Origin of the sequence: Streptococcus shenyangsis (assembly GCF_006385785.1) — a bacterium.
GTDB lineage: Bacteria > Bacillota > Bacilli > Lactobacillales > Streptococcaceae > Streptococcus > Streptococcus shenyangsis.
This window is the reverse complement of sequence record NZ_VFSH01000004.1, coordinates 48734-164076: the sequence shown is the minus strand read 5'-3', so window position 1 is coordinate 164076 and position 115343 is coordinate 48734. Positions and strand designations below refer to the sequence as shown.

Here is a 115343-nt window from a genome sequence, read left to right as displayed (position 1 = left end):
TATAATGACTTGATTCAGGTTGCGGCCTCTAAGACGTACAAGGGGAATGTTATTGCCGAATTTGATGAATTTATCAATCCAGGGCATCCATTATCAGCCTTTACTACTGAGTTGACTGGAATTACAGATGATCATGTCAAAAATGCCAAACCACTAGAACAAGTTTTGCAAGAATTCCAAGAATTTTGCAAAGATACGGTCCTAGTCGCTCACAATGCGACCTTTGATGTTGGCTTTATGAATGCCAATTATGAGCGTCATGGTCTGCCAAAGATTAGTCAACCAGTTATTGATACGCTGGAGTTTGCTAGAAATCTCTATCCTGAATATAAACGTCATGGTTTGGGACCTTTGACTAAGCGTTTTGGTGTGGCTTTGGAACATCACCACATGGCCAACTACGATGCGGAAGCGACTGGTCGTCTGCTTTTCATCTTTATCAAAGAAGTGGCAGAGAAACATGGTGTGACCGATCTAGCTAGACTTAACATTGATTTGATTAGTCCAGATTCTTATAAAAAAGCTAGGATCAAGCATGCGACCATTTATGTCAAGAATCAAGTAGGACTAAAAAATATCTTTAAGCTGGTTTCCTTGTCTAATACCAAGTATTTTGAAGGGGTGCCACGGATTCCGAGAACGGTTCTAGATGCCCATCGGGAAGGTTTGATTTTAGGTTCAGCTTGCTCTGAAGGTGAAGTTTTTGATGCAGTCGTTTCCCAAGGTGTGGATGCGGCGGTTGAGGTGGCCAAGTATTATGACTTTATCGAGGTCATGCCACCAGCTATCTATGCTCCCTTGATTGCCAAGGAACAGGTCAAGGATATGGAGGAACTCCAGACCATTATCAAAAGTTTGATAGAGGTTGGAGACCGTCTTGGCAAGCCCGTTTTGGCTACGGGAAATGTCCACTATATCGAACCTGAAGAAGAGATTTATCGTGAAATTATCGTCCGTAGTTTGGGACAGGGGGCTATGATTAACCGAACTATCGGTCATGGAGAACATGCCAAACCAGCTCCTTTGCCAAAGGCTCATTTTCGAACAACCAATGAAATGTTGGATGAATTTGCCTTCTTGGGAGAGGAACTGGCACGTAAATTGGTTATTGAAAACACCAATGCCTTGGCAGATATCTTTGAACCTGTTGAGGTTGTTAAGGGTGACTTGTATACGCCTTTCATCGACAAGGCTGAAGAAACAGTTGCCGAGCTGACCTATAAGAAAGCTTTTGAGATTTATGGAAATCCGCTGCCAGATATCGTTGATTTGCGGATTGAAAAAGAACTAACCTCTATTCTGGGGAATGGATTTGCTGTGATTTATCTGGCATCGCAGATGCTGGTTCAACGTTCCAATGAACGGGGTTACTTGGTTGGTTCTCGTGGGTCTGTAGGATCTAGTTTCGTTGCGACCATGATTGGGATTACAGAGGTCAATCCTCTCTCTCCTCACTATGTCTGTGGTCAGTGTCAGTACAGTGAGTTTATCACAGATGGTTCTTATGGTTCAGGTTTTGATATGCCCAATAAGGACTGTCCTAAATGTGGTCACAAACTCAGCAAAAACGGACAGGATATTCCTTTCGAGACTTTCCTTGGTTTTGATGGGGATAAGGTACCCGATATTGACTTGAACTTTTCGGGTGAAGATCAGCCTAGTGCCCACTTGGATGTGCGTGATATCTTTGGTGAGGAATATGCCTTCCGTGCAGGAACGGTAGGTGCGGTGAAAGCTAAGATAGCCTATGGCTTTGTCAAGGGTTACGAGAGAGATTATGGGAAATTTTATCGTGCTGCAGAGGTGGAGCGTTTAGCCCAGGGAGCTACTGGGGTTAAACGAACAACTGGACAACACCCAGGGGGAATCGTTGTTATTCCGAACTACATGGATGTCTACGATTTTACGCCTGTCCAGTATCCAGCGGATGATGTGACGGCTGAATGGCAGACCACTCACTTTAACTTCCACGATATCGATGAAAATGTCCTTAAACTAGATGTACTGGGACATGATGATCCGACCATGATTCGGAAACTTCAGGATTTGTCTGGGATTGATCCTAATGAAATCCCTATGGATGACGAAGGTGTGATGGCTCTCTTTTCTGGTACTGATGTACTTGGGGTAACACCTGAGCAAATCGGAACGCCTACGGGTATGTTGGGGATTCCAGAGTTTGGAACCAACTTTGTGCGTGGGATGGTCGATGAAACCCATCCGACGACCTTTGCTGAGTTGCTACAGTTGTCTGGATTGTCCCACGGTACCGACGTTTGGCTGGGCAATGCCCAAGATTTGATTAAACAGGGAATTGCGGACCTATCAACCGTTATCGGTTGTCGGGACGACATCATGGTTTACCTCATGCATGCTGGTCTCGAACCTAAGATGGCCTTTACCATCATGGAACGGGTACGTAAGGGATTGTGGCTCAAGATTTCCGAAGAGGAGCGAAATGGCTATATCGAAGCAATGAAGGCCAATAAGGTGCCAGAGTGGTATATCGAGTCCTGTGGGAAAATTAAGTACATGTTCCCTAAAGCCCACGCGGCAGCCTACGTTATGATGGCCTTGCGTGTGGCCTACTTCAAGGTTCACCATCCTATTTATTACTACTGTGCTTACTTCTCAATCCGTGCTAAGGCTTTTGATATCAAGACCATGGGTGCGGGCTTGGAGGCCATCAAACGCAGAATGGAAGAAATCGCTGAAAAACGGAAGAACAATGAGGCCTCTAATGTGGAAATTGACCTCTATACAACTCTTGAAATCGTCAATGAAATGTGGGAACGTGGTTTCAAGTTTGGCAAATTAGACCTCTACCGTAGTCAGGCGACAGAGTTCCTCATCGATGGGGATACCCTCATTCCGCCATTTGTTGCTATGGATGGTCTGGGAGAGAACGTTGCCAAGCAGTTGGTACGAGCACGTGAAGAAGGAGAATTTCTTTCTAAAACAGAATTGCGTAAGCGTGGAGGGCTTTCATCAACCTTGGTTGAAAAGATGGACGAAATGGGCATCCTCGGCAATATGCCAGAGGATAACCAGTTGAGTTTGTTTGATGAATTGTTTTAAAAAATTGCTTATTTTGATCAAGTGGACAAAATATGTCCACTTGATTTGTTATAATTCTCTTAAAAATAATAGAAAAGAGAGTATAATATGGTGAATCAAGAAATTTTAAATTCTAATGTGTCAATTGAAGAGGAAATTTATAATTTTGAAAAAGGCTTGAAAGATGATGGGAATGATTGGACCGGATTCCCACAAATAGACTTAAAAGAAGATTCTCAATGTATTTACATTTGCGGTATTTCAGAGACTGATAGATGGCATTTGTTTTATTATACGTTAACTAAAATAAAACCTGCTACTCCAATAGCATCACTTGCATATTATCGAGTGAGAGATAATTTGATTTCTTCTAAAGATAGTCAATGGATAAAACTGCAAATGGAGTATACAGAGTATGATTGGCTTTTTCTGAATGGAGTTCAATTTTTGGGAGAGGCTGATCAAAGGGTACAGGAATACTGGATGCAGCGATTCAAAGAGAGTAAGAAAAGAAACAAACTCTTCATTGTATATTCAGACTGCTTACCCGAAGACTTAAAAAATATGCCTGAATCCGTAGTTGAGTTCTTCGAATCTGGCATAGTGGTACAGTTGAAATCATCTAAGGGCTAGTTTATTTTGCTTTAATCGTTTTGAATATAAAGTGCTAGTTAGACTATAGAAGTGATAATAATGTACTGGAAATAGTATTGTTTGAATAATATGTAGAAGGACTGGAAATGAATGATCAAGAGAGACTGCTAACGATTTTTTTACGTTTACAGTTTGGGACTCCGTTAGGAAAAAAGCAACTGGCTCAGGAATTTGAGGTTAGTGAAAAGACGATACAGAGAGATTTTTCGCTACTCCGTGATATTTTATCTAGTCACACCAGTTATAGTGGAGATTTGCTTTATAACCGTAAAACGAATAAGTATTGTTTAGCAAGTAAGTCAGTTTTTAATAAAAAGGATATTCTCGTTATTTCAAAGATTTTATTGGAAAATCGAGCACTGAATAGACCAGAAATTGCTAGTTTACTACATAATTTACTGGTCTTAGTTCCCCGTGATGATCGGAAAGAAATCGAGCAGATTATTGGAAGTGAAAAGCTGAACTATGCTCCCTTAACGGATCAACAAAATAGAATAGAGAAAATTTGGAATTTATCAGAAGCTATTTTGCATGAACAGGTTCTAGATATTATCTATCAAAAACCTTATTCTGAATCTTCTAAGAGGCAGACTGTTTTGCCAGTCTCTCTTTATTATGATAGTCATTATTTCTATCTAGTTGTCTACCAGTTGAAACATGCTACTTATATTACTTTAAGAGTAGACCGTATCGAGTCATGGTCTCTTAGTGATATAGAGAAACCCTCTATTTCTTATCGAGATAAATTTAGAGATGGCGACATTCGTAACGAGAGAGTAGATGCTTTTATCGGGAAGAAAATCAGTATTGAAATCGAGTATTTGTACGATCCGACGATTGTGATGGATCAATTTCCAAATGCAAAAACAGTTGGGAAAAATGGCGACTGGACTCATTTTAAGTTTGAGAGTCAGCATACACCGGGGCTTAAACGCTGGTTGTTGGGGCAAGGGGAAGCAGTTACTGTTTTGTCTCCTCGGATTTTAGTGGAGGATATGAAGCAAACAGTTCAAGAAATGCTAGATAAATATAATAGATGAGGATAAAATGACTATTCAATTTACTTCTAAAAAGGTTGGAGAACTATTGAAAGAAGGGAATTTGCGGATTCCTTCTTATCAAAGACCTTATAAATGGAACAGAAAACATATCCGTAATCTTTTTTATGATTTACGAGATGCTATGGGGAAAAAGGAATATCAGATTGGTTCCGTTATCTTACATGAAAATGATGGATATGATATTGTCGATGGACAGCAACGGCTAATTTCAATTTCCTTGTTTCTTCATTTATTAGATAGATTAGAGAATTATAAGGGTGCTAAGCAACTGCTGAGTGCTGCTGTATTTGAAGAGCTATCTTGCTATCATGCGAGTGAAAATTATAATGAGTGGGAAAATTTGACTCAATTGGTTGGCGAAAATGAGGCAAAAGATATTTGCAATTTTTTATTGGAAAATTGTTCTGTCTCCGTGATTACTATGCCAAAGAAACGATTATCTGAAGCCTTTCAGTTATTTGATTCTCAGAATAATCGTGGAAAATCTTTAGAACCTCATGATTTGCTCAAAGCCTATCATCTTCGCAAGCAAGATTCCGAAGATGAAAGAATTGTGGAAAAGTGGGAGCAATTTGTAGAAGATAAAGATTTAAGTCTCAAAGAGTTATTTGATAAACATCTTTTTCGTATGAGACGTTGGTCGCGAGGAGAGACAGGATTGACAAACAAGCGTTATGGATCTTATCTCCGTTTTACAGAGGATTTTATTGACGATTTTAAAGGCGTTGATTTGAATCAGAACTTTCCATACTTAGAATGGTATCGTCATATTGAAAAGCTCCCTATGTCCATTACTATGCCAATCATTGATGGAAGTAAATTTTTTGAGTATATTGAATCTGCTCATGAAACTATTAGAGTTCATAAAAAATTTTTAAATAAAAAGTTAGGATTCTCTAATGAGTCAGAGAAGGAAGAACAAAATTTGGCTTACCCAGAAGGTATGTTAAACATTTACAATAGCTCAAAAGGACGCTACCTCAAGTGTCACAATATATTCCTAAATATTTGCTCGCTTTTCGCAGATAGATTTGGAAAAGAGGAGCTATCAAAGGAGATAGTAGAGACCTTGTTTATTTGGTCTTATTACCCTCGAGTTAAGTCTAAAGCTATATATGATGCAACGGTAGGGAAATACGCCGCTGGTGGAAGTTTTAGACAAAAAGAGGCTCAAAAGCTATTTCAACTTTTATCCCATGCTGTTACTCCGAATGATTTCATGATCAAGATAGATAGAGAATTATTTGAAAATTATACTGTGGACAAGATTATAGAAGAGGAAAAAGATAAATGGTAGAAACACATATAAGCTTATCAGTTAATCGTTTGTTAAATGAAGATACCTATGCTATTCCTCTTTATCAGAGAAATTTTGCTTGGACTTATGATGAAATTGAACAGTTATTGAACGACGTAGCAGATGCTTTTCAAGAAAATAGAGATAATTACAATTACTATATTGGAACATTAGTCGTTAATAAAGAGAATGACCTTTTCAAAATCATAGATGGGCAACAACGAACAACAGCCCTTAATTTGATTGCCTTAGCTTTGAAGCATGAGTTTGGTTTTGATAGATTGAAAGCTGTCAAGCTTACCTTTCCAGCTAGGAAGAAATCAAATAAGAATATTCAAGATCTATTTGCCAAGAAAAAAATTTTAGAGGGAGATGAAAATGAGCTGACTAGAGGCTACAGACATGCTAGAGACGCATTGAAAAAAGTGCTAGAGGAGCGCCAGCTTAATCCTCAGTCTTTCGTTGATTATCTTTTTGATAAGGTCATCATTTTTCGGAGTATACTTCCTGAAGATTTAGATTTGAATCTTTATTTCGAACGTTTCAACTCTCGAGGAGAACAACTAGAGGCTCATGAGATTCTTAAGGCACAAATGATGTCTAAATTTGGTGAAGATCAAGAAATGGCACAAAAATTTGCGAGAATTTGGGACGCCTGTGCAGAATTTGATAAGCCGGTAATAAAAACTTTTCAAATCCGAAGTAGACCAAACAATTCTGATGAAGAGGGGGAGAAAATTTTTGGTAAAGAATTTACTAACTTCAAATTGGAAAGTGTATTTGAGAAAATAAGAGTAAAAAAAATTGAGCAACGAAGTTTACTAGATGCAATTATTCAGACAAAATATGAAAGTAGTAGCTTAGTAAATAATGGAGTAGATATTTCAAATTATACGACTGTAATTGATTTTCCAACATTTTTGCTTCAAGTTTTTTTCATCATGGAAGGAAATGATGAAACTACATTTGATGATAAAAAATTATTGAAAATTTTTGAAATTGAACGACGAGATAGAGAATGGGTCCAACAATTTGGGCAACTACTTCTGACTATGAAGCATATATTTGATACGTTTATCGTAAAAAGTGTCCAATTAGAAAATGAAACCGAATGGCAAATCAAACGAGGTCAGTATGAGACATATCAACGAAATGAAAATAGAGGATGGAAATATGTTCGAATTAATTATCAAAACAATACTTTTGACAATTTAAACAAAAACATTATTCTCCTCCAATCCATGTTTGCTGTGACCTTTACTGCTAATCGTGACAGTCGTTGGTTATATGAAATCTTGCAATTCCTCTTTAACCATATTGAAGAGCTAAATCAAACAGAATTTGCTAGTCAGTTTAAGGATTTTCTTGAAAAAATGGCAGTGAGATATGCTGAGGAAAGATTGTTTACCGAAGATAAAAGTATCAAAAAATATGGGGCAATTCCTGTTTACGCTTTTAACTTTGTAGATTATGTTTTATGGAAAAATCGTGAAGAATTGAAGAAAGATTACGATATTGAGTTTAAAGATTTTAAATTTGCTTATCGTCGCTCCGTAGAACATTGGTATCCTCAGAATCCAAATGGACATGATGGAGAGAGCCAATTACCTGCTGAGTTTTTACATTCCTTTGGCAACCTTTGTATTATTACCGATAGTCAGAACTCCAGGTTTGGCAACTCCTATCCAGAAGCTAAATTAAAACAATGGGAAAAAGAAGATATATTCCATCGCCAGAGTTTAAAATTACAGATGATGGCAGAGATAACTTCTAAAAAAAATAGATGGGATATTGGTGAGATTCAATCTATGGAAAAAGAAGTGGAAAGATATGTACAAAATTTTTGTAATAGCTAATTAAAACAAGCTTCAGTAAGCTTGTTTTTTAAAATACCAATATATGTGATATACTAGTAAGGGAGGATATTTCATGAAACTAAGAATTTTTGCGGAAGATAAGCCGGCTGAGAAGGTATTTGAATATCAATTAGAACTTGCTGATCAGACAATTCTTCTATCAACAGCACTCTTGTCAGGTGCCATTGCTTTAGCAGGATTATTCTCTGCTTTGAAAGAAAAATAAAAATAGAAAAGAGAAAATTACATGGTTTTACCAAATTTTAAAGAAAATCTAGAAAAATACGCTAAGCTTTTGGTTGCAAACGGAATCAATGTGCAACCTGGTCATACCTTGGCTCTCTCTATCGATGTGGAGCAACGTGAGTTAGCTCACCTAATCGTCAAAGAAGCCTATGCCTTGGGTGCGCATGAGGTTATCGTTCAGTGGACAGATGATGTCATTAACCGTGAGAAATTCCTCCATGCGCCGATGGAGCGTCTGGACAATGTGCCAGAATACAAGATTGCTGAGATGAACTATCTCTTGGAGAACAAAGCTAGCCGTCTTGGAGTTCGTTCATCTGATCCAGGTGCCTTGAACGGAGTGGATGCTGACAAGCTATCAGCTTCTGCTAAAGCTATGGGACTTGCGATGAAGCCAATGCGAATCGCAACTCAATCCAACAAGGTTAGCTGGACTGTAGCAGCCGCTGCTGGACTTGAGTGGGCTAAGAAAGTCTTTCCAAATGCTGCGAGCGACGAAGAAGCAGTCGATCTCCTTTGGGACCAAATTTTCAAAACTTGCCGTGTCTACGAAGCAGATCCTGTTAAGGCTTGGGAAGAGCATGCAGCTATCCTTAAGAGTAAAGCTGATATGCTCAATAAAGAACAATTTTCAGCCCTTCACTACACAGCACCGGGGACCGATTTGACCCTTGGCTTGCCGAAGAACCACGTTTGGGAATCAGCTGGTGCTATCAATGCACAGGGCGAAGAATTCTTGCCAAATATGCCGACAGAGGAAGTCTTCACAGCGCCTGACTTCCGTCGCGCAGATGGTTATGTCACTTCTACAAAACCGCTTAGCTATAACGGAAATATCATTGAAGGTATTAAGGTAACCTTTAAGGATGGACAAATCGTAGATATCACTGCTGAGAAGGGTGATCAAGTCATGAAAGACCTTGTCTTTGAAAATGCGGGTGCGCGTGCCCTAGGTGAATGTGCCTTGGTACCAGATCCAAGCCCAATTTCTCAGTCAGGCATTACCTTCTTTAACACCCTTTTCGATGAAAATGCATCAAATCACTTAGCTATCGGTGCAGCCTATGCGACTAGCGTCGTTGGTGGAGCAGAGATGAGTGAAGAGGAGCTTGAGGCTGCGGGGCTTAACCGTTCAGATGTTCACGTGGACTTTATGATTGGATCTAGTCAAATGGATATCGATGGTATCCGTGAGGATGGGACACGTGTACCACTCTTCCGTAACGGAGATTGGGCAAATTAAGGAGATAATATGTTAGGAAGTATGTTCGTTGGTCTCCTAGTGGGATTCTTGGCAGGTACTCTGACCAATCGTGGAGAGCGAATGGGATGTTTTGGAAAAATGTTTCTCGGATGGATTGGTGCCTTTATAGGCCATTTGCTTTTTGGAACTTGGGGACCGATAATAGCAGGAACTGCTATTATTCCGGCAGTACTAGGTTCCATGATTGTCTTAGCGATTTTCTGGAGACGAGGAAGTTAATTTCTTAAACCTGATACTCAATGAAAATCAAAGAGCAAACTAGGAAACTAGCCGCAGGTTGCTCAAAACACTGTTTTGAGGTTGTAGATAGAACTGACGAAGTCAGCTCAAAACACTGTTTTGAGGTTGCAGATAGAACTGACGAAGTCAGTAACATATATACGGCAAGGCGACGTTGACGCGGTTTGAAGAGATTTTTGAAGAGTATGAAACGAAAAGGAGGTTGGTCATTGTACCAGCCTCCTTTTGATATGATATAATAGTTCTATGAGATTAGATAAATTTTTAGTTGCCTGCGCTGTGGGGAGCCGGACTGAGGTCAAAAACTTGCTCAAGGCTGGGCGCGTGACGGTAAATGGTAAAAAAGAGAAATCAGCTAAATTGCAGATTGATGAAAAAATAGATGAGATTCGCTTTGATGGGCAAGTGTTGGAGTATGAAGAGTTTGTCTATTACATGATGAACAAGCCCCAAGGTGTTATTTCAGCGACTGAGGATCTCAAGCACAGAACCGTTCTGGATTTGTTGGATGACTTGGCGCGTAGTAAGGAAGTTTTCCCAGTAGGGCGCTTGGATATCGATACGCATGGTCTTTTGCTCTTGACTAATGACGGCCAGCTTGCCCATGCTCTTCTTTCGCCCAAGCGTCATGTGGACAAGACTTATCTGGCTCAGGTCAAGGGAATGATGACCCAAGAAGATGTGGAGACATTTGCTGAGGGTATTCCTCTCAAAGACTTTACCTGTCAACCCGCTAGACTGGAGCTTGTGTCTGTAGATACAGAAAAGAATCAAAGCCAAATCCGTGTGACCATTGCAGAAGGGAAGTTTCATCAGGTCAAGCGTATGGTGGCCTACTGTGGCAAGGAAGTGGTGGACTTGCAACGTTTGACTATGGGAACTCTAGTGTTGGATGAGAATTTACAAAGAGGAGAATGGCGTCGCTTGACTAAGGAGGAATTAGAAGTTCTCCTTGCTAGCATTGCTTAATTTGGTTTATAATCGAAAAAGGTGAGGAATAATGTCCTTGCCTTTTATGTTTTTCAGTTGCTTCCTTTGTGAAAAGAGTTATAATAGACTGTAGAATAAAAGGAGGAATCTATGAACGCGATTCAAGAATCATTTACTGATAAACTATTTGCCAACTATGAAGCAAATGTCAAATACCAAGCGATTGAAAATGCTGCTAGCCACAACGGGATTTTTGCAGCTCTAGAACGCCGTCAAAGCCATGTAGACAATACACCTGTTTTCTCATTGGATTTGACCAAGGACAAGGTAACTAACCAGAAAGCATCTGGTCGTTGCTGGATGTTTGCAGCTCTTAACACCTTCCGTCACAAGCTCATCTCGCAATACAAATTGGAAAACTTTGAACTGTCACAAGCCCACACCTTCTTCTGGGACAAGTATGAGAAATCAAACTGGTTCTTGGAGCAAGTCATTGCGACTGCAGACCAAGAATTGACAAGCCGCAAGGTTAGCTTCCTACTCCAAACTCCACAACAAGATGGCGGTCAATGGGATATGGTCGTTTCTCTCTTTGAGAAATACGGTGTCGTGCCCAAGTCAGTTTACCCTGAGTCTGTTTCATCTAGTAGCAGCCGTGAGCTAAATGCAATCCTTAACAAATTGCTTCGCCAAGATGCTCAAATCTTGCGTGACTTGCTTGCTTCAGGCGCAGATCAAGCGACTGTTCAAGCTAAGAAAGAAGACCTCTTACAAGAAATCTTTAATTTTCTTGCTATGTCTTTAGGACTTCCACCACGTAAATTTGACTTTGCTTATCGCGATAAGGATAACAACTACCAAAGCGAAAAAGGCATTACACCACAAGAATTTTACAAGAAATATGTCAATCTTCCACTAGAAGATTACGTTTCTGTTATCAACGCTCCAACCGCTGACAAGCCTTACGGTAAATCTTACACAGTTGAGATGTTGGGGAATGTGGTTGGTAGCCGTGCAGTTCGCTACATCAACGTTCCAATGGAGCGCTTGAAAGAGTTGGCGATTGCCCAAATGCAAGCAGGAGAGACTGTTTGGTTTGGTTCTGATGTTGGTCAGCTCAGCAATCGTAAAGCTGGAATCCTTGCGACAGATGTTTATGACTTTGAATCAAGCATGGATATTCAATTCACTCAAGACAAGGCTGGACGTCTGGACTACAGCGAAAGCTTAATGACCCACGCTATGGTCTTGACAGGTGTGGACTTGGACGAAAATGGGAAGTCAACCAAGTGGAAGGTTGAAAACTCTTGGGGAGACAAGGTTGGTACCGATGGTTACTTTGTTGCCTCAGACGCTTGGATGGACGAATACACTTACCAAATCGTTATTCGCAAAGAATTGCTGACAGCCGAAGAACAAGCTGCCTATGAAGCAGAACCAATTGTACTTGCACCATGGGATCCAATGGGAGCCTTGGCTGAATAAATGAGATATAAAAAGAACGGTTCTATAATTTTTAGGGTTGATGGAAATTTTCCACCAACCCTATTTTAGTGTATACAAAAAGGCCAACATCCATTATATTAAAAGCGCTGAAACCTAAAACAAAAGGATGATGACCATATGAACAATATACTAGAAGCTACACTACAAATCAAAGATAAAAACATTATTTGGGATAATAAAGTTCAAGAGAAGATATTTAAAAAGAGAAAATCTTTATTTTATGCAGCTACTTATACGCATAAACCAGAATTTTGTACCGTTTGTGGGTGTGTTAGCCGAAATAATAATATCGTTAAAAACGGCACGAAAACATCTCGTATCACTCTCTGTTCTGTTTCAGGCCTAGCGGCCTACTTAAATCTACGCAAGCAGAGATTTCTCTGTAGAGAATGCGGCTCTTCATTTACCGCAGACACTAGTCGAATCGTAGAAAAACACTGTCATATCTCTAAACGCTTAAAAAACGAAATTAAATCAAAAATAAGTGAAACAGTATCTGAAACCTATATCGCAAAAGAAACAAATGTTTCAGTTCATACGGTAAGACGTATCATAGATGATACAACACGTTTACTAAAGATTAAACCATTACACGATTTACCTGAGCATTTGTGTTTTGATGAATTTAAATCCGTCAAATCTTCCGATAGTAATATGAGATTCATTATTTGTGATAGCACTACACACAAGCTGGTCGATGTTGTACGAGATAGAAAATCTTACAGCTTGAAAAAGTATTTTCATCGTTTTGAGCCTAAGACTAGATTAAAGGTAAAAACTATCTCCATCGACATGTACTTACCGTACATTCAATTAATAAAAGAAATGTTTCCTAACGCTAAAATTATCATTGATCCTTTTCATATCGTACAAGCCTTAAATAGAGAATTAAATCGAACTCGGGTACGTGTCATGAATAAGCATCGCTATAAAGACTCTAAATTATATCGAAAGTTAAAACATTATTGGAAGTTAATTTTAAAGAACTCTAATGAACTTCAGAACTATAAATATAATCGTTATAAGCTTTTTGAAAGCTTCATAACAAGTAAAGGAATCGTAGATTATATCTTAGAAAAAAATCCATCTCTTAAAAATGATTATGAGGTTGTACATTCACTTCGTGAATGTATACAGGATAGAGATTATATAGAATTCAAGGAAACGATTGAAGCAGCTACGCAATTAGACCTATCTCCTGGTTTAAAAAGAGTATTAAAGACTCTTATGACTTACTTGCCATATATTCAAAATACTTGTGAGTATCCAACTAGAACAAATGGCCCTATTGAAGGAATAAACAATAAAATAAAAGTGCTTAAAAGAAATGCCTACGGCTTTAGAAACTATTACCATTTTAGAAATAGGATTATTTTAATAACAAAAATGTTTGGCCCAAAACAAAAAGGAATTAAGCAACAATTAGTTGCTTAATTCCTTCCTAAATTTCTTCATCAACACTATTTGACAAAGAGCCCTTTTTTAGTGCTCAAAATAGCACTCAATTTTAAATGGATTTGGTGTTCAAAAAATATAATCAAATGCAACAAACTAATTTCATTTTTAATAGGCACAATTAATTTTAGAAGATAGTACGAAAAAATATTGACTATTTTCTTTAGAATGTGTAAAATTTAGATAGATTATTTAAAGTGAGGTTTTTTTATCTTGTCTATATTAAAGAAGAAAGTTAATATGTTTAGTGTACTATTGAATGTGGTATTAATAGCTATTATAGCTATTGGAGTGCTATTTTTCTTACCTAAGGAACATAAATCAGAAGTCAAATCGTCAATTAATATCGAAAGTATTGAAAAAGTGAATGAAGTTGTATTTTTGAATGCGGGAATTAATGAAATTATTTCTGAAACAAAAACAACTCAAGTTTTTGGGTTTGATGTGCCGTTCTCTAAAAAAGCAGCATTAGTAATTTTAAATTATAAAGCTAAATTTGGAATTAAAAGTAGTGTAAAGGTTGAACAAATAAGCGAAAAAGAATATAAGGTTATTGTTCCAAAATTGGAAGTAATTGGTGTTGAACTTTCAAAAGATAATCCTTATGATTTATATGATAGTCATGGAGAGTTATTAAGTGGAACTACAGAAGATATTGATACTGGGAAATTGGTCGCTAACCAACTTTCTAGTGATAAACAAGCAGAGTATTTAGATAAATTTAAGAGTGAAATTAAAGAATCTGCAATCAATTATTATAAAACAATATTTTCTTCAATGGATTCTGAAGTAAAAGTAACTATAGAATTTACAGAATAATTTTTGAAATACAAAACCCTGGCCATCTCTGGTCAGGGTTTTGTGTGGTTCTATAATTTTTAGGGTTGATGGAAATTTTCCACCAACCCTATTTTAGTGTATACAAAAAGGCCAACATCCATTATATTAAAAGCGCTGAAACCTAAAACAAAAGAATGATGACCATATGAACAATATACTAGAAGCTACACTACAAATCAAAGATGCACACAATGAAGGTGTTACATTCCATTTCTTAGAGAATATTAAAGAAGTATTGCGTGATGAGAGTGGGAAAGTAACTGGTGTAAAGGTTATTACAATGGAACTTGGTGAATCAGATGAAAGTGGAAGAAGATCAACGCATGAAGTGGCAGGTAGTGAACATATTATTCCATGTGACCTTGTCGTTGCAGCAATTGAACAAAAGTAGACTTTAGTGTTCTAGATGAAAGGTAAAAATTTGACTTTCGGTCAACATCAGAATACAATAGAAATGAACTAATAACAGGGGATGCATATTTAGGTCCTCAATCTATCGCAACCGCAATTAAAGGCGGGTGAGAAGTTGCGACAGAAGTACATGAATCGTTTAAAGAAAACACATAAATAACTTGTGGTGCCTTTCGTTTTTTTACTGGGAAAATTAAGGAACTATAGTTATAAATACTTAAATATATTAATATATTAACATGCGTATATTTATGGGGAGAAGGTTATGTCATCTATAGTTGTACTTCTGACGATAAGGTTGTTCGTGTACCAAAGGAAATTAAAGGTAAACCTGTTATCGCAATTGGAGAACGTGGTCTTGCGAACTTGAAACATTGTGAGGCAATCGTTTTACCAGATACAGTACGATATATTGGAAAAGGTGCGTTTACGATTGACAATAAGTTAAAGTATGTCCACTTTGGTAAGTCAATAGAAACAGTAGAAGATGATGTTTTCAACTCTGATAGTTCATTAGAATCAGTTGTATTCCCAGAAGGAACAAAGAGTATTGGAACATTAGTATTTTGGGGGACATCATCAATTAAATCTATTACAATTCCAGCAAGTGTAACAGAAATTACAGAATACTTCTATTTTGTGGATAACTGTAACCCAGATGTAGAAATCCATACACCTAAGGGATCAAAGGCAGAAGAAGTAGCTAAAGCAATGCAACTTAAAGTAGTAAATGACTAAAGGGGAATAGTATGAACAAAAAATTACTATCAGGCTTAGGGACTGACCCCAAAAAGTGAGAATTTAATAAAAACACCCTAGGGCTACCGTCTTCGGTATTCAACCGGAGACAGGTAGTCCAATTTTTGTTGGATTCTTTTTTCATTAGGTTCTTCATCAACACTATTTGACAAAGAGCCAAAAGAATCAGGTGATAAACCTGATTCTTTTTTTGTTTGTACATTCTCACCAAGATTACATGATACCGAAGAAACGAGCTGCGATACCTACTGCAAAGAGAGCAAGGATGATTGTAATTGGAGATACTTTTTTCTTAAGCAACCACATGCAAAGGAAAGTAAGGAGAAGTCCCATCAATCCTGGAATCAATGAGTTCAACTGACCTTGGAGAGTTTGTGGTTGAATCTTGTCTAAGCTCAATCCACCAAGTGCTTGACCAAGGATACCTTTCAATTCAGCACCTGATACAGGTCCTTCTGGAAAGTTGATGTAGGCACCTTCAGCCAATTGTTTACCAGGAAGGTTAACAGTGAAGTTGATCGATACCCAACGTTGTACAAGAACAGCAAGGATGAACATACCAAGGATAGAAGCTCCTTTAGTGATGTCTTTCAAGATACCACCAGACATGTCTTTAGTGATTTCAGATCCAGCTTTGTAACCAAATTCTTGTGTGTACCATAGGAAGGCCATACGGATCGCATTCCATCCGAAGAAGAAGAGAAGTGGGCCAACCAAGTTACCAGATGCAGCAAGTGATGCACCAAGAGCTCCAAGGATAGGACGAACTGTAAACCAGAATACTGGGTCACCGATACCAGCAAGAGGTCCCATCATACCGATTTTAACCCCTTGGATAGCAGCGTCGTCGATTTCAACACCGTTAGCACGTTCTTCTTCAAGTGCAAGAGTAACCCCCATGATTGGAGCAGCTACGTATGGGTGAGTGTTGAAGAACTCAAGGTGACGCTCAAGAGCAGCAGCTTGGTCTTCTTTAGTAGTGTACAATTTTTTGATAGCTGGGATCAATGAATAAGCCCAACCCAAGTTTTGCATACGCTCGTAGTTCCAAGAACCTTGAAGGAATTGTGAACGCCACCAAACTTTTTTACGATCTGATTTTGATAATTGAAGTTTTTCAGTCATGATTGTTCCCCTTTCTAGTAGTCTTCTAGGATATCACCGATTGGGTCGTTAGAAGTTGCAGCTCCTCCGCCACCGTTACCACCTTGTTTTGAAAGGTTAAGGTAGATGAAGGCAAGGGCAACACCGACTACACCAAGGGCAATCAAAGTCAGTTGAGAAATGGCAGCAAAAGCAAAACCGATTGCGAAGAATGGCCATACTTCACGAGTTGCCATCATGTTGATAACCATAGCGTAACCAACGGCAACGACCATAGCACCACCGACAGCCATACCACCGTTCAACCAGTCTGGCATCAATTTAAGAGCATCTTGAACGGCAGAAGCAGGGATAGCGATAAGGAAGGCAGCAGGGATAGCAATACGAAGACCTTGAAGAAGAAGTGCGATAAAGTGAGCACGCTCAACAGCCGCAATATTTCCTTCTTTAGCAGCAGCATCTGCAGTGTGAACCAAACCAACTGAGATTGTACGAACAATCATAGTCAAGAAAAGTCCAGCTACGGCAAGAGGGATAGCTGTTGCTGTTGCAACGGCGATACCTTCAGTAGTAAAGTTGCCACCTTTAATCAAGATGATTGCTGCAGCAACAGATGCAAGAGCAGCATCAGGAGCTACGGCAGCTCCGATGTTTGCCCAACCAAGGGCGATCATTTGAAGTGATCCACCAAGCATAACCCCTGCTTCGAGGTTACCTGTTACAAGACCGATAAGGGTACATGCGACGATTGGTTGATGGAATTGGAATTGGTCGAGGATACCTTCAAGACCTGCAAGGAAGGCAACAACTACAACCAAGACAGCAGAAATAATTGAAATATCTGACATGGTTTTATTCCTTTTCTATTAAATTATATTAAAGTGTAAAATCTTTCTTCGAATGTTTCGATAGAGTTTGATTTAAATTATTGAACGTTAGCTTTACTGATTAAGTCAAACAAATCTTTTTTAGTGTCGTTTGGTACTTTACGTACGTCAAATTCAACACCGAGGTCACGCATTTTTTCAAATGTTGCAACGTCGTCTTTATCCATAGACAAAACGTTGTTAATCATTGTTTTACCTGTTGAGTGAGCCATAGAACCTACGTTAAGAGTCTTGATTGGCACGCCCCCTTCAATTGCACGAAGGGCATCTTGAGGTGTTTCAAACAAGATAAGGGCATGTGTTTCTCCAAAACGTGGATCTTTTGAAACCTCAATCAATTTTTGGATTGGTACAACATTGGCTCTTACTCCGTTAGGAGCTGCTTGTTTAATTAATTCTTTACGAAGGTCGTCGTTGGCAACGTTATCTGAAGCAACGATGATACGGTCTGCTTTTGAATCTGGAGTCCAAGCAGTTGCAACCTGACCGTGAAGCAGACGAGTGTCTAGACGGGCAAGATTGATTTTCAGTTTACCGTCACCGATAACAGTTCCTTCTGGGATAGCAGCTTGGGCAACTGGAGCAGCTGCAGCACTTGCAACTTCTTCAACTGGATTTAACTCTTCTGGAAGAGCTTTGATGCCATCTTTGGCTTCTTTAATAATATTCGCAGCGACTTTTTCTACACCTGCAGTTGCGTCCATGAGGCGCTCTGTATAGGCTTGAATTAACATCGGTAAGTTTAGTCCTGTGATGATGGCAAACTTACGATCAGGATTTTCTCCCATCACGCGGCTAGCTTGGTTGAATGGAGATCCACTCCAAAGGTCAGCCAAAACTAGAACCTCATCTTCTGCGTCAAATGCAGCAACAGCGTTATTAAGCTTAGCGTATAGATCATCAGGACCTTCATTTGGCATAAAGGTTACAACTTGAACCTTTTCTTGTTCACCAAAGATCATAGATCCTGACTGATGAATACCCGCAGCAAATTCGCCGTGGCTCGCAATAATGATTCCGATACTCATTATTGTCATTCCTCCTTTTTGTTTTTTCAGTTTTCATTTAAGAAAACTTTAAGACTAGATAAGTATAAACCGTTTTCATATAAAAATCAACTATTTAGCATAAAAAAATAAAAAGGCTTTCTTTAAAAGTGTTGATATATTAAGTTTTGGAGGAGTTTTTTGAATCCTTATTTAAAAATTTAATATAAAAAAGTTGGAAGCGCATTCCAACTTTTAAAAAAGATTTTTATTAAATTAGTGGGTGAAGTCGAGTACCATACGTCCTTGGATTTGACCTTTTTCCATTTCGTCGAAAATTGCTACAGCGTCTTCTACTGGACGTTTTTGGACAACTGGGGCTACCAAACCTTCTGCACCGAATTGGAAGGCTTCCTCCAAGTCTTTACGAGTTCCAACAAGAGAACCGATAACTTGGATTCCATCTAGAACAGTTTTAACAATGCTGAGTTCCATCATTTCAGAAGGAAGACCGACAGCGACGACACGACCACCAGCACGAACTGAGTCAACAGCCTGATTGAAGGCAACTTTAGATACAGCAGTTACAACAGCTGAGTGGGCTCCTCCATCTGTTTTTTCTTTGATTAGGCCTGGTACATCTTCAACTTCGAGGCCGTTAATAACAATGTCCGCACCCACTTCTTTTGCAAGGGTAAGTTTATCATTGTTGATATCAACTGCGACAACATGAGCGTTGAAAACTTTTTTAGCATATTGAACAGCGAGATTACCAAGTCCACCAGCACCATATAGAACAACCCATTGGCCTGGTTCAACTTTTGCTTCTTTAATAGCTTTATAGGTTGTTACACCAGCACATGTGATAGAAGAAGCTTGGGCTGGATCAAGTCCGTCAGGAACTTTGACAGCATAGTCTGCAGTTACAATACACTGTTCAGCCATACCACCGTCTACTGAGTAACCAGCATTTTTTACTGTACGGCAAAGGGTTTCGCGACCAGTTGTACAGTATTCACAAGTACCACATCCTTCAAAGAACCAAGCAACGCTGACGCGGTCACCAACTTTAAGACTTTTAACATCTGGCGCAATTTCTTTAACGATACCAACACCTTCATGTCCTAGGACACGCCCCGGCACCTGACCGAAGTCACCATGGGCAACATGGAGGTCAGTGTGGCAAACACCACAGTATTCAATTTCTACAAGTGCTTCCCCAGTTTCAAGTGGACGGAGTACTTTTTCTTCAATAGCAACACCAGTGCTTTCTGGATTTACAACAACAGCTTTCATAGCTATCCTCCTTGATATTGGCCGAGAACAGGGACAACGGGACTGGATTGATTTTTTCAACAGAGTCGAGTGTGACGAGCTCTCTTGTATTTATATGTGAATTATATCACAAAAGAAAGCCTTTTCCAAGGTTTTGGAGGTGAAAATAGAACAATCGATTAACTGGTTGATGAGACTGTGAAAAGAGCACAAAGACCAGTTCGCAAGCTGGTCAGAATGGACTATAAGAATAAATCTTGCAGGGTTTTGGCGACTCCATCTTGGTCATTGGTCAGGGCGATTTGCTCATCCGCATAAGGGAGTAGGTCTGGATTGGCATTTTTCATGGCATAGCCCTTCCCAGCAAAAGCTAGCATTTCGGTATCATTGTGTTCATCTCCAAAGGCAATCAAATCCTTTTTATCACGGTTCATTACCTTGAGCAAGTAGTCCAAAGCAAAAGCCTTATTGACACCTTTTGGGGTACATTCAAGGATATTGAGAGGTCCACCCCAGGTATTAATAGAAAGTTGATACTGGTAGAAGGCGTTCATTTCTTTTGCCAAGGCATATTTGTCACTGGCTCTGGTCTGCAACAGAATACAATTAGGGTCCTTGGTCACCAATTCAGGCTGGAATTGATTTTCAGGCTGGAAAGCTTCTACACCAAATAGTTTGGGATTGGCAATTTCTTCATTGGGATTTGTAATGTAGAATTTTTTACGATATTCTCCAGCGATAAAATCGGCTTGAATGTCTTCTGAACGTTGAACCATATCTAAAAGATATTTTTTGTCTACAGTCAAACACTTTTCAAAGTTCCAAACTTGGTCTGGTAAATGAGTGAGGGAGCCGTTGAAATTAATCATAGGAGTGTCTAAGCCTAGTTCACGGTAGAAATCTTTTGACATGCGGTAAGGGCGACCTGTCGTAATAATAACCTGATGCCCTTTTTCAGCAACTTTTTTAATTGTTTCTTTGGTAAAGTCAGAAATCTGACTGTCTGAGTTGAGCAGGGTTCCATCCAGGTCAACTGCAATAATTTTCTTCGTCATATAAACCTTTCTAGTGTCTTTCCAGATAAGATGTCTTCTATTATAACAAAAAGCAGGCAGAAAAGCAGATTCCAAACGAAAAATGGAATTGCATCAAATTCTTAAATAAATCAAACAAAGATATTGAAAAAGTGAATGATAAATGATATAATTCTATTATTGTTCGTAAAAATTAAAAGGAGATTGATGATGGACAAATTATTTAAACTAAAAGAGAACGGTACAGACGTTCGTACAGAGGTTCTCGCTGGTTTAACAACTTTCTTTGCAATGAGCTATATTCTCTTTGTAAACCCACAAATGCTTTCGCAAACAGGGATGCCTGCTCAGGGTGTCTTCCTAGCGACGATTATCGGTGCCGTTGCTGGTACCTTGATGATGGCTTTCTACGCTAACTTGCCATATGCCCAAGCTCCAGGTATGGGGCTGAATGCTTTCTTTACTTTTACAGTCGTATTTGGACTTGGTTATTCTTGGCAAGAAGCCTTGGCTATGGTCTTCATCTGTGGGATTATTTCATTGATTATTACCTTGACAAATGTTCGTAAAATGATCATTGAATCGATTCCCAATGCCCTTCGTTCAGCTATTTCAGCGGGTATCGGTGTCTTTCTTGCCTATGTAGGGATTAAGAATGCTGGACTTTTGAAATTTACGATTGATCCAGGCAACTATACTGTTGTAGGAGAAGGGGCTGACAAAGCCCAAGCAACGATTGCAGCGAACTCTTCAGCAGTTCCAGGATTGGTTGACTTTAATAATCCAGCTGTTTTGGTGGCACTTGCAGGACTTGCCATTACCATCTTCTTTGTTATCAAAGGGATTAAAGGGGGAATTATTCTCTCTATCTTGACAACAACTGTTCTTGCTATTGCGGTTGGTTTGGTTGATTTGTCTAGTATTGATTTTGCTAATAACCATGTTGGTGCAGCTTTTGAAGATTTGAAGACAGTCTTTGGTGCAGCTCTTGGTTCAGAAGGGATGGGAGCTTTGATTTCAGATACAGCTCGCTTGCCTGAAACCCTTATGGCTATTCTTGCCTTCTCATTGACAGATATTTTTGACACAATTGGTACCTTGATTGGTACAGGTGAAAAAGTTGGTATCGTAGCGACAAACGGTGAAAATCACCAATCAGATAAGTTAGACAAGGCTCTTTATTCAGACTTGATTGGTACTTCAATTGGTGCCATCGCAGGTACTTCAAACGTAACGACTTATGTTGAATCTGCAGCTGGTATCGGTGCAGGTGGACGTACTGGTTTGACAGCCTTGGTTGTAGCTATCTGTTTCGCGATTTCAAGTTTCTTTAGCCCACTTCTCGCTATCGTACCTTCATCTGCCACAGCTCCAATCTTGATTATTGTTGGGATTATGATGCTTGGTAGCTTGAAAAATATTCATTGGGATGATATGTCTGAAGCGGTTCCTGCTTTCTTCACATCTATCTTTATGGGATTCAGCTACTCTATCACTCAAGGGATTGCAGTTGGTTTCTTGACTTACACTTTGACTAAAATTGTTAAAGGTCAAGCTAAAGATGTTCATGTAATGATTTGGATTTTGGATGCCTTGTTTATCCTTAACTATATCAGCATGGCCCTATAATAGAATTACCCAGGGGGATTTCCCCCTTTTTTTAATACAAAGTCTAGGAGATGAATGATGGAAGAGAAAAGTATGTGGAAAGAATTGTTGAATCGTGCAGGATGGCTTTTGGTCTTCTTGCTAGCGACAATTTTATATCAGATTCCTTTAGGGGTTACTGCTATTTTAACTTTAAATGCAGTACCACTGTTACAGTCAGGACTGATAGTTGCTGGTATTTCGATTGTAGTGTTGGCACTATTTATTTTTGGAGCTCGTAAAACGCAGTTAGCAAGTTTTAATTTTTCTTTTTTTAGAGCTAAGGATCTAGCACGATTGGGATTAAGTTATTTAGTCATTATCTGTTCAAATATACTTGGTTCTATCTTGTTGCAACTGTCAAATGAGACGACAACAGCTAACCAGTCTCAGATTAACGATATGGTTCAGAATAGTTCTCTGATTTCTAGCTTCTTCTTGCTGGCCTTGCTTGCCCCGATTTGTGAGGAAATCTTGTGCCGTGGGATTGTTCCTAAAAAGATTTTCCGAGGCAAGGAGAACTTGGGATTTGTGGTTGGTACGATTGTGTTTGCTTTATTGCATCAACCAAGTAATTTACCTTCTTTATTGATTTATGGAGGTATGTCAATCGTTCTATCTTGGACGGCTTACAAGACCCAACGTTTGGAAATGTCTATCTTGCTTCACATGATTGTTAATGGGGTTGCTTTCTGTTTGTTGGCTCTTGTGGTGATCATGAGTCGGACATTAGGGATTTCTATTTAAGATTTTTGACAATTGCTTGTTTCTATTGGGAAAAAGATGAATGCAATCGTGTCCATCTTTTTCTTTTTATGGTAAAATAGAGAAATAATATGATGAAAAGCCTTGAGGGAGTGACCAATATGTCAAGTAAAGCCAATCATTCAAAGACATCTATTTGCGGAATTATTAATGTAACCCCAGACTCCTTTTCGGACGGTGGTCAATTTTTTGCTCTTGAGCAGGCACTCCAGCAGGCTCGTAAATTGATAGCAGAAGGGGCTAGTATGCTCGATATCGGCGGAGAATCGACTCGGCCGGGAAGTAGCTATGTTGAGATAGAAGAGGAAATCCAGCGTGTTGTTCCAGTGATCAAAGCTATTCGCAAGGAAAGTGATGTCCTCATCTCTATTGATACTTGGAAGAGTCAGGTAGCAGAAGCTGCTTTGGCTGCTGGTGCCAATCTAGTCAATGATATCACTGGTCTCATGGGTGATGAAAAAATGGCCCATGTTGTAGCTAAGGCTGGAGCGAAAGTGGTCATCATGTTTAATCCAGTTATGGCTCGACCTCAGCATCCTAGCTCGCTCATATTTCCTCATTTTGGATTTAATCAAGCTTTTACAGAGGAAGAGTTAGCTGACTTTGAAAAAATGACAATCGAAGAGTTGCTGGAGAATTTCTTTGAACGAGCACTAGCGAGAGCCAATCAAGCTAGGATTGCACAAGAAAATATCCTGTTGGATCCGGGAATCGGCTTTGGTCTGACCAAGAAAGAAAATTTGCTTCTTTTACGGGACCTGGATAAACTACATCAGAAGGGCTATCCAATCTTTCTTGGAGTGTCGCGCAAGCGATTTGTCATCAATATCCTTGAAGAAAGTGGTTTTGAGGTCAATCCCGAGACAGAGCTCGGTTTCCGCAATCGAGATACGGCTTCGGCTCATGTAACTAGTATCGCTGCAAGACAGGGTGTAGAAGTGGTGCGCGTGCATGACGTAGCTAGTCACAGGATGGCAGTTGAAATTGCCTCCGCCATTCGTCTTGCTGATGAAGCGGAAAATCTAGATTTAAAACAATATAAATAAGATGAAAGAAATTGAAAACAATCAGTGGATTGCCAACTACCGGACGAACCAACCGCATTTTGGCTTGGAACGCATGGTGGAACTATTAGCTTTGCGTGGCAATCCCCATCTCAAACTCAAGGTTATCCATATCGGAGGGACCAATGGCAAGGGTTCGACCATTGCTTTTTTGAAAAATATGCTAGAAAAGCTAGGGCTGAGAGTTGGGGTGTTCAGCTCGCCCTATCTCATTCATTACACAGACCAGATTAGCATCAATGGGGAATCTATCCCAGAAGCGAGACTAGAAGCTCTCATGGTAGACTATCAGTCTTTGCTGGAGGGGGAAGCGACTGCCAATTTGCAGGGAACAACCGAGTTTGAGATTATCACAGCCATAGCCTATGACTACTTTGCCTCCGAGCAAGTAGATGTGGCCATCATGGAAGTGGGTATGGGTGGACTTTTGGATAGTACTAATGTTTGCCAGCCCATTTTAACAGGTATCACGACCATTGGACTGGACCATGTAGCCCTACTTGGGGATACATTGGAAGCTATAGCAGAGCAGAAAGCTGGTATTATAAAACGAAGAGTTCCCTTGGTGACAGGTCGTATCGCTCCAGAAGCCTTGGCTGTGATTGACCGCATTGCGGAAGGGAAAGCTGCGCCGAGACTTGCCTACGGGGTAGATTATCAGGTTGGTCATCAAGAAAGTGTGGTGACAGGGGAAGTCTTTAATTATACTAGTTCTCTCAGACAAGGTTGTCTCCAAACAGGTTTGCTTGGTTTGCACCAGATAGAGAATGCTGGGATGGCCATAGCTCTACTTGATACATTTTGTCAAGAGGATGGTCGAGAACTAGCAAGTAATGACTTGCTTGCTCAGGCCTTGGAAGAAACAAGTTGGCCGGGGCGTTTGGAAATCGTGTCTAGAGACCCCTTGATGATTTTGGATGGGGCCCATAATCCCCATGCTATCAAGACTTTATTGGCAACCTTGCAAGAACGCTTTGCGGATTATCGTAAGGAAATCCTCTTTACTTGTATCAAAACCAAGGCCTTGGAGGATATGTTGGACTTGCTGGAGGAAATCCCAGATACCGAGCTTACTCTAACACATTTTGAAGATAGTCGGGCGACTGATGAAAGCGTGCTGAAAGAGGCAAGCAAATCTAGAAATCTCAACTACCAAAGTTGGCAGGATTTTCTAGAGCAGAAATTGACAGATAAAAAAGAAGAGAAAAAAACAGTTAGGATTGTCACGGGTTCCTTGTATTTTTTGAGCCAAGTGAGAGCCTATCTGATGGAGAGGAAGAATAAAAATGGATACACAAAAGATTGAAGCAGCTGTAAAAATGATTATCGAGGCTGTAGGAGAGGACGCTAACCGCGAGGGCTTGCAGGAAACACCTGCTCGTGTAGCTCGTATGTACCAAGAGATTTTTTCAGGTCTTGGTCAAACAGCGGAGGAACATTTGTCAAAATCCTTTGAGATTATCGACGATAACATGGTGGTAGAAAAGGATATTTTTTTCCATACCATGTGTGAGCACCACTTCTTGCCATTTTATGGGAGAGCGCATATTGCCTACATTCCAGATGGCCGTGTGGCAGGTTTGTCTAAGCTAGCCCGTACGGTTGAAGTTTATTCTAAAAAGCCGCAAATTCAAGAACGGTTGAATATCGAAGTGGCCGATGCCTTGATGGACTATCTAGGTGCTAAAGGAGCCTTTGTTGTCATTGAGGCGGAGCATATGTGTATGAGTATGCGTGGTGTCAGAAAACCAGGTACAGCAACGTTGACGACAGTAGCTCGTGGTCTATTTGAAACAGATAAGGACCTCCGAGATCAGGCTTATCGTCTAATGGGACTATAAAAAGAGTCCGCTTCAAGCGGATTTTTCTAGAAAGGAATCATTATGGATCAACTGCAGATTAAAGATTTGGAAATTTTTGCCTATCATGGTCTTTTTCCTAGTGAAAAGGAATTGGGGCAGAAGTTTGTCGTTTCAGCAATCCTATCCTATGATATGACCAAGGCGGCTACAGACTTGGATTTAACGGCCTCTGTCCATTATGGGGAACTGTGTCAGCAGTGGACGACTTGGTTTCAGGAAACCACTGAGGATTTGATTGAAACGGTAGCCTATAAACTGCTAGAACGTACTTTTGAGGCTTATCCTCTTGTCCAAGAAATGAAGCTGGAACTGAAAAAACCTTGGGCGCCAGTTCATTTGCCACTAGATACTTGCTCCGTAACAATTCATCGCCGCAAGAAACGAGCCTTTATTGCCCTAGGAAGCAATATGGGAGATAAACAAGCAAACTTGAAGCAAGCCATTGAGAACATGCGAGCTCGTCGTATCCATATTCTTAAAGAGTCTAGTGTCTTAACGACGGAGCCTTGGGGTGGTGTGGATCAAGATAGCTTTGTTAATCAAGTGGTTGAGGTTGAAACCTGGTTGCCGGCCCCAGTTCTATTAGAGACCTTGTTAGCCATTGAGTCAGAGATGGGACGGGTGAGAGAAGTACATTGGGGGCCTCGTTTAATTGATTTGGATTTGCTTTTTGTGGAGGATCAGGTCCTTTATACAGATGACCTTATTTTGCCTCATCCTTATATAGCGGAACGCCTTTTTGTCCTTGAATCTCTTCAAGAAATTGCACCTCATTTTATTCATCCTACATTAAAGCAACCTATCCGTAACTTGTATAATGCTTTGAAAAAATAGAAAAAACTCTAGTTTTCAGTCGCTTGCAACTGAAGGCTAGAGTTTTTATACTCTTCGAAAATCTCTTCAAACCACGTCAGCGTCGCCTTGCTGTAGGTATGGTTACTGACTTCGTCAGTTCTATCTGCAACCTCAAAACAGTGTTTTGAGCAACCTGCGGCTAGCTTCCTAGTTTGCTCTTTGATTTTCATTAAGTATTAAAATAGGTCATTTTCTTCTGGGAGGAGGATAGTTTCTCTACCGTCCATATCTAAAACCAGTACTCTGGGCGGATAAAGAGGGTCGAAAGGATGGTTAAAGTCAAAATCAATGGCTGTAGGGAGGTGTTGACTTGAAAAGTGGAAGGTGATTTTTCCTTGGTTATTGAGCAATTGAAACTCGAGTTCTTCTTCCAATTCAAAGACATTTTTTAAGAAGTGGTCAATAATATACCAAAAAGAGTCAATGACATCATCAGGCAAGCTGGTAACAATGCCAAAACTAGCCGACCGCATGTGGGTATTGGTAAAAGCCATATCTTTGCCTCCTTTCTTTTTCCTTATCATACAGCAAATAGGATTAAAAATCAAGAAAAGGTGATTTTTTCTTCATAAACATAGTTTTCTATGAAATTTTTTTCAAACAATCTTCAAAAAATGCTTGAAAGTGTTTACAAATAGTGATAAAATGGAATAAGTAGAATCATGAAAACGAAATTTTCATACCGTCTCTTTTTTGGAGTCTCGTGAGGTATGATATAGAAAGGAAATGGAATGAATACAGACGATACAGTAACGATTTATGATGTCGCCCGTGAAGCAGGAGTTTCAATGGCGACAGTTAGCCGTGTAGTCAATGGCAATAAGAATGTAAAAGAGAATACTAGAAAAAAAGTGCTTGAGGTGATTGACCGTTTGGATTATCGTCCAAATGCAGTGGCGCGTGGTCTTGCAAGTAAAAAGACAACCACTGTTGGTGTCGTGATTCCGAATATTACCAATGGCTATTTCTCAACGCTTGCTAAAGGGATTGATGATATCGCTGAAATGTACAAGTACAACATTGTCCTTGCCAATAGTGATGAGGATGATGACAAGGAAGTTTCGGTTGTCAATACACTGTTTTCTAAGCAAGTGGATGGTATCATCTTTATGGGGTATCACTTGACTGAAAAAATTCGTTCAGAGTTTTCTCGTTCTCGAACACCAGTTGTTCTTGCAGGGACAGTGGATGTAGAACATCAACTTCCAAGTGTTAATATTGATTACAAACAAGCTACGATTGATGCAGTGACCTATCTTGCTAAAGAAAATGAGCGCATTGCTTTCGTTAGCGGTCCACTAGTGGATGACATCAATGGTAAGGTTCGTTTGGTTGGCTACAAGGAAGCCTTGAAAAAAGCAGGTATTTCTTATAGCGAAGGATTGGTATTTGAATCTAAATACACTTATGAAGACGGTTATGCCTTGGCAGAACGCTTGATTTCATCAAATGCAACTGCAGCAGTTGTAACAGGTGATGAGTTGGCAGCAGGTGTTTTGAACGGCCTTGCTGATAAGGGTGTGTCAGTACCAGAAGAGTTTGAAATCATTACTAGTGACGATTCACAAGTCTCTCGCTTTACCCGTCCAAACTTGACAACTATCGCCCAACCTCTTTATGACCTTGGTGCTATTAGCATGCGTATGTTGACTAAGATTATGCACAAGGAAGAGTTGGAAGAACGTGAAGTTCTCTTACCTCATGGTTTGACAGAACGTCGTTCAACACGAAAACGTAAATAGAAAAATCAGGGAATCGTGAAGATTTCCTGATTTTGCTTTCTGGAGAAGAGACTTATCCTTCCATATAGTCTTTCAAATTCTGTCCTGTTAGTCCAGCATTGAGGGCGATGAGGAGTTTCAAGCGAGCTTTTTGGGCGTTAAGTTCTTTAACAAAAAAGACACCTGCTTTTTGCAACTGCACGCCTCCACCTTGGTAGGCATAAACAGGTTCCGCTATACCGTTAAAGCATCGTGAAACTAGGGCGACTGGGATTCCTCTCTGCAGAAGGCTTTCTAATTTTTGAGCCGTTTCTTTGGGAATATTACCAGCTCCGAAGGCTTGGATAATCAAACCGTTCAATTGTTTCAAATCCAGCATATCAATCAGCTCATCTGTCATACCAGCATAAGCCGAGATGATAGGGACCAAGCCTTGTATGTGATCAAGGTCAAAGCGAACACGAGGTTCAGCTGTTTTGAAGTAGAGGATTTCCTGTTTCATAATCAGACCGAGGGGGCCATGTGTTGGGGTCTGGAAGGTACTGACATTGGTCGTATGTGTTTTGGTAACATACTTGGCAGCATGGATTTCATCGTTCATAACGACCAAAACCCCTTTGTCAGCGGCTCTGTCATCGCTAGCTACTCGTAAAGCGCTCAGATAATTATAAACACCGTCGCTGCCGAGTTCGTTGGAGCTGCGCATGGCACCTGTTAGAACGATAGGCATATGGGGAACTTCCATGGTATCAAGGAAATAGGCTGTTTCCTCTAGAGTATCGGTTCCGTGTGTGATCACCACTCCATCGTAGTTAGCAGCTTCCTCTTTAATTTTCTGGTAGAGAGCCAGCATATGCTTGGGTTTGATATGGGGGCTTGGCAGGTTAAAAAAGTCTAAGGCGTGGACTTGGATTCCTTCAAGTGGGTTGGACACATGGTTCATGGGATTATCCGAACTCGTCACAACAGCGCCAGAAGCATCGGCCTGCATGGAAATAGTTCCACCCGTATGTAAAACAAGGATTTTCTTAGGCATGATTTACTCACTCTTTCTGAAATGTGGTATAATCATTGTATCACAAAAGGGGAGATTGGGATAGGATGGAAGTCAAAGCTGTTTTTTTTGATATCGATGGAACCTTGGTCAACGATCGTAAGAGTGTTTTGAAATCCACTAAGGACGCGATTAAAATTGTCAAAGAACAAGGGGTGCTTGTCGGAGTAGCGACAGGTCGAGGACCTTTTTTTGTTAAGGAATTGATGGACGATTTGGATTTGGACTTTGCGGTAACCTACAATGGCCAGTATATCTTTAATAAAGAAAGAGTCTTGTTCACGAGCCCAATTTCCAAGTTACATTTGCGTCATCTAATTACTTATGCTAAAAAAGAGGGCAAGGAGATTGCCCTAGGGACCAAGGATGCCATGTTGGGTTCTAAAATCATGTCCTTTGGTCTGGGTTCTTTTTCTCAACGAATCAGTCGCTTCGTTCCCTCTGTCTTAACTCGGACGGTGAGTCATTCCTTTAATCGTATGGTCAGCAAGGTTGTTCCCCAAAAGGAAGAAGACCTGCTTCATCTGATGAATCAGCCTATCTACCAAGTTTTGATGCTGATGACGCCAGAAGAATCTGAGAAGGCGGCAGCTGATTTTGAAGACTTGAAATTGACACGTAGCAATCCTTTTGCTGCGGATGTCATCAATCAAGGAAACTCTAAATTGGAAGGCATTCGACGAGTTGGGAAAGAATATGGTTTTGATCTCAACCAAGTCATGGCCTTTGGTGACTCGGATAACGACCTGGAAATGCTGGCTGGTGTCGGTATGTCGGTCGCTATGGGAAATGGTAGTAGCAGTGTCAAGGAAGTTGCCAAGCACATCACAACCAGTAATCAGCAAGACGGAATCCACAAGGCCTTGGAACATTTTGGTGTTCTGGCATCAGAAAAAGTCTTTGTCAGCCGTGACTATCATTTCAATAAGGTCAAGACCTTTCACCACATGATGGATGAACGAACTCAAGAAGAACCTCGAGCTTGGGATTTAGAAGGTGCTACCCACAGGGCTGGCTTTAAAATAGAAGAATTGGTGGAGTTTGTTCGAGCTGCTAGTCCTTCTGAAGAGGATTTTGGTCAAGCTCTATCACAACTTCATCAAGCTCTTGATAAGGCAGCAGATAAAGTAGCTAAGAAGACGCCTGCCCAGCAAGATTTGATAGGTCAGGTGGATGCCTTGATTGACACGCTTTATTTCACCTACGGTAGTTTTGTTTTGATGGGGGTTGACCCAGAACGTATTTTTGATATCGTCCATCAGGCCAATATGGGGAAAATTTTTCCAGATGGCAAGGCTCATTTTGATCCAGTAACCCATAAAATCTTAAAGCCAGATGATTGGGAAGAAAAATATGCTCCAGAACTTGCTATTAAAAAGGAACTGCAGCGCCAGCTCAAGGCTTACGAACGCCATAAAGAGAGAAATAATACTCAATGAAAATCAAATAGCAAACTAGGAAACTAGCCGCAGGCTGCTCAAAGCACTGCTTTGAGGTTGTAGATAGAACTGACGAAGTCAGCTCAAAACACTGTTTTGAGGTTGCAGATGAAACTGACGAAGTCAGTAACATATATACGGCAAGGCGATGTTGACGTGGTTTGAATTTGATTTTCGAAGAGTATAAATAGTAAACAAAAAGGAGCTTTTGGCTCCTTTTCTTCGTGATTATAATGTTTTTTCTTGTTCTCTCACAACCAGCAAATCGACCTTAGCATGGCGGAGAATGTATTCAGATGAAGAGCCGACCAAGAGGCGTTCAAAGGCGTTGAGACCAGTTGCGCCAACGAGGATGAGATCCACTTCCTCAGCATCCGGAATAGTACGTGCCAAGAGGGTTTTTGGATTTCCCATTTCAATGACGATATGAACATCTGCCACACCAGCATCTCTTGCACGTTTTTCGTACTCTTTCATCAGACTTTCAGCGTCGACTTGGAGTTCTTCGTAAACTTCAGCATCAAAGGTGGATACGCTTTGGAGTGCGCGTGTGTCAATGACATGTGCGATGGTCAGTTTAGCGTCGTTTCGTAGAGCAGAATGAACTCCCTTGACAAAAGCCAAGTCCGCTTCTTTAGAACCATCGATTGCGACCATGATATTTTGGTAACGTTGTGCCATAATGAAACCTCCTGAAATTTTCTTACTATAATTGTAAACCTTTTCACTATAGAAGTAAAGCAAAAAAAGTATTTTTCAAAAGAATATTAGCGCTTAAAATCTATATAAATATATGATAAAATAAAAGAAAGGATAGCAGGAAACAAGTGAAGGGAGGGATAATGATGAAAAGCTCTTTTCAAACATCAAATTTCCTTTATTATGGAATTATCCTAGTTTCAGTCTTGGTAGAAGTTATCATGGTCTGGCAATTAGAGAGACTGGTACCGCTTCTTTATCCAGGTTTTATCGGCTTTTTAGTCTTTCATGTACTCTACCATCTAATCTTATTCCTAGTCGCTAAAAGAAGTGGGCGTTGGGATTACTTGATGATATGGGGACTTTTCCTCATGTTCAATCTTCTTTATGACTCCTTTTTAGGCTTGCTTTTTCTAGGTTTATCTTTTGGTATGTGATGTGTCTTTCGCAAATACCTGCTATCTCCCCTGTCTTGGCCTCACTTTTAGTGAGGTTTTTCTTCTGTAGGATTTTAGTAACACATTTCAGTAAACTTGTCGCATTCTCTTTCTAGTGGTATAATGTTACTATCTCGATGAATTGAGGAAACAAGATGAAAGAATATAACAAGTCTAGTAAGTTAGAGCATGTTGCTTATGATATCCGTGGTCCTGTTTTGGAAGAAGCCATGCGAATGCGAGCAAATGGAGAAAAGATTTTACGTCTGAATACAGGAAATCCAGCAGAATTTGGTTTTACAGCGCCAGACGAGGTCATTCATGACTTGATTATGAATGCGCGTGATAGTGAAGGATATTCTGACTCCAAAGGGATTTTCTCAGCCCGTAAGGCCATCATGCAGTATTGCCAATTGAAGAAATTCCCAAACGTAGATATTGATGATATTTACCTTGGAAATGGTGTCAGTGAACTGATTGTCATGTCCATGCAGGGACTGTTGGACAATGGAGACGAGGTCTTAGTCCCAATGCCAGACTATCCTCTCTGGACAGCGGCTGTAAGTCTAGCTGGAGGAAATGCCGTTCACTATATCTGTGATGAAGCTGCCGAATGGTACCCAGATATTGACGATATCAAGTCAAAAATCACTTCCAATACCAAGGCAATCGTCCTTATCAATCCAAATAATCCAACTGGAGCCCTTTATCCTAAGGAACTCTTGTTGGAGATTATTGAGATTGCCCGTCAAAATGATTTGATTATCTTTGCGGATGAAATCTATGACCGCATGGTCATGGATGGGCATGTGCATACGCCTGTGGCGAGCTTGGCACCAGATGTCTTCTGTGTCAGCATGAATGGTCTGTCAAAATCGCACCGTATCGCTGGTTTTCGTGTGGGTTGGATGGTCTTGTCTGGTCCTAAGACACACGTTAAAGGCTATATCGAAGGGCTCAATATGTTGTCCAATATGCGCCTTTGCTCTAACGTTTTGGCCCAACAAGTCGTACAAACTTCCTTGGGTGGCCACCAATCAGTCGATGAATTGCTTCTTCCAGGTGGACGAATATATGAGCAAAGAAACTTCATCTACAATGCCATTCAAGAAATCCCAGGTTTGTCTGCTGTTAAACCCAAGGCCGGACTCTATATCTTCCCTAAAATCGACCGAAATATGTACCGTATTGATGATGATGAGCAGTTTGTCCTTGATTTCTTGAAGCAGGAAAAGGTTCTCTTGGTTCATGGTCGAGGCTTTAACTGGAAGGAACCAGACCACTTCCGCATCGTTTACCTTCCTCGTGTTGATGAGTTAGCCCAAATCCAAGAAAAGATGACTCGTTTCTTGAAACAGTATCGTAGATAGGGCTTACATCAGAAAAAGCGTTAAAAAGCTGGAAACATTTGCCTAGAGCTATTGACAAAAGTAAAAGAATCAGATAGAATAGTAAAGTATGTTTAGTAACTGATCACTTTATAGCCGGCTAAACGAATACAAAATCTATGAGGAGGTATTCATCGTGAAACGTACTTATCAACCAAGTAAACTTCGTCGTGCGCGCAAACACGGATTCCGTAACCGTATGTCAACTAAAAACGGTCGTCGCGTATTGGCAGCTCGTCGTCGTAAAGGACGCAAAGTTTTGGCTGCATAATCCAAACGAACCATATCAAAAATCAGTAGGAACTCGAGTCTACTGATTTTTATTTTTGTAAAAAAAGCTCAAAATACTTTATATTTTTGCTCAAATGGTGTATAATATTTCACATACTGTAAAAAATGGAGAATAATCATGAAGAAATCAAAAGTTATGCTTTTTGGAGCTATGGCTTTGACAGCAGGTCTAGCTCTAGCGGCATGTGGGTCTTCCCAATCAAGTAATACAGACAAGACTTACTCTTATATCTTTGTTAATAACCCAGATACCTTGGATTATATTACCTCTACACGAGATTCTACATCTAGTATCACAACCAACTTGATTGATGGTTTGTTGGAAAATGACCAGTACGGCAATCTCATCCCGTCTATGGCTGAGTCATGGACTGTATCAAAAGATGGTTTGACCTACACTTATAAGATCCGTCAGGGGGCCAAATGGTACACTTCTGAAGGAGAAGAGTATGCGGATGTAACAGCTCATGATTTTGTGACTGGTCTTAAGTATGCGGCGGATAAAAAGGCTGAAAACTTGTACTTGGTACAAGACTCTATTAAAGGGTTAGCAGACTATGTTGAAGGGCAATCATCTGATTTTGGAACTGTTGGTGTTAAGGCGGTGGATGATTACACGCTACAATACACTCTCAACCAGCCTGAGACTTATTGGAACTCTAAAACAACAGCAAGTATTCTTAGTCCGGTAAACGAAGCTTTCTTGAAGTCTAAGGGAGATGACTTTGGAAGTGTGACACCATCAAGTATCTTGTCAAATGGTCCTTACTTATTTAAATCATTCACATCAAAATCTTTGATTGAACTTGATAAAAACCCTAATTACTGGGATAAGGACAATGTTAAAATCGAGAAAGTGAAACTTTCTTTCTTTGACGGTTCTGACCAAGACAGCATTGCAAGAGGTTTCTTGGATGGTAACTATACTGATGGCCGTATCTTCCCAACAAGTTCAGTCTTTTCTGAGCTTAAGAAGGGAAATGAGGACAAGATTACCTATACACCGCAAAATTCAGTTACTTTCTATTATCTTTTCAATGTGAATCGTCAAAGCTACAAGCAGACTATGAAACAGTCTGATAAGGAAAAGACAGATTCACGCGCAGCTATGCAAAATAAGGATTTCCGTCAGGCTATCAACTTTGCCTTTGACCGTCATGCTTATGCAGCACAGACAAATGGTGAAGATGGAGCAGACCGTATCTTACGTAACACGATTACACCAAGTAACTTTGTCCAAGTTGGCGATAAGAACTTCGGTGATATTGTCAATGAAAAAATTGTCAACTACGGTAAAGATTGGGCAAATATCAACCTAAACGATGGTAAGCAAGCCTTCTTGAACCCTGACAAGGCCAAAGAGAAATTTGCTAAGGCTAAAGAAAGTCTTCAAGCTCAGGGAGTAACCTTCCCAATTCATTTGGATATGCCAGTTGACCAGACTGCTAAGCTAGATGTGCAACAGGCTGGCTCTCTCAAGCAAACAGTAGAAGCCACTCTTGGTAAGGATAATGTTGTCATCGATGTTATCCAACTTTCTCCAGATGAAAAAGATCAGGCAACCTACTTTGCAGATACAGCAGAACAAAAAGATTACGATATCGACATCTCAGGATGGGGTGGAGACTACTCAGATCCGAAGACTTACCTAGCCATCCTTGATCCAGAGACAGGTTCTCAGTTGAAAAACATGGGCTTGACTGAAGGAAAAGACAAGGAAATTAAGGACAAGATTGGTCTTTCTGACTACAAGAAACTCTTGGATCAGGCTGATGCTGAAATCACAGATACTCAAGCTCGTTATGAAAAATACGCTGAAGCCCAAGCTTGGTTGACAGATAGTGCCCTCTTCCTACCAGTTCAAAGTGGCGGAGCCAACCCAATTTTCCGTAAGACTGTACCGTTTACAGGTCCATTCTCATTCGTTGGTCATAAGGGAAATGCAGACAACTATAAATATGTTGAATTGCAAAAAGAGCCAGTAACTGCTAAACAGTACCAAGAACTCTATGAAAAATGGCTAAAAGAAAAAGCTGAGTCAAATAAAAAAGCTCAGGAAGATTTAGCAAATCACATTCAATGATATTCCTAGTCATGCTTTTCAGTTAATACTCTTCGAAAATCTCTTCAAACCACGTCAGCGTTGCCTTACCGTATATATGGTTACTGACTTCGTCAGTTTCATCTACAACCTCAAAGCAGTGCTTTGAGCAGCCTGTGGCTAGCTTCTAGTTTGCTCTTTGATTTTCATTGAGTATAAGCATAGTGACTTGTTTCAGAAAAAGGCCTTACCAGATGCTTATTGGTTCTGGTAGGGCCTTTTCTTTATTCTTTTAAGTGATAGGAGTAGCTAGCGACAACGACGTCTTGGTGCCAACGACGAACGTATTTGAGTTTGAGACTCATCTGATTGTGCAGGATATTCTGCCAAGGTTTATTAGAGATAAACTGGGATATTAGGACTACTTGCTAAGGCCCATAGGCGATGGAGGACAGAGCGCCGCTTGACAAGATGCCCAGTATCGGAGTTTTCCCAGCAGTCTCCCCTAGCCTTCGGTTAAGGACTTAGGAGGACGATCTATGAGGGGCTATTTTAATTTTGTAAACATGGTCATTTACTTTGTTGAAAAATTCAATAAGTGCTATTATATTGCTTTGAAAAAAGAGCATCAAGAGATGATGATGGGTTTTAGAATATTTTTTTCAGATGAGGAGAGAGGTCAGTTTTTTTGCTATAATAGAAGATAGAAAACGAGGTTAGAAGAGATGATTTTTGATACACATACACACTTGAATGTAGAAGAATTTGCAGGTCGTGAGGCAGAAGAAATTGCCTTGGCTGCTGAGATGGGGGTTACGCAGATGAATATTGTGGGTTTTGATAAACCGACGATTGAGCGTGCCTTGGAGTTGGTAGACGAGTATGAGCAACTTTACGCGACTATTGGTTGGCATCCTACAGAAGCTGGTACTTACACAGAGGAGATTGAAGCCTACTTGCTTGACAAGCTCAAGCATCCCAAGGTTGTGGCTCTAGGTGAAATTGGCTTAGATTATCATTGGATGACATCGCCTAAGGAAGTGCAGGAGCAGGTTTTTCGTCGTCAGATTCAGTTATCTAAGGACTTGAATTTACCTTTTGTTGTCCATACCCGTGATGCGCTGGAAGATACCTATGATATTATCAAGAGCGAGGGAGTTGGCCCTCGAGGTGGTATCATGCATTCTTTCTCAGGAACTCTTGAATGGGCAGAGAAGTTTGTCGAGCTTGGCATGAAAATTTCCTTTTCAGGAGTAGTGACTTTCAAGAAGGCAACCGATATCCAAGAGGCTGCTAGAGAACTTCCTTTGGACAAGATTTTGGTGGAAACGGATGCGCCTTACTTAGCACCTGTACCCAAGCGTGGTCGCGAAAACAAAACAGCCTATACTCGCTATGTAGTGGACTTTATCGCTGACTTGCGTGGCATGACGGCAGAAGAGCTAGCAGTAGCAACGACTGCAAATGCAGAGCGCATTTTTGGATTGGACAGTAAGTAATGAAAGAGAAAATTTCACAAGTCATCGTGGTCGAAGGTCGCGATGATACGGCCAATCTCAAACGTTATTTCGATGTAGAGACCTATGAGACTAGAGGTTCTGCCATTAATGAGCAGGATCTAGAGCGAATTCAGCGCCTGCACCAGCGTCATGGGGTCATTGTCTTTACAGACCCAGATTTTAATGGGGAGCGGATTCGTCGCATGATTATGACGGCCATTCCAACAGTTCAGCATGCCTTCCTCAAACGAGATGAAGCTGTTCCCAAGTCCAAGACCAAGGGCCGTTCCCTGGGAATTGAGCATGCCAGCTATGAAGACCTGAAAACGGCTCTAGCTCAGGTTACAGAACAATTTGAACATGAGAGTCAGTTTGACATCAGTCGTAGCGACTTGATTCACCTTGGCTTTCTAGCGGGAGCAGACAGCCGTAAGCGAAGAGAATATCTAGGAGAGGCTCTCCGAATCGGCTATTCTAACGGCAAGCAACTCCTCAAACGCTTAGAGTTGTTTGGGGTTACTTTAGCAGAAGTGGAAGAAGCTATGAAAAGTTATGAGTAGGAAAGATGTGAACGTTACAATTTTTTAAGTTTCACAGTATTTTTCGAAGCAGGTAGAAGAGGAGACGTCTGATGTTAATTGGTCAAAAAATTAAAGAGATTCGGATAGAAAAAGGAATTAGTCGTCCAGATTTTTGTGGAGATGAGCAAGAACTGACAGTTCGTCAACTGTCGCGAATTGAAAGTGGAGCTTCGCAACCGAGTTTGCCGAAGTTAGACTATATTGCTCGTCGGTTAGGAGTTCCAGCTTATAGCCTTATGCCGGATTTTTCAGCTCTTCCTTCTGCTTATTTAGAATTGAAATACCAGATTTTACGTGAACCAATCTATGGTAAAGAAGAGGAATACGATAAGAAAGAAGCGTGTTTGGAAGAGATAGAGAACTTGTTTTATGAGCAACTTCCTAGTGAGGAAAAAGTATGGTTCGAAGCTACTAGAGCAACGATAGATGTTATTCGAAGCGGACGATCAGAATACGGGGAAACCGTACTGGACGATTATTTTAAAACAATTTATGATAAGGAATTGTTTTTGATAAATGAATTAGAAGTTATCAACTTATATTTTGCTATAGTGCTTACAAAGATAAAACAAGGTCAAAGTCAGATTTCAGAAATTGAAAGAATTCATTCGTTTTTAGTTCGTTTGGCAAATCATGTGGAATTAATTTCACCAGAATATCTGTTTGCTTTAAGTAATACTTTGTTTTCGGGTCTTGCCTGTTTGGATAATTTATCGACTTATGATTCACTAGAAACCTATATCTTTAGCCTTAATCACATAATGGAAAAAACACAAGATTTTCAGAAGAAACCAATTATATTAATGTTGGAGTGGAAATTATCCCTAATAATAAAAAATGATTATGTCTCTGCCGAACAGTTCTATCAGAAATCGAAGCTATTTGCTGATATAATAGAAAATTCTTATTTAGTTACTATGTTGGAGAAACAATGGCAAGAAGATTTAAAAAAATATTTATAAACATAGTGAAGCAGTGACAAAAATGTCCTTGTTCTGATCTTGAAACAGTTCTAAAGTTCGTCTTTAGGGCTGTTTTTTTATATATAAGCTAAAAATGACATGAAATGCTTATATTTTAAGGACATTGATGTCCTTTGAGTTTATTTAAGAATAATTTATAATTAATTAAAACGTGAAAGGAGATTACAGTATGAACTTTTTTAGTTTATTTTATTTAGTTACTTGGTGGTTTAAATAAAATTTAGTTATGTCTACTTAGTCTCAAAAATTTATTCATAATATATAATAAATATAATTTGATAGACTAAATTAGAAAAATAAGGAGAGGATGCCATGAGGTGTTGCTTTGAAAAGGTCTATGATCCATGACTTAGTTTTACTTGAATAGAAAATGGACAATATATAATAAATATTTATGATAAAATAAAAAATAAAGGAGTATCAATATGAAACAAACAGTTAAAAAATTAGCCCTTGTAGCGAGCATTGCAGCAACATTAGGTGGAAGTGTAGCAGTAGTATCGGCCGCGGTTAAGTATCCAGATGGTGGTGTCTGGACGTATGGTTCAGGTGACGGAGGTGCTTACTCAAACTACTATCACTCTTCAGAATATCATAGCTCAACAGTTGTTAGTAGAAAAACTGGTTCATCTGATAAGGGATATGCTGGTGCTGGAGGGACTTCTCGTGCATGGATTCGTACTTCTTGGGGAGAGAAAGTTGCATTCTACTATAATGTTTAGAATGGTATAGCCCTATTGTTTAGCTTTACTTGATCACCTTCTCACTAAGTAACCAAGTAACTTTTTGGAGGAAATGATGAAACGTTTATTTATTTTGATTTCAATGGTATTGGTATCGCTTTATATGCTGATAACTTCCGTTGACCATCGAGAAGAGATTTTATTTGGTAACTATCTCTCTGTTGATGTGACAGGAATGGTAATAAATCAACCAGTAGCTAGTCGCGAAGAGGTGACAGAGGCTTTGAGTCACTTGGCAGTAGAGCATAATAGTCTCATCGCCCGTCGGATTGTTGAGCCAAATGAAGCTGGAGAAACACGCTTTACCTATGCCACTTACGGTCAGGGAGAGCTTCCAGAAGGTCTGACCATTTCCTCCAAGGAGAGTGCAGAAACGAGTGATTTATTAGGGTCTTACTTGATTGTGTCAGGAAGTTTGGATGGAGTGAGCTTACAGACCACCTTGAAAGAACTTGGCTATCAAGGCTTTGTTTCGAGTGGAGAAGATCCATTTTCGATAGTCTTACTATTGGCGGCCACCCCTATGGTGCTACTGAGTTTAGCTATTTTTCTGCTGACCTTTATGAGTTTGATTCTGATTTATCGGATAAAATCCCTTCGTCAAGCAGGGATTCGCTTAATAGCTGGTGAGAGCTTGTTTGGGGTGGCTCTCAGACCAGTGTTAGAAGATATGAGACAGCTTATCTTCTCGATGCTGGTATCCAGTCTTTTGGGATTGGGGATTCTCTGGTATCAAGGTGCCTTGTTTATGGCAACAGTGCAACTGGTCATCATTGGTCTTTTGCTTTATGGATTGGCCTTGGTAGGGATATCTACCTTATTAAGTGTCGTGTATCTACTTGGTTTACAGGAAAATAGCCTGGTGGATCTATTGAAAGGGAAACTCCCTCTCAAACGTATGATGACATTGATGATGGTGGGGCAACTTTTAGCTGTATTGGTTGTCGGCTCGAGTGCGACTGCTCTCCTACCCCACTACCGTGAAATGCAGGAAATGGAGAGAGCTAGTGATAAATGGAGCCAGTCCTCAGATCGTTACCGTCTATCCTTTGGTTGGTCTAGTGCATTTGCCGATGAAGAAGGAATGCGTAAGGACAATCGTGAGTGGCAGACATTTACTGAAGAACGGTTAGCCAATACAGACTCTTTTTATATCATGAGCAATGTTGACAATTTCTCAGATGGCGCAGAAGTGGATCTAAATGGCAATCGACTCAGTGACTATACACCGTCAGGGAATGTTATCTATGTCTCACCGCGCTATCTGATAGAAGAAAAGATTACCGTTTCTTCAGAGTTTATGGACAAGATGCAAAACTTGTCTGAGGGAGAGTTTGGGCTGATCTTGCCTGAAAGCTTGCGAGAGCAATCTGCCTACTATCAAGGATTATTTACAGATTACCTGCAAAACTTTTCATCTGAAAGTGTAGAAGTGACGAGTCAGAAACACTACCTCCCACAGGTAACGCTAGCTTTTACAGAAACAGGACAGGAACGCTTCCTCTATAACGATGGGTACAAGACGACACGCCAGTACCTAAAAGACCCGATTATTGTAGTTCTCACGCCACAAGCGACTGGAACAAGACCTGTTGCAGGGATGTTGTGGGGAACTACGGCTAATAGTGCCTTGAAACTAGATCGATATGGAGATAGCATCACAGCTCTAAAAGATCAAGGACTATATCACAAGGTCTCTTACTTGGTAAAAAGCCAGCTATTTTTTGCCAAGGTACTAAATGACAAACGGATGGAGTTTTACTCTCTCCTTATTGGGACTGTTTTGACTCTGTCTACGGCTATTTTGTTATTTGATTCCATGAATCTTCTCTATTTTGAGCAGTTCAGACGGGAGATCATGATTAGACGTCTTTCTGGTATGACAATCTATGAGCTTCATGGCAAGTACTTACTGGCGCAAGGAGGAGTTCTCTTGCTTGGGCTAATCCTATCTAGTGTTTTGACAGGAGATAGCTTGATTAGCGCTCTAGTTGTAGCTTTATTTACTCTTAACGCCCTCTTGATTTTAGTAAGGCAGGATAAAAAGGAAGAAGCTGGTAGCATGGCAGTATTGAAAGGAAAATAAGATGATTGATATTCAAGGATTGGAAAAGAAGTTTAATGACCGTGCGATTTTCTCTGGTTTAAATCTCAAGCTGGAGAAGGGCAAGGTTTATGCCTTAATCGGAAAGAGTGGAAGCGGAAAGACGACTTTGCTGAACATCTTAGGAAAGCTAGAAAAGATAGATGGTGGAAGGGTTCTCTATCAGGGGAAAGATTTAAAAAACATTCCCACTCGTGAGTATTTTCGAGACCAGATGGGCTATCTCTTTCAAAATTTTGGCCTTTTAGAAAACCAGTCAATCAAAGAGAATTTGGATTTGGGCTTTGTTGGTCAGAAAATCTCAAAAGTAGAACGTTTGGAAAGGCAAGTGGAGGCTTTAGAAAAGGTTAATCTAGGGTATTTGGATCTAGAACAAAAAATTTATACTTTATCTGGGGGAGAGGCCCAACGAGTTGCCCTTGCGAAGACTATTTTGAAAAATCCACCCTTGATTTTAGCGGATGAACCAACAGCAGCTCTAGATCCTGAAAATTCAGAGGAGGTTATGAATCTATTGGTGGGCTTGAAAGATGAAAATCGAATGATCATCATTGCGACCCATAATCCCCTAGTCTGGAATAAGGCCGATGAAATCATTGATATGAGGGAGCTTGCTCATGTGTGAAAAAATTCGTATTCGCAGGGTATCTGATTATCCTAGTGCCAGAGGTGGTTTAGAAGATATTCTCATCATGGAAAATATGACCAATCATCTCCTTTTGGTTCAAATCCGAGTAAATGGCTATTTGCTTGATTTTGCTAGCATTGAAGGGCAAAGGCAAAAGCATTATCGTTTGAAAAATTTACCTCAAACGGTTGAACTGACAGTGGACGATGTGGAGGAGGATGTAGATTTGACCCTACCTGAAAATCGAAGTTATCAAGAAGCTGATTTTTTTGAACGTATGTTTCGAGAGAACCGATAAGTCCATTTCCAAGACTATCTTTCTTCATGAGGAAAGATAGTTTTTTGGTATGATTTTCACCCCCAAAATACAAGGGGAATGTGTTACAATAGTAGTAACAGATAATAGAAAAGAGAATAGATGAGAATTGCAGATTATAGCGTGACCAAGGCAGTGCTGGAGCGTCACGGTTTTACCTTTAAAAAGTCTTTCGGACAAAATTTTCTGACTGATACTAATATCCTTCAAAAAATTGTCGATACGGCTGAGATTGATGACCAGGTCAATGTTATTGAAATTGGGCCAGGTATTGGTGCCTTAACGGAGTTTCTGGCTGAGCGTGCAGCAGAGGTCATGGCTTTTGAGATCGACCACCGTTTGGTGCCAATTTTGGCAGATACCTTGCGTGATTTTGATAATGTGACCGTAGTTAACGAAGATATTCTCAAGGTTGATTTGGCGCAACATATCCAGAATTTCAAAAATCCTGACCTGCCCATCAAGGTAGTGGCTAATTTGCCTTATTACATCACGACGCCTATTCTCATGCACTTGATCGAGAGCGGCATTCCTTTTAGTGAGTTTGTCGTCATGATGCAAAAAGAAGTGGCGGACCGCATTTCAGCTCAGCCGAATACCAAGGCTTACGGTAGCTTGTCGATTGCGGTGCAGTATTACATGACTGCCAAGGTTGCCTTTATCGTGCCTCGTACGGTCTTTGTGCCAGCACCAAATGTGGACTCAGCCATCTTGAAAATGGTGCGCCGTCCAGAACCAGCCGTAGCAGTAGAAGACGAGAACTTATTCTTTAAGGTTTCCAAGGCAAGTTTCACTCATCGTCGCAAGACCTTATGGAATAACCTGACAGGTTACTTTGGTAAGACCGAAGAAGTCAAGGACAAGCTGACCAAGGCCTTGGACCAAGCAGGTTTGTCACCAAGTGTGCGTGGGGAAGCTCTCAGCTTGGCAGAATTTGCCAGCCTAGCAGATGCACTTAAAGGGCAAGGACTCTAAGATGCAGGGACAAATCATTAAAGCCTTGGCTGGGTTCTACTATGTAGAGAGTGAGGGCAAAGTCTATCAAACACGAGCGCGTGGAAATTTCCGTAAAAAAGGTCATACCCCTTACGTTGGGGACTGGGTCGACTTTTCTGCCGAAGAAAATTCAGAAGGCTATATTCTCAAGATTCACGAACGGAAAAACAGTCTGGTCCGTCCGCCTATTGTCAATATTGACCAAGCTGTGGTGATCATGTCTGTCAAGGAACCTGATTTTAACAGCAATTTGTTGGATCGGTTTTTGGTTCTTTTAGAGCACAAGGGTATTCATCCTATCATTTATATTTCTAAAATGGACCTACTGGAAGATAGAGGGGAACTGGATTTTTACCAACAGACCTATGGTGATATCGGCTATGACTTTGTGACCAGTAAAGAGGAACTACTGCTCTTGTTAACAGGCAAGGTTACAGTCTTTATGGGGCAGACAGGTGTTGGGAAGTCAACTCTTCTCAATAAAATCGCACCAGACCTCAATCTTGAAACAGGAGAAATTTCTGATAGTTTAGGTCGCGGGCGCCATACCACTCGAGCTGTTAGTTTTTATAATCTCAATGGGGGTAAAATCGCAGATACACCAGGCTTTTCATCGCTGGATTATGAAGTGACAACGGCTGAAGACCTTAATCAGGCCTTTCCAGAGATTGCTAGTGTCAGCCGAAACTGCAAATTCCGTACTTGTACCCATACCCATGAGCCGTCCTGTTCAGTGAAGCCAGCAGTGGAAGAAGGGACTATTGCCAGCTTCCGTTTTGACAACTACCTGCAATTCCTCAGTGAAATTGAAAATCGCAGAGAAACTTATAAAAAAGTCAGCAAAAAAATTCCAAAATAAGGAGAAACCTATGTCTCAATACAAGATTGCTCCGTCAATTCTGGCAGCAGATTATGCCAACTTTGAACGTGAAATTAAACGCCTAGAAGCAACTGGGGCAGAATATGCCCATATCGATATCATGGATGGTCACTTTGTGCCACAAATCAGCTTTGGCGCAGGTGTGGTCGAAAGTCTTCGTTCTCATAGTAAGATGGTCTTTGACTGCCATTTGATGGTATCAAATCCCGAACATCATTTAGAGGATTTCGCGCGTGCAGGAGCTGACATCATCAGTATCCATGTGGAAGCAACGCCTCATATCCACGGTGCCCTTCAAAAGATTCGTTCTCTAGGTGTCAAACCATCGGTTGTTATCAATCCTGGAACGCCTGTTGAGGCTATCAAGCACGTGCTTCACCTAGTTGACCAAGTTTTGGTCATGACGGTGAATCCTGGCTTCGGTGGGCAAGCTTTTCTACCTGAAGCCATGGATAAGGTTCGTGAGTTGGTTGCCCTTCGTTATGAAAAAGGTTTGAACTTTGAAATCGAAGTGGATGGTGGGATTGATGATAAAACGATTGCTCAAGCTAAAGAAGCTGGTGCGACCGTTTTTGTAGCAGGTTCCTATGTCTTTAAGGGAGAAGTCAATGAGCGAGTACAAACTCTCAGAAAACAATTGGACTAGGGTTGCCGTTTTTGCTGGCGGAGACCGCGGTCATTATCGGACAGATTTTGATGCTTTTGTTGGTGTGGATCGGGGTTCGCTCTGGGTCTTGGAGGAAAACCTACCTCTTGCTCTAGCGGTTGGAGATTTTGATTCTGTGACCGAAGAAGAGCGACAGGTGATTCAAAAACGTGCCCTGCGCTTTGTTCAAGCCCAGCCAGAAAAGGATGATACCGATTTGGAATTGGCTCTCTTAACCATTTTTGAGCAAAATCCTCAGGCTGAGGTTACTATTTTCGGTGCTTTGGGTGGCCGTATTGATCACATGCTGGCCAATGTTTTTCTTCCTAGCAATCCCAAGTTGGCGCCTTATATGCGCCAGATAGAAATTGAGGATGGGCAAAATTTGATTGCCTATTGTCCAGAAGGGACCAGTCAGCTACATCCCCGTTCAGACTACGATTATCTAGCCTTTATGCCGGTTCGGGATAGCCAGCTGACTATTCTCGGTGCCAAGTATGAGTTGACAGAGGACAATTTTTTCTTTAAAAAAGTGTACGCTTCTAACGAATATATAGATAGGGAAGTTTCGGTGACTTGCCCAGATGGCTATGTGGTCGTGCTACATAGTAAGGACAGGAGGTAGGATGGAAAGTTTACTTGTTCTATTATTGATTGCCAACCTAGCTGGACTCTTTCTGATTTGGCAGAGGCAGGATAAGCAGGAAAAACATCTGACCAAGAGCTTGGAGGAACAGGCAGATCACTTGTCAGACCAGTTGGATTACCGTTTTGAACAAGCCAGACAAGCCAGCCAGTTGGACCAAAAAGATTTGGAAGTGGCTGTCAGCGACCGTTTGCAAGAAGTGCGAATCGAATTGCACCAAGGCTTAACTCAAGTTCGTCAAGAAATGACTGAGAATCTCCTCCAAACCAGAGATAAGACCGACCAACGTCTCCAATCCTTGCAGGAATCAAATGAGCAACGTCTGGAACAAATGCGCCAGACAGTCGAGGAAAAGTTAGAAAAGACCTTGCAGACACGATTGCAGGCTTCCTTTGAGACAGTTTCCAAACAACTGGAGTCTGTCAATCGTGGCCTTGGAGAAATGCAGACAGTTGCCCGTGATGTTGGCGCCCTCAACAAGGTTCTCTCTGGAACTAAAACGCGAGGGATTCTGGGAGAATTGCAACTGGGGCAAATCATCGAGGATATCATGACCCCTGCCCAGTATGAACGAGAATTCGCAACAGTTGAAAACTCTAGCGAGCGAGTGGAGTATGCCATCAAGCTGCCTGGGCAAGGCGACCAGGAATACGTCTATCTGCCAATTGACTCTAAGTTTCCACTGGCAGATTATTACCGCCTAGAAGAAGCCTATGAAGTAGGTGACAAGGATGAAATCGAACGCTGTCGTAAGTCGCTCCTAGCAAGTGTCAAGCGTTTTGCTAAGGATATTAGGAACAAGTACATAGCACCACCTCGGACGACCAATTTTGGAGTTTTGTTTGTTCCGACAGAAGGTCTCTACTCAGAAATCGTCCGCAATCCTGTCTTCTTTGATGATTTGAGAAGGGAGGAGCAGATTATTGTCGCAGGTCCAAGTACCCTATCAGCTCTTCTTAACTCCCTATCAGTTGGCTTCAAAACCCTTAATATCCAAAAAAGTGCCGACCATATCAGCAAGACTCTTGCTAGCGTCAAGACTGAGTTTAGCAAGTTTGGTGGCATTCTGGTCAAGGCACAAAAACATCTCCAACATGCCTCTGGCAATATTGATGAACTATTAAACCGTCGCACCACAGCTATCGAGCGGACGCTCCGTCACATTGAGTTATCAGAAGGTGAGCCTGCGCTTGATCTACTCCATTTCCAAGAAAATGAGGAAGAATATGAAGATTAGTCACATGAAAAAAGATGAGCTGTTTGAAGGATTTTACCTAATCAAATCAGCTGACCTGAGGCAAACTCGAGCTGGGAAAAACTACCTAGCCTTTACCTTCCAAGATGATAGTGGCGAGATTGATGGGAAGCTCTGGGATGCCCAACCTCATAACATTGAGGCCTTTACCGCAGGTAAGGTTGTCCACATGAAAGGGCGCCGAGAAGTTTATAACAACACCCCTCAAGTCAATCAAATTACTCTCCGCCTGCCTCAACCTGGCGAGCCCAATGACCCAGCTGATTTCAAGGTCAAGTCGCCAGTTGATGTCAAGGAAATCCGTGACTATATGTCGCAAATGATTTTCAAAATCGACAATCCTGTTTGGCAACGGATTGTCCGAAATCTCTACACCAAGTACGACAAGGAATTTTACTCTTATCCAGCAGCCAAGACCAATCACCATGCCTTTGAAACGGGATTGGCCTATCATACGGCGACCATGGTGCGTTTGGCAGATGTCGTTAGCGAGGTCTATCCTCAGCTTAATAAGAGTCTGCTTTATGCGGGGATTATGCTGCATGACTTGGCTAAGGTCATCGAGTTGACGGGACCAGATCAGACCGAGTACACAGTTAGAGGCAATCTTCTTGGGCATATTGCTCTAATTGATAGCGAAATTACCAAGACAGTTATGGAACTTGGCATTGATGATACCAAGGAAGAAGTCGTTCTGCTCCGCCATGTTATCCTTAGTCACCATGGCTTGCTTGAGTATGGGAGTCCAGTCCGTCCACGCATTATGGAAGCAGAGATTATCCATATGATTGATAATCTGGATGCAAGCATGATGATGATGTCAACAGCTCTGGCTTTGGTGGATAAGGGAGAGATGACCAATAAAATCTTCGCTATGGACAATCGTTCCTTCTATAAACCAGATCTAGATTAATAATTTAAGAAAAATGAGCATTTTTTAGGATAAGAATGTTCGTTTTTTTATGTGAATATGGTATAATAGACAAAATATCAAAATTAAATGAAATGGGAAATAGAAATGAAATTAAGAAGAAGTGATCGGATGGTTGTCATTTCCAACTATTTGATTAATAATCCTTATAAACTAACTAGTCTCAATACTTTTGCTGAAAAGTATGAATCTGCTAAATCATCCATCTCAGAAGATATCGTGATTATCAAACGAGCTTTTGAGGAAATCGAAATCGGTCATATCCAGACAGTAACTGGAGCCGGAGGTGGTGTCATCTTTACACCTTCTATTTCGAGCCAGGATGCCAAGGAAATGGTGGAGGACTTGCGTGCCAAGTTGTCAGAAAGCGATCGTATCTTGCCAGGTGGTTATATCTATCTGTCTGATTTGCTTAGTACACCATCTATCTTGAAAAATATTGGTCGCATTATTGCCAAGAGCTTTATGGACCAAAAAATTGATGCGGTTATGACCGTAGCGACTAAGGGTGTTCCACTTGCAAATGCAGTTGCCAATGTCCTCAATGTTCCCTTTGTTATTGTGCGCCGTGACCTGAAAATTACCGAAGGTTCAACTGTCAGCGTCAACTATGTATCCGGTTCAAGTGGTGACCGTATCGAGAAAATGTTCCTTTCAAAACGTAGTCTCAAGGCAGGAAGCCGTGTCTTGATTGTGGATGACTTCTTGAAAGGTGGCGGAACTGTCAACGGGATGATCAGCCTCTTGCGCGAGTTCGACTCAGAACTAGCAGGTGTAGCGGTCTTTGCGGACAATGCCCAAGAAGAACGTGAAAAGCAGTTTGACTACAAGTCACTCTTGAAGGTAACCAATATTGATGTCAAGAACCAAGCCATAGATGTTGAGGTTGGCAATATCTTTGACGAAGATAAATAAGAGATAGAACTAAAGGTTGGAACGATTGTCCCAGCCTTTCTTTGCAAATAGAATAGAAGGAAGCTTATGAAAACACCATTTATCAATAAAGAAGACTTAGAAGAGATTGTTGCCGAGTTCCCGACACCCTTTCACTTGTATGATGAGAAGGGGATTCGTGAGAAGGCAAGAGCCGTCAACCAAGCCTTTTCGTGGAACAAGGGCTTTAAGGAATATTTTGCAGTTAAGGCTACTCCAACACCAGCTATTTTGAAAATTCTCCAAGAGGAAGGCTGTGGTGTGGATTGCTCTAGTTATGTGGAGCTTTTGATGAGTCATAAACTGGATTTCCCTGGTTCTGAGATTATGTTCTCTTCAAACAACACGCCAGACAAGGAATACGCCTATGCGCGTGAATTGGGTGCGACCATTAACTTGGATGCCTTTGAAGATATTGAACATCTGGAGCGAGCAGCAGGAATTCCAGAAATCATCTCATGTCGTTACAATCCTGGAGGTGTTTTTGAGCTGGGGACAAACATAATGGATAATCCTGGAGAAGCCAAGTTTGGCATGACCAAGGACCAGCTCTTTGAAGCCTTTGCCATCTTGAAGGAAAAAGGAGCTAAGACTTTTGGGATTCACTCCTTCCTAGCGTCCAATACCGTGACCCATCTCTATTATCCAGAGTTGGCCCGTCAGCTTTTTGAATTGGCTGTTGAAATCAAGGAAAAGTTGGACATTTCGCTAGATTTTATCAATCTTTCTGGCGGTATTGGTGTCAACTATCGTCCAGACCAGGAGCCGAACGATATCGCCTTGATTGGTGAGGGGGTTCGTAAGGTATATGAAGAGGTACTTACGCCAGCAGGTCTTGGTCAGGTTAAGATTTACACCGAATTGGGTCGTTTTATGCTAGCCCCTCACGGTGCTTTGGTCACAAGAGTCACTCATAAGAAGAAAACTTACCGTACCTATCTAGGTGTGGATGCATCAGCAGTCAATCTCATGCGTCCAGCCATGTACGGAGCCTACCACCATATCACCAATCTGACTCACCCAGATGGACCATCTGAATTGGTAGATGTGGTCGGTTCACTCTGTGAAAACAATGATAAATTTGCAGTGAATCGGGAACTGCCTCATACAGAAATCGGTGATTTGCTGGTAATTCATGATACAGGTGCCCACGGTTTTTCAATGGGCTACCAGTACAACGCCAAACTTCGTTCTGCGGAAATCCTTTATACTGAAGAAGGTAAAGTCCGTCAAATCCGCCGTGCAGAGCGCCCTGAGGACTACTTTGCAACCTTGTATGGCTTTGATTTTGAAGAATAGAATGATAATTAATTGAAAATGAAATTGAAAAACAGATTGCTTTCTAAAAAATAGGCAAAAATCTTGTTTTTCCTTCGAGTCGTGATATAATAAAACTATAAAACGTTTTCAAGGAAGGTAACGATATGTCTGAAGAAACAATTGATTATGGACAAGTGACAGGAATGGTGCATTCGACAGAAAGCTTTGGGTCAGTAGATGGGCCTGGTATTCGCTTTATTGTCTTTTTGCAGGGCTGTCACATGCGTTGCCAGTATTGCCACAACCCGGACACTTGGGCTATGGAATCCAATAAATCACGTGAACGGACAGTAGATGATGTCTTGGCAGAGGCTTTGCGCTATCGCGGTTTCTGGGGAAATAAGGGTGGTATTACAGTCAGTGGGGGAGAAGCACTCTTGCAGATTGATTTCTTGATTGCCCTCTTTACCAAGGCTAAGGAACAAGGAATCCACTGTACCTTGGATACCTGTGCACTTCCTTTCCGTAATAAACCACGTTACCTTGAAAAGTTTGACAAATTAATGGCTGTTACTGACTTGGTTCTCTTGGATATCAAGGAAATCAACGAAGAACAGCACAAGATTGTTACTAGCCAAACCAATAAAAATATCTTGGCTTGTGCCCAGTATCTATCAGATATTGGAAAACCTGTCTGGATTCGCCACGTGCTAGTTCCAGGATTGACAGATAGAGATGATGACTTGATTGAACTTGGTAAGTTCGTCAAGACCCTCAAAAATGTTGATAAGTTTGAAATTCTACCTTATCACACCATGGGTGAGTTCAAATGGCGTGAATTGGGAATTCCTTATTCTCTCGAAGGGGTTAAACCACCAACAGCAGATCGCGTCAAGAACGCTAAAAAACTCATGGATACCGAAAGTTATCAAGACTATATGAAACGTGTACATGGATAAAAAGAAGCTGGATGGAAAAGAGCCCACTGAAAAAGTCATCAATTGATGGCTTTTTTGTTATACTAGAGATGAGGTGAAATGATGCTTGATAATCAGTTAACTATGGATGTCAGTCCTTATTCTAGTTTGTATAATATCGTGGTTCCTAAAACCCACTTTTTTCGTCAGCTAACTGAACTCTGTGATTTTAGCTTTATTCATGATGAACTAGAAAAGAATTATCGTCCCGATTTTGGGTGTAAAGCTTATTCACCGATTATGATGTTCAAATATCTCTTGTTAAAAGATATTTATAAGTTATCAGATATCGATGTGGTGGGACGTTCCTTGTCAGATATGGCCTTTAAATTTTTTCTTGGTCTAGCTCCTGAGGATTCTGTTATCGAGTCATCCTCTCTGACAAAATTTAGAAAGCTAAGAATTAAAGATGACAAACTGCTTGGTGTATTGATTCAGAAGTCTGTTCAAATTGCACTCGAACACAACTTGATTAAGAGTAAAATCCTCATTGTGGATGCCACTCACACCAAATCTCATTATAATCATAAGAAACTCCAAGAAATTCTTAGGAAGCGTTAAAAAGCTTTACGTAAAACGATTTATCAACATTCAGAAGATATCAAAATAGAATTTCCAAAGAAACCCCAAGAAGATAAACTCGAAGCAGAATTGACATATACAGAGGAGTCAATGGCTATGGTTAAAAAACACGAGGAACTCTTAGCCCTACCGGCTGTCTCTCAAAAGTTCAATTACCTAAAAGAGGCTGTTGAGGACGACTTAGAATACTTGGAAGCTTCTGTTAAGGAGGAGACTAGGCTCGGACATAAGACAGCCGACAGCTCTTTCTATGGATATAAAAGTCATATCGCTATGACGGATGAACGGATTATTACTGCTTGTGTGGTCACTTCTGGCGAACAAAGTGATAGGAAATATTTACCTGAGTTATATGCTAAAACAAAGGAAAATAGTCTGGACATCGAGACTATTATTAGTGATGCGGCTTATTCAGTAAAGGACAATATTCAACTAGCTCGCAAAGAAAAGATTCATTTGGTGTCAAAACTGAACCCTTCTGTTTCAAAAGGTTACCGTAAAGAAGAGGATGGGTTTGAATTTAATAAAGACGCAGGGCTATTTGTCTGTCCTGAAGGACACATGGCTATTCGCAAAACAAGGACAGGGAAAAAATATCAAAATAAGAATCAAGTTGTCACTCATTACTTTGACATTGAGAAGTGCAAGAGTTGCCTTTCCAAGGAAGGTTGTTATAAGGAGGGGACAAAGTCTAAAACTTATTCATTAGCTATTAAGAGGAACGACCATCTTTTCCAGAAGAAATTTCAGGAAACATCTTATTTTAAAGAAATTACCAGACATCGCTATAAAATCGAAGCGAAGAATGCCGAACTAAAACATAGACATGGCTTTGATGTCGCAAGGGCATCAGGTCTTTTCAACATGGAATTACAGGCAGCAACAAGCATATTCGTGGTCAATATGAAACGAATTATGACCTTAATAAATACAAAATAACCGAGGAATTCGCTCAAATTGATGAGAGATTCCTCGGTTTTCAGTTTATTAAAAGTAAGAGGCTTATTTTTTCAGTGGGCTAAGTTTTTAATGTTTGTCTTTTATATATCTAATCTTCAAATTGTTTAATAATAAAACATTAAAAGGCGTATCTAAAAAATGTAAATGCTTGCTAAAAACGGATTTTCATAAAAATCTTCTTTTTAAAAAATAGAATTATGTTAAAATACTAAAGAGGTGTAAATTATCAGATTATTTCAGCCGTACAGTGTAATTTGTAGATATTTCATAATTTTACGGCCTTTCAAAAATAGGATTGATTTTATTTGTAAGTAATGAAAAGTTTGAGAACAATTTAGTCACGTTCTACTTCAACGTATAAGTATTAGTTTAGGTGACGACAAAAATTAATTGTCCTACCATATTTGAATAGAGTTTTTTGAGAAATGGTTTAACCTTTACTTTGTATAGCACAGACTTTTCTGGAAAGGAGTATTAAGACAGATTTTACGAAGAATAAATAATTTGATAATCAAAAAGACAGTCAAAGAGTAACTTGAAAGATATTATTGCAATAGGAGATATTTAAATGAAGGAAGTTTTAAAACTAAGAAAACGCAGAACAGGCCAATGGGTAACTGTTGCTGGTATGGTATTAATTGGTGCATGTATGACAATCGGGAATACAGTGGTTTTTGCAGATGATACTCAAACATACCCGATTGAGGCATCAAATAGTAATAAATTTAATTTAACGGACTCCCCCTCTCCTTTAAGTAGTGAAAATTTAGGAACAAATAATCGAGGGCATGAGGTAGCTACTTTACCATCTACAGGACACGTTGATTCAAGTGCCAAAACCACACCAGAATATTTGATGAGTGAATCGTCAACTGTTTCTTTAGTCACAAGTGATGTGGCGACTACAGAGACCTCAACCTCAGTATTGGCTAGTCTTTCTGAAGTCGCACCAACTAAGTCAACCGACAGCTCTGAAACGCTAGTGCCCTCAACTTTATCGGAAGATCCAAAGCATTCATCAACTTCAGAGGGGGCAGTAGCTGAAGTTAAAAGCCACTCTGAAACACTAGTAGAACATTCTACTAATAGTAATAATGAAGAGGAAAGTGGTGATAATTTAATTTACGATATACACAATCAAGAAGTGACAATTACTGATATCAAGCGAAAAGAAACAATTAAAAAACTGATTATTCCTCAAAGAATTTCTAATTATAGAGTCACCGAAATAGGTTCTTCAGCTTTTTCAGGTTCTAGTTTGAAGGAAGTAGTATTACCAAAAACGTTAACGAAGATAGGCGATTCTGCCTTTAGAGGTACCCAGTTGACAAAACTTACCCTTCCAGAAGGCATCACCGAAATAGGTTCTTCAGCTTTTTCAGGTTCTAGTTTGAAAGAGGTAGTATTACCAAGTACGCTAACGAAGATAGGCGATTCTGCTTTTAGTGGGACACAGTTGAGAGACATCACTCTTCCAACCAGTGTCACAACTATAGGAAGTAGAGCCTTTGGATCTATTGATAGTTTAAGCAGCGTTGTTATTCCAAAGAATTTGAGTAATGCTTATGGAGCTTTTGAGGGTTCACAACATCTCAAGACAATTCATTTTGAAGAAGGCCTAACTAAGATAGCTGACGGTCTTTTTAAAGGTTCAGGGATTTCGAGCATAACAATTCCTAAGACAGTCACTGAAATAGGATACGAAGCTTTCCGTAATACAAGAATTACAGAACTTTATATTCCAGACAGTGTTACTAAGTTAGGTGATAATTCCTTTAGTTTTTCTGATAACTATTCTAATGATTTACCTTCTCTTACTAAAGTTAGCTTGCCATCAGAGTTGCAATCAACTAGTTCACCATTCTATGGACAGAAGAATCTCAAGGAAGTAGTGCTTCGTGGAAATTGGAAGACAATTCCAAGTGGATTGTTTTCTGGAACAGGAATTGAAAAACTAGTGATTCCAGAGGGTGTTACTGAAATAGGGGCAGGTGCCTTTTCAGGTTCTAGTTTGAAGGAAGTAGTATTACCAAAAACGTTAACGAAGATAGGCGACTCTGCTTTTAGTGGGACACAATTGACGAGACTTACCTTGCCAGAGGGCATCACCGAAATAGGTTCTTCAGCTTTTTCAGGTTCTAGTTTGAAGGAAGTAGTATTACCAAGTACGCTAACACAGATAGGCGATTATGCTTTTAGTAGGACACAGTTGAAAAACATCACTCTTCCAACAAGTGTCACAGCTATAGGAAGTGGAGCCTTTGGATCTATTGATAGTTTAAGCAGCGTTGTTATTCCAAAGAATTTGAGTGATGCTTACAGAGCTTTTGAGGGTTCACAACATCTCAAGACCATTCATTTTGAAGAAGGCATAACTAAGATAGCTAGCGGTCTTTTTAAAGGTTCAGGAATTTCGAGTATCACAATTCCTAAGACAGTCACTGAAATAGGATACGAAGCTTTCCATAATACAAGAATTACAGAACTTTATATTCCAGACAGTGTTACTAAGTTAGGTTCTAATTCCTTTAGTTTTTCTGATAACTATTCTAATGATTTACCTCCTCTTACTAAAGTTAGCTTGCCATCAGAGTTGCAATCAACTAGTTCACCATTCTATGGACAGAATAATCTCAAGGAAGTAGAGCTTCGTGGAAATTGGAAGACCATTCCAGGAGGATTGTTTTCTGGAACAGGAATTGAAAAGTTAGTGATTCCAGAGGGAGTTACTGAGATAGGTGAAGGTGCTTTTTCAGGCTCTAGTTTGAAGGAAGTAGTATTACCAAGTACGTTAAGGAAGATAGGAAATTCTGCTTTTAGTGGGACACAGTTGACAAATATGTCGGTTCCTTCTAGTGTTAGGGAAATTGGCTCTTATGCCTTTAATAGTACGCCACTTGAGGTAATTAATTTACCTTATGGTTTGCAAGTAATCGGTAGTGGAGCTTTTCGAAACACCAAGCTTGAAACAATTGAGATCCCAGAAGGTGTGACTTATCTTGATGATTACACTTTAGCCAATATTCCAACACTGAAGTCTGTGTATCTTCCAAAAAGTTTGACAGCTTTCGTTCAGTCTTGGAATACACCTTCTGAAAGCGTAGAATACCATGTTTATCTGGATTCTTTTGCTTTAGAATATATGATTGAAAAACAACTTAACTTTAAACTTCGTGATGAAAATGTAGCAAATGATGACAGTAAAGTATTAGACAGTAGCAATTCCTACTATCTGACAACTACAACAGGTACTCGTCGACAAGGATATTTAGGTCTAGACTTAAAGTACGCTATAAAAAAAGATAAATCAAGTGATGATGGTAAGTATGTCCTTCACCTCAATATACCATCTACAACGAAAGTTTTTGAAAGTAAAATACGAGTAAATGGCCAAGATGTAACGGCAACAGTTTCTAATGGTTATCTTGATATTCCTGTTTCAGAAGAGATAGGTAAGATTAAGTTAATGCTGATGACAGAAAATAGAGAACTCACTAATGTTCGTTTATTTGCACAGCTTTCCTATCAAAAAGATAGAAAAAAAGTATCCGAAAATATTGGAGCTATCAATGTTAATATACCTGTCTTAACACTAACAGCTAATCAGGTAACATCAAGGAGTTACTCTCGTATTAGTGGAGTAGCTGACCCTAATGACAAGGTAATTGCTTATCTTGATGATATGGTTGTTGGTCAAGTCAAGACCAAAAAAGATGGAAGTTATACCTTTGATATACCTCTGGTAACTCCTGTAGACAACAAAGAATATACAATCAAAGTGAAGGCTTTATCATCAGATGGTCGAGAAATCAGTGAGACAACAACAGTTCGCTATGAGAAAAATTATCCTGAGTTAGTGAACTTTATCATGCGTCATAATGGCTATACTTATAATTTGAAAGAGAACCAAGACAAAGTTCCAGTCATCAGTTTTAGACCTGGTGGACAATTTGATTTTGAGGTTGAATATACGAATACCAGTGGCAACGATAGTCTCTATCTTGTCAGTAGTCGCGAAGGTATTAATAAAGTTATTGAGCTAAAATGGGATGTTAAAAAAGAAAAATACGTTTATACTGGCTACTTTGACCAAGAAAATACTAATTATGTTCCTGGTAAAATGACTCTTTATCTTGAAAAAGGTGTTGCACCATCAGAAACTATATATAATAGTGAAGTTCAGGATAATTTATCACTACGTACTGCTGGCAAAAGTTTAGTATTAGATAGTGATGGGGATGGATATCCTGATATAGTAGATAAACACAGAAACGCCTGGGACGTAGGAGACCGGGATTTGGCAATTTTCTCATTATTAAGTTATAAATCAGAAAAAGAAATTAAAAAAATCTTCCTTGATAAGAGTTTTAATGACAAGGGCTTAAACATAGGAGGATTAGACCAGTCTTTATTTGAAAATTGGCGATTATTGGGTTCACCTGTCTTTTTACCAGGAGTTGCATACATTAATGTTTATAGATTTGTAAATGATAAGACAAAAGAAATTGTTTTAGCTATACGTGGTACAGATGAGGAGGTAAGAGAAGGTGGCGATAGAGGAATAGAAAAGCCTTTTTTAAGCCCAGAATGGATAGATAATTATCTTAAAATATGGGCTGGCGTATCTTTAGATAAAGACGTAATAAAGACCTCTCTTAATTTGTTGTTGCCTAGCGGTAGTGATTATGATGTATCAATTGTTGGGCATTCTAGAGGCTCCTATCTTGCATATATTTTAGCAGCAAAAATGTTAACAAATAGATTAATAGCTCAAGATTATGAAAAAATTGATAGTGTTATTGATACTAAAAAATTAATTAGAGGAAATCTAAAAAATGTTGTTACTTTTAATGGTGTCGGACTTGCTGCAGAGAAAGAACAAATGCTTGCATTGGTGAAGGGACTGATTGAAAAACTGATACAAAATGCAGCAGGAGGTAATTTAGTATTAACGTTGCAAAAAATAAAAGACGAGCTATCAGGCACGGATTTTCAGTCAGAAAAGGAACTAATTGAGTTATTACAATCCTCAGGTTTAACAAGGGCTTATAGTATAATAGGAGATAAGGTTAGCGATCCATTCCGTAATGGAATTGGAATTGGTGTACATCCTAATATAGTTTTGCCAAGATATGAAAAAAAGCAGCTTATTAATCCAGAGAATGGAGAATTAAGTGAGCATGATATTCATAATTTTTTATATTATTTATCACAAGGAGTTAGAAACTCGAAAAATCAGTTTAGGGGAATTGGTGATTTAAAGTCAAACGAAGTCAATGAAAGAATTAGCAGTAGTGCACTCTCAGATTTTAAATTTGTGATAGACCCATCCGGTATTGTAATCAATGATGTTTCTAAGAATCCTATTACTGGTGCAATAACCACAATTTATTATCGAGGTGAAAATGGTGAAGAAGTGCTATGGGATGCAGGTGAGTATTCACAGTTTAATCCTTTGTTTACGACAGTTAATGGCGAGTATGCTTGGGATGTGCCAGAGGGATTCTGGAAAGTCAAGGTAAGTAAAGAGGGATATGAGTCTGCTGAGTCTGACTGGCTTCCAGTACCACCACCTCAGACAGAAGTACATTTCAACTTAAAACCATTGTCTTATAAGATAACTTATAAAGTTGGAGATGGCATATTAAAGGAAGATGTTCCAAGGAGCTACCAAACTGATGTAGATACGGAGTTGCCTTATCCTGTTCGTAAAGGATACGTTTTTAAAGGATGGTATTTAGATGATAATTTCTCAGGTGAACCTTTCTTTAATACATTGTTCGATAAAGCAGGTGACAAGGTGCTTTATGCTAAGTGGGAAAAGGACACAAAAATTCTAAGTGATGATGATAACGTTGTTACGGTGACAGTTTCTGGAAATGATGTAAATGTGATTGGCAAGGTTGTTAGAAAGGAAGTTACTAATGCTGATATCTTGGAAAAGGTTGGGGAACATAATAACCTTCTTATGGAAATTCAAGCTTTAGATGATGATGGTAATATAGTATCCTTATCTGAAGACGCTAAAATTGAACTAGCAGTGATTTCAGGTCAAAAACCTTATAAGGTGTTACATTATGTAAAAGATAAGTCGACTTTTGAGGAGGTACCATTTAATTGGAATGAAAAGGACAAAAACATTTCCTTAACCACGTCAACTTTAGGGGTTTATTTGATTCAAAATAAATTGACAGAAAAACAAATGACTTCTAAGGTTCGTCAAGAAAGTCGAGTTCTTAAGACAGATAAGATTGAATATGTTGATGATTCAAGTCTCGATGCAGGCAAAGTTCGAGAAGTTGCAGCAATAAACGGAAAAGTTTTAGTAGAAATCACAGACGTATATGTAAATGGTGAGTTGCAATCAAGTACAGAAAAAGAATTATCACGTATTGAACCGCAAGCTAAGAAGGTTTATCGAGGAACAAAACAGGTATCTCACGTCCCAGATGTTGCACCAATGGAGAATAATAAACCAGAGGCTATTATTGAAACTAAGGTTCGTCAAGAAAGTCGAGTTCTTAAGACAGATAAGATTGAATATGTTGATGATTCAAGTCTCGATGCAGGCAAAGTTCGAGAAGTTGCAGCAATAAACGGAAAAGTTTTAGTAGAAATCACAGACGTATATGTAAATGGTGAGTTGCAATCAAGTACAGAAAAAGAATTATCACGTATTGAACCGCAAGCTAAGAAGGTTTATCGAGGAACAAAACAGGTATCTCACGTTCCAGATGTTGCACTAATAGAGCAAAATAAACCAGAGGCTATTATTGAAACCAAGGTTCGTCAAGAAAGTCGAGCTCTTAAGACTGATAAGGTTGAATACGTTGATGATTCAAGTCTAGATGTAGGCAAAGTTAGAGAAGTTGCAGCAATAAACGGAAAAGTTTTAGTAGAAATCACAGACATTTATGTAAATAGTGAGTTGCAATTAAGTACAGAAAGAGAATTATCACGTATTGAACCGCAAGCTAAGAAGGTTTATCGAGGAACAAAACAGGTATCTCACGTCCCAGATGTTGCACCAATTGAGGTTAATAGAATCGAACGTAATAATATTACGAAAGAGCATCCAGGGGTTTCTATTGCGATAAATACTAAGTTAGAGCCAGTAGTGATGAATCAATCGTCTTCTGAACCTCTTTCGTCAAAAGAAACAACCATAAGAACTAAGGGTTATTTACCAAATACAAGTAGTGAATATAGTTATGGTTTTGAGTTGGCAGGTATTATTGCTTTAGCAACGGCTCATTTTGGAATAATCTCAAATAAGAGAAAGAAAAATATAAAAAACTAGTTATTAGTGATGGATTAACTCAACTTCAAGAATTATTCCACATTAAGACTAATGAGAAAGTTCTCAGAAGTGATATTCGGCTCTATAATATTTGTAGTGGGTAAATCCCCTATGAATATTATAGAGCCTATTTTGTTGTAGAAAAAAAGTCCCATAAGATCTATAATGAAAAGCGACAAAATAACTCATTATAAAGATTTATATGGAACAATTACATTTTATCACAAAACTTCTCGATATCAAAGACCCTAATATCCAAATTATAGATATCGTTAATAGAGATACCCACAAAGAAATCATCGCTAAACTGGATTATGAGGCTCCAACTTGTCCTGATTGCGGAAGCCAAATGAAGAAATATGATTTTCAAAAACTATCTAAGATTCCTTACCTCGAAACGACTGGTATGTCTACCAGAATCCTTCTGAAAAAACGCCGTTTTAAGTGCTATCAATGCTCTAAAATGATGGTCGCTGAAACTTCTATCGTCAAGAAGAATCACCAAATCCCTCGTATCATCAACCAAAAGATTGCTCAAAAGTTGATTGAAAAGACTTCTATGACCGATATTGCCTCATCAGCTGGTCATATCAACTTCAACTGTTATTCGCAAGCTCAATGATTTTCACTTTGAGCATGATTTTTCTCGCCTTCCTGAGATTATGTCTTGGGATGAGTACGCCTTCACCGAGGGAAAGATGAGCTTCATTGCACAAGATTTTGACAAGCTCAATATCATCACTGTTCTTGAGGGCAGAACACAAGCTATCATTCGAAATCACTTTGACTTAGCTAAATAGCTTTTTCCGTGTGCTAAAATCGTTCTTGATCGTTTCCATATTGTCCAACACTTGAGTCGTGCTATGAGTCGTGTTCGTGTCCAAATCATGAATCAGTTTGAACGAAAATCCCATGAATACAAGGCTATCAAGCGCTACTGGAAACTCATTCAACAAGATAGTCGGAAGCTCAGCGATAAACGTTTTTATCGCCCTACTTTTCGCATACACTTGACCAATAAAGAGATTCTAGATAAACTTTTGAGCTATTCAGAAGACTTGAAATACCACTATAATCTCTATCAACTCTTGATGTTTCACTTTCAGAATAAAAAGCCTGACAAATTTTTCGGACTCATTGAGGACAATCTAAAGCAGGTTCATCCTCTTTTTCAGACTATCTTTAAAACCTTTCTAAAGGACAAAGAGAAAATCATCAATGCCCTTCAGTTACCCTATTCCAATGCTAAATTGGAAGCCACCAATAATCTAATCAAACTTATTAAGCGAAATGCATTTGGATTTCGAAACTTTGAAAACTTCAAAAAACGGATTTTTATTACTCTGAATATCAAAAAAGAAAGGACGAAATTTGTCCTTTCTAGATCTCAGCTTTTCTTCAACCCACTACAGTTGACAAAGAGCCAATCTACGTAGCTTTATCTCGAACGTTGTTTTCCAGCGTTGCGATTTTTGGGTTTTTTCTTGCTTGTGATAGCAGTTGGTTGTTCAGGGGTAACGTCTTTTCGTCCACTTGGTGTAGAGAAAGTACGTGCTTTTGGTGGGTTCTTGGCTAGTTCTTCACGGACTTTTTTGCGAAGTTTTGGACGAACGATATAGTTGACGATAAACTGTTGGAGAATCATCATGAAACCACCGACAACCCAGTAAAGTGTGACACTAGCTGGTGAGAAGAGGGAGAAGACGACGATCATGAGTGGGCTCATGTAAATCATTTTCTTGATTTGTTCTCTCTGCATTTCATCTTCTACTCCGTGAAGTGAAAGAAGCGATTGAAGATAGTAAAGAACACCAGCACAGGCAACTAAAATTAAACTAGGTGAACCTAAAGGAATACCTAGGTAGCTTGCTTGAGCAACACCTTCAGTATGTTGGGCAGCAAAGTAGATAGCTGAGAAGAATGGCATTTGAATGAGGATAGGGAAACATCCTACACCACCAAACATGCTGATGCCGTGCTCTTTTTGAGCAGCAAAGAGGGCTTGTTGGGCTTCGAGTTTTTCTTCTTGAGTCGTTGCTTCTTTGAGACGCGTTTGATGTGGCTCAAGGACGTGCTTGAGGGCATTCATCTTTTCAGAGTGAAGCGTTGCCTTCCATGATTGGTAGATACCAAGTGGCAAGATAATCAAGCGTACGATAATGGTCACGATAATGATAGCGATACCAAAACCTAGACCTTTATCAGTAGCGAAGTACTTAATAGCTTCTCCCATCGGAGCACCCAAGAAATCCCAAACGGGACCAATTGGCTTACCTGTTGCTTTATCAATCTGAACGCAACCTGTCAAGACGAGCAACATAGCCACTCCCATAGCTGAGAGTGCAAAACGTTTAATAGATTTCACTGTTTTTATTCCTTCTTTAAAAATTATACCTTTCTATTCTACTGTTTTTTTACAAAATATACAATAGTTCTAGAGACCTAATTTGCGATTTTAAAGTCAGGGTAGGGAGGAAAGTTGCTCAGTTTGACATCTAAGTAGCTGACTTTTGAAAAAGGTGTGGGTCCTTTGCGGATTTCTTGAATAAATTTTGCCATGGTAGCAGATGAGTCTGCTTGGGCTAAGATTTCGACTGTACCATCGTCGTTATTCCATACCCGACCTGTGATACCACCAATTTCAAGTGCCAGGCTGTAAACACCCCAACGAAATCCAACTCCCTGCACTCTACCTTGGGCAATCATTCTAACCTTTTGCATACCAAACCCCTTTGATTGTGTTATAATATTTCTATGACTATTATAACCTCAAAAGCCAATTCTGTGGTAAAAAATGCCAAGAAATTACACCAAAAAAAATACCGCAAGTCTGCTTATTTGATTGAAGGCTGGCACTTGTTTGAAGAAGCTGTTCAAGCTGGAGTGACGATTGAGAAGATCTTTGCCCTAGAAAATTACCGAGATCAGTTAGCTGCTTTTCCGCAAACTGTCTGGGTGTCAGAGGATATTTTGCTAGATTTGGCGGATTCTCAGACTCCACAGGGAATTGTTGCCGTGGTTCAAAAAGAAGAAGTAGGACAAGCTGACTTTAGTCAGGGCAAGTTCTTATTTTTGGAAGATGTGCAAGATCCTGGTAATGTGGGAACGATTATTCGGACTGCGGATGCAGCAGGTTTTACTGGAGTGATTGTCTCAGATAAATCGGCAGATATCTACAGTCTCAAGACCTTACGTTCCATGCAAGGCAGTCATTTCCATCTGCCTATTTACCGAATGTCTAGTCAAGCGCTTCTCGAGGAAGCTAAGAAGGCAGTTATCCCTGTGCTAGCAACAACTCTATCTAAAGGCTCTGTTGATTATAGAGAACTGCCTCCTATAGACAATTTTGTACTAGTCATGGGGAATGAGGGTCAAGGAATTAGTCCCCTCATGGCTGAAAGTGCAGACCAGTTGGTCCACATTAGTATGAAGGGGCAGGCGGAGAGTTTGAATGTTGCCGTTGCAGCTGGTATTTTGATTTTCCATTTAAGCTAATTTTAACTTTCTTTGTTATAATCAAGGAAAGATGTTCATAGAAAAGGAGAAAAGATGAATCACACTATTATTCACGACCGCGCAGGTCTCAATCAATTTTACGCTAAGGTTTATGCCTTTGTTGGTCTGGGAATCGGACTATCTGCTTTGGTATCAGGCCTTATGTTGACGGTCTTTCAGTCTCAGCTAGTTTACTTTTTGATGCAGGGGCGTCTCTGGTTGACCATTGCTACTTTTGCGGAGTTAGCCCTAGTCTTTGTTGCCAGTAGTATGGCTTCAAAGAATAGCCCAGCGGCTCTTCCAGTATTTTTACTTTACTCAGTATTAAACGGCTTTACCCTCAGTTTTGTGGTGGCCTTCTATACTTCAGGTACAGTTTTATCTGCCTTTGTGTCGAGCGCCCTTCTCTTTTTTGTCATGGCGGCAGTTGGTATGTTCACTAAGAAAGATTTGAGTGGGATTGGTCGTGCTATGATGGCTGCCCTTATCGGTTTGATTATTGCTATGATAGTCAATATTTTCTTGGCTAGTGGGTTCTTTGATTATATGATTAGTGTAGCCATGATCTTGGTTTTCTCTGGGCTGATTGCTTGGGACAACCAAAGGATTCGCCTTGCCTATGAACAATCACAAGGTCGTGTAGCGACAGGTTGGGTTGTGTCAATGGCTCTTAGTATCTATCTTGATTTTATCAATCTCTTCCTAAGTATTCTACGTATCTTTGGTCGCAATGACTAAAAGGTCTATGAAATCAGTGTTTTGAGTGACACTGATTTTTTTATATTTGCTCTTTTCTTTTCTTGAAAATAGGTGTATAATGCTTTTAACTAATTTTTGAGGAGTAGTTTATGAAGAAAAGTTTTATTCATCAACAAGAAGAAATTTCCTTTGTCAAAAACACTTTTACCCAGTATTTGAAAGATAAGTTAGAAGTTGTCGAAGTTCAAGGTCCTATCTTGAGTAAGGTCGGCGATGGGATGCAGGATAACTTATCAGGTGTGGAGAATGCCGTATCGGTCAAGGTTCTCCAAATCCCTGATGCTACTTATGAAGTGGTGCATTCACTTGCTAAATGGAAACGCCATACCTTGGCTCGTTTTGGTTTCGGTGAGGGTGAAGGTCTTTTCGTCCACATGAAGGCCCTTCGTCCAGATGAAGATTCGCTGGATGCGACCCACTCTGTTTATGTTGACCAGTGGGACTGGGAAAAAGTCATTCCAAATGGACAACGCAACATTGCCTATCTAAAAGAAACAGTTGAAAAGATTTACAAGGCTATTCGTCTTACTGAGTTAGCTGTTGAAGCCCGCTATGACATCGAGTCAATCTTGCCAAAACAAATCACTTTTATCCATACAGAAGAGTTGGTCGAGCGCTACCCAGACTTGACGCCGAAAGAACGTGAAAATGCTATCTGTAAAGAATTTGGAGCTGTTTTCTTGATTGGTATCGGTGGTGAATTACCAGACGGTAAACCGCACGATGGACGTGCACCAGACTATGATGACTGGACAAGTGAGTCTGAAAATGGCTACAAGGGTCTAAATGGTGATATTCTTGTCTGGAATGAATCTCTAGGTGGAGCCTTTGAGCTATCTTCTATGGGAATCCGTGTAGATGAAGAAACGCTTCGCCGTCAGGTTGCTATTACAGGTGATGAAGACCGCTTGGAGTTGGAATGGCACAAGGCTTTGTTGAATGGCCTATTCCCATTGACAATCGGTGGAGGAATTGGACAATCTCGTATGGCCATGTTCTTACTTCGCAAGAAACACATCGGAGAAGTGCAAACAAGTGTTTGGCCTCAAGAAGTCCGCGATACTTACGAAAATATTTTGTAGAGAATCGAACCGCAAGGTTCGGTTTTCTTTCTCTTTTTGCCCATAATTTGGTATAATAAACGGTATGAAAATCGTATCAGGAATCTATGGGGGACGTCCCCTCAAGACACTAGAAGGCAAGACGACAAGACCCACTTCGGATAAGGTTAGGGGAGCCATTTTTAACATGATTGGTCCTTACTTTGAAGGTGGACGAGTCTTGGACCTTTATGCAGGTAGTGGTGGTTTATCTATCGAGGCAGTATCGCGTGGCATGTCCAGCGCTGTTTTGGTGGAGCGAGACCGTAAGGCTCAGGCTATCGTGGCTGAAAATATTCAGATGACCAAGGAAGTTGGAAAATTTCAACTCCTCAAGATGGATGCAGAAAGGGCATTGGAACAGGTATCTGGGGAATTTGATCTCATCTTCTTAGACCCTCCTTATGCTAAGGAACAAATCGTAGCAGATATTGAAAAAATGGCTGAAAAAGAGCTTTTTTCTGAAGATGTCATGGTCGTGTGTGAGACGGATAAGGCCGTTGAACTTCCAGAAGAAATTGCCTGCCTGGGTATCTGGAAGGAAAAAATTTATGGAATTAGTAAGGTGACAGTCTATGTCAGATAAGATTGGCTTATTCACAGGCTCATTTGATCCGATGACAAATGGGCATCTGGATATGATTGAACGGGCGAGCAGACTCTTTGATAAGCTCTATGTCGGTATTTTTTTTAATCCCCACAAACAAGGATTTCTCCCTATCGAAAATCGTAAACGGGGGCTAGAAACGGCTTTGAAACATTTGGGAAATGTTGAAGTCGTGTTTTCACATGATGAATTGGTGGTTGATGTTGCAAAAAGACTAGGGGCTACTTTCCTAGTGCGAGGTTTGAGAAATGCGTCGGATTTGCAATATGAGGCCAGTTTTGATTACTACAACCATCAGCTGTCTCCTAATATAGAGACCATTTATTTACATAGTCGACCTGAACATCTCTATCTCAGTTCATCAGGCGTTAGAGAGCTTTTGAAGTTTGGTCAGGATACTACCAGCTATGTTCCCGAGAGTATTTTGGAGGAAATAAGAAATGAAAAAAAAGATTAGATGGCCCTTATATGTCATTGCGGCCTTGATTGTGACCTTTTTGGCATTTGTAGTGCCTTTGCCCTATTATATAGAGGTTCCAGGTGGTTCGGAAGATATTCGCCAAGTCCTTAAAGTCAATGACACAGAAGATAAGGAAGCTGGGGCTTATCAATTCGTTACGGTTGGTGTCCAGCACGCTACTTTAGCCCATATGATTTATGCTTGGTTGACGCCTTTTACAGATATTCGTAGTGCCAAAGAGACTACAGGTGGCTCTTCCGATGTTGAATTTATGCGGATCAATCAATTCTACATGCAAACATCGCAAAACATGGCCAAGTATCAAGGACTAAAAACAGCTGGTAAGGATATTGAACTCAAATACCTTGGGGTTTATGTTTTGACTGTGACAGATAATTCAACCTTTAAAGGGATTCTCAACATCTCTGATACGGTCACAGCAGTCAATGATCAGACCTTTGATAGTTCCAAAGATTTGATTGATTATGTCAATTCTCAAAAATTAGGGGACTCAGTCAAGGTAACTTATGAAGAAGATGGGCAAACCAAGTCTGCAGAAGGAAAGATTATCACCTTGGAAAATGGTAAAAATGGTATTGGAATCGGTTTGATTGACCGTACGGAAGTGACCAGTGATGTCCCAATTCGCTTTTCAACAGCTGGTATCGGCGGTCCAAGTGCAGGTCTCATGTTTAGTCTGGCAATCTATACCCAAATAGCTGACCCTGGTCTTCGTAATGGTCGTATCGTTGCCGGTACCGGAACTATTGACCGTGATGGTAATGTGGGGGATATTGGAGGTATTGATAAGAAAGTTGTAGCTTCGGCTAGAGAAGGTGCCGCGATTTTCTTTGCCCCTGATAACCCTGTTAGCGAAGAAGAACAAAAAGCGCATCCGGATGCGAAAAACAACTACCAAACAGCCCTGGAAGCAGCTAGAACAATCAAGACAGATATGAAAATCGTGCCAGTTAAAACCCTACAAGATGCAATTGATTACTTGAAAAACAATCCCTAATTTTTGAGTGAAGTTTCCAAACTAGCGCACAAACATAGAAGATGGTATAATAGTCAAATGGTTCAATTATTATTCACTCTAAGCAGTCACATGCTCTTTATTTATGTGAGTTTTTACCTTTTAAAGAATCTTGTTAGATGGGAAAAGGTTTTAAAAGTGACAGCTGAGAATACAGGAAAAGTTCGTTTACTAGTAGCTTTTTTCAGCATTGTAATGGGCTATATCTTGAGTTCTTTCTTTATCAGCCTATATCAGTTGTGGCAAGAAGCGCTTAGAGGATTATTATAAAATCAAGAGTAAAGGAAATAAGTATGGAAAAAATTGTGGTTCAAGGTGGCGATAATCGTCTGGTAGGAAGTGTTACGATTGAAGGAGCAAAGAATGCAGTCTTGCCTTTGTTGGCAGCGACTATTCTAGCAAGTGAAGGAAAGACTGTCTTGCAGAATGTTCCTATCTTGTCAGATGTTTTCACTATGAATCAGGTGGTTCGTGGTTTAAATGCCAAGGTGAATTTTGATGAGGAGGCTCATCTTGTGGAGGTGGACGCGACTGGCGATATCACTGAGGAAGCTCCTTACAAGTATGTCAGCAAGATGCGCGCATCTATCGTTGTCTTGGGTCCAATTCTTTCCCGTGTAGGTCATGCCAAAGTATCCATGCCAGGTGGTTGTACGATTGGTAGCCGCCCTATTGATCTGCATTTGAAAGGTCTAGAAGCTATGGGGGCTAAGATTAGTCAGACAGCTGGTTATATCGAAGCCAAGGCTGATCGCTTACATGGAGCTCATATCTATATGGACTTCCCAAGTGTTGGTGCTACGCAGAACTTAATGATGGCAGCGACTCTGGCTGATGGGGTGACAGTGATTGAAAATGCTGCGCGTGAGCCTGAGATTGTGGACCTAGCTATTCTCCTAAATGAAATGGGAGCCAAGGTCAAAGGGGCTGGTACAGAGACCATTACCATTACTGGTGTGGAGAAACTTCACGGTACGACTCACAATGTGGTACAAGACCGTATCGAAGCTGGAACCTTTATGGTGGCTGCTGCCATGACTGGTGGTGATGTCTTGATTAAAGACGCTGTTTGGGAGCACAACCGTCCCTTGATTGCTAAGTTGCTTGAAATGGGAGTGGAAGTGACAGAGGAGACTGAAGGTATTCGAGTTCGCTCTCAACTAGAAAATCTAAAAGCTGTCCATGTAAAAACCTTGCCCCACCCAGGTTTTCCAACGGATATGCAGGCCCAATTTACAGCCTTGATGACCGTTGCAAAAGGGGAATCAACTATGGTGGAGACAGTTTTTGAAAATCGTTTCCAACATCTAGAAGAAATGCGCCGCATGGGCTTGCATTCTGAGATTATCCGTGATACAGCTCGTATTGTTGGTGGACAAGCTTTGCAGGGGGCAGAAGTTCTTTCAACTGACCTTCGTGCCAGCGCAGCCTTGATTTTGACAGGTTTGGTAGCACAAGGAGAAACCGTGGTTGGTAAATTAGTCCACTTGGATAGAGGCTACTACCGTTTCCATGAGAAGTTGGCGCAGCTAGGTGCTAAGATTCAGCGGATTGAGGCAAGTGATGAAGATGAATAAGAAATCAAGCTACGTAATCAAGCGTTTACTTTTAGTCATACTAGTACTGATTTTAGGTGCTCTAGCCCTAGGTATCGGCTTAATGGTCGGTTATGGAATCTTGGGCAAGGGTCAAGACCCATGGGCTATCCTGTCCCCAGCAAAATGGCAGGAATTGATTCATAAATTTACAGGAAATTAGGCTGGGAGACCAGCCTTTTTATAAAGAATAAGGAGAAATATGAACAAAAAAACAAGACAGACACTGATTGGGCTGTTAGTGTTATTGCTTTTGTCTGCAGGTAGCTATTATATCAAGCAGATGCAGTCGACAGCTAATAGTCCCAAAACCAAGCTTAGTCAGAAAAAACAAGCGTCTGAAGCTCCTAGTCAAGCATTGGCAGAAAGTGTCTTAACAGATGCAGTCAAAAGCCAAATAAAAGGGAGTCTTGAGTGGAATCGCTCAGGTGCTTTTATCGTCAATGGTAATAAAACAAATCTAGATGCCAAGGTTTCAAGTAAGCCCTACGCTGATAATAAAACAAAGACAGTGGGCAAGGAAACGGTACCAACCGTAGCTAATGCCCTCTTGTCTAAGGCTACTCGCCAGTACAAGAATCGGGAAGAAACTGGGAATGGTTCGACTTCTTGGACTCCTCCAGGTTGGCATCAAGTTAAAAATCTAAAGGGGACTTATACTCATGCAGTCGATAGAGGTCACTTGTTGGGTTATGCCTTAATCGGTGGCTTGGATGGTTTTGATGCCTCGACAAGCAATCCTAAAAATATTGCTGTTCAGACAGCCTGGGCAAATCAGGCACAGGTCGAGGATTCGACTGGTCAAAACTACTATGAAAGTATGGTACGTAAAGCCTTGGACCAAAACAAGCGTGTCCGTTACCGTGTAACCCTTTATTACGCTTCAAACGAGGACTTAGTTCCTTCAGCTTCACAGATTGAAGCCAAGTCTTCAGACGGAGAATTGGAATTTAATGTTCTAGTTCCCAATGTTCAAAAGGGGCTTCAACTGGATTACCGAACTGGAGAAGTGACTGTAACTCAGTAAAAGATAACATAAACTCCTATGTCACTTGTGGATGTAGGAGTTCTTCTTTTACTAGTTTCAGCAGGGCTACAATAGATACTGATACTCAATGGAAATCAAAGTACAAATTAGGAGGCTAGTCGCAGGTTGCTCAAAGTACTGCTTTGAGGTTGTAGATAAGACTGACGAAGTCAGCTCAAAACACTGTTTTGAGGTTGCAGATAGAACTGACGAAGTCAGTAACCATACATAAGGCAAGGTTAAGTTGACGTGGTTTGAAGAGATTTTCGAAGAGTATGAGAAAAAATAATATGTATTGGATCATATTTTGTGATATAATAAAGGATAAGATACTATTTTAGGAGAAGAACTATGGAAGACCCAAGTAGTCAGAACTTGTTGCTACAATTTGTTTTATTGTTTATCTTGACGGTGTTAAATGCCTTTTTCTCAGCCACAGAAATGGCCATGGTGTCACTAAACCGTGCGCGGGTTGAACAAAAGGCAGAAGAAGGAGATAGACGCTATATCCGTCTGTTGAAGGTACTAGAAAATCCTAATCACTTTTTATCAACCATTCAAGTAGGGATTACCCTGATTACGATTTTGTCAGGGGCGAGTTTGGCAGAAACTCTAGGACGAGAAATTGTCTCTTGGCTTGGAAATAGCGAAACAGCTTATGCTATTGCAAGTTTTCTATCTTTAGCATTTTTGACTTATATTTCCATCGTTTTTGGGGAATTGTATCCTAAGAGAATCGCTCTTAATCTAAAGGATGCCTTGGCGATTCGTACAGCGCCAGTTATCATTGGGCTGGGGAAACTAGTTAGTCCCTTTGTTTGGCTCTTGTCTGCCTCTACCAATCTCTTGAGTCGCTTGACTCCTGTGGCCTTTGACGATGCTGATGAAAAAATGACCCGTGATGAAATTGCCTACATGCTGACAAATAGTGAAGAAACACTAGATGCTGATGAAATTGAGATGTTACAGGGGATTTTTTCACTAGATGAACTGATGGCCAGAGAAGTCATGGTTCCTCGAACGGATGCCTTCATGGTTGATATTAAGGATGATAGTCAAACCATTATCCAAAGTATTTTAAAACAAAATTATTCTCGTATCCCTGTATATGATGGAGACAAGGATAACGTGATTGGGATTATTCATACCAAGAGTCTTCTTAAGGCAGGTTTTGTAGACGGTTTTGACAATATTGTTTGGAAGAAAATTTTACAAGATCCACTCTTTGTTCCTGAAACCATTTTTGTAGATGACTTGCTAAAAGAATTGCGCAATACCCAAAGACAAATGGCAATATTGCTAGATGAATACGGTGGTATGGCTGGTTTAGTGACTCTGGAAGACCTCTTAGAGGAAATCGTTGGGGAAATCGATGATGAAACGGACAAAGCAGCAATAGATGTTCATCAGATTGGCGATGATACTTACATTGTTCAAGGTACCATGAATCTCAATGATTTTAATGACTACTTTGATGTTGAACTGGAAAGTGATGACGTTGATACTATCGCTGGTTATTATTTGACAGGAGTTGGAACCATTCCAACGACTGAGAAGCTCAGCTATGAATTGATCAGCCAAAACAAACAGCTTATCCTAATCAATGATAAAGTAAAAAATGGACGTGTTACCAAGGTAAAAGTCCAAATTACAGAAGTCGAAATAGAAGAAGAAACAGAGTAAACTAGAGGCTTTTGTCACCAGGTGTGACGAAGCTTTTTTCAGTTGATTTCAAAAGATTGTCTTCTAAAAAGAAGTCTGCCCCAAATTCGTGTTCCAAAAGTTTTTGTAAGTTATATGTATTTATCCGATGAAAAAGAAAAAAGCCCTTTAAACTGGGCTTTCTGTTTAAATGAAACCTGATAAATCAAGTTACAGAAGGCGGTAGACGGATTTGAACCGACGATCAAGCTTTTGCAGAGCCGTGCCTTACCACTTGGCTATACCGCCTTAACGTTTATTATTATACCTTGAAAATGATTTTCAGTCAATAGCTTTTTCAGATTTTTTGTATCAATAAGCCTAAATATTCTGAAAATTCGTTTACTTTTCTTGAAATATCTTAAAATATATGGTATAATCAATAATAATCTATACTTTATAAGAGGAGTAAATAAATGAAAAAAAGTCAAGTGCTTGCTGTAGCGGGGGCTACCTTATTAGCATCAGGAGTTCTAGCTGCGTGTTCAAACACTAGTTCAAATAATGCGAAATTAGCAAAAGATTACCAATATGTTTATCAAACAGATCCAGAAACCTTGGATTATATCGTTAGCAATATCGATTCAACATCATTCATCACCACAAATGCCGTAGATGGTTTGTTGGCTAACGATAAATATGGTAATCTGGTTCCTTCTATCGCTGAATCATGGACAGTTTCAAAAGATGGTTTGACTTATACCTATAAAATCCGTAAGGATGCTAAATGGGTAACTGCAGAGGGAGAAGAATACGCTCCTGTAACTGCTAAAGACTTCGTTACTGGTTTGAAACATGCGGTAGATGGGAAATCAAAAGGACTTTCAATCGTTAGCTCTTCTATTAAGGGATTAGAAGCCTATATCAAGGGTGAAACAAGTGATTTTTCAACCGTTGGAGTAAAAGCACTTGATGACCAAACACTAGAGTATACCTTGAACCAGCCAGAAACTTTCTGGAATGACAAGACAACTAGTGGTGTCATGATGCCGGTTAATGCAGAATTCTTAGCTTCAAAAGGGGAAGGTTTTGGTGCCCCAACAGATGCTAACTCTATTCTTTATAACGGTCCATTTGTCTTGAAAGCTGTAACTCCTAAATCATCTATCGAGATGGCTAAAAATGACGCTTACTGGGACAAAGAAAATGTAAAAATTGAGAACGTTAAGTTCACTTTCTGGGATGGTAAGGACCAAGATGTGATTGCTAAAGGTTTTGCCGATGGTCAATATAGCAAGGCGCGTATCTTCCCTACAAGTTCTACATATGAAAAATATGCAGCTGACTTCAAAGATAACATTTACTTTAATGAACCAGGTGCAGGTGTTGCAACTGTCAGCTTGAACTATGGTCGTACAACGTATAACCACACAGCCAAAACAAGTGATGCCCAAAAGACATCTGCTAAGAAAGCATTGCTAAACAAGGAATTCCGTCAAGCCTTGAACTTTGCGGTCGATCGCAATTCTTATTCAGCTCAAACAAATGGTACTGATGGAGCTGCAGTAGCCATCCGTAATACGTTTGCACCTTATAATCTTCAAGTTGGTAAGAAAGCATTTGGTGAGTTGGTACAAGAAAGCTTGGCTAAGACAAATTCTTCAACTTGGTCAAACGTGTCTCTAGCTGATTCTCAAAATGGCCTTTACAATGAAGAAAAAGCGAAAGAAGTCTTTGCTAAAGCAAAATCAAGCCTACAAGCTGAAGGTGTTGAATTCCCAATCCACTTGGATGCCTTGGTTATCCAAGAATCAACAGCGGTTGTAAATCGTGTTCAATCATTGAAACAATCAATTGAAAAAGTATTGGGTTCAGATAATGTTGTTGTAGACTTGCAACAAATGACTCAAGCAGAAGCTTTACCAATTTCATTTAGCGCTCCGACAGCTAAAGAGCAAGACTGGGATATCCATACCTTGTCAGGATGGAACCCTGATTATCAAGATCCGTCTACTTTCTTGGATCAGTTCGTCATTAAGGGAGGAAACACTCGTCTTTACCTTGGTATCGACCAAAACACTGATGCATCAGTAGTGAGCAAACTTGGTTTAGCTGACTATGGCAAATTACTTGATGACGCAAACAGCGAAAACCAGGATGTTCAAAAACGTTATGAAAAATACGCAGTAGCACAAGCTTGGTTGACTGATAATGCTTTGACAATTCCAGTAATGGCTTCTCCTAAAGAAACAGCCGTTTCATTTGTTTCAAAGGTTCTACCATTTAGTTCTTCATATTCTGTAGCTGGTCTTAAAGGTGAAAATGCAGGATACTTGAAGTATACTGAAGTTGGTGAAAAAGCAATCACCAAAGAAGAGTATGAAAAAGCTCGTGAAAAATGGTTGAAAGAAAAGACTGAGTCAAACGAGAAAGCTCAAAAAGAATTGGCAAGTCATGTGAAGTAAATAATGTTCAATAGAACTTTCTCTCCATGAGGAGAAGGTTCTTTTGGGATTTTTAAAGGAAATGATATGAAAAAATATATTTTTATGCGTGTTTTGCGGTCATTGGTCTCTATCTTCTTAGTAACAACCTTGACTTACACGATTATCTATACAATGGTTCCTCGAAAATTGATTTTTAAACAGGATACCAACTATAACAAGATTGCGACAACTGCTGATAAACGTGATAACTATGAGAATACCGTTTATGAGCGTATGGGCTATATCGAGTACTACGATACCAAAGAGTTGCAAGAAAAAGCTAGCCAGATGGATGCTTCTGTAACAGTTGAAGCCAATGACACCAACAAGGCTATCTACGAAAAATACATCAAACAAATCGGTCATGGTTGGACCTTGGGAGAATTTACTGAAAGTGGCCAATTCTACGCTACTCGTGAAATTCCAATTTTTGAACGTGTTTTCAAATTCTATGCTAACTTGATTGATATTGATCATACAAATAAAATTCAAGACCCTGAAAATCCAGACTTGAAACGTTACCTTCGTTTTGAAAACGATCCAGCGATCGGATGGTCTTTGGTTGGTTCAGGAACTAAACACAAATATCTCTTGTACTTCAACAGTCAGTTCCCATTTGTGCATCAAAATTTTGTGAACATTAATTTAGGGGATTCTTATCCAACCTATGCTAATAGCCCTGTTTTACAGGTTATTACTCAGGGACAAGGACAAACAAAAACTGCTCAAGTTCAGTTCCCAACAGGTAAGAAAACTTCTTCTGTAAATATTTACTCAAGAACCTACAAATCACCTAGTCAGGCTGACTCTCGTGAAGTAGCCAACTACGGAAAAGATGATCCTTATACAGCTACGGAAAGTAACTACCAATATCCTTCTATGATTGCTAGTTCTGCTGTCGTTGGATTGATTGGTTTGCTGATTTCTTATGCGATTGCCGTGCCACTTGGTTCAGCTATGGCTCGCTTCAAGAACACTTGGATTGATAGCTTCTCAACAGGTGCTTTGACCTTCTTGATGGCTCTTCCAACAATTGCCTTGGTTTATATCGTTCGTTTGGCTGGTTCTTCAATCGGTTTGCCAGATTCATTCCCTATCTTGGGTGCTGGAGATTGGCGTTCGTATGTTTTACCAGCAGTGATCCTTGGTTTGTTGGGTGCTCCTGGTACAGCGATTTGGATTCGTCGTTACATGATTGACTTACAATCACAAGACTTTGTACGTTTTGCTCGTGCAAAAGGTTTGTCTGAAAAAGAAATTTCAAACAAACACATCTTTAAAAATGCCATGGTTCCGCTGGTTTCAGGAATTCCTGGTGCCGTTATCGGGGTTATCGGTGGTGCAACCCTTACTGAAACAGTCTTTGCCTTCCCAGGTATGGGTAAAATGTTGATTGACTCTGTAAAAGCATCTAATAACTCTATGGTCGTTGGTCTTGTCTTCATCTTTACATGTATTTCTATCTTCTCCCTTCTTTTAGGAGATATTTGGATGACTATTATTGACCCACGTATTAAATTGACTGAGAAAGGAGGCAAATAATGTCTACAATCGATAAAGAAAAATTTCAGTTTGTAAAACGTGACGATTTTGCCTCTTAAGCCATTGATGCGCCAGCTTATTCATACTGGGGATCAGTGTTTAGACAATTTATGAAGAAAAAATCAACTGTAGTTATGTTGGGAATCTTGGTAGCTATCATTTTGATGAGTTTCATTTACCCAATGTTTTCTAAGTTTGATTTCAATGATGTCAGCAAGGTAAACGACTTTAGTGCTCGTTATATCAAGCCAAATGCTGAGCATTGGTTCGGTACAGACAGTAATGGTAAATCTCTCTTTGACGGTGTCTGGTTCGGAGCTCGTAACTCTATCCTCATTTCTGTGATTGCGACAGTGATTAACTTAGTTATCGGTGTCTTTGTCGGTGGTATTTGGGGAATTTCAAAATCAGTAGACCGTGTGATGATGGAAGTTTACAACGTCATCTCAAATATCCCATCTCTTTTGATTGTCATTGTCTTGACTTACTCAATCGGAGCTGGATTCTGGAATCTGATTTTTGCCATGAGTGTAACAACATGGATTGGGATTGCCTTCATGATCCGTGTGCAAATCTTGCGTTATCGTGACTTGGAATACAACTTGGCGTCACGTACTTTGGGAACGCCAACCTTGAAGATTGTTGCCAAAAATATCATGCCTCAATTGGTATCTGTTATTGTGACAACGATGACTCAAATGCTTCCAAGCTTTATCTCATACGAAGCTTTCTTGTCTTTCTTCGGTCTTGGATTACCGATTACAGTGCCAAGTTTGGGTCGTTTGATTTCAGATTATTCACAAAACGTAACAACCAATGCTTACTTGTTCTGGATTCCATTGACAACTCTTGTCTTGGTATCCTTGTCCCTTTTCGTAGTTGGTCAAAACTTAGCGGATGCTAGTGATCCACGTACACATAGATAGGAGTAGAAATGACAAAAGAAAAAAATGTAATTTTGACTGCTCGCGATATTGTCGTGGAATTTGACGTTCGTGACAAAGTATTGACAGCCATTCGCGGCGTTTCCCTTGAACTAGTTGAAGGAGAAGTATTAGCCTTGGTAGGTGAGTCAGGATCAGGGAAATCTGTTTTGACAAAGACTTTCACAGGTATGCTTGAAGAAAATGGTCGTATTGCTCAAGGAAGTATTGACTACCGTGGTCAGGATTTGACAGCTCTATCTTCTCACAAGGATTGGGAACAAATTCGTGGTGCTAAGATTGCGACTATCTTCCAAGATCCAATGACTAGTTTGGACCCGATTAAAACAATTGGTAGTCAGATTACAGAAGTTATTGTGAAACACCAAGGAAAAACAGCTAAAGAAGCGAAAGAATTGGCCATTGACTACATGAATAAGGTTGGGATTCCAGACGCAGATAGACGTTTTGATGAATACCCCTTCCAATATTCTGGAGGAATGCGTCAACGTATCGTTATTGCTATTGCCCTTGCCTGCCGACCTGATGTCTTGATCTGTGATGAGCCAACGACTGCCTTGGATGTAACCATCCAAGCACAGATTATTGATTTGCTGAAATCTTTACAAAACGAGTACCATTTCACAACAATCTTTATCACCCACGACCTTGGTGTGGTAGCAAGTATTGCGGATAAGGTAGCGGTGATGTATGCAGGAGAAATCGTTGAGTATGGAACTGTTGAGGAAGTCTTCTATGACCCTCGCCATCCATATACATGGAGTCTCTTGTCAAGTTTGCCTCAGCTTGCTGATGATAAAGGGGATCTTTACTCAATCCCAGGAACACCTCCGTCACTTTATACTGACCTGAAAGGGGATGCTTTTGCCTTGCGTTCTGACTATGCAATGCAGATTGACTTCGAACAAAAAGCTCCTCAATTCTCAGTATCAGAGACGCATTGGGCTAAAACTTGGCTTCTTCATGAGGATGCTCCAAAAGTAGAAAAACCAGCTGTGATTGCAAATCTCCATGATAAGATTCGTGAAAAAATGGGATTTGCCCATCTGGCAGACTAGGAGGAAGGAAATGTCTGAAAAATTAGTAGAAATCAAAGATTTAGAAATTTCCTTCGGTGAAGGAAGTAAGAAGTTTGTTGCGGTTAAAAATGCTAACTTCTTTATCAACAAGGGAGAAACTTTCTCGCTTGTAGGTGAATCAGGAAGTGGGAAAACAACTATTGGTCGTGCCATCATCGGTCTAAATGATACAAGTAATGGAGATATCATTTTTGATGGTCAAAAGATTAATGGTAAGAAATCGCGTGAACAAGCTGCGGAATTGATTCGTCGGATCCAGATGATTTTCCAAGACCCTGCCGCAAGTTTGAATGAACGTGCGACTGTTGATTATATTATTTCTGAAGGTCTTTACAATCATCATCTGTTCAAGGATGAAGAAGAACGTAAAGAGAAAGTTCAAAATATTATTCGTGAAGTAGGTCTTCTTGCTGAGCACTTGACTCGTTACCCTCATGAGTTTTCAGGTGGTCAACGCCAACGTATTGGTATTGCTCGTGCCTTGGTGATGCAACCAGATTTTGTTATTGCAGATGAGCCCATTTCAGCCTTGGACGTTTCTGTGCGTGCCCAAGTCTTGAACTTGCTCAAAAAATTCCAAAAAGAACTTGGTTTGACTTATCTCTTTATCGCCCATGATTTGTCGGTCGTTCGCTTTATTTCAGACCGTATCGCAGTTATTTATAAGGGTGTTATTGTAGAGGTTGCTGAAACAGAAGAATTGTTTAACAATCCAATTCATCCATATACTCAAGCCTTGCTGTCAGCGGTACCAATTCCAGATCCAATCTTGGAACGTAAGAAGGTCTTGAAGGTTTATGACCCAAGTCAACACGACTATGAGACTGATAAGCCGTCTATGGTTGAAATCTGTCCAGGTCACTATATTTGGGCTAACCAAGCTGAATTGGCACGTTATCAAAAAGGACTAAACTAAGAATGGTTTTATAATTTCCATGTCAATTTTTATGGAAATTATAAACCTTTTTTGTTGAATTGATTTGAAAAAACTTTGAAATTATCATGAAAGAATTTTTGGAAAATTTTAAAAAATTCTGAAATATTCTTGACAGCTGATGAAAAAGGTGTTAAGATAGGAAACATCAAAAAAGAAAGCAGAAAAAGAAATGAATAAGAGACAAGCTGTAACGATGAATCAAAACTTTTACTTTAGCTACTTTAGATAGTGTTTGTAGACATGTCACCATGGATGCAAACAGTTCAAGCAATTTGTTTGTATCTATGTGGCTAAGATTTTTGATTGTGGTCCATATAGATGAATATCTAAATGGACTAGCAAAGTTATAACTTGTTAGATTATTTCAAGCATCCGTTTAGATAGTATCTAGGCGGTTTTTTGTTTTATCTTTTCTGAGAAGGAGTTTCATTATGAAAGTTGTTCGAAAATTACTAGCACCCCTCTTGGTAGTGGGGATCCTCTTGACCTCTCTGATCAGTTTGCATCAGTTGAAGGCAGATAAGAAAAAAGATGTTTTTCGTATCGGTATTTCGCAGTTTATTACCCACCAGTCCTTAGATGCTACTAGAGAAGGATTTGTGGATGAACTGGCCAAGCAAGGCTATATTGAGGGGGAAAATATTGAGATTGATTTGCAAAATGCCCAGGGAGAACAACGAAATCTTAAAACGATTTCCCAGCAACTAGCAGAATCTAGTGATGTCGTTCTAGCTATCGCAACGCCTTCTGCTCAGAGCTTGGCCAATACAACGCAAACGACACCGGTTATCTTTTCAGCGGTAACAGATCCTGTCAGTGCCAAGTTGGTTGAGTCAAGAGAGCATCCTGGGGGCAATGTAACTGGGACAAGCGACCAGTCATCAGATGCCATTTCAACCCAAATCAATTTGATAAAGAAAGTGTTGCCAAAAGCTAAAACGATTGGAATTCTCTATACTCAGAGCGAGCCAAACTCAGTTGTTCAAAAGGATGAAGCTAAGCGTCTTTTGGAAGAAAAAGGCTTTACCGTTGTTGAAAAAACAATCTTGGACAGTAACAACGTCAAGGCTGCTGCAGAAAGCTTGATGGCAGAGGTGGATATGGTTTTTGTACCAACGGATAATATCATTTCATCAACCATGGAAACAGTCAAGCAGGTTTCTATTAAGCACAAGGTTCCAGTATTTGGTGGTTCAACAGAAATGGTTGCGGTTGGTGGCTTGTATAACTACGGTACCAATTATGAAGAATTGGGACGCCAGACAGCTCGCATGCTGGTTCGTGTTTTAAAAGGTGAGAAGCCAGAAAATATAGCAGTTGAGTTGCCTGAAAAACTGGAATTGCATACCAATCAAGAAATGGCAGATGCATTGGGAATTGATATTAGCAAGTTAGAAAGCAAGGAATAAGGAGATTTAAGATGAATTTTGTGTTATCTAGTTTATCAGAAGGTTTGCTATGGTCGATTATGGCGATTGGGGTCTACTTGACTTTCCGTATTTTGGATATTGCGGATATGACTGCTGAAGGAGCCTTTCCTATGGGGGCGGCTGTCGTTGTATCACAGATACAGGCAGGGACAAATCCTTGGATTGCGACCTTACTTGCTTTTCTGGCAGGTATGGTAGCAGGTCTAGTATCAGGAATGCTCCACACCAAGATGAAAATTCCAGCTCTCTTGACAGGGATTGTGACCTTGACAGGGCTTTATTCCATCAATATTAAAATCATGGGAAGCGTGCCTAATCTTTCCTTGGGAGATTCTGCAACCGTCTTTAAACAATTGGCAAGCTTAGGGCTGTCAAATGAAGAAGCTGTTTTCTTATTTAGTTCGGCCTGTCTCTTACTTGTTTGTTTGGTCTTGACTCTTTTGATGAAAACAGAGATTGGATTGGTCTTGCGTTCGACTGGGGACAATATTCCGATGAGTGAGGCAAATGGGGTCAATGTAGACACCATGAAGATTGTTGGTTACATGATTTCAAACGGCTTGATTGCCCTATGTGGTTCCTTGTTTGCCCAAAATGATGGATTTTCAGATGTGACTTCTGGGACAGGAACCATCGTTGTTGGTTTGAGTGCAGTGATTATTGCGGAAGTCTTGATACACGACTTGACCATTGGAGGCCGCTTGTTATCCATCGGAATCGGTGCTATTGTTTACCGTTTGATTATTTTAAATATCTATGAAATTCCAAATCTAGATCAAAACCTGGTTCGTCTCTTTAATGCAATCTTGCTAGCCTTGGTTTTATTTGCGCCAGAATTGCAAAAGAGATTAAAGATTCGTGGTCTGAAATTGAGAAATGAATAGGAGGAGAAAGTTATGGCAAGTTTGTTAACACTTGAAAATATTCACAAAACATTTGAATCAGGGACGGTCAATGAGAACTATGTCCTCAAAGGATTAGATTTAGAGGTTGAAGAGGGAGATTTTATCTCTGTAATTGGTGGAAATGGAGCAGGGAAATCCACTTTGATGAATATCTTGGCTGGCAATCTATCTGTGGATGAAGGGGACCTTTTATTGGCAGGTAAATCCATTAAAAATCTGAGTGTCAGAAAGAGAGCCAAGGATATCGCTCGTGTTTTTCAAGATCCTAAGATGGGAACAGCTTCTCGTTTGACGATTGAGGAGAATATGGCTATTGCCTTGAGACGTGGGCAAAAGAGAGGGCTTGGCTGGGGTGTGAAGGAGAAGGATAGAATCCAGTTCCAAGAAGCCTTGAAAGAGTTGAATATTGGCCTTGAAAATCGCTTGAAAGTGGATACTCAATACCTCTCGGGAGGACAAAGACAGGCCTTGACCCTAGTCATGGCAGCTCTGGTGAAACCTAAACTTTTGCTTTTGGATGAACACACTGCGGCACTTGACCCGAAAACGAGTCAAATGGTGATGGACTTGACGCAAAAGATTGTGGAAGACCATCAGTTGACGACTTTGATGATTACCCATGATATGAACCATGCAATTGAATACGGAAATCGTCTCATTATGCTCTATCAAGGAAAGATAGTGGTGGATGTCAAGGGAGAGGAGAAAAAGCATCTGACGGTTGAAAATCTCATGCATCTCTTCCAGAAAAATAGTGGCCAAAGCCTAGTCAGTGATGAGTTGGTTTTGGGATAAAGAAAAAGGCTGAGATCCAGTGTCTCAGTCTTTTATAATATGGCTTACACAGCATTGTTAACTAGATACTTGTCAATTGCTGTATGACATTAGTATTGATTTAAATTGATACAAGGTAAAAGAAATCTGGAAGAATCTGTTTCTGTCTAGGAGTTCTCACGATTGTTAAAACCAGTCCTCAAGACAAAAGGACTGGTTTATAGTTTAGAATATTATCTTAAAAGATATCAGTTAAATGGTAGATGAAATGGTGTATAACATACTTGAGTTGAAATTGAATAGAATGGGCCCTCTAAGTAATTCTTAAAAATTTATAGATCTAATCTATCTTATTTTTTAGTAGGAAGATGGATGTTAAGACTAAACTAAGTCCTGATAAGAAGAGGAGTGGATTTGAGGATTCACCAGTTTCTGGAAGTTGTTCTTTGCGATGAGTATTTTCCAGCTGGGAAGGACTATCGGTAGTTGAAGTCTGCTCAAAGTTTAGTGAGGTTGTTGCAACTGTTTTGTTTATTGAGGTTTCCGGAGTATTGACATTTTGATAGACTACCGCATATGTACTAAAGAGACTAGTAGTAAATTCTGCCATACCATCACGAATAGTGAAAGAAAGTGATTTCAATTCTTTTGTCGGAGTTAGGTAATAAATATTTTCTACATCAGCTGTAATTGGTAATCTAACTAAAACAGCTCCCTGTGGTTGTATATTATGGTTGTTTGAATTTTTAAATTGAATATCATAAGCATCGTATATCTTACCAAAGAGTTCTTGAGCCAACACGTGTTTACTAGAGAGATGAGAAATTCCTTCTAAGTCGGTTGCTCTACCAATAATCTCAACACCAGTCTTTTCATCCTTCAAGACACGAAGTTTATACTCAGAAATACTGCTAGTAGATGTTTTTTCTTGCCTAGCTCCTTTACCAGGTTCACTATAATTGGGCCTATCTATGGTAGGAGCTTTCTGTTCTCTTCCTGTCTCTATAGGTTTGGTATATTCAGGTCTTTCCACAGTAGGCGCTTCCTGTTCCCCAGTTGTTCCGGTAGGTTTGGTATATTCAGGTCTTTCCGCAGTAGGTGCCTCCTGATCCCCAACTGTCCCGATAGGACCAGTGTATTCAGGAATTACTACGGAAGGAGCTTCTTGATCTCCTACTGTTCCAGCAGGACCAGTGTATTCAGGAATTACAACAGAAGGCGCTTCTTGTTCTCCCGCAGTTCCGACAGGACCAGTGTATTCAGGGATTTCCACAGTAGGAGCCTCCTGATTTCCCGCAGTTCCGATAGGCTTAGTGTACTCAGGAATAGTTACAACTGGAGCAGGCTCATCTCCTTTGCTTGTAAGGATTTTTTCTTCAACTGGAGCAGTTTCGTCCTTAGGAAAGACAGCTACAACAGGACTAGTTGTTGTTGTACCTTGGATGGCATAAGCTTCTACCGAATTGCCAGCTCTACGATCTGTAGCCTCAGGAATGTCTAGTTGGACCTTGTTATCCTTAATGGTTAGAACAGTTTGTTCACCTGATGTGACAAGATGGTCCTCATCGACTTTTCTGAGTAGAAGAGGATCTTTGATACCAGGGAAGGTCACAGCGACTCCATCCCAATTGCCAGTTGGTAGGGTTAAGGTAACAGTCTTATCTTTTGAATTAATAGGGTCAAGGCTTGGACTATCGAGTGATACGGACGGAGCTTTTAAGATATCAAAGGAATCAAGAGAAACTTTCTTTCGTCCTTGTGGAGAATTCGGATCTACTTTCAAAGTAAGAACGTGATCGCCATCTGCTAGATTGGTAAATTCGCCAATTAATGCACCTTTTTCAGTAGCTCCTGGAGTGTAGAAGTCAAGAGCTGGCATCTCTTTTCCATCCAGTGTGACAAGTGCCTTGCCTAGTGATGCTGTTTTTAATCCATAGATTCGGATACCTGTTCCAGAGAATGGAATGGTTGCAGTGGCTTCAGAAGCGAGGCTATCATTAGCGTTGATGTCAGCGTATTTTTCTGTAGAAGCATAGAGTTCTGCATCGCTCCAATCCTTAAACATGGAACCATACTGGATACGAGGGTCACGGTCGTCAATCTTCTCAACAGCTTCTCCTTGGCCTGGGAAGACTTTGAAGTAATCGAGAGAAATTTTTGCACGCTCGTTTGTACGTCCTTTGTGCTCGCGCTTAACAGTGATGGTCATGAGGTGAGAACCTGAAGATAGATTTGTGTAACGTCCTATTAATACACCCTTTTCAGTTGTTCCTGCTGTATAGAAGTCAAGTTCTCCAACAGATTTGCCATCTATTTTAACGTCAGCAAGTCCCAATTGAGATGACTTGAGTCCGTAGATTTCAATACCAGGTCCATTGAAAGGAATAGTTGCAGTCGCATCTTTATCAGAATAATTTCCATTTGAGATATCGGCGTATTTCTCTGTGCCGCTAAATAGTTCTGAGTCAGCCCAGTTTCCATAAGCTGAGCCGTACTGGATGCGCTTGTCACGGTCATCCATCAACTCACTGAAGGCATCGATAGAAGCAGCATCTGAAACTGGTGTTGTACGGTCCCTTAGCATAGCCTTAACGGTATAAGTATAGGCATGGCTAGAATCAATCGAGCGATCGATAAAGTGAGTTTGGTTGGTGATAAACTCACGAACGCTAGGAGTTTGACTGTTTTCATCCTTGCTTTCTCGTCGGATGACATAATGACTTGCTCCTTCAACTGTGTTAAAGTCAAGTTCAGCTGTGACGGAATCTTTTCGAAGGGCTGATAAGCGAGTCACTCGTCCAGGGAAGTTTTCAAAGGTAATGACATCACCTTTTTGAGTCGCAAGTTGGATACGGTTATCTTTGAGGCGACTAGCTTGAACTTCCTTGCCATTAATCTTGATAATACTAGCTTCGATATTTGGATAGTCTACGACTAAGTCTCCACCCACATTAGAAAGGAAAGATAGCGTTTCAAGATTTTTCTCTTTCCATTTCATGCTGACTTCAAAGTTACCACGAGTGACTAAGCCTGAGACTTGCCCGTCTTTCCAGGCATCTGGAAGGGCTGGTAATGGGGCAATGTAGCCTGTGTGAGATTGAAGGAGCATTTCTGCCATACCGCTGGTTGCACCAAAGTTTCCATCAATTTGGAAAGGCGCGTGCGTATCCCAGAGATTTTCTAGGGTTGAAGATCTGAGCTGTTCTGCCAACAAACGGTGGGCACGATTTCCATCTAGGAGACGGGCCCAGAGGTTGATTTTATTGGCCTTAGACCAACCAGTACCACCATCTCCACGGTGGTTGAGGGTTGCGCGTGCAGCTTCTAGATATTCAGGCTGATCCTTGCCAAATAGAGTACCTGGGAAGAGACCAACTAGATGGGAAACATGGCGGTGGTGGTTTTCAATGCCTTCGTTGGTGAATTGCGGGCTGTCTTCCTCGTACCATTCCTTGATACGACCGTCTTGGTTGATGTGAAGAGGTTTTAACTTGTCAAATTTAGCCTTCACTTCTGTCACCAAGTCTTGGTCTATCTTCAGATGATTGGCTGCTTCCATATAGTCGTGGAATAGCTGCCAAACTAGAGATTGGTCAAAGGTATTCCCAATCGTGATGTTTCCATGTTCTGGTGAGTAGGATGGAGAAGAAACCCAGCGGTCACTAGCCTTGTCGTAGTGCAAGAAGGAATTCCAGAACTTGGCTGTTTCCTTGAGCATTGGATAAATCTTTTCTTTAAGATAAGTTTCATCCTTGGTGAATTTGTAGTAGTCATAGACGTTCTGCATCATCCAAGCATTGGCAGCAGGAGACCAACCCCAATAGTAGTTCCAACCAGGAGTAGTCCAGCCAAATGGTGTCGCCTGAGTATGAACCAGCCAACCATTTTCTTGACCTTCTTTGGACTCGATACCAGCGTATTCCTTAGCAGCGATACGGCCATAGTAGCGCATGTCATCGATATAATTGATCATTGGCTTAGCCGTTTCTGCGAGATTGCTCATGTAGGCAGGCCAATAGTTCATCTGTAGGTTGACATTGAGGTGGTAGTCTGAGTTCCAAGGTGGATTATCTACAGCATTCCAGACTCCTTGCAAGTTGGCAGGGAGGGCATCTGTCCGATTACGAGAAGAACTGATCAGTAGATAACGTCCGTATTGGAAGAAGAGTTCTTCTAGCTTTTGACCTTTTGTTGGATTATAGGTTTGGAGAGCTTCTTTTGTAGTTTGGTTAGACTTGCTACCGCCGAGGTTTAATTGAACACGGTTGAAAAGGCTTTGGTAATCCTTGATGTGATCATTTTTCAGAGTCTCATAGTCTTTGGCTTTAGCGGCTTCAACGATAGATTTGACAGTTTTTTCTACATCAATATCCTTGCGGTAATTGGTTTCCGGATTTTGAGCAAAATTAGTCTTTGCGCTGAGTAGCAGTGTTGCATAGCTTGCTCCTTTAACTGTCAAATAACCATCTTGAGCAGTGACTTGTCCATCTGTCTTGATACCAAGATAAGAAGCAAATTTCAGACCATTGTCTTTGACAGTTCCCTTGAGTAAAATACCATTAGAATCTACACTGATAGTACCTTTTTTGTAATTAGAATTATCCCGAGAATACTGTCCATTAGCAATTAGGTCTTCTGTTAAGGTATTCCAAAGGGTAAAATCAAGCGTCTTATCTCCCTTTTTAGTCAAGTGGGTCACGGTGACATCATCAGGATAGCTGGAGAAGGTTTCACGTTTGAAGGTTGTTCCATCTTGGGTGTAAGAAGTTGTTGTAGTGGCTTCTGAGATATCCAAACCACGGTGATAATCTGTTACTGTATCCAGCCCCTTTTTCTGGTTATTGAAAACCATGGATACATCACCAAAGGCTAAATAACGTCCATATTGGGAATTGTTTGGACCAACCAAATTTCTCTCTGCTAGTTGTTTGGCTTTTTGACGGTCACCGTCTTCTAAGGCCTTACGGATTTCAGCTAAGACTTTGTAGCGGTCCTTGTAGTTTCCCCCGTTGTAGTCTTGACTATCTGGCTGTGGGCCTCCAGACCAAAGTGTTTTTTCGTTGTACTGGATTCTTTCTTCACCGATGAGTCCGAAAACCTTGGCACCCATTTCTCCATTTCCGACTGGAAGGGCTTGTTTTTCCCATCCGTCATAGGAAGGAGCAGTTGGTTGGTTGTAATGTAGTTCGTAATGTTCTTGTTTGTTCACAGGAAGTTCTGGTTTCTCGCTCTCCTTATTTTCAGCAGGGGCGGTAGTAGCACTTGTCTCTGACTGACTAGCAGTTTGAGGTGGTTCGGGCTCTAAGTTTGTTTGCTTTTCAGCTGATTCAGCTATAGGCTGAGTCTCAGTGTTAGAAGCAAGAACTTCCTCTACTTTCGTGTCCGGTTTAGCAGAGGTTTCAGTAATTGTTGCCTCACTTTTCGGAATCTCGATACCATCAGCAGCCACACCCTGTGCTGCTAAAAAAACAGCTCCTAGTAAAACAGAGGCAGCTCCGATGCTCAATTTTCGGATGCTATACTTGCAGGATTTTTCCCAATATTTCTTATCCACAAAATTCTCCTTTCTTCAATCTGTAAGCGCATACATTATCTTTTAAAAAAATAAGTCTTGCAGAAATATGTGTGATGTTTTCAGGTAATTTTAATATAACAAATAAATAGAACTATTGCAAGGGCTTTCAAGGAAAATGGGCTTATTTTACTAAGTTTTACTAAGTATGAAGTATTTGCTAATTAATTAGGAAATCACAGTAGATGTAAGCGTAAAACAAACTAGTCAGTTCGCCTTCTTTGTGTTATAATGAAAGAGACTCAAAAAGAAACAGGAGAAATATGATGGATTTACTATTAGCAATTGTATTGATTGTGCTAGCTTTTCTAGGAGGAGCTCTTGGAGGAATGTACTTGGTTCGTAAGCAAATCGAAAAAGAATTCGCTGACAACCCACGTTTGAATGCTGAAGCAGTTCGTACTCTTTTGAGTGCAAATGGTCAAAAACCAAGCGAAGCTAAGGTACAACAAGTTTACCACCAAATCATCCGCCAACAAAAAGCAGCCCTTGCTAACAATAAAAAGAAAAAATAAATAAGGAAAAGTCTGGGATGAAAGTTCCAGACTTCTCACTATGTTGACTATGGTTTAGGAATGAGACTTTTTCCTTGCATTCTATTGATATTTGATTATGATTAAGAGAGATAGTTGTTGATTAGGCCGTCATATAGTTCATAAGAAACAGTAATCATAATGAACTATCAATCAGAAAAAAGACTAGAAAGAAGACTGTATGGATAATCGACCAATTGGTTTTTTGGATTCGGGTGTCGGGGGCTTGACCGTTGTGCGTGAGCTCATGCGCCAGCTTCCTCATGAAGAAATCGTCTATATTGGAGATTCGGCGCGGGCTCCCTATGGTCCCCGTCCTGCTGAGCAAATTCGTGAATATACTTGGCAGTTGGTTAACTTTCTCTTGACCAAGAATGTCAAAATGATTGTCATTGCTTGTAACACTGCGACTGCGGTCGTATGGGAAGAAATCAAGGCTCAACTAGATATTCCTGTCTTGGGTGTGATTTTGCCAGGAGCTTCAGCAGCCATCAAGTCCAGTCAAGGTGGGAAAATCGGAGTGATTGGAACACCCATGACGGTACAATCAGACATCTACCGTCAGAAAATCCATGATCTGGATCCAGATTTACAAGTGGAAAGTTTGGCCTGTCCCAAGTTTGCTCCCTTGGTGGAGTCGGGTGCCCTGTCAACCAGTGTCACCAAGAAAGTGGTCTATGAAACCCTGCGTCCCTTGGTTGGAAAGGTGGATAGTCTTATTTTGGGCTGTACCCATTATCCGCTCCTTCGCCCCATCATACAAAATGTAATGGGGCCCAAGGTTCAGCTCATCGATAGTGGAGCAGAGTGCGTACGGGACATTTCAGTCTTACTCAATTATTTTGAAATCAATCGTGGTCGCGATGCTGGACCACTTAATCACCGTTTTTACACAACAGCCAGTAGCCAAAGTTTTGCACAAATTGGTGAAGAATGGCTGGAAAAAGAGATTCATGTGGAGCATGTAGAATTATGACAAATAAAATTTATGAATATAAGGATGAACAGGACTGGTATGTCGGGTCCTATGGTATTTTTGGTGGTGTCCGGACGTTGACGGATGATGACTTGGATTTTCCTCTATTGGAGTTTGCCCAAAGATTTCGAGATGAGGATCGAGGTTTTCCTGTTTCTGTTACTGTTTTACGCTATGGTTCTCTCTACCGTTTATTGTCTTTTGTGGTAGATATCCTCAACCAAGAAATGGGACGAAATGTGGAAGTCATCCAACGTCAGGGGGCTTTACTCTTAGTTGAAAATGGGCAACTCCTGCATGTGGAATTGCCTAAAGAAGGGGTCAATGTTCATGATTTCTTTGAGACAAGCAAAGTTAGAGAAACCTTATTGATTGCGACTCGTAACGAGGGCAAGACCAAGGAATTCCGAGCTATCTTTGATAAGTTAGGCTACGATGTGGAAAATCTTAATGACTATCCTGACTTGCCTGAAGTAGCTGAAACAGGCATGACCTTTGAAGAAAATGCCCGTCTCAAGGCAGAAACTATTTCTCAATTAACGGGCAAGATGGTTTTGGCAGATGACTCAGGTCTCAAGGTCGATGTCCTTGGTGGCTTGCCAGGTGTCTGGTCAGCTCGTTTCGCAGGTGTGGGAGCAACTGACCGGGAAAACAATGCCAAACTCTTGCACGAATTGGCCATGGTCTTTGAACTCAAGGATCGTTCGGCTCAGTTCCATACAACCCTAGTGGTAGCCAGTCCAAACAAGGAAAGCTTGGTTGTTGAAGCAGACTGGCCAGGCTACATTAACTTTGAACCTAAGGGTGAAAATGGATTTGGTTACGATCCTCTCTTCCTTGTAGGAGAGACAGGCAAGTCATCAGCTGAATTAACCCTTGAAGAAAAAAATAGTCAATCTCACCGTGCCTTAGCCGTTAAGAAACTTTTGGAGGTATTTCCATCATGGCAAAGCAAACCATCATTGTAATGAGCGATTCCCATGGCGATAGCTTGATTGTGGAAGAAATCCGTGATCGCTATGTAGGCAAAGTTGATGCCGTTTTTCATAACGGCGATTCTGAACTACGTCCTGATTCTCCTCTTTGGGAAGGCATCCGTGTTGTTAAAGGGAACATGGACTTCTACGCCGGCTACCCAGAACGTTTGGTGACTGAGCTTGGTTCGACCAAGATTATCCAAACCCATGGTCACTTGTTTGACATCAATTTCAACTTTCAAAAGTTGGACTACTGGGCTCAGGAAGAAGAGGCCGATATCTGCCTTTATGGTCACTTGCATGTGCCAAGCGCTTGGATGGAAGGAAAGACCCTCTTTTTAAATCCTGGTTCTATCAGTCAGCCGCGTGGGACCATCAGAGAATGTCTCTATGCCCGTGTGGAGATTGATGACAGTTATTTCAAAGTGGACTTTTTGACACGAGACCATGAGGTGTATCCGGGCTTGTCCAAGGAGTTTAGCCGATGATTGCCAAGGAGTTTGAGACTTTCTTGTTGGGACAGGAGGAAACTTTTTTGACTCCTGCTGAAAATCTAGCCGTGTTGATTGATACTCACAATGCGGATCATGCGACCCTTTTGCTCAGTCAGATGACCTATACCCGTGTTCCTGTTGTAACAGATGAAAAACAGTTTGTTGGGACGATTGGGCTCAGAGATATTATGGCTTATCAGATGGAGCATGACTTGAGTCAAGAAATCATGGCAGATACGGATATCGTTCATATGACGAGAACGGACGTAGCGGTCGTCTCGCCAGATTTTACCATTACAGAGGTCTTGCACAAGCTGGTAGATGAGTCCTTCTTGCCGGTTGTGGATGCGTCAGGGATTTTCCAAGGGATTATCACGCGCAAGTCTATCCTCAAGGCAGTCAATGCCCTCTTGCATGACTTTAGTAAGGAATATGAGATTCGATGCAAATGAGAGACAGGATTTCAGCCTTTTTAGAGGAAAAACAGGGCTTGTCTGCTAATTCCAAGCAGTCCTATAGGTATGATCTGGAACAATTTTTAGATTTGGTAGGCGAGCGGATTTCTGAGACCAGTCTCAAGATTTACCAAGCCCAGCTAGCCAATCTAAAAATCAGCGCCCAGAAGCGGAAGATTTCGGCCTGTAACCAATTTCTCTACTTTCTCTATCAAAAAGGAGAAGTGGACAGCTTTTACCGCTTGGAATTAGCTAAACAAGCTGAAAAGAAGACCGAAAAGCCAGAACTGTTAGACCTAAACTCTTTTTGGCAAGAAAGTGACTATCCAGCGGGTCGCTTGCTAGCGCTCTTAATCCTAGAAATGGGGCTCTTGCCGAGTGAGATTTTAGCTCTCAAGGTTGAGGATATCAATCTGGATTTTCAGGTGTTGCGAATCAAGAAGGCTTCCCAACAGAGGATTGTCACCATTCCCACAACCTTGCTTTCAGAATTGGAACCCTTAATGGGCCAGACCTATCTTTTTGAAAGAGGAGGGAAAGCCTATTCTCGCCAGTGGGCCTTCCGTCAGCTAGAGTCTTTTGTCAAGGAGAAAGGTTTTCCAGCCTTATCAGCCCAAGCCTTACGGGAACAGTTCATTCTAAGACAAATAGAAAACAAGGTCGATTTGTACGAAATTGCAAAAAAATTAGGATTAAAAACAGTCCTGACCTTAGAAAAATATAGATAATGGATATTAAATTAAAAGATTTTGAAGGGCCCCTGGACTTGCTCTTGCATCTGGTTTCTAAGTATCAGATGGATATCTATGATGTGCCCATTACGGAAGTCATCGAACAGTATCTAGCCTATGTCTCAACCCTGCAGGCTATGCGTCTGGAAGTGACGGGTGAGTACATGGTCATGGCCAGTCAGCTCATGCTGATCAAGAGCCGCAAGCTCCTTCCAAAGGTAGCAGAAGTGACAGACTTGGAGGATGATCTGGAGCAGGATCTTCTTTCCCAAATCGAAGAATACCGCAAGTTCAAGCTCTTGGGAGAGCACTTGGAAGCCAAGCACCAAGAACGGGCCCAGTATTATTCCAAAGCGCCGACAGAGTTGATTTACGAAGATGCGGAGCTTGTGCATGACAAGACGACCATTGACCTCTTTTTGGCTTTTTCAAATATCCTAGCAAAGAAAAAAGAGGAGTTTGCACAGAATCACACGACTATCTTGCGGGATGAGTATAAGATTGAGGACATGATGCTTATCGTGAAAGAGTCTTTGACTGGACGAGATCAATTGCGCTTGCAGGATTTGTTTAAGGAAGCCCAGAATGTCCAAGAGGTCATTACCCTCTTTTTGGCAACCCTAGAGTTAACCAAAACCCAGGAGCTGCTCCTTGTGCAAGAGGAAAGTTTCGGAGATATCTATCTCATGGAAAAGAAGGAAGAAAGTCAAGTGGCCCAAAGCTAGACTTGATAGAGAGGAAAGATGAGTACTTTAGCAAAAATAGAAGCGCTCTTGTTTGTAGCGGGTGAAGATGGGATTAGAGTCCGCCAGTTAGCTGAACTCCTCTCTTTGCCACCGACAGGCATCCAGCAGAGTTTAGAAAAATTAGTCCAGAAGTATGAAAAGGATCCAGATTCCAGTTTGGCTCTGATTGAGACAGGGGGCGCTTATAGATTGGTGACCAAGCCTCAATTTGCAGAGATTTTGAAGGAATACTCTAAGGCACCTATCAACCAGAGCTTGTCTCGGGCTGCCCTTGAGACCTTGTCCATCATTGCCTATAAGCAGCCTATTACGCGTATCGAAATTGATGCCATCCGTGGGGTCAACTCGAGTGGGGCCTTGGCAAAGTTGCAGGCTTTTGACCTTATAAAGGAAGACGGGAAAAAAGAAGTGTTGGGGCGCCCCAACCTCTATGTGACAACAGATTATTTCCTAGATTACATGGGAATTAACCATTTGGAAGAATTACCAGTGATTGATGAGCTTGAGATTCAAGCCCAAGAAAGCCAATTATTTGGTGAAAGGATAGAAGAAGATGAGAATCAATAAGTATATTGCCCACGCAGGTGTGGCCAGTAGGAGAAAAGCAGAAGAGTTGATCAAGCAAGGCTTGGTGACGGTCAATGGCCAAGTAGTGCGTGAACTAGCAACCACCATCAAGTCAGGCGACAAGGTCGAAGTGGAAGGTCAACCTATCTACAACGAAGAAAAGGTTTATTATCTGCTTAACAAACCACGAGGTGTCATTTCCAGTGTGACAGATGACAAGGGCCGCAAGACGGTTGTCGACCTCTTGCCCAACGTGAAAGAGCGCATTTACCCTGTAGGTCGTTTGGACTGGGATACATCAGGTGTTTTGATTTTGACCAATGACGGAGATTTTACGGATGAGATGATTCACCCTCGTAATGAGATTGACAAGGTCTATGTCGCGCGTGTTAAAGGTGTGGCCAATAAGGATAATCTCCGCCCCTTGACCCGTGGACTTGAGATTGATGGCAAGAAAACCAAGCCAGCTGTTTATGAAATTCTCAAAGTGGATCCAGTCAAAAACCGCTCTGTGGTGCAGTTGACCATCCATGAAGGGCGTAACCACCAGGTTAAAAAGATGTTTGAAGCTGTCGGTCTTCAAGTGGACAAGTTGTCACGGACCCGTTTTGGACATCTAGACTTGACAGGACTCCGTCCAGGAGAATCCCGTCGTCTTAATAAAAAAGAAATCAGCCAACTACATACCATGGCTGTAACCAAGAAATAATGAAACGAATTTTAATAGCGCCTGTGCGCTTTTATCAACGTTTTATCTCACCAGCCTTTCCACCCTCTTGTCGCTTTGAGCCGACTTGTTCAAACTACATGATTCAGGCTATTGAAAAACATGGCTTCAAGGGTGTCTTGATGGGCTTGGCTCGGATTTTACGTTGCCATCCCTGGTCGAAAACAGGCAAGGACCCTGTGCCAGACCATTTTACTTTGAAAAGAAATTCAAAGTAAGATTGTATTCTAATGTATAAAACACAGATAGATGATACTTGGTATTTACTAAGTGCCATCTGTCTGTGTTTTTATTTATTATTGATGTTTCTGTTATTTATTCCAAAATGTTTTTGCCTTCTTTAATCCGCCAACGATAATCTGATAAAATGATATCTTCGAGGGAGTAGCTAGCCTTCCAATCAAGATATTTTTTAGCTTTTGATGCGTCTGCTAGGACGCTAGCTGGGTCACCAGCACGGCGAGCAACAATTTCGTGTGGTATTTTTTGATTCAGTAATTCTTCAGCAGTTTTAAAGATTTCTTTGACGGTATAGCCTTTTTCAGTTCCTAAGTTAAAGATTTGAGAAGAACTGTCTTCTTGAAAGAGGTAATTCATCCCTTTAACGTGAGCCTGTGCAAGGTCCAAGACATGAATGTAATCCCGAATACATGAACCATCACGTGTATCGTAGTCATCTCCAAATATTTTCAGGCTATCATTTTGTCCCAATGCGGTCTTGTTGATATTGGGAATGATGTGAGTTGGATTTTTCACACGTAGACCGTTTGAAGCATCCATTTCAGCCCCAGCAACATTAAAGTAACGGAAAATGACATATTTCCAATCATAGCGATTGGCCATCCAGTAAATCATTCGTTCGCCCATCAATTTTGTTTCTGCATAAGGATTGACAGGGTCGAGTAGGGTATCTTCAGTAGCTGGCTTGTCAATACAGTTATTACCATAGAGGGAAGCAGTCGAAGAGAACATGATTTTTTGAATGCCAACTTCAGATAGGACTTTGAGAACTTGGTTCATACCAGCAACATTGGCAGTGAAGTATTTACTTGGATTTTCAATACTTTCGCTCACAACAATCTCACCCGCACAATGGAGAACAGCGTCAATCTTGTTTTCTTCCAAATAAGTTTTTAAGGCGCTAGCATCATAAACATCCAGTTGTTTAAAGCTAGCACGACAATCTACAGCTGAACGATTTCCTGTAGAGAGATTATCTAGGACATGCACCTGGTAGCCAGCATTTAAAAGAGCTTTAACGGTATGGGAGCCAATGTAGCCAGCCCCACCTGTAACAAGAATTGTTTTGGTCATGATTTTTTCCTTTTTCTAGTTTTGTACTATTTTAAAGAAATAAGAAGGTAAAGTCAACTATTTTCTGCAAATTTCATGAAAAAACCGAACAAATATAGCATTGAATTGTTTTGTGTTTGGGAATTAATAGTTTGGGTGATCTTGGGATAGTTCTTAGATTTCACATCACATGCAAGAAAATACAAGCTTTTTCTAAGATATAGTAAGACTAAGATACTAATTTAGAAATCTACCTTCCCACTATCCTTCTCCTATAAAAAGTGGTAAAATGGATAAAAGAAAGAAGGAACTGAAATGACAACATTATTTTCAAAAATCAAAGAAGTAACAGAACTTGCTGCAATCTCAGGTCATGAAGCACCTGTCCGTGCTTATCTTCGTGAAAAGTTGACACCGCATGTGGATGAAGTGGTGACAGATGGCTTGGGTGGTATTTTCGGGATTAAACATTCAGAAGCTGCGGATGCACCGCGCGTCTTGGTCGCTTCTCATATGGATGAAGTTGGTTTTATGGTCAGCGAGATTAAGCCAGATGGTACCTTCCGTGTCGTTGAGATTGGTGGTTGGAATCCTATGGTGGTTAGTAGCCAGCGCTTTAAACTCTTTACTCGTGATGGTCGTGAAATTCCTGTGATTTCGGGTTCTGTCCCTCCACATTTGACTCGCGGAAAGGGTGGACCAACTATGCCTGCTATTGCAGATATCGTCTTTGATGGTGGTTTTGCGGACAAGGCTGAGGCAGAAAGCTTTGGCATCCGTCCTGGCGACACCATCGTACCAGATAGTTCTGCAATCTTGACAGCCAATGAAAAAAATATCATCTCAAAAGCTTGGGACAATCGCTACGGGGTTCTCATGGTTAGCGAGTTGGCGGAAGCTCTGTCAGATCAAAAACTCGGAAATGAACTCTATCTTGGCTCTAACGTACAAGAAGAAGTTGGTCTTCGTGGTGCTCATACTTCCACAACCAAGTTTGACCCAGAAGTTTTCCTAGCAGTTGACTGCTCACCTGCTGGTGATGTTTATGGCGGTCAAGGCAAGATTGGGGATGGAACCTTGATTCGTTTCTATGACCCAGGTCACTTGCTTCTCCCAGGGATGAAGGATTTCCTTTTGACAACGGCTGAAGAAGCTGGTATCAAGTACCAATACTACTGTGGTAAAGGCGGAACAGACGCTGGCGCAGCCCATCTGAAAAATGGTGGTGTCCCATCTACAACAATCGGTGTTTGCGCTCGTTATATCCATTCTCACCAAACCCTCTACGCTATGGATGACTTCCTAGAAGCTCAAGCTTTCTTGCAAGCTTTGGTGAAGAAATTGGATCGTTCAACGGTTGATTTGATTAAACATTATTAAACCATAAGGGAGGTGGTAGGGATGGTAGAACCAAACCTAGAAAGCCTTGTAAAAGAACTTTACAATCATGCTCGACATGATTTGAGTGAAGATTTAGTTGTTGCTCTCCTAGAGACTGCTAAAAAATTTCCTACTACAAATGAGCAATTGCTGGCAGTTCGTCTCTCAGGCCTGGTCAATCGTGAATTGCTCCTAAATCCCAAACATCCAGCACCTGAATTGATAAACTTGGCTCGCTTTATTAAAAGAGAAGAAGCCAAGTACAGAGGAACTGCAGCTTCTGCGCTTATGTTTGGGGAACTTTTTAAAATGCTTTGATTCCATTGTGGATCAAAGCATTTTTTATATGGTAGAAAAGCAATTCTTGATGAGGAGAAGAAAAAGCAATCCCATTTATACTCTTCGAAAATCAAATTCAAACCACGTCAACGTCGCCTTGCCGTACTCGAGTACAGCCTGTGGCTAGTTTCCTAGTTTGCTCTTTGATTTTCATTGAGTATTAGGATAGCTTCTTGGTTCTTAGATTTGTTCAGCGATGACCTTTTCAGCTAGATTCATAGCGTGGTCAGATACACGAGTGTAGTGGGAGACAATGTCGATAAAGTTGACCCCGGCTTGAGTTGAACACTCGCCCTTGTTAAGGCGTTTGATATGGGTCTTTCTGAGAACACGTTCCATATTGTTGATTTCTTTATGGCGTTCAATCAGACTTTGAGCTTTTTCAATATCATTGTTTTCCACGCTGTCAAGGGCATCCTTGATAAAGTCAGTGGTCTTTTGATAGATATCAGCTAATTCCTGCAAAGCAGCTTCAGAGAATTCAACGTTTTTACGTTGAAGGTAGTCAGTCAGATTGATTAGGGCTTCTGCGTGGTCCCCAATACGTTCCAAATCGCGGGATGAATCAAGGATGTTGGTGAGCACTTCACTTTCTTTCTGGCTAAGAGCTTCGCTTGAAAGAGTAATAAGATAGCGAGTTAATTTTTCATCAATGGTGTTGATGGCTTCTTCTGTCTTGTGGCCTTTTTCGGCAACTTTTTCATTGAGGTCAATGATGTAGTTGTATGAAAGGTCAAAGGCTTTAGAAGCATAATTTCCTAAGTGAAGGAGTTCTTTCTTCGCATTTCCGAGAGCGATTGATGGAGCTTGCTTAATCAAGTGTTCATCAAGATAAAGTGGCTCGTACTTGACAACTTCATCTTCACCAGGGATGAGCTTGGTTACAAAGTAGGCCAAGGCTCCGATGAATGGAAATTGTACAATGGTGTTACTTACGTTAAAGGCACCGTGCGAGAAGGCGATGGTCATCTCAGGTGAGAGGTGAAGGAGTGCTTGGAAGTACTCAATCATAGACGTAAATGGACCTAATAAGATTAAGCAAAGAATAGTCCCTAAAACGTTAAAGGTAACGTGGGTTGCAGCAACGCGTTTCGCAGAGACATTGGCTCCAGCTGCCGCGATGATAACGGTTAGGGTTGTCCCGATATTATCCCCGAAGAGAACTGGTAGAGAACCTTTAAGGTCAAGGAAGCCACCTGCATAGAGCCCTTGCAAAATTCCGATTGTCGCAGAAGAAGCTTGGATGAGAACGGTAATCACTGCACCGGCAAAAACTCCCAACACAGGATTTTGTCCCAAGGTTACCATGTATTCCTTGAATTGTGGTAAATCTTTAAGAGGACTCATACCGGCACTGATGAGGTTGAGAGCATAGAAGATTCCCCCTACACCAAACAGGATGCGCCCGATATTGTTTGCTGTTCTGTTTTTTGTAAAGAAGAGGAACATGGTTCCAAGGAAAATCAGGGGTAAAGCATACTCACCAAGCTTGAAACCGATGATAAAGGAAGTAACGGTGGTTCCGATGTTGGCTCCCATGATAATTCCGATAGCCTGTCTAAGAGTGAGAAGACTAGCACTGACCAGTCCAACCGTGATAACTGTAACCCCTGTACTTGACTGAATCAGGGCAGTCACGACAATCCCGACTAGAACACCTAAAAAGGGATTGCTAGTGTACTTGTCAATGTAAAAACGAAGGCGATCTCCAGCAGCTTGTTGCAAACCGTCTCCCATGGTCTTGATACTATATAAGAATAGTCCCAGACCACCTAAAAAGTGAAATAAAATTTCCTGCCAATTGATGGACATTTCTTTTTCCTCCGGAAAATAATAACGGAATTTCTCCTATTCTATTTTAAAGGATAAAAGTAAATCTAACAAGTATTAAGCTAAGATTTTAGAAAGAAAATTCGTGAGAATGGATCTTAATTATATTAATTTTACCAATTTCTAACCTAGATATAGGCATTTCCTTTTATATATTGACATTTAAAAGAAATATCTTAAAATGAGGGAGGAATTATCTTGGTCCCTGTGATTGGGATAAAAATTTTATAAAGAAAGTTAAGCGCTTTCTTTTTGTGCAACAAAATCAATCTTTTAGGAGGAGAAAATGAAGAATCCATTTTTTGAAAGACGTTGTCGTTATAGTATTCGTAAGTTATCAGTAGGAGCCTGCTCGCTGATGATTGGGGCTGTTTTGTTTGCTGGTCCAGCCTTGGCTGAAGAAACTGCAGTTCCTGAAAATAGCGGAGCCAATACAGAGCTTGTTTCAGGAGAGAGTGGGCATCCAACTAGTGAAGCCGACAAGCAGAATGAAGGGGAACGTACTGGAGAAAACAAGCTAGAAAAGGCAGAAGGAGCAGAGACAGTATCTGAAATTGCTTCGCCAGCAAGCAATGAAGCTGCAACTACTGAAACTGCAGAGGCAGTAAGCGTAGCTAAACCAGAGGAAAAACCAAGTGAGGTGGTTGCAGAAACACCATCTGCCACATCAAAACCAAAGTCTGACAAGGAAACGGAAGCAAAGCCTGAAGCAACTAGCCAAGGAGATGAGTCTAAGCCAGCAGCAGAAGCTAATAAGACTGAAAAAGAAGTCCAGCCAGATGTCCCTAAAAATACAGAAAAAACATTAAAACCAAAGGAAATCAAATTTAATTCTTGGGAAGATTTGTTGAAATGGGAACCAGGAGCTCGTGAAGATGATGCTATTAACCGCGGGTCTGTCGCTCTCGCTTCACGTCGGACAGGTCATTTAGTCAATGAAAAAGCTAGCAAGGAAGCAAAAGTTCAAGCCCTATCAAACACCAATTCTAAAGCAAAAGACCATGCTTCTGTTGGTGGAGAAGAGTTCAAGGCCTATGCTTTTGACTATTGGCAATATCTAGATTCAATGGTCTTCTGGGAAGGTCTCGTACCAACTCCTGACATTATTGATGCAGGTCACCGTAACGGGGTTCCTGTATATGGCACACTCTTCTTCAACTGGTCTAATAGTATTGCAGATCAAGAAAAATTCGCTGAAGCTTTGAAGCAAGACCCAGATGGTAGCTTCCCAATTGCCCGTAAATTGGTGGATATGGCCAAGTATTATGGCTATGATGGCTATTTCATCAACCAAGAAACGACTGGGAATTTGGTTGAACCTCTTGGAGAAAAGATGCGCCAGTTTATGCTCTATACCAAGGAATATGCTGCTAAGGTAAACCATCCAATCAAGTATTCTTGGTACGATGCCATGACTTATAACTATGGACGTTACCACCAAGATGGTTTGGGAGAATACAACTACCAATTCATGCAACCAGAAGGAGATAAGGTTCCAGCAGATAACTTCTTTGCTAACTTTAACTGGGATAAGGCTAAAAATGATTACACTATTACAACTGCCAACTGGATTGGCCGTAATCCTTATGATGTATTTGCAGGTTTGGAATTGCAACAGGGTGGTTCCTACAAGACCAAGGTCAAATGGAATGACATTTTAGATGAAAATGGGAAATTACGACTTTCTCTTGGTTTGTTCGCCCCGGATACCATTACAAGTTTAGGAAAAACTGGTGAAGATTACCATAAGAATGAAGATATCTTCTTTACAGGTTACCAAGGTGATCCTACTGGCCAAAAACCAGGTGACAAAGATTGGTATGGTATTGCTAATCTAGTTGCGGACCGCACGCCAGCAGTAGGTAATACTTTTACTACTTCTTTTAATACAGGTCATGGTAGAAAATGGTTCGTAGATGGTAAGGTTTCTAAGGATTCTGAGTGGAATTACCGTTCAGTTTCAGGTGTTCTTCCGACATGGCGCTGGTGGCAAAAATCAACTGGTGATAAGTTGAAAGCAAGCTATGATTTTGAAGATGCTTATAATGGTGGAACTTCTCTCAAATTTGCAGGGGATCTTTCAGGTGCGACCAAGCAAGATGTGAATTTGTATTCTACTCGCTTGAAGGTGACAGATACAACTAAATTGCATGTTGCCCACAAAGGAGGCAAGGGTACCAAGGTTTATGTAGAATTTGCAACTAAGAAAGATTATACCTACGGTGATGAAGCTGCCCGTAAAGAGTTGACAGTTTCAGATAACTGGACTACCGATGATTTTGATTTGAGTGCCTTGGCAGGTAAAACAATTTATGGTATTAAACTCTATTTTGAAAATGATAAAGACTTAAAAGGCTATCAATTTAACCTGGGGCAATTGACCATCAGCAATAATCAAGATGCTCCTCAGGCACCAACCACAGTAGCTGTAGCCAAACAAGTCCTAAAAAATGCCCAAGAAGCGGAAGCAGTTGTGCAATTTAAAGGCAACAAGGATGCAGATTTCTATGAAGTTTATGAAAAAGATGGAGACAGCTGGAAATTACTAACTGGCTCATCTTCTACAACTATTTATCTACCAAAAGTTAGCCGCTCAGCAAGTGCTCAAGGTACAACTCAAGAACTGAAGGTTGTAGCAGTTGGTAAAAATGGGGTTCGTTCAGAAGCTGCAACTACAACCTTTGATTGGGGCATGACTGTAAAAGATACCAGCCTACCAAAACCACTAGCTGAAAATATCGTTCCAGGTGCAACAGTTATTGATAGTACTTTCCCTAAGACTGAAGGTGGAGAAGGTATTGAAGGTATGTTGAATGGTACCATTACCAGTCTGTCTGACAAGTGGTCTTCTGGGCAGTTAAGTGGTAGTGTGGATATTCGTTTGACCCAGCCACGTACAGTTGTTAGATGGGTGATGGACCATGCTGGAGCTGGTGGAGAATCTGTAAACGACGGTTTGATGAACACCAAAGACTTTGACCTCTATTATAAAGATGCGGATGGTCAATGGAAGTTGGCTAAGGAAGTTCGTGGCAATAAAGCCCATGTTACAGATATTACCCTTGATAAACCAATCACAGCTCAAGATTGGCGCTTGAATGTTGTCACTTCTGACAATGGAACTCCATGGAAGGCTATTCGTATCTATAACTGGAAAATGTATGAAAAGCTTGATACTGAGAGTGTCAATATTCCGATGGCCAAGGCTGCAGCCCGTTCTCTAGGCAATAACAAGGTACAAGTTGGCTTTGCGGATGTACCAGCTGGAGCAACCATTACCGTTTATGATAATCCAAATTCTCAAACTCCGCTTGCAACCTTGAAGAGCGAAGTTGGAGGAGACCTAGCAAGTTCACCATTGGATTTGACAAATCAATCTGGTCTTCTTTACTATCGTACCCAGTTGCCAGGCAAGGAAATTAGTAATATTCTAGCAGTTTCCGTTCCAAAAGATGACAGAAAAATCAAGTCAGTCAGCCTAGAAACAGGACCTAAGAAAACAAGTTATGCTGAAGGAGAAGATTTGGATCTTAGAGGTGGTGTTCTTCGAGTTCAGTATGAAGGAGGAGCTGAGGACGAACTCATTCGCCTAACTCACGCAGGTGTGTCAGTATCAGGTTTTGATACGCATTATAAGGGAGAACAAAATCTTACTTTACAATATTTGGGGCAACCGGTACATGCTAATTTATCAGTGACTGTCACTAGCCAGGATGAAGCAAGTCCGAAAACTATTTTGGGAATTGAAGTAAGTCAGGAACCGAAAAAAGATTACCTAGTTGGTGATAGCTTAGACTTGTCTGAAGGACGCTTTGCAGTGGCTTATAGCAATGACACCATGGAAGAACATTCCTTTACTGATGAGGGAGTTGAAATTTCTGGTTACGATGCTCAAAAGACTGGTCGTCAAACCTTGAAGCTTCGTTACCAAGGTCATGAAGTTAACTTTGATGTTTTGGTATCTCCAAAAGCAGCACTAAACGATGAGTACCTCAAACAAGAAATTACTGCTGTCCAAGGTCGTCAGTCAACGGTTGTTTACACCTTCTCTAGTGAGGACAAACAAGCGACGCTACTAGAGAAACTTAATGGAGCGAAAGCTGTTGCAGAAAATCATGGTGCCAGTCAGGAAGATGTTAATCAGGCTTTGAATGAATTGAAACAAGCAGGCGCAAACTTGGATGGTAATCAGCGTTATGAGGCTGCTAGGAAAGAATTAGAAAGTTTACTCGAATCCATCCGCGAAAAATATCCTAAATCAGAACTAATTGCGCAAGCAGAGGCTTTGTTGGTCTCACAAGCACCAACTCCACAAGCTTTTGCGGACATGAAAGAACAGCTGAATAAGAAACTAGCTCCTGCAGCAGAAAGCCATCACGTTGGTAGCCAGGATCCAAATGAAGTAGCCCCAACAGTTGAAGCCCTCTCTGGACTAGTTGTGGAAACTGAAACAATAGCCTTCGAACGTCAAGAGCGCCCAAATGCAAGCCTTCTTAAAGGTCAACATCAACTAGTTCAAGAGGGAGTTGAGGGACAAATTCGTCACTTGATTGAAGTAGATAGCCAAGGGAAACGCACTCTTCGTTTAACAGAGGTAGTTAAAGAAGCTGTTCCAGAAATTACTGAGATTGGAACAAAAGTTCTTTCAAGTAAGGAACCAACTGAAGGTGTCAAGAATTTGGTTGTGAATACTCCGAAATTAGAAGTTGAAGAGACAAGTATTGCCTTCGAACACCAAGAACTTCTAACTGCAGGTCTTCTCAAAGGTCAGCGTCAACTTGTCCAAGCAGGAGTTGAGGGACAAATCCGTCGCTTGATTGAAGTAGATAGTCAAGGCAATCGTACGCTTCGCGCTACAGAAGTTTTGAAAGAAGCGAGTCCTGAAATCGTGGAAGTAGGTACTGGTCTCATCCCTGCAAATCCTGCACCACAAAACACAGACCTTCCAAAACCTTCTAATCAACCAGTGTCTGACCAACAAAAGGCTCCTAAATTGGAAGTTCAAGAGGAAAAGATTGCATTTGACCGTCAAGAACATGAAAATGCTGAGTTGCTAGTTGGGGAACAACGAGTCATCATACAGGGACGAGATGGTCTGTTAAGACATGTCTTTGAAGTTGATGAAAACGGTCAGCGTCGTCTTCGTTCAACAGAGGTCATCCAAGAGGCGATTCCAGAAATTGTTGAAATTGGAACAAAAGTAAAAACTGAACCAGCAGTAGCGCCTACACAAGAAAAACCAGCCCAAAATACAGCAGTTAAATCAGAAGAAGCAAGCGCCCAATTACCAAATACAGGGACTGTTGATACAAACGAAGTCCTAATAGCAGGATTAGCCAGCCTTGGTCTCGCTAGTTTAGCCTTGACATTGAAACAGAAAAAAGAAGAGGAAGATTAAATATCGAAAAATCTTGTGAAATCTTTCCTTATATTTCCAAAGTGTGATATAATAGTTTCGAATAAAATAAATAAAGGGGTTTTTGTAACATGGCAAAACTTACTGTTAAAGACGTTGACTTGAAAGGTAAAAAAGTCCTCGTTCGTGTGGATTTCAACGTACCATTGAAAGATGGCGTAATCACTAATGACAACCGTATCACAGCAGCTCTTCCAACTATTAAGTACATCATCGAACAAGGTGGACGTGCAATTCTTTTCTCTCACCTTGGACGTGTGAAAGAAGAAGCTGATAAAGCTGGTAAATCACTTGCTCCTGTAGCTGCTGACTTGGCTGCTAAATTGGGTCAAGACGTTGTTTTCCCTGGTGTCACTCGTGGTGCTGAATTGGAAGCAGCAATCAACGCTCTTGAAGATGGACAAGTTCTTTTGGTTGAAAACACTCGTTACGAAGATGTTGACGGCAAAAAAGAATCTAAAAACGATCCTGAACTTGGTAAATACTGGGCATCACTTGGAGATGGTATCTTCGTAAACGATGCATTCGGTACAGCTCACCGTGCACACGCATCTAACGTTGGTATCTCAGCAAACGTTGAAAAAGCAGTTGCTGGTTTCCTTCTTGAAAACGAAATTGCCTACATCCAAGAAGCAGTTGAAACTCCAGAACGTCCATTTGTAGCTATCCTTGGTGGTTCAAAAGTTTCAGACAAGATCGGTGTTATCGAAAACTTGCTTGAAAAAGCTGATAAAGTCCTTATCGGTGGTGGTATGACTTACACATTCTACAAAGCACAAGGTATCGAAATCGGTAACTCACTTGTAGAAGAAGACAAATTGGATGTTGCGAAAGCTCTTCTTGAAAAAGCAAACGGTAAATTGATCTTGCCAGTTGACTCAAAAGAAGCAAACGCATTTGCTGGCTACACTGAAGTGCGTGACACTGAAGGTGAAGCAGTTTCTGAAGGCTTCCTTGGTCTTGACATCGGTCCAAAATCTATCGCTAAATTTGACGAAGCTTTGACTGGTGCTAAAACAGTTGTATGGAACGGACCTATGGGTGTATTTGAAAACCCAGACTTCCAAGCTGGTACAATCGGTGTGATGGACGCTATCGTGAAACAACCAGGTGTTAAATCAATCATCGGTGGTGGTGACTCAGCTGCCGCAGCGATCAACCTTGGACGTGCAGACAAGTTCTCATGGATCTCTACTGGTGGTGGAGCATCAATGGAACTTCTTGAAGGTAAAGTTCTTCCAGGTCTTGCAGCCTTGACAGAAAAATAAGATTTCATAAATGAATCAAAGAAGAGAGGGATGAAAGTTCCTCTTTTCTTTTGCTTGAAATAAAAACGCTTCCTCTCAACTATTACTCATAAAAATCACCGATTTATGATAAAATGGAAATAGAAAGTTGAGATTATGAGTTATTTTAAAAAATATAAATTCGATAAATCCCAGTTCAAACTTGGTATGCGAACTTTTAAAACAGGTATTGCTGTTTTTCTAGTTCTCTTAATTTTTGGCTTTTTTGGCTGGAAAGGTCTTCAAATCGGTGCTTTGACAGCCGTTTTTAGCTTGAGGGAGAGTTTTGATAAGAGTGTTCATTTTGGGACTTCGCGCATTCTAGGAAATAGTATCGGTGGCTTCTATGCTCTGGTCTTCTTCCTATTAAATGGCTTTTTCCATGAAGCTTTTTGGGTAACTTTAGTAGTTGTTCCAATCTGCACCATGTTAACCATTATGACAAATGTGGCCATGAATAACAAAGCGGGCGTTATTGGCGGTGTAGCGGCCATGTTAATCATTACCCTATCGATTCCGAGCGGAGAGACAATTTTGTACGTATTTGCTCGTGTATCGGAAACTTTCATGGGAGTTTTTGTTGCAATTCTCGTAAATTACGATATTGATCGCATTCGGCTCTTTTTAGAGAAAAAAGAAAAATAATGTTACATTTTATAACATTATCAATTGACGTTTGTCTTTTTTTAGACTATAATAGACAGAAAGAAGGAAATTGTAAATGAAGGAAAAAGAATTTCGCCGAAACATGGCTGTTTTTCCTATTGGCAGTGTTATGAAGTTGACAGATCTATCGGCACGTCAGATTCGTTATTATGAAGATCAAGAGTTGATTAAACCTGATCGAAATGAAGGGAACCGTCGCATGTATTCCTTGAATGACATGGATCGTCTGCTTGAAATCAAAGATTATATCTCAGAAGGTTATAATATCGCTGCCATTAAGAAAAAATATGCTGAACGTGAAGCGAAGTCCAAGAAAGTGGTGAGTCAGACTGAGGTGCGTCGTGCACTTCACAATGAACTTCTCCAACAGGGACGTTTTGCTTCAGTACGATCACCTTTTGGTCGCGGTTAGGCAACCGCAAGTAGTCATAGATTAAGGAGAAAACTCATGCCAATCACAGCTGCAGATATTCGTCGTGAAGTCAAGGAAAAAAATGTTACCTTTATCCGTCTCATGTTCTCAGATATTTTGGGAACGATGAAAAACGTCGAAATTCCTGCTACAGATGAACAATTAGATAAGGTCTTGTCAAATAAGGCTATGTTTGATGGATCTTCTATTGAAGGTTTTGTACGTATCAATGAGTCAGATATGTACTTGTACCCAGACTTGGATACATGGACAGTCTTCCCGTGGGGAGATGAAAATGGAAGTGTTGCAGGTTTGATCTGTGATGTCTATACAACAGAAGGTGAACCATTTGCAGGTGACCCTCGTGGCAATTTGAAACGTGCTCTTCGTCACATGGAAGAAGTAGGATTCAAATCCTTCAACCTTGGTCCGGAGCCAGAATTCTTCTTATTTAAACTAGATGAAAATGGGGACCCAACACTTGAAGTAAATGACAAGGGTGGCTACTTTGATTTGGCGCCTACTGACCTTGCGGACAATACACGTCGTGAGATTGTCAATGTCTTGACTAAAATGGGATTTGAAGTAGAAGCGAGTCACCACGAGGTTGCGGTTGGACAACACGAGATTGATTTTAAATACGATGAAGTTCTCCGTGCTTGTGATAAGATTCAAATCTTTAAGCTTGTTGTCAAAACTATTGCTCGCAAACATGGGCTTTATGCAACCTTTATGGCCAAACCAAAATTTGGTATTGCTGGGTCAGGTATGCACTGTAATATGTCCCTGTTTGATGCAGAAGGAAACAATGCCTTCTTTGATCCAAATGATCCAAAAGGAATGCAGTTGTCAGAAACGGCCTATCATTTCCTTGGCGGTTTGATCAAGCATGCTTACAACTATACTGCCATCATGAATCCAACCGTTAACTCATACAAACGTTTGGTTCCAGGTTATGAAGCGCCTGTTTACATTGCTTGGGCTGGTCGTAACCGTTCGCCACTTGTGCGCGTACCTGCTTCACGTGGCATGGGAACTCGTCTTGAGTTACGTTCAGTGGATCCGATGGCAAACCCATACATCGCTATGGCGGTTCTTTTGGAAGTTGGTTTGCATGGTATTGAAAACAAAATCGAAGCACCAGCTCCTATCGAAGAAAATATCTACATTATGACAGCAGAAGAGCGTAAGGAAGCTGGCATTACAGACCTTCCATCAACCCTTCACAACGCTTTGAAGGCTTTGACTGAAGATGAAGTTGTCAGAGCGGCTCTTGGAGAACATATCTATACTAGTTTCCTTGAAGCCAAACGAATCGAATGGGCAAGTTATGCAACCTTCGTTTCACAATGGGAAATTGATAACTATTTAGATTTATATTAATGGTACAGAAAGGTTGTCCGTTTGGGCAACCTTTTTATGTTGTTCTAAAGACTGGAGTACTTACATTTAGTCTTTTGTAGATTACTAATATTCTTCGAAAATCTCTTCAAACCACGTCAGCGTTATCTGCAACCTCAAAGCTATACTTTGAGCAGCTTGCGGCTAGCTTCCTAGTTTGCTCTTTGATTTTCATTGAGCATAAGTTTATTATAGTAGATTGGAAGATAATGAATTGAGTCTAGGATTGTCCAAAATAATTCCTAACAATGTTTTAGAAGTCGTGTTATACTATTGCGACTTAAATATGATATAGTGTTTTCATATTGCTCATACTCTTCTATTTTCATTGAGTATCAGCTATAAAGATCGATTACAATATGTCTTTTATGCGCTTCAGCTAGATGAGTGTAATAGATGAGAAGTTTTTTTATTTTTTCTTGAATTGAGGTTTTATCGTCTATAGTATGCTGTAATCTACATGAATATAAGGTGTGTTTGTCATAAATTGATTTGATGCATTTGATGTTTTTATATTAAATTTTCTGATATTTCTTTAATAAGGATAATTGCTATTTTTGTAAAAATCAAGATACTAAAATTTTATAGTTTAGTCCTAATTAGTAAATATACAAATTCATACATAGAGGGTAGTTCCACCGCTTGCATATATATATATATATATATATATATATATATATATGCAAGCGGTGGAACTTATTTTATCCATACAGGAATCAATAGTTTAAAGATTTTTTGTCATGTATTAATCGCTCTTTTTTCAACGAAAATCTTACTATTCTAGGAACTGCTTCGTTATAAAAATACTCTATAGTTGTTAATTATTTATTACAGATATCATTTTACTATATCAACTTATTGTGATAAACTATATATAGTTATGTCATTTTAAAAATAGAAAGGAAAAATTTATGTTTGGACATAAGAATAATAGGAATGGTGAAAAAGTTTTTCGCTATTCGATTAGAAAGTACCATTTTGGTGCTGCTAGTGTAGCTATAGCTGCCCTCTTGTTTTTTGCAAATGGAGTAGCTAGAGCAGATAGTCTATCTGTATCCCCTGATACAGCAGCGACTGAGAAGACCCTAAATGATGAGGGTAGGAGTAGGGCTAAGGAAGAACCCTTGCCAAATAGTCAAGAGCTTGCTGAAAGGAATTTGGAAGAAAAAACTACAAAAGTTGTTGATAAATCAGCCCTTCTTCAAGTGATGGATGAGCTTAAAGATATTGTAGTTAAGGTAAAAGAAAGTAAACTTGCTCCATTGTCTAATCAGCTTCTTCAGCTTACTGATGAAAGCAAACGTTTGCTTTCTGATAAGGATGCTAAATCAGAGGATATTGATCAACATATTCTAAAAATTAGAAAGCTGATAGAAACATTAAAAGAGCAAGAAAGTAGTGCTAGTCAACCTGAGCGGAAAGAAGAGAGTAAGGTGCCTTCTGCTGAAGCGGTAGACGAGACTGCTAATCAGGCTGAAAGTAGCAATGCTAAGGATTCTTTACTAGAAGATAAGAGCACGAATGAGGCTGCTACTGAAGTTCGTAAAGAAGAAACTTCTAGAGATAGCTCAAAACCTACTGTGACAGCTTCCGATAGAAGCTTAAACAAGGTAGATAAGGAAGCTAATAGTCTAGAACTGCCAAACAAAGATAATAAACTGTTACCGATAGATACGAAAAGTAATCTTGTAGATGAGGCGACAGAGGATGTTCTTGATAAGAAGAAAAAAGGTTATTCTGGGTTTAGAATAGCTCATTATGCAGCTCGATCAATTGATCGTTCTGTAGCTGGAAATCTCGACTCAGGTACTATCAGTGGTGATGGAGTTAAACAGTTTGAAAATCTTCATTATGACATTGATGGTGATCGTACTATTTGGAGAGTGGCTGTCCGTCCGGCTCATAAGAATCATGCTTGGGCTGGTATTGCAGTTACATCAGATGATACTATTGAAAATATTCGTGTAGTAGAAAGAGGTGGAGCTGGTGGTAGTGTACTAGAAGAGAGAGAAATTTCCAGAGGACGCCCTGCTAGTACGCCTTTCTCTAATTATAAGATGTTTATTGGTCACTACAGACTTATTGGTGGAGCTGTGCCAGATAGAATAGTCTATGAAGTAACTACTAGAGGAACACATCACAATCTTTTTGCTCGCTTTGCGACCGCTATTGTACAGAATACTCTTGAAAATTCTGGCTTAAGTGGTAAGGCGGCGATTACAAGTCGAAATTCAGACTTCCCTGCTGTAGGTATCCATGTCAATGCAGTAGGCGCTCCTACTGTTAACCACAACTATACTCGAACCAACGACACTGTACGTATGCAGACTGTACCGTCAACAGATAATCAATTATCAGGGACTGGGAAACCAGGAGCGACTATTTCTGTTAAGAAAAATGGAAATACTTTTAAGAAGACAAAAGTTGATGGAAGTGGTCATTGGGTTGTTTCACTAGATGCTGGTTTAAATAGTAATCTATCAGATACTGGAGAACAACTTGTACCGAAAGATAAGATAACAGTAACTCAAAGTGTTGATGGCAAAGAGAGTGAAGCAACGAATGTGGATGTTTCATTAGGACGTTCATGGATTGATCATTCACCGGGACATCCTGTAGGTGAGGTTACATCTAATCAACGTAATATTAAATTATTTGTACCACATGATGCAGGGATGGCGTATTTGAAGTATAGAGATACGAATAATCAAGAGCATCAAGTTGCAATTAGACGTACTACGATTAATCAACAATGGCAATCTCTTCAAAGTAATCTAGCAACTGTTACTTCAGTAGATAATACAAGTAATAAGTTCTATTCTATCATCAATTTACGATTGAATAGTGATATGAAAGTAGGATCTCAAACGTCTGTTATTTCAAATATGAAAGAAGGCGGTTACGGAAGTCTTGAGGGATGGAAACCTGTCAATGTAGTAGAGGCTCCATTAACATCTGGTGCTCACATCGAGAGTGACTTAACAGGTAAAGCAAGTATACCTGCAGACGTCAGAGTAAAAGCACCAGTAGGTTCAACAGTAAAACTTTACGATAATAATGATGTGCTAATAGGAGAAGCTCAGGCTGGAAATGATGGATATGCAACGGTACATCCTCTAAATAGTTTACCTGAAGGGCAAGTTAGAGCGACTTCAACTCCAGCTGGAGGGAAAGAATCAGCGAAAAGTGACCCTGTGAATGTTACAAGATCTCAAATAGGTCATGGAGAATCGAAACAAGATACTAAATCAGGTCTGACTGTTGGAGTTGATAAAAAATGGATCGTTGCTTATCGTGGGGACGAAATTGAGATTAAAACTCAAGCTCATGCTAGATATTTAGAATCATTAAAACCTAAAGGGCTAAACACTCAAGAAGATTTAGAAAGAAACTTCCCAATAAAAGGAAAGTTGTCACATAATTATCTAAGTACTGCAGGTGGGAAGGCACATCTAAATGCATTTGGAGGTTTTAAGGGTACTATTTCTTTAGAACAGCCTTTAGGAGATACAAAAGTTACTTTTGTTGGTCAAAGTAAGACTACAACAGCTAGTCTGAGTCAACGTAATCGAGGTGCAGTTGTTGAAGTTAGCACAACTATCACTGTCCTTGAAGTAGCGAAAAAATATGATATTTCTATTGATAAAAAGATTACTGTAGACAATCCAAACGCTGTAAGTGGTCCAGAAAAAGAGAAAATCATTGCAGCGATTAAAGAGAAGAACAATAGAACATATACAGATGCAGCATACAGAGCATTATTAGATCAGGCAACTTATTCAGTAGATGAAAAAGGGAATGTTACCATCACTTATCCTGATAAATCAGTAGATAAAGTAGCTTCGGCATACACTATTCAAAAACGCCCAGTAATAGAAACATCCTTAATCGATAAGGCAGATACACAAACACCGACTACTGTATCGGCAGATCCAGGTTCTAAAGTAAAACTTTACGATCACTCAGGCCATGAATTGGGAGAAGGTACGGCAAATGAAAGTGGTCGAGTTACTATTAATCCTACAAGACCGATTCCAAATGGAAATGTAACAGCAAAAGCAACTGATAATCGTGATCACACAACAGATGCAAGTGCTCCAAAACAAGCGACAGTACCTGCACCGCAAGCTTTGACTATTCAGCAACCTCATCATGGTTCAACAAGCGTAACTATTATTCCGCAAGGCAGAACAGATATTATCACTGCAGTTATTCAAGGGAAAAAAGTTAAAATTGAAAAAGAAGGTTCTGGACGTTATAAGACGTTAGAAAATGCGGCGAATGTACGAATTTCACCAAATTCAAATGGAAGTGTAACCTTTGAATTGCCTTCAGGTACAAGATTTGAAACCCTAGATAGAATCCAAGCTATTGCAGAAAATAAAGATATTACGGAAGCTTCAGGAATAAGATCATCTCAAGAGGCTAATCAATATGTATTAGCAAATAAAGGAGAGAAAGTACCTGTAAAAGATATTAATCATTTAACTCCAACAGATAAAGAAAGAGTTAAAACAGCCTATGAAAAAGCCAATCCTGGTATCAATAAGTCAGAAGTAACTGTTGAAAATAACGGGAATATTACCTACAATCACCAAGGTAGAGGATCTGTTCAAAAAGGTAATGCAAAAACACCTGATAATGTTGTTTTAGATAATGTAGCTCCAGGTAAGCCAACGATTCCAACTAACTTGACGGATAAAGCTGGAACTAGAACTCAAATTGAAGTAGATACAGAACCAGGTGCATCTGTTGTTTTATATGATCATGGAAATCAAGAACTAGGACGCGGTGTAGCTAACGCAAGTGGTAAAGCGCTTATCGATCCGACTAAGGAAATTCCGAAAGGTAATGTTACAGCTAAAGCAACAGATGAAGCAGGAAATATCTCACATCCAAGTGATGCTAAGGTTGCTACTTTCCAAGATTTCACGCCAAAAGTTCCTGCTAAGACACCTGTTACAAAAGTAACTTCTTTAACACCGAGTGAAGTTAATCAGGTTAAGAAAAAAGTTTCAGATGCTAATCCTGGTAAAGAAGTACAGGTATCGACTAATGGTACTGCCACTGTAACTGATCCTAAATCAAGAATATCTCATGAAATATCTGGAGACAAGCTGGTTGAATCAAATGATAAGATTAGACCAATAGTTGAAATTCCTTATGATAATCCAGCTAGACAAGAGATCTATGTTTACTCTGGGGAAAATAACGATATTACACTGAAAGCTTGGGATAATTCTGGTAAGATTTCTAAATTGCATCTAGCGTTTGCTGCTGATAATAGACAGGGTCTAGGTACAGAAGATTCATACTTGAACGGGAAAACTCGATCAGCACTTTACTTGAAGGCTACTAAAATTCACACTGATACGCCAGCAAGTCAAAATTCTCCAGCTATTCTTAAGGTAACTGGTGAGATTCCTAAGGGTGAGTTTAATGAACAAAGTGGGCAAATTTCACGATACTTATTTGCAGAAGATCCAAGTGGAAATACTAACTATGAGCATGTAGGTCATGCTAATGATGTAGGAGCTCCTGGACGTATTCGATTTGTATGGAAACCTCAAACATTTAAATATGATGCGCAAGCTCCAGGAACACCGTTATTACTAGACAATGCAGATGCGACTCAAATTGAGAATGCTGTAAAACAAGCTAATCCAACCTTTAGCGATAAAATTAAGTCTGTAACAGTTGATGGTAATAATGTGATTGTGACCTATAAAGACGATAGTACAGATAGATTAGATGCATCTAAAGTCTTCAAAGTACGTGATTCTAAGCCAACGTCACCAATGGCAATAGCACCAAGTGATGGAACAGTTACAGTGACACCAACAGGGGATGCCGATAAAGTCACGGTTAATTACACTGATGAGAAAGAACAAAATAAAACTGTAACAGTAGTCAAAGATAAAAACGGAACATGGTCATCATCAGATAAACCAGCAGGTGTAACTGTAGATTCAAGTACAGGGCAACTCCTTATTCCAGCTGAAGGTGTTAAAGATAGAAGTCAGGTAACAGCAACAGCTACGAAAGGTGATAGTAGACCATCAGATCCAAAAATAGTTACAGCGCAGCCTAAAGATTTCACCCCAGTGAAACCAGACGAGAAAGTTCCAGTTAAAGACAAAGCGCACTTAACTCCAGAAGAGAAAAAACAAGTGGAAGACAAAGTCAAAGCGAAGAACCCAGGTAAGGAAGTCACTGTAGGCGAAGACGGCACTGCAACGTTGAAAGATCCAACAACCGGCATCAGTCACCAAATTCCAGGAAGTGACTTGGTCAACCAAGATTTCACCCCAGTGAAACCAGACGAGAAAGTTCCAGTTAAAGACAAAGCGCACTTAACTCCAGAAGAGAAAAAACAAGTGGAAGACAAAGTCAAAGCGAAGAACCCAGGTAAGGAAGTCACTGTAGGCGAAGACGGCACTGCAACGTTGAAAGATCCAACAACCGGCATCAGTCACCAAATTCCAGGAAGTGACTTGGTCAACCAAGATTTCACCCCAGTGAAACCAGACGAGAAAGTTCCAGTTAAAGACAAAGCGCACTTAACTCCAGAAGAGAAAAAACAAGTGGAAGACAAAGTCAAAGCGAAGAACCCAGATAAGGACGTAACGGTAGGAGCAGACGGCACTGCAACGTTGAAAGATCCAACAACCGGCATCAGTCACCAAATTCCAGGAAGTGACTTGGTCAACCAAGGATTCACCCCAGTGAAACCAGACGAGAAAGTTCCAGTTAAAGACAAAGCGCACTTAACTCCAGAAGAGAAAAAACAAGTGGAAGACAAAGTCAAAGCGAAGAACCCAGGTAAGGAAGTCACTGTAGGCGAAGACGGCACTGCAACGTTGAAAGATCCAACAACTGGCATCAGTCACCAGATTCCAGGAACAGACTTAGTCAACCAAGACTTCACCCCAGTGAAACCAGACGAGAAAGTTCCAGTTAAAGACAAAGTGCACTTAACTCCAGAAGAGAAAAAACAAGTGGAAGACAAAGTCAAAGCGAAGAACCCAGGTAAGGAAGTCACTGTAGGCGAAGACGGCACTGCAACGTTGAAAGATCCAACAACTGGCATCAGTCACCAGATTCCAGGAACAGACTTAGTCAACCAAGACTTCACCCCAGTGAAACCAGACGAGAAAGTTCCAGTTAAAGACAAAGTGCACTTAACTCCAGAAGAGAAAAAACAAGTGGAAGACAAAGTCAAAGCGAAGAACCCAGGTAAGGAAGTCACTGTAGGGGAAGACGGAACCGCAACCGTGACAGACCCAACAACTGGCATCAGTCACCAGATTCCAGGAACAGACTTAGTCAACCAAGACTTCACTCCAGTGAAACCAGACGACAAAGTTCCAGCCAAAGACA

93 protein-coding genes, 1 tRNA gene and 4 pseudogenes (1 of these 98 cut by a window edge) are annotated in these 115343 nt (G+C 40.4%); 83 read left to right on the top strand and 15 right to left on the bottom strand.

Going from position 1 to position 115343, the window contains the following annotated elements; all coding sequences use genetic code 11:
• From FJR77_RS04725 to FJR77_RS04650, 14 genes are all read left to right on the top strand, one after another.
• A protein-coding gene (locus FJR77_RS04725) for a PolC-type DNA polymerase III (protein ID WP_140833280.1) crosses the window boundary here: on the top strand, positions 1–3078 show its 3' portion. It extends 1314 nt beyond the left edge of the window; 3078 of the gene's 4392 nt are visible here — the last part of the coding sequence; the start codon falls outside the window, past its left edge; the stop codon is at positions 3076–3078.
• 87 nt (positions 3079–3165) lie between these two features.
• On the top strand, positions 3166–3690 hold the full coding sequence (locus FJR77_RS04720; protein WP_140833282.1) for a DnaA ATPase domain-containing protein: 525 nt from the start codon (positions 3166–3168) through the stop codon (positions 3688–3690).
• 107 nt (positions 3691–3797) lie between these two features.
• On the top strand, positions 3798–4751 hold the full coding sequence (locus FJR77_RS04715; RefSeq protein WP_042749966.1) for a helix-turn-helix transcriptional regulator: 954 nt from the start codon (positions 3798–3800) through the stop codon (positions 4749–4751).
• A gap of 7 nt (positions 4752–4758) precedes the next feature.
• Positions 4759–6069, top strand: coding sequence for a DUF262 domain-containing protein (locus FJR77_RS04710; RefSeq protein WP_181146590.1), 1311 nt, complete (start codon positions 4759–4761; stop codon positions 6067–6069).
• On the top strand, positions 6063–7925 hold the full coding sequence (locus tag FJR77_RS04705) for a DUF262 domain-containing protein (RefSeq protein ID WP_140833286.1): 1863 nt from the start codon (positions 6063–6065) through the stop codon (positions 7923–7925). Before FJR77_RS04710 ends, FJR77_RS04705 begins: the two co-directional genes overlap by 7 nt.
• A gap of 73 nt (positions 7926–7998) precedes the next feature.
• Positions 7999–8151: a hypothetical protein gene (locus FJR77_RS04700; protein ID WP_000776626.1), complete on the top strand. Its 153-nt coding sequence runs from the start codon at positions 7999–8001 to the stop codon at positions 8149–8151.
• 21 nt (positions 8152–8172) lie between these two features.
• Positions 8173–9414, top strand: coding sequence for an aminopeptidase (locus tag FJR77_RS04695; protein ID WP_140833288.1), 1242 nt, complete (start codon positions 8173–8175; stop codon positions 9412–9414).
• A gap of 9 nt (positions 9415–9423) precedes the next feature.
• Positions 9424–9654: a GlsB/YeaQ/YmgE family stress response membrane protein gene (locus FJR77_RS04690; protein WP_000901572.1), complete on the top strand. Its 231-nt coding sequence runs from the start codon at positions 9424–9426 to the stop codon at positions 9652–9654.
• Between the two features lie 267 nt (positions 9655–9921).
• Positions 9922–10644 (top strand): pseudouridine synthase, encoded by a 723-nt coding sequence (locus FJR77_RS04680; protein ID WP_140833290.1) that lies wholly within the window; start codon positions 9922–9924, stop codon positions 10642–10644.
• Positions 10645–10755: 111 nt separating this feature from the next.
• Positions 10756–12090 (top strand): aminopeptidase C, encoded by a 1335-nt coding sequence (pepC, locus tag FJR77_RS04670; RefSeq protein ID WP_140833292.1) that lies wholly within the window; start codon positions 10756–10758, stop codon positions 12088–12090.
• A gap of 138 nt (positions 12091–12228) precedes the next feature.
• A complete protein-coding gene (locus FJR77_RS04665) occupies positions 12229–13545 on the top strand; it encodes an ISL3 family transposase (RefSeq protein WP_140860057.1) in 1317 nt (438 codons plus the stop codon).
• 261 nt (positions 13546–13806) lie between these two features.
• Positions 13807–14385 (top strand): DUF4230 domain-containing protein, encoded by a 579-nt coding sequence (locus FJR77_RS04660; RefSeq protein WP_000493216.1) that lies wholly within the window; start codon positions 13807–13809, stop codon positions 14383–14385.
• Positions 14386–14551: 166 nt separating this feature from the next.
• Positions 14552–14797: a hypothetical protein gene (locus tag FJR77_RS04655; protein WP_004238875.1), complete on the top strand. Its 246-nt coding sequence runs from the start codon at positions 14552–14554 to the stop codon at positions 14795–14797.
• Positions 14798–15135: 338 nt separating this feature from the next.
• Complete coding sequence (locus FJR77_RS04650) at positions 15136–15555, top strand: leucine-rich repeat domain-containing protein (RefSeq protein WP_223339927.1); 420 nt, start codon at positions 15136–15138, stop codon at positions 15553–15555.
• Positions 15556–15789: 234 nt separating this feature from the next.
• Here the strand turns inward: FJR77_RS04650 and FJR77_RS04645 are convergent, their stop codons facing one another.
• The 5 genes from FJR77_RS04645 to FJR77_RS04625 form a co-directional block, all read right to left on the bottom strand.
• Positions 15790–16701 carry a PTS system mannose/fructose/sorbose family transporter subunit IID gene (locus tag FJR77_RS04645; RefSeq protein ID WP_000136859.1) on the bottom strand — a complete coding sequence of 304 codons (912 nt, stop codon included), beginning with the start codon at positions 16699–16701 and terminating at the stop codon, positions 15790–15792.
• Positions 16702–16715: 14 nt separating this feature from the next.
• Positions 16716–17528, bottom strand: a complete 813-nt coding sequence (locus FJR77_RS04640; RefSeq protein ID WP_001280331.1) for a PTS mannose/fructose/sorbose transporter subunit IIC — start codon at positions 17526–17528, stop codon at positions 16716–16718.
• Between the two features lie 77 nt (positions 17529–17605).
• Positions 17606–18595, bottom strand: a complete 990-nt coding sequence (locus tag FJR77_RS04635) for a PTS sugar transporter subunit IIB (RefSeq protein ID WP_140833294.1) — start codon at positions 18593–18595, stop codon at positions 17606–17608.
• Between the two features lie 234 nt (positions 18596–18829).
• Positions 18830–19849, bottom strand: a complete 1020-nt coding sequence (adhP, locus tag FJR77_RS04630; RefSeq protein ID WP_140833296.1) for an alcohol dehydrogenase AdhP — start codon at positions 19847–19849, stop codon at positions 18830–18832.
• Between the two features lie 221 nt (positions 19850–20070).
• A complete protein-coding gene (locus FJR77_RS04625; RefSeq protein ID WP_140833298.1) occupies positions 20071–20883 on the bottom strand; it encodes a Cof-type HAD-IIB family hydrolase in 813 nt (270 codons plus the stop codon).
• Positions 20884–21072: 189 nt separating this feature from the next.
• Between FJR77_RS04625 and FJR77_RS04620 the strand changes: the two genes are divergently transcribed.
• The 6 genes from FJR77_RS04620 (at position 21073) to folK (ending at position 27034) form a co-directional block, all read left to right on the top strand.
• Positions 21073–22491: an NCS2 family permease gene (locus FJR77_RS04620; RefSeq protein ID WP_140833300.1), complete on the top strand. Its 1419-nt coding sequence runs from the start codon at positions 21073–21075 to the stop codon at positions 22489–22491.
• Between the two features lie 57 nt (positions 22492–22548).
• Positions 22549–23256, top strand: coding sequence for a CPBP family intramembrane glutamic endopeptidase (locus FJR77_RS04615; RefSeq protein WP_181146591.1), 708 nt, complete (start codon positions 22549–22551; stop codon positions 23254–23256).
• Between the two features lie 89 nt (positions 23257–23345).
• Entirely contained in the window at positions 23346–24320 is a 975-nt protein-coding gene (gene folP, locus FJR77_RS04610) for a dihydropteroate synthase (RefSeq protein ID WP_181146592.1), read from the top strand.
• A gap of 1 nt (position 24321) precedes the next feature.
• Positions 24322–25644, top strand: a complete 1323-nt coding sequence (locus tag FJR77_RS04605) for a bifunctional folylpolyglutamate synthase/dihydrofolate synthase (protein WP_140833304.1) — start codon at positions 24322–24324, stop codon at positions 25642–25644.
• On the top strand, positions 25625–26179 hold the full coding sequence (gene folE / locus FJR77_RS04600) for a GTP cyclohydrolase I FolE (protein WP_000380916.1): 555 nt from the start codon (positions 25625–25627) through the stop codon (positions 26177–26179). Before FJR77_RS04605 ends, folE begins: the two co-directional genes overlap by 20 nt.
• Positions 26180–26221: 42 nt before the next feature.
• Positions 26222–27034 (top strand): 2-amino-4-hydroxy-6-hydroxymethyldihydropteridine diphosphokinase, encoded by an 813-nt coding sequence (folK, locus tag FJR77_RS04595; RefSeq protein WP_140833306.1) that lies wholly within the window; start codon positions 26222–26224, stop codon positions 27032–27034.
• Between the two features lie 8 nt (positions 27035–27042).
• Here folK and FJR77_RS10145 read toward each other — a convergent pair whose 3' ends face one another.
• Entirely contained in the window at positions 27043–27225 is a 183-nt protein-coding gene (locus tag FJR77_RS10145) for a hypothetical protein (RefSeq protein ID WP_181146593.1), read from the bottom strand.
• Positions 27226–27231: 6 nt separating this feature from the next.
• Entirely contained in the window at positions 27232–27549 is a 318-nt protein-coding gene (locus tag FJR77_RS04585) for a DUF960 domain-containing protein (RefSeq protein WP_000886035.1), read from the bottom strand.
• Between the two features lie 237 nt (positions 27550–27786).
• Between FJR77_RS04585 and ccpA the strand changes: the two genes are divergently transcribed.
• Complete coding sequence (gene ccpA, locus FJR77_RS04580; protein ID WP_001090628.1) at positions 27787–28797, top strand: catabolite control protein A; 1011 nt, start codon at positions 27787–27789, stop codon at positions 28795–28797.
• A gap of 52 nt (positions 28798–28849) precedes the next feature.
• Here ccpA and FJR77_RS04575 read toward each other — a convergent pair whose 3' ends face one another.
• Complete coding sequence (locus FJR77_RS04575) at positions 28850–29812, bottom strand: asparaginase (RefSeq protein WP_140833308.1); 963 nt, start codon at positions 29810–29812, stop codon at positions 28850–28852.
• 65 nt (positions 29813–29877) lie between these two features.
• Between FJR77_RS04575 and FJR77_RS04570 the strand changes: the two genes are divergently transcribed.
• Positions 29878–31269: a Cof-type HAD-IIB family hydrolase gene (locus FJR77_RS04570; RefSeq protein WP_140833310.1), complete on the top strand. Its 1392-nt coding sequence runs from the start codon at positions 29878–29880 to the stop codon at positions 31267–31269.
• Between the two features lie 228 nt (positions 31270–31497).
• Here FJR77_RS04570 and FJR77_RS04560 read toward each other — a convergent pair whose 3' ends face one another.
• Positions 31498–31950 (bottom strand): universal stress protein, encoded by a 453-nt coding sequence (locus FJR77_RS04560; protein WP_024058091.1) that lies wholly within the window; start codon positions 31948–31950, stop codon positions 31498–31500.
• Positions 31951–32111: 161 nt separating this feature from the next.
• Between FJR77_RS04560 and FJR77_RS04555 the strand changes: the two genes are divergently transcribed.
• The 23 genes and pseudogenes from FJR77_RS04555 (at position 32112) to FJR77_RS04445 (ending at position 61781) form a co-directional block, all read left to right on the top strand.
• Positions 32112–32405: a hypothetical protein gene (locus FJR77_RS04555; RefSeq protein WP_181146594.1), complete on the top strand. Its 294-nt coding sequence runs from the start codon at positions 32112–32114 to the stop codon at positions 32403–32405.
• A 155-nt stretch (positions 32406–32560) separates the two neighbouring features.
• Positions 32561–33775: a pyridoxal phosphate-dependent aminotransferase gene (locus tag FJR77_RS04550; protein WP_000666459.1), complete on the top strand. Its 1215-nt coding sequence runs from the start codon at positions 32561–32563 to the stop codon at positions 33773–33775.
• Between the two features lie 154 nt (positions 33776–33929).
• Positions 33930–34064 carry a 50S ribosomal protein L34 gene (gene rpmH / locus FJR77_RS04545; RefSeq protein ID WP_000831905.1) on the top strand — a complete coding sequence of 45 codons (135 nt, stop codon included), beginning with the start codon at positions 33930–33932 and terminating at the stop codon, positions 34062–34064.
• 138 nt (positions 34065–34202) lie between these two features.
• Positions 34203–36167 carry a peptide ABC transporter substrate-binding protein gene (locus FJR77_RS04540; RefSeq protein WP_140833312.1) on the top strand — a complete coding sequence of 655 codons (1965 nt, stop codon included), beginning with the start codon at positions 34203–34205 and terminating at the stop codon, positions 36165–36167.
• A 683-nt stretch (positions 36168–36850) separates the two neighbouring features.
• On the top strand, positions 36851–37624 hold the full coding sequence (locus FJR77_RS04535) for a TatD family hydrolase (protein WP_140833314.1): 774 nt from the start codon (positions 36851–36853) through the stop codon (positions 37622–37624).
• Positions 37624–38184: a ribonuclease M5 gene (gene rnmV / locus FJR77_RS04530; protein WP_140833316.1), complete on the top strand. Its 561-nt coding sequence runs from the start codon at positions 37624–37626 to the stop codon at positions 38182–38184. Before FJR77_RS04535 ends, rnmV begins: the two co-directional genes overlap by 1 nt.
• 71 nt (positions 38185–38255) lie before the next feature.
• The gene (locus tag FJR77_RS04525) at positions 38256–39167 is read left to right on the top strand and encodes a helix-turn-helix domain-containing protein (protein WP_140833318.1); all 912 of its coding nucleotides are present in this window, start codon (positions 38256–38258) and stop codon (positions 39165–39167) included.
• Between the two features lie 446 nt (positions 39168–39613).
• On the top strand, positions 39614–39910 hold the full coding sequence (locus tag FJR77_RS04520) for a lactococcin 972 family bacteriocin (protein WP_000815396.1): 297 nt from the start codon (positions 39614–39616) through the stop codon (positions 39908–39910).
• Between the two features lie 76 nt (positions 39911–39986).
• Entirely contained in the window at positions 39987–42017 is a 2031-nt protein-coding gene (locus FJR77_RS04515) for a bacteriocin-associated integral membrane family protein (protein WP_181146595.1), read from the top strand.
• Between the two features lies 1 nt (position 42018).
• Entirely contained in the window at positions 42019–42660 is a 642-nt protein-coding gene (locus FJR77_RS04510; protein WP_140833322.1) for an ABC transporter ATP-binding protein, read from the top strand.
• Positions 42653–42961, top strand: a complete 309-nt coding sequence (locus FJR77_RS04505) for a hypothetical protein (RefSeq protein ID WP_000333264.1) — start codon at positions 42653–42655, stop codon at positions 42959–42961. The genes FJR77_RS04510 and FJR77_RS04505 overlap by 8 nt, the downstream gene beginning before the upstream one ends.
• Positions 42962–43081: 120 nt before the next feature.
• Positions 43082–43954: a 16S rRNA (adenine(1518)-N(6)/adenine(1519)-N(6))-dimethyltransferase RsmA gene (rsmA, locus tag FJR77_RS04500; RefSeq protein WP_138707080.1), complete on the top strand. Its 873-nt coding sequence runs from the start codon at positions 43082–43084 to the stop codon at positions 43952–43954.
• A 1-nt stretch (position 43955) separates the two neighbouring features.
• Positions 43956–44834 carry a ribosome small subunit-dependent GTPase A gene (gene rsgA / locus FJR77_RS04495; protein ID WP_140833456.1) on the top strand — a complete coding sequence of 293 codons (879 nt, stop codon included), beginning with the start codon at positions 43956–43958 and terminating at the stop codon, positions 44832–44834.
• Between the two features lie 10 nt (positions 44835–44844).
• The gene (gene rpe, locus FJR77_RS04490; RefSeq protein WP_140833325.1) at positions 44845–45501 is read left to right on the top strand and encodes a ribulose-phosphate 3-epimerase; all 657 of its coding nucleotides are present in this window, start codon (positions 44845–44847) and stop codon (positions 45499–45501) included.
• Positions 45464–46126 (top strand): thiamine diphosphokinase, encoded by a 663-nt coding sequence (locus tag FJR77_RS04485; protein ID WP_140833327.1) that lies wholly within the window; start codon positions 45464–45466, stop codon positions 46124–46126. The genes rpe and FJR77_RS04485 overlap by 38 nt, the downstream gene beginning before the upstream one ends.
• Before the next feature lies 1 nt (position 46127).
• Complete coding sequence (gene rmuC, locus FJR77_RS04480; RefSeq protein WP_181146596.1) at positions 46128–47384, top strand: DNA recombination protein RmuC; 1257 nt, start codon at positions 46128–46130, stop codon at positions 47382–47384.
• Positions 47374–48315, top strand: coding sequence for a 3'-5' exoribonuclease YhaM family protein (locus FJR77_RS04475; protein ID WP_061759342.1), 942 nt, complete (start codon positions 47374–47376; stop codon positions 48313–48315). Before rmuC ends, FJR77_RS04475 begins: the two co-directional genes overlap by 11 nt.
• Positions 48316–48420: 105 nt before the next feature.
• Positions 48421–49248 carry a pur operon repressor gene (gene purR / locus FJR77_RS04470; RefSeq protein WP_140833331.1) on the top strand — a complete coding sequence of 276 codons (828 nt, stop codon included), beginning with the start codon at positions 48421–48423 and terminating at the stop codon, positions 49246–49248.
• A gap of 66 nt (positions 49249–49314) precedes the next feature.
• Positions 49315–50565 (top strand): diaminopimelate decarboxylase, encoded by a 1251-nt coding sequence (locus FJR77_RS04465; protein ID WP_140833333.1) that lies wholly within the window; start codon positions 49315–49317, stop codon positions 50563–50565.
• A gap of 125 nt (positions 50566–50690) precedes the next feature.
• The gene (gene pflA, locus FJR77_RS04460) at positions 50691–51485 is read left to right on the top strand and encodes a pyruvate formate-lyase-activating protein (protein ID WP_033683045.1); all 795 of its coding nucleotides are present in this window, start codon (positions 50691–50693) and stop codon (positions 51483–51485) included.
• A gap of 81 nt (positions 51486–51566) precedes the next feature.
• Positions 51567–53024, top strand: a pseudogene (locus tag FJR77_RS04455) (IS1182 family transposase).
• A gap of 589 nt (positions 53025–53613) precedes the next feature.
• On the top strand, positions 53614–60345 hold the full coding sequence (locus FJR77_RS04450; RefSeq protein ID WP_140833335.1) for a leucine-rich repeat protein: 6732 nt from the start codon (positions 53614–53616) through the stop codon (positions 60343–60345).
• A 202-nt stretch (positions 60346–60547) separates the two neighbouring features.
• Positions 60548–61781 (top strand): annotated as a pseudogene (locus FJR77_RS04445) (transposase).
• A gap of 2 nt (positions 61782–61783) precedes the next feature.
• Here the strand turns inward: FJR77_RS04445 and yidC are convergent.
• Positions 61784–62710, bottom strand: coding sequence for a membrane protein insertase YidC (gene yidC / locus FJR77_RS04440; protein WP_140833337.1), 927 nt, complete (start codon positions 62708–62710; stop codon positions 61784–61786).
• 77 nt (positions 62711–62787) lie between these two features.
• Entirely contained in the window at positions 62788–63066 is a 279-nt protein-coding gene (locus FJR77_RS04435) for an acylphosphatase (RefSeq protein WP_001174616.1), read from the bottom strand.
• A 33-nt stretch (positions 63067–63099) separates the two neighbouring features.
• Between FJR77_RS04435 and FJR77_RS04430 the strand changes: the two genes are divergently transcribed.
• The 12 genes from FJR77_RS04430 (at position 63100) to FJR77_RS04380 (ending at position 72107) form a co-directional block, all read left to right on the top strand.
• The gene (locus FJR77_RS04430; protein ID WP_140833339.1) at positions 63100–63840 is read left to right on the top strand and encodes a TrmH family RNA methyltransferase; all 741 of its coding nucleotides are present in this window, start codon (positions 63100–63102) and stop codon (positions 63838–63840) included.
• A 54-nt stretch (positions 63841–63894) separates the two neighbouring features.
• Positions 63895–64578: a Bax inhibitor-1/YccA family protein gene (locus FJR77_RS04425; protein WP_140833341.1), complete on the top strand. Its 684-nt coding sequence runs from the start codon at positions 63895–63897 to the stop codon at positions 64576–64578.
• A gap of 110 nt (positions 64579–64688) precedes the next feature.
• Positions 64689–65681 (top strand): aspartate--ammonia ligase, encoded by a 993-nt coding sequence (asnA, locus tag FJR77_RS04420; RefSeq protein WP_000747988.1) that lies wholly within the window; start codon positions 64689–64691, stop codon positions 65679–65681.
• Between the two features lie 64 nt (positions 65682–65745).
• Entirely contained in the window at positions 65746–66285 is a 540-nt protein-coding gene (gene rsmD / locus FJR77_RS04415; RefSeq protein ID WP_125386650.1) for a 16S rRNA (guanine(966)-N(2))-methyltransferase RsmD, read from the top strand.
• Positions 66275–66763 (top strand): pantetheine-phosphate adenylyltransferase, encoded by a 489-nt coding sequence (gene coaD, locus FJR77_RS04410; RefSeq protein ID WP_140833343.1) that lies wholly within the window; start codon positions 66275–66277, stop codon positions 66761–66763. Before rsmD ends, coaD begins: the two co-directional genes overlap by 11 nt.
• Positions 66747–67784 carry a SepM family pheromone-processing serine protease gene (locus FJR77_RS04405; RefSeq protein WP_140833345.1) on the top strand — a complete coding sequence of 346 codons (1038 nt, stop codon included), beginning with the start codon at positions 66747–66749 and terminating at the stop codon, positions 67782–67784. The genes coaD and FJR77_RS04405 overlap by 17 nt, the downstream gene beginning before the upstream one ends.
• Before the next feature lie 57 nt (positions 67785–67841).
• Complete coding sequence (locus tag FJR77_RS04400; protein ID WP_138706243.1) at positions 67842–68072, top strand: DUF1146 family protein; 231 nt, start codon at positions 67842–67844, stop codon at positions 68070–68072.
• A 23-nt stretch (positions 68073–68095) separates the two neighbouring features.
• The gene (gene murA, locus FJR77_RS04395; protein ID WP_140833347.1) at positions 68096–69379 is read left to right on the top strand and encodes a UDP-N-acetylglucosamine 1-carboxyvinyltransferase; all 1284 of its coding nucleotides are present in this window, start codon (positions 68096–68098) and stop codon (positions 69377–69379) included.
• Entirely contained in the window at positions 69372–69560 is a 189-nt protein-coding gene (locus FJR77_RS04390) for a DNA-directed RNA polymerase subunit beta (RefSeq protein ID WP_181146597.1), read from the top strand. Before murA ends, FJR77_RS04390 begins: the two co-directional genes overlap by 8 nt.
• 39 nt (positions 69561–69599) lie before the next feature.
• Positions 69600–70424: a DNA-entry nuclease EndA gene (endA, locus tag FJR77_RS04385; RefSeq protein ID WP_140833349.1), complete on the top strand. Its 825-nt coding sequence runs from the start codon at positions 69600–69602 to the stop codon at positions 70422–70424.
• Between the two features lie 88 nt (positions 70425–70512).
• A complete protein-coding gene (locus FJR77_RS10140) occupies positions 70513–70656 on the top strand; it encodes a hypothetical protein (RefSeq protein WP_181146598.1) in 144 nt (47 codons plus the stop codon).
• 119 nt (positions 70657–70775) lie between these two features.
• On the top strand, positions 70776–72107 hold the full coding sequence (locus tag FJR77_RS04380) for a hemolysin family protein (RefSeq protein WP_140833351.1): 1332 nt from the start codon (positions 70776–70778) through the stop codon (positions 72105–72107).
• Positions 72108–72303: 196 nt separating this feature from the next.
• Here the strand turns inward: FJR77_RS04380 and FJR77_RS04370 are convergent.
• Positions 72304–72374: transfer RNA gene (locus tag FJR77_RS04370), tRNA-Cys, on the bottom strand.
• A gap of 167 nt (positions 72375–72541) precedes the next feature.
• On the opposite strand from FJR77_RS04370, the gene FJR77_RS04365 reads away from it, so the two are divergent.
• The 8 genes and pseudogenes from FJR77_RS04365 to FJR77_RS04330 all read left to right on the top strand — a co-directional run bounded on the left by FJR77_RS04365 (position 72542) and on the right by FJR77_RS04330 (position 82183).
• Positions 72542–74530, top strand: a complete 1989-nt coding sequence (locus FJR77_RS04365) for a peptide ABC transporter substrate-binding protein (RefSeq protein ID WP_140833356.1) — start codon at positions 72542–72544, stop codon at positions 74528–74530.
• Between the two features lie 66 nt (positions 74531–74596).
• Positions 74597–76093: an ABC transporter permease gene (locus FJR77_RS04360; protein WP_140833358.1), complete on the top strand. Its 1497-nt coding sequence runs from the start codon at positions 74597–74599 to the stop codon at positions 76091–76093.
• Positions 76093–77019: pseudogene (gene oppC, locus FJR77_RS04355) on the top strand (oligopeptide ABC transporter permease OppC). Before FJR77_RS04360 ends, oppC begins: the two are co-directional and overlap by 1 nt.
• A gap of 8 nt (positions 77020–77027) precedes the next feature.
• Complete coding sequence (locus tag FJR77_RS04350; protein WP_000159550.1) at positions 77028–78095, top strand: ABC transporter ATP-binding protein; 1068 nt, start codon at positions 77028–77030, stop codon at positions 78093–78095.
• Positions 78096–78105: 10 nt separating this feature from the next.
• Positions 78106–79032: an ATP-binding cassette domain-containing protein gene (locus FJR77_RS04345; RefSeq protein ID WP_140860054.1), complete on the top strand. Its 927-nt coding sequence runs from the start codon at positions 78106–78108 to the stop codon at positions 79030–79032.
• A 452-nt stretch (positions 79033–79484) separates the two neighbouring features.
• The gene (locus FJR77_RS04340; RefSeq protein ID WP_061759323.1) at positions 79485–80462 is read left to right on the top strand and encodes an ABC transporter substrate-binding protein; all 978 of its coding nucleotides are present in this window, start codon (positions 79485–79487) and stop codon (positions 80460–80462) included.
• Between the two features lie 11 nt (positions 80463–80473).
• Positions 80474–81367, top strand: coding sequence for an ABC transporter permease (locus tag FJR77_RS04335; protein ID WP_140833362.1), 894 nt, complete (start codon positions 80474–80476; stop codon positions 81365–81367).
• 12 nt (positions 81368–81379) lie between these two features.
• Positions 81380–82183 carry an ABC transporter ATP-binding protein gene (locus FJR77_RS04330; protein ID WP_140833364.1) on the top strand — a complete coding sequence of 268 codons (804 nt, stop codon included), beginning with the start codon at positions 81380–81382 and terminating at the stop codon, positions 82181–82183.
• Positions 82184–82502: 319 nt separating this feature from the next.
• On the opposite strand, the gene FJR77_RS04325 is transcribed toward FJR77_RS04330, so the two are convergent.
• Entirely contained in the window at positions 82503–87716 is a 5214-nt protein-coding gene (locus FJR77_RS04325) for an SIALI-17 repeat-containing surface protein (RefSeq protein WP_140833366.1), read from the bottom strand.
• A gap of 284 nt (positions 87717–88000) precedes the next feature.
• Here FJR77_RS04325 and FJR77_RS04320 point away from each other — a divergent pair, with 284 nt between their 5' ends.
• The 10 genes from FJR77_RS04320 (at position 88001) to yidD (ending at position 94158) form a co-directional block, all read left to right on the top strand.
• Complete coding sequence (locus FJR77_RS04320) at positions 88001–88249, top strand: YneF family protein (protein ID WP_000364990.1); 249 nt, start codon at positions 88001–88003, stop codon at positions 88247–88249.
• A 199-nt stretch (positions 88250–88448) separates the two neighbouring features.
• Positions 88449–89243 carry a glutamate racemase gene (racE, locus tag FJR77_RS04315; RefSeq protein ID WP_140833368.1) on the top strand — a complete coding sequence of 265 codons (795 nt, stop codon included), beginning with the start codon at positions 88449–88451 and terminating at the stop codon, positions 89241–89243.
• Positions 89240–90211: a nucleoside-triphosphate diphosphatase gene (locus tag FJR77_RS04310; protein WP_000182446.1), complete on the top strand. Its 972-nt coding sequence runs from the start codon at positions 89240–89242 to the stop codon at positions 90209–90211. The genes racE and FJR77_RS04310 overlap by 4 nt, the downstream gene beginning before the upstream one ends.
• Positions 90187–90708 carry a metallophosphoesterase gene (locus FJR77_RS04305; RefSeq protein ID WP_001118952.1) on the top strand — a complete coding sequence of 174 codons (522 nt, stop codon included), beginning with the start codon at positions 90187–90189 and terminating at the stop codon, positions 90706–90708. Before FJR77_RS04310 ends, FJR77_RS04305 begins: the two co-directional genes overlap by 25 nt.
• On the top strand, positions 90705–91166 hold the full coding sequence (cbpB, locus tag FJR77_RS04300) for a cyclic-di-AMP-binding protein CbpB (RefSeq protein ID WP_004260968.1): 462 nt from the start codon (positions 90705–90707) through the stop codon (positions 91164–91166). The genes FJR77_RS04305 and cbpB overlap by 4 nt, the downstream gene beginning before the upstream one ends.
• On the top strand, positions 91163–91897 hold the full coding sequence (gene xerD, locus FJR77_RS04295) for a site-specific tyrosine recombinase XerD (RefSeq protein WP_308851260.1): 735 nt from the start codon (positions 91163–91165) through the stop codon (positions 91895–91897). Before cbpB ends, xerD begins: the two co-directional genes overlap by 4 nt.
• Complete coding sequence (locus FJR77_RS04290) at positions 91897–92625, top strand: segregation/condensation protein A (RefSeq protein ID WP_140833372.1); 729 nt, start codon at positions 91897–91899, stop codon at positions 92623–92625. Before xerD ends, FJR77_RS04290 begins: the two co-directional genes overlap by 1 nt.
• 18 nt (positions 92626–92643) lie before the next feature.
• On the top strand, positions 92644–93213 hold the full coding sequence (gene scpB / locus FJR77_RS04285; protein WP_061759317.1) for an SMC-Scp complex subunit ScpB: 570 nt from the start codon (positions 92644–92646) through the stop codon (positions 93211–93213).
• The gene (locus FJR77_RS04280) at positions 93200–93922 is read left to right on the top strand and encodes a pseudouridine synthase (RefSeq protein WP_001222228.1); all 723 of its coding nucleotides are present in this window, start codon (positions 93200–93202) and stop codon (positions 93920–93922) included. The genes scpB and FJR77_RS04280 overlap by 14 nt, the downstream gene beginning before the upstream one ends.
• Positions 93922–94158, top strand: a complete 237-nt coding sequence (gene yidD / locus FJR77_RS04275; protein ID WP_004245573.1) for a membrane protein insertion efficiency factor YidD — start codon at positions 93922–93924, stop codon at positions 94156–94158. The genes FJR77_RS04280 and yidD overlap by 1 nt, the downstream gene beginning before the upstream one ends.
• Before the next feature lie 97 nt (positions 94159–94255).
• On the opposite strand, the gene galE is transcribed toward yidD, so the two are convergent.
• Entirely contained in the window at positions 94256–95254 is a 999-nt protein-coding gene (gene galE / locus FJR77_RS04270) for a UDP-glucose 4-epimerase GalE (RefSeq protein ID WP_140833374.1), read from the bottom strand.
• Between the two features lie 294 nt (positions 95255–95548).
• On the opposite strand from galE, the gene pepA reads away from it, so the two are divergent.
• Both pepA and FJR77_RS04260 read left to right on the top strand, forming a co-directional pair.
• Positions 95549–96613: a glutamyl aminopeptidase gene (gene pepA, locus FJR77_RS04265; RefSeq protein WP_140833376.1), complete on the top strand. Its 1065-nt coding sequence runs from the start codon at positions 95549–95551 to the stop codon at positions 96611–96613.
• A gap of 21 nt (positions 96614–96634) precedes the next feature.
• Positions 96635–96931, top strand: coding sequence for a bacteriocin immunity protein (locus FJR77_RS04260; protein WP_140833378.1), 297 nt, complete (start codon positions 96635–96637; stop codon positions 96929–96931).
• Positions 96932–97132: 201 nt separating this feature from the next.
• Here the strand turns inward: FJR77_RS04260 and FJR77_RS04250 are convergent, their stop codons facing one another.
• Positions 97133–98764, bottom strand: coding sequence for a Na/Pi cotransporter family protein (locus FJR77_RS04250; protein ID WP_033679683.1), 1632 nt, complete (start codon positions 98762–98764; stop codon positions 97133–97135).
• Between the two features lie 304 nt (positions 98765–99068).
• On the opposite strand from FJR77_RS04250, the pseudogene FJR77_RS04245 reads away from it, so the two are divergent.
• From FJR77_RS04245 to FJR77_RS04215, 6 genes and pseudogenes are all read left to right on the top strand, one after another.
• A pseudogene (locus tag FJR77_RS04245) lies at positions 99069–104084 on the top strand (endo-beta-N-acetylglucosaminidase); the annotation flags it as partial.
• Between the two features lie 185 nt (positions 104085–104269).
• A complete protein-coding gene (locus FJR77_RS04240; RefSeq protein ID WP_001096743.1) occupies positions 104270–105466 on the top strand; it encodes a phosphoglycerate kinase in 1197 nt (398 codons plus the stop codon).
• Positions 105467–105601: 135 nt separating this feature from the next.
• Positions 105602–106129, top strand: coding sequence for an FUSC family protein (locus tag FJR77_RS04235; RefSeq protein ID WP_000119911.1), 528 nt, complete (start codon positions 105602–105604; stop codon positions 106127–106129).
• Positions 106130–106205: 76 nt separating this feature from the next.
• A complete protein-coding gene (gene glnR, locus FJR77_RS04230; protein ID WP_000659551.1) occupies positions 106206–106562 on the top strand; it encodes a transcriptional repressor GlnR in 357 nt (118 codons plus the stop codon).
• Positions 106563–106598: 36 nt separating this feature from the next.
• Positions 106599–107945, top strand: a complete 1347-nt coding sequence (glnA, locus tag FJR77_RS04225) for a type I glutamate--ammonia ligase (protein ID WP_001122886.1) — start codon at positions 106599–106601, stop codon at positions 107943–107945.
• 929 nt (positions 107946–108874) lie between these two features.
• Positions 108875–115343 (top strand): Ig-like domain-containing protein (locus FJR77_RS04215; protein ID WP_216629101.1); only part of this gene is annotated, 6469 nt, incomplete at its 3' end.

Coding starts and splice junctions, on each gene's coding strand:
- FJR77_RS04720 (WP_140833282.1), top strand. CDS start 3,166: ATGGTGAATCAAGAAATTTTAAATTCTAATGTGTCAATTGAAGAGGAA.
- FJR77_RS04715 (WP_042749966.1), top strand. CDS start 3,798: ATGAATGATCAAGAGAGACTGCTAACGATTTTTTTACGTTTACAGTTT.
- FJR77_RS04710 (WP_181146590.1), top strand. CDS start 4,759: ATGACTATTCAATTTACTTCTAAAAAGGTTGGAGAACTATTGAAAGAA.
- FJR77_RS04705 (WP_140833286.1), top strand. CDS start 6,063: ATGGTAGAAACACATATAAGCTTATCAGTTAATCGTTTGTTAAATGAA.
- FJR77_RS04700 (WP_000776626.1), top strand. CDS start 7,999: ATGAAACTAAGAATTTTTGCGGAAGATAAGCCGGCTGAGAAGGTATTT.
- FJR77_RS04695 (WP_140833288.1), top strand. CDS start 8,173: ATGGTTTTACCAAATTTTAAAGAAAATCTAGAAAAATACGCTAAGCTT.
- FJR77_RS04690 (WP_000901572.1), top strand. CDS start 9,424: ATGTTAGGAAGTATGTTCGTTGGTCTCCTAGTGGGATTCTTGGCAGGT.
- FJR77_RS04680 (WP_140833290.1), top strand. CDS start 9,922: ATGAGATTAGATAAATTTTTAGTTGCCTGCGCTGTGGGGAGCCGGACT.
- pepC (WP_140833292.1), top strand. CDS start 10,756: ATGAACGCGATTCAAGAATCATTTACTGATAAACTATTTGCCAACTAT.
- FJR77_RS04665 (WP_140860057.1), top strand. CDS start 12,229: ATGAACAATATACTAGAAGCTACACTACAAATCAAAGATAAAAACATT.
- FJR77_RS04660 (WP_000493216.1), top strand. CDS start 13,807: ATGTTTAGTGTACTATTGAATGTGGTATTAATAGCTATTATAGCTATT.
- FJR77_RS04655 (WP_004238875.1), top strand. CDS start 14,552: ATGAACAATATACTAGAAGCTACACTACAAATCAAAGATGCACACAAT.
- FJR77_RS04645 (WP_000136859.1), bottom strand. CDS start 16,701: ATGACTGAAAAACTTCAATTATCAAAATCAGATCGTAAAAAAGTTTGG.
- FJR77_RS04640 (WP_001280331.1), bottom strand. CDS start 17,528: ATGTCAGATATTTCAATTATTTCTGCTGTCTTGGTTGTAGTTGTTGCC.
- FJR77_RS04635 (WP_140833294.1), bottom strand. CDS start 18,595: ATGAGTATCGGAATCATTATTGCGAGCCACGGCGAATTTGCTGCGGGT.
- adhP (WP_140833296.1), bottom strand. CDS start 19,849: ATGAAAGCTGTTGTTGTAAATCCAGAAAGCACTGGTGTTGCTATTGAA.
- FJR77_RS04625 (WP_140833298.1), bottom strand. CDS start 20,883: ATGACGAAGAAAATTATTGCAGTTGACCTGGATGGAACCCTGCTCAAC.
- FJR77_RS04620 (WP_140833300.1), top strand. CDS start 21,073: ATGGACAAATTATTTAAACTAAAAGAGAACGGTACAGACGTTCGTACA.
- FJR77_RS04615 (WP_181146591.1), top strand. CDS start 22,549: ATGGAAGAGAAAAGTATGTGGAAAGAATTGTTGAATCGTGCAGGATGG.
- folP (WP_181146592.1), top strand. CDS start 23,346: ATGATGAAAAGCCTTGAGGGAGTGACCAATATGTCAAGTAAAGCCAAT.
- FJR77_RS04605 (WP_140833304.1), top strand. CDS start 24,322: ATGAAAGAAATTGAAAACAATCAGTGGATTGCCAACTACCGGACGAAC.
- folE (WP_000380916.1), top strand. CDS start 25,625: ATGGATACACAAAAGATTGAAGCAGCTGTAAAAATGATTATCGAGGCT.
- folK (WP_140833306.1), top strand. CDS start 26,222: ATGGATCAACTGCAGATTAAAGATTTGGAAATTTTTGCCTATCATGGT.
- FJR77_RS10145 (WP_181146593.1), bottom strand. CDS start 27,225: ATGAAAATCAAAGAGCAAACTAGGAAGCTAGCCGCAGGTTGCTCAAAA.
- FJR77_RS04585 (WP_000886035.1), bottom strand. CDS start 27,549: ATGGCTTTTACCAATACCCACATGCGGTCGGCTAGTTTTGGCATTGTT.
- ccpA (WP_001090628.1), top strand. CDS start 27,787: ATGAATACAGACGATACAGTAACGATTTATGATGTCGCCCGTGAAGCA.
- FJR77_RS04575 (WP_140833308.1), bottom strand. CDS start 29,812: ATGCCTAAGAAAATCCTTGTTTTACATACGGGTGGAACTATTTCCATG.
- FJR77_RS04570 (WP_140833310.1), top strand. CDS start 29,878: ATGGAAGTCAAAGCTGTTTTTTTTGATATCGATGGAACCTTGGTCAAC.
- FJR77_RS04560 (WP_024058091.1), bottom strand. CDS start 31,950: ATGGCACAACGTTACCAAAATATCATGGTCGCAATCGATGGTTCTAAA.
- FJR77_RS04555 (WP_181146594.1), top strand. CDS start 32,112: ATGATGAAAAGCTCTTTTCAAACATCAAATTTCCTTTATTATGGAATT.
- FJR77_RS04550 (WP_000666459.1), top strand. CDS start 32,561: ATGAAAGAATATAACAAGTCTAGTAAGTTAGAGCATGTTGCTTATGAT.
- FJR77_RS04540 (WP_140833312.1), top strand. CDS start 34,203: ATGAAGAAATCAAAAGTTATGCTTTTTGGAGCTATGGCTTTGACAGCA.
- FJR77_RS04535 (WP_140833314.1), top strand. CDS start 36,851: ATGATTTTTGATACACATACACACTTGAATGTAGAAGAATTTGCAGGT.
- rnmV (WP_140833316.1), top strand. CDS start 37,624: ATGAAAGAGAAAATTTCACAAGTCATCGTGGTCGAAGGTCGCGATGAT.
- FJR77_RS04525 (WP_140833318.1), top strand. CDS start 38,256: ATGTTAATTGGTCAAAAAATTAAAGAGATTCGGATAGAAAAAGGAATT.
- FJR77_RS04520 (WP_000815396.1), top strand. CDS start 39,614: ATGAAACAAACAGTTAAAAAATTAGCCCTTGTAGCGAGCATTGCAGCA.
- FJR77_RS04515 (WP_181146595.1), top strand. CDS start 39,987: ATGAAACGTTTATTTATTTTGATTTCAATGGTATTGGTATCGCTTTAT.
- FJR77_RS04510 (WP_140833322.1), top strand. CDS start 42,019: ATGATTGATATTCAAGGATTGGAAAAGAAGTTTAATGACCGTGCGATT.
- FJR77_RS04505 (WP_000333264.1), top strand. CDS start 42,653: ATGTGTGAAAAAATTCGTATTCGCAGGGTATCTGATTATCCTAGTGCC.
- rsmA (WP_138707080.1), top strand. CDS start 43,082: ATGAGAATTGCAGATTATAGCGTGACCAAGGCAGTGCTGGAGCGTCAC.
- rsgA (WP_140833456.1), top strand. CDS start 43,956: ATGCAGGGACAAATCATTAAAGCCTTGGCTGGGTTCTACTATGTAGAG.
- rpe (WP_140833325.1), top strand. CDS start 44,845: ATGTCTCAATACAAGATTGCTCCGTCAATTCTGGCAGCAGATTATGCC.
- FJR77_RS04485 (WP_140833327.1), top strand. CDS start 45,464: ATGAGCGAGTACAAACTCTCAGAAAACAATTGGACTAGGGTTGCCGTT.
- rmuC (WP_181146596.1), top strand. CDS start 46,128: ATGGAAAGTTTACTTGTTCTATTATTGATTGCCAACCTAGCTGGACTC.
- FJR77_RS04475 (WP_061759342.1), top strand. CDS start 47,374: ATGAAGATTAGTCACATGAAAAAAGATGAGCTGTTTGAAGGATTTTAC.
- purR (WP_140833331.1), top strand. CDS start 48,421: ATGAAATTAAGAAGAAGTGATCGGATGGTTGTCATTTCCAACTATTTG.
- FJR77_RS04465 (WP_140833333.1), top strand. CDS start 49,315: ATGAAAACACCATTTATCAATAAAGAAGACTTAGAAGAGATTGTTGCC.
- pflA (WP_033683045.1), top strand. CDS start 50,691: ATGTCTGAAGAAACAATTGATTATGGACAAGTGACAGGAATGGTGCAT.
- FJR77_RS04450 (WP_140833335.1), top strand. CDS start 53,614: ATGAAGGAAGTTTTAAAACTAAGAAAACGCAGAACAGGCCAATGGGTA.
- FJR77_RS04435 (WP_001174616.1), bottom strand. CDS start 63,066: ATGCAAAAGGTTAGAATGATTGCCCAAGGTAGAGTGCAGGGAGTTGGA.
- FJR77_RS04430 (WP_140833339.1), top strand. CDS start 63,100: ATGACTATTATAACCTCAAAAGCCAATTCTGTGGTAAAAAATGCCAAG.
- FJR77_RS04425 (WP_140833341.1), top strand. CDS start 63,895: ATGAATCACACTATTATTCACGACCGCGCAGGTCTCAATCAATTTTAC.
- asnA (WP_000747988.1), top strand. CDS start 64,689: ATGAAGAAAAGTTTTATTCATCAACAAGAAGAAATTTCCTTTGTCAAA.
- rsmD (WP_125386650.1), top strand. CDS start 65,746: ATGAAAATCGTATCAGGAATCTATGGGGGACGTCCCCTCAAGACACTA.
- coaD (WP_140833343.1), top strand. CDS start 66,275: ATGTCAGATAAGATTGGCTTATTCACAGGCTCATTTGATCCGATGACA.
- FJR77_RS04405 (WP_140833345.1), top strand. CDS start 66,747: ATGAAAAAAAAGATTAGATGGCCCTTATATGTCATTGCGGCCTTGATT.
- FJR77_RS04400 (WP_138706243.1), top strand. CDS start 67,842: ATGGTTCAATTATTATTCACTCTAAGCAGTCACATGCTCTTTATTTAT.
- murA (WP_140833347.1), top strand. CDS start 68,096: ATGGAAAAAATTGTGGTTCAAGGTGGCGATAATCGTCTGGTAGGAAGT.
- FJR77_RS04390 (WP_181146597.1), top strand. CDS start 69,372: ATGAATAAGAAATCAAGCTACGTAATCAAGCGTTTACTTTTAGTCATA.
- endA (WP_140833349.1), top strand. CDS start 69,600: ATGAACAAAAAAACAAGACAGACACTGATTGGGCTGTTAGTGTTATTG.
- FJR77_RS10140 (WP_181146598.1), top strand. CDS start 70,513: ATGGAAATCAAAGTACAAATTAGGAGGCTAGTCGCAGGTTGCTCAAAG.
- FJR77_RS04380 (WP_140833351.1), top strand. CDS start 70,776: ATGGAAGACCCAAGTAGTCAGAACTTGTTGCTACAATTTGTTTTATTG.
- FJR77_RS04365 (WP_140833356.1), top strand. CDS start 72,542: ATGAAAAAAAGTCAAGTGCTTGCTGTAGCGGGGGCTACCTTATTAGCA.
- FJR77_RS04360 (WP_140833358.1), top strand. CDS start 74,597: ATGAAAAAATATATTTTTATGCGTGTTTTGCGGTCATTGGTCTCTATC.
- FJR77_RS04350 (WP_000159550.1), top strand. CDS start 77,028: ATGACAAAAGAAAAAAATGTAATTTTGACTGCTCGCGATATTGTCGTG.
- FJR77_RS04345 (WP_140860054.1), top strand. CDS start 78,106: ATGTCTGAAAAATTAGTAGAAATCAAAGATTTAGAAATTTCCTTCGGT.
- FJR77_RS04340 (WP_061759323.1), top strand. CDS start 79,485: ATGAAAGTTGTTCGAAAATTACTAGCACCCCTCTTGGTAGTGGGGATC.
- FJR77_RS04335 (WP_140833362.1), top strand. CDS start 80,474: ATGAATTTTGTGTTATCTAGTTTATCAGAAGGTTTGCTATGGTCGATT.
- FJR77_RS04330 (WP_140833364.1), top strand. CDS start 81,380: ATGGCAAGTTTGTTAACACTTGAAAATATTCACAAAACATTTGAATCA.
- FJR77_RS04320 (WP_000364990.1), top strand. CDS start 88,001: ATGGATTTACTATTAGCAATTGTATTGATTGTGCTAGCTTTTCTAGGA.
- racE (WP_140833368.1), top strand. CDS start 88,449: ATGGATAATCGACCAATTGGTTTTTTGGATTCGGGTGTCGGGGGCTTG.
- FJR77_RS04310 (WP_000182446.1), top strand. CDS start 89,240: ATGACAAATAAAATTTATGAATATAAGGATGAACAGGACTGGTATGTC.
- FJR77_RS04305 (WP_001118952.1), top strand. CDS start 90,187: ATGGCAAAGCAAACCATCATTGTAATGAGCGATTCCCATGGCGATAGC.
- cbpB (WP_004260968.1), top strand. CDS start 90,705: ATGATTGCCAAGGAGTTTGAGACTTTCTTGTTGGGACAGGAGGAAACT.
- xerD (WP_308851260.1), top strand. CDS start 91,163: ATGAGAGACAGGATTTCAGCCTTTTTAGAGGAAAAACAGGGCTTGTCT.
- FJR77_RS04290 (WP_140833372.1), top strand. CDS start 91,897: ATGGATATTAAATTAAAAGATTTTGAAGGGCCCCTGGACTTGCTCTTG.
- scpB (WP_061759317.1), top strand. CDS start 92,644: ATGAGTACTTTAGCAAAAATAGAAGCGCTCTTGTTTGTAGCGGGTGAA.
- FJR77_RS04280 (WP_001222228.1), top strand. CDS start 93,200: ATGAGAATCAATAAGTATATTGCCCACGCAGGTGTGGCCAGTAGGAGA.
- yidD (WP_004245573.1), top strand. CDS start 93,922: ATGAAACGAATTTTAATAGCGCCTGTGCGCTTTTATCAACGTTTTATC.
- galE (WP_140833374.1), bottom strand. CDS start 95,254: ATGACCAAAACAATTCTTGTTACAGGTGGGGCTGGCTACATTGGCTCC.
- pepA (WP_140833376.1), top strand. CDS start 95,549: ATGACAACATTATTTTCAAAAATCAAAGAAGTAACAGAACTTGCTGCA.
- FJR77_RS04260 (WP_140833378.1), top strand. CDS start 96,635: ATGGTAGAACCAAACCTAGAAAGCCTTGTAAAAGAACTTTACAATCAT.
- FJR77_RS04250 (WP_033679683.1), bottom strand. CDS start 98,764: ATGTCCATCAATTGGCAGGAAATTTTATTTCACTTTTTAGGTGGTCTG.
- FJR77_RS04240 (WP_001096743.1), top strand. CDS start 104,270: ATGGCAAAACTTACTGTTAAAGACGTTGACTTGAAAGGTAAAAAAGTC.
- FJR77_RS04235 (WP_000119911.1), top strand. CDS start 105,602: ATGAGTTATTTTAAAAAATATAAATTCGATAAATCCCAGTTCAAACTT.
- glnR (WP_000659551.1), top strand. CDS start 106,206: ATGAAGGAAAAAGAATTTCGCCGAAACATGGCTGTTTTTCCTATTGGC.
- glnA (WP_001122886.1), top strand. CDS start 106,599: ATGCCAATCACAGCTGCAGATATTCGTCGTGAAGTCAAGGAAAAAAAT.